Origin of the sequence: Vreelandella zhuhanensis, from assembly GCF_009793355.1 — a bacterium.
Lineage (GTDB): Bacteria > Pseudomonadota > Gammaproteobacteria > Pseudomonadales > Halomonadaceae > Vreelandella > Vreelandella zhuhanensis.
In genome coordinates this window covers 400,927-499,781 of record NZ_WTKP01000001.1, presented here as the reverse complement: position 1 = coordinate 499,781, position 98,855 = coordinate 400,927, and the positions used below count along the sequence as shown (strand labels likewise).

Genomic DNA, 98,855 nt, shown 5'->3' with positions numbered 1-98,855 from the left:
TGCTTGCCTTGATCATCGATCCAGGCGTAGCTGGATTCGAACGGCTCGCGACCGAAATGGCCGTAAGCCGAGGTCAAGCGGTACATCGGATGCAGCAGATCCAGCATCCGGGTGATCGCGAAGGGGCGCAGATCAAAATACTCGCGCACCAGTTCGACGATCTTGGCTTCCTCGATCTTGCCGGTACCAAAGGTGTCGATAGCCACCGAGGTCGGTTCCGCCACGCCAATGGCATAGGCCACTTGAATTTCGCATTTGTCGGCAAGGCCTGCAGCGACGATGTTCTTTGCCACATAGCGCCCAGCGTAAGTCGCGCTGCGGTCAACCTTGGACGGGTCCTTGCCCAAAGTGTCGCGTCACCTGGCGCAGCTGCGCAACTGCGGGTTGCTTATTGATCGGCGTGACGGCCAGTGGGTCTACTATTTTTTGGCGCCGGTGCTGCCCCGTTGGATAGAGGATGTCCTGAAGGCCGCTCAGCAAGGTCAGACAGAGCGTCTGGCCTTGCTGCAGAACCGCCTGGTCAGCATGGGGAATCGTCCGGAACGGCGATTTTCCATGTGTTGATAGAGCATACATGCAACATTAACGGATGAGTGCAGGTGATCTCACCTGCACATGCTGAAGCCATATCCGCAATCGACACAATGAATCAGGAATAGCGCCGGCGCTTGAAGGATACATCTCTCAGGTAGGCGGGATTCGTCCCGATCCGACGAAGGTTGGCCCAGGCCCCCTTGTAGTAGGGAATATGGTTGCGATCGGTCCATTCGCTGACAACGTCGCCCTGCACCCCGTTGGGATAGCCGAACATCATGAAGACCTGCCCGCGCTTCAAGTCGGGTTCCAGGTAGGCCATGGCGGTGGTTGCGCCGTAGTCGTTGTAAACCTCGACGATATCGCCGTTGGCGATACCCAGGGCTTCGGCGTCTTGGGGGTGAATTTCAATCGGCGCCATGGGGTAGCGACCCTTGCGAAAGGCCAGGTGCTGGTCGTGGTAGGCAGACTGCCAGATCTGGTTGGTGCGACCGTTGTTGATCCAGAAGTCATAGCGCTCTTTCTGGCGCTCGATCACCTCGGGGAAACCGTTCCAGGGCGATGGCTGGAAATGCGCCTTGCCGTCATCGGTATCGAAGTTATTGTCGGTGTAGAGCATCTCGGTGCCGATGAGTTTGCCGTCCTGATACGCCTTGATGGGCAGTTGAACGCCATTGTTGCCGGCCTTGCGCAGGCGCTCATAGGTGGCCAGGTGCCCGGTCGGGCCACCTTGGCTGTCGATCTCCTTCTCATGAGCCATGCGGAAGCCGTCGTTGAAGGCATCTTCATCGGTCGTCCAGTCGAACCCGGCGAAACGCTCGGCCATGGCTGCGTTGCCAGCCGACTCGTAGCGTTGCTTTAGGGCATTGGCCATGTTGGCCGCAATCAGCCAGTCGGGCCTGGCGATGCCGGGAGGGTCCATGAAGCGCTCGGACAGCCGCAATCGCCGCTCGCCGTTCATGGAGGTCAGGTTCATCTCCCCAGGGTGGGTCGCCGGCAGTACCAGATGGGAATATTCGGCAAACTTGGTGCGGTAGAGGTCAATATCGACGATGAACAGGCCACCTTGGTTCTTGACGGCGTCATAGATGATATCGATCAGCTCATCAGTGGTGGCGCCACGTGCCTTGGCCAGCGCCTGGTTGACGATGGCGGCTCGGCGCTTGATGACCTGACGATAGGTTTCGGCATTGAGGGTAGTCTGGAAAGCATTGCAGGCCCAGACCGTCAGCATCATGCCGTTGCCCTTGATCAGTTCCTTATCGATATAGGGCGCAGGGCGTCCACCGGGATAAGGTGGGCGCGTATAGCCTTCCTGATGACCGCCCATACGCACCACGCCGGTGCCTCGACGACCCACGTTATGGGTCGCCACAACGAGATTGACGATGGCGGACTGAATCCGATAGTTGTCGTTGCCCCAGATCACGCCCTTCTCATAGGCGTGCATGGTGCGCGGGGCATGGCCGCTGGCCTTGGGCCGGTAGGCCCACTCGGCGGCCTTGATGATATCGGCCCGATCCAGGCCGGTAATGCGGCTGCTCTCGTCCAGCTCCATGCGATTGGCGGCGAGCATCTCATCAAAGCCGCTGGTGTGCTCATCGATAAAAGTTTGATCGTGCCAACCCTGGTCGACCACATAGGTGAGTAGCCCATTGAACAAGGCGGTATCGGTGCCCGGCTGGATCGCCAGATGCAGGACATTTTCCTTTCCGGCGACGGTCTCGCAGATTGCCACGGTGGGTGTGCGCCGTGGATCGACCAGGATGACCTTTCCCTTGCCGACCGTCTCGGCGGGAAACCATTCCCGTTTCTTGGCGATGTTGGCACCCCTAAGGTTCGGCTCCCAGTGGGCTAGAAACCAGTTCGACTGCGTCTCGTAGGAGTTGCCGCCGATGGAAAAGATAACATCGCAGACTTCCGCATCTTCGTAGCTGTTGTTGAGCTCACCAATGCCCATGTCGCGGCTGGCATGGCATTCCGAGTTGTAGGCGGGGCGGTTGTGGATCCGCACCATTTTCGTCTGCATGCCGTTGAAAATCAGCTTGCCGGTCGCCCAGGTATTCTCGAAGCCGCCGCCCGCGCCGCCATGGTCGAAGAGGTTGAAGAACAGCTGGTCGGGCCCGTCATTGTCGAGGATGCGTTGGGTCAGGCCGGCATACAGAGCCATTGAGCGTTCCCAATTTGTTTCTACCCAATCATCCCCACTATATACCAGCGGATACTTGAGACGCCGCTCGCCGATCGGAGTGCCTTCCGAATACATCACGCTGGCCATCTGGCCACCCCGCGTCGAAGACAGTCCTTGGTTAACGCTACATTCCTTGTCGGGGAGGATCATGATGTTGTATTCGCGACCATCATGATTCTGAATTCGGTTGACCATGGCTGGCGTCATGGTGATCTGCATGGGAGGGAGTTGGCGGGTGAAGTCGAGTCCCAGCGCATTCTGGTCGGCGGCCCTGCCGCCTTCCTGGTTGGCGGGCCACTTGTAGACGTGGTAGCCACAGCCGACGATGCAGAAGTGGCAGGCCATATTGGTCTTCTGGGCATCCGCCGGGGGCAGAGGGATTCGGTCCTTGAATTGCGTCATTATTATTCTCCCGATTCAGATGATGTTGGCCTGGCGACCATAGATCAGGCCATCGACCGATACGGCAAATAGGGTATCTTCGGCTTCGTCATACTCCAGAAGTATCCGGGGCAGACTTTCGGTGGCATGACCGATCACCATCTGGCCGGCGTTATCGGGGTCGAAGATGCTGTAGTGGCAGGGACACTTGAAGGTTTCCGCTTCCTTGTCGTAATTGACCGGGCAGCCCATATGTGTGCATTGGGTGCTGTAGGCCACCACATCCCTGTCAGGACCTACCCCTCCCTTGACCTCACGTCCCTTGCGTATCAGCACGCAGGGCGAGCGGTTATCGGGATAATTGAAGTAGATGGGTTGATTGACGTTGACATCTCCTAGCCGGGCGATCACCTCTCGCGGGTAGGGGAGGGTCGTGCTGCCGGCGGGAGACGAGGGACTGCCTGGCTGTGCTCGAGCAACGGGAGATAGCGAAAGGGTACCTATAGCAGCGCTGCTACCGGTCAATTTCAGGAAGTTACGGCGACTCAGTCGAGACATTGTCTGGCACTCCGATGTTGTTGTTAGGAAAGCCCGAATCCGGGCAGTTCAGGAGTGATATATGGTTATATGTATTTAATGCATGCAATTCAGGCTAGCCCTGCCTTGACAGGTGCGCAAGGACGAAAGGCCTTGCTCAGGTCTTCAGCAGAGTCTCGATCTTGCCGCGGTCCGGCACGCTACCGCTGTGCACCAGCGTGCCGTCGACGGCCACGGCCGGGGTCGACATGACTTTATAGCCCATAATGGCGGCCGGGTCGGTTACCTTTTCTACCTCGACCTCGATACCCAGTTCGCCGGCCACCGCCTGAATCTGCTCGGCGGTGGTCACGCACTTCTTGCAGCCGGTACCCAGTACTTCGATCTTCTTCATGGTCTTGCTCCTTTGCGCTTATTGAAGTTGAAGTCCGCTGAACAGCCAGGGGCTCAGCAGGTTGATCAGCCAGCCAACGATCATGAAGTTGGCCAGCAGAATGACGAAGATGGTGGCCAGCAGGCGCCACTGCATGACCTGCTTGAGCATGATGAATTCGGGGAAACTGGCCGCCACGGTGCTCATGCAGAAGGCCAGGGTGGTGCCTACCGGCAGCCCCTTGAGAATCAGGCTTTCCATGACGGGAATGACCCCGGTCGCGTTGGAATACAGGGGCAGGCCAGCAAATACCGCGACCGGTACGTTCCACCACTGGCCGCTACCCAGGTTGTCGGCGAACCAGCCGTCGGGCACGAAGCCATGCAGACCGGCGCCCAGGCCGACGCCGATGATCACCCACTTCCAGATCCGCCCGACGATCTCCTTGAGCTCGTCGCGGGCAAATTCGTGGCGGTCCTTCAGGGTGAGCGTGGGCGTCTCGGGGGCGGGCTCGTCATCATGGGGCGTCGCGGTGGCCTGCTGGTAGGCCTTGGCCGCGAAATCCTTCAGCCAGCGCTCGCCCTTGAGAGTATCGAGGAGCATGCCGCCGCCGATGCCCACGCCCATGCCGATGACGACATAGACCAAGGTGAACTCCCAGCCGAGCAGGCTCCATAGCATGATCACCGCGACCTCGTTGATGATCGGCGAAGTGAACAGAAAAGCCATGGTGATGCCCAGCGGAATGCCTGCACTGGTGAAACCCAGAAATAACGGAATGCTCGAACAGGAACAAAAGGGGGTGATGGCGCCGAAGCCGGCACCGAGCCCATAACCGGCCATTCTTGGCTTCTGCTGGATGTAGTGGCGCACCCGCTCCAGATTCAGCGAGGCGCGCATCAGCGCGATCACGTAGATCATTATCACCAACAGCGCGAATATCTTGGTGGTGTCCTCGACGAAGAAATGCAGCGAGGTACCCAGCTTGCTGGTGGGGTCCAGGCCCATCAGTTCATAGACCAGCCAGTCGGCCAGCCACGTAAAGACCTCCAGCATTGCCATGCTCTCCTTGTGTAATAAGTGTCGCTACACAAGAAGACGCAGTACAAGGCAAAAGGATACCGTCTCGAAGTGAAATGATACGTCTAGCCGTGGTCGGCACGATGGCAGCAGATGCGCCCCTGCTCATCAAAGATGATGCCACATTGCTCGATCAGTCGTTCGCGCAACCGTTGCCTGGCTCTACGAAGCCGCGCCTTGGTGGCCGGCAAGCCTAGACCATGATGCTCGGCATAGTCGGCCTGGCGAAGACCTTCCAGGTCGCAGCGACTCAGGATATCGCTGTCCTCCGGCGATAGATGCGGGAGCGCACGCGCGATACAGACGATCAGACTATCCACGGGGGCGTGGGTTTCGGTCGCTGCCGGAAGCTCGGGTGGGTCGCCGGCCACCCAGCGTCCCGAGCGGCGCTGCTGATCGATCCATTGATGTCGGGCCACACGGAATAACCAGGCACGGGGAGAGTCCAGCTGGCAGAAACGGGTACGGTGGGCAAGCGCCTTGGTATAGACGATTTGAAGGAGGTCGTCGGCGACATCGTGATCGCCGCCGTGTCTGATCAGGAAGCCACGGAGTTCGTCTCGGTGAGCTTGCCAGGCGGATTCGATGCAGGGGTATCGCTGGGGCTCGGCCGTCATTTTGTCTCTCTACAGAAAACTTATGGTAAGCCGCTGGCGCGTCGTGACATGCCAGCGGCCGGGCGTCAGAGGGTTTCCAGCGCCAAGGCGATGCCCTGACCGCCGCCGATACACAACGTGACGATGCCACGGTGTTCGCCGTTGCGCTGCATGGCATGTAACAGGCGGGTGGTCAGCACCGCGCCGGAGGCACCAATCGGATGGCCGTGAGCGATAGCGCCGCCCTCCACGTTGACGATCTCTTCCGGCAGACCGAGTTCGCGCTGGCAGGCCAGGGCAATGGCGGCGAAGGCCTCGTTGATTTCCACCCGGTCCAGATCGTCTACCGACCAGCCGGCGCGCTCAAGCGCCTGCTTGACCGCCGGAACCGGGCCGATGCCGAAGTAGCCAGGCTCTACGGCACCGATGCCGAAAGCCACCAGGCGGGCTATCGGGGTAAGGCCCTGCCGCTCGGCCCAGTCGCGATCGGCAACGATCATCGCCGCAGCGCCACTGTTGAGCCCGGGGGAATTACCTGCGGTGATGGTACCTTCTTTACGAAAGGCGGGCTTCATCTTACCCAGCGATTCCAGGGTAATATCCGGGCGGTTGTGCTCGTCGCGGGCGAAAGTGGTGGTGCCCTTGCGGCTGGTGAGTTCCACCCCGGCAATTTCAGCATCGAAGTGGCCTGCTTCCTGGGCCTTGGAGAAGCGCTGCTGAGAGCGCAGCGCCCAAATGTCCTGGTCTTCGCGGGAGATGCTGTAGCGGCTCACTAGATCTTCGGTATGCCAGCCGGAGTGCTTGCCGCTGAAGGCGTCGTTGAGGCCGTCGAGCAGCATAGTATCGTGCATGGTCACGTCGCCCATGCGTGCGCCCCAGCGCCCCTGGGGCATCACATAGGGGGCGCGGTCCATGTTCTCCATGCCGCCGGCGATGGTGCAGTTGGCCATGCCGCTCCAGATCTCCATGGCCGCGCTGACCACTGCCTGGGCGCCGGAACCGCAGACCCGATTGACGGTCAGCGCCGGGACTTCCACGGGAAGTCCGCCGCCGATGCCGGCCTGACGGCCCGAGTTCATCCGGCAACCCGCCTGAATGACGTGACCCATCACCAGTGACTCCACCTTGTCGGCAGCAAGCCCGGAACGGGAAAGCGTCTCCTGAATGACACGAGCGCCCAAGTCGGTGGCGGGGGTGTCCTTGAGGCTACCGCCATAGGTGCCGATGGCCGTGCGCACGGGGTGGCAGATGACGACATCGCGAGATGACATGAATGTTCTCCAGCTAGTGAGTCGGTCGGAAGGCCGGGAAGGCCGCTTTCGTGTACCTCTCACCTATAGCAGTGAATGGGTGACATTGCTCCGACAGACATCAAACCCCAGGCGGTCAGTGCCTTCATCGTGCGTGAAGCGGCGACCAGGCGGGAGAGAAATCCACGACGATCAGAATGTGCTTGAATATGGGGTTACTGCTTCGAGCGGGTGGGTGAAGCGCCTTCTACGAACAACTTCTTCATGCCCATGAAGCCCTCGACGTCGAGCCTCAGGTCCTGATCGACCAAGGCCGGGTCGATATGCAATGTCACCTCCTCTTGCTCAACGCAGGTATAGCGCTCCGGCGCATCCGGGACCCTGGCCTCGGCCACCGTGATATCGGCCCCACCACCGCAGCAACCATGGCGGGGCGAGAGGCGAACCGTGGCCACACCGCCCTTGCTCTTCAGCCATTCGCGGGCGCGATCACTGACCTTGATGGCCATGGGTCAGCCCCTGGCCCCGGCGGCAGTTGACGCATCGGCCTCAGGGAAATGGTGGCGTGTCTGGTTGGCAATGCGTACCAGCACCAGCATCAGTGGCACCTCTACTAGCACCCCAACTACCGTGGCCAGGGCCGCACCGGACTGCAGGCCGAACAGGGCGATGGCGGCGGCCACGGCCAGCTCGAAGAAGTTGCTGGCACCGATCATCGCTCCTGGGGCGGCGACATTGTGGGGCACTTTCCACGCCTTGGCCCAGCCGTAGGCGATGAAGAAGATCAGCACGGTCTGGATGATCAGCGGGATGGCAATCAACACGATATGCAGCGGGTTGTTGAGTATGACATCGCCCTGGAAGGCGAATAGCAGCACCAGGGTGATAATCAGGCCGATGGGAGTGATCGGTCCCACCTTCTTCATGAAGACGTTGTCGTACCACTCGATGCCGCGTCGGGCGATCAGGGTGCGCCGGGTCAGGTAACCGGCGGCCAGCGGGATGACGATGTAGAGCACCACCGACAGCGCCACCGTGTCGTAGGGTACCTGGATGTTCGACACGCCGAGCAGCAGGATCACGATGGGGGCGAAGGCGAACAGCATGATCAGGTCGTTGACCGCCACCTGTACCAAGGTATAAGCGGCATCGCCACGGGTCAGGTAGCTCCATACGAAGACCATGGCGGTACAGGGCGCAGCGCCGAGCAGAATAGCGCCGGCCAGGTACTGGCTCGCCAGCTCCTCTGGAATGAAGGGTCGGAACAGCACTATCAGGAAGAACCAGGCGATGGCGAACATGGTGAAGGGCTTGATCAGCCAGTTCACCGTGGTAGTGATGACCAGCCCCTTGGGCTGGCGGCGCACACCGAGCACGGCGGTAAAGTCGATCTGCGCCATCATGGGAAAGATCATCGCCCAAATCAGGATGGCCACTGGAATCGATACCTGAGCATATTCGAAGCGCGACAGCGTCTCGGGCACCGCCGGAGCGAACTGGCCGAGCAGTACCCCGGCGACGATGGCCAGCGCCACCCATACCGAAAGATAACGCTCGAAACGGCCCATGCCCTCGGTGGCGCTAGGAGCTTGGGATTCCTGGTGTTTGGTCATGGTGTGGCTCCTGTCAGATGGCGCGCTGGTTGGCCCGAGCGGAGAGCTGTTCGGCCGACTCCTTGCGTTCGGAGTAGCGATCGGTGAGCGCCTCGCTGCGGCCACGTACCAGCAGGGTGAATTTCACCAACTCCTCCATGACGTCGACGATGCGGTCATAGAAGGGCGAGGGTTTCATGCGGTCGTTGTCGTCGAACTCCATGAAGGCCCTGGGCACCGAGGACTGGTTGGGGATGGTCACCATACGCATCCAGCGCCCCAGCACGCGCAGCTGGTTGACCGTGTTGAACGACTGGGAGCCGCCGCACACCTGCATCAGGGCGAGGGTCTTGCCTTGGGTGGGGCGCACCGCGCCCAGCGCCAGAGGAATCCAGTCGATCTGCGCCTTCATGATGCCGGTCATGGCGCCGTGGCGCTCCGGTGAGCACCACACCATTCCCTCGGCCCACTCGGCAAGCTCACGCAGCTCCGCCACCTTGGAGTGGCTGGCCTCTTCTGCGTCGGGCAGCGGCAGCCCTCGCGGGTCGAAGATGCGGGTCTCGGCGCCCATGGCACGTAGCAGCCGGGCGGCCTCCTTCGCCGCTAGCCGGCTGAAGGAGCGCTGCCTGAGCGAGCCGTAGAGCAGCAGGATGCGCGGGGAATGCTCGCGGTCCCCGGGGCTGCCAAGGCTGGCCGCATCGGGCACCCGGAACAGCTCGCGGTCGATGTTGGGCAGGTCGTCGAGGGGACGAGTCGTCACGGGGTATCTCCTTGTCGGATCTCTTCGCGGGATGCGCGCTGGTGGATCTCCTCCAAGGCCTGCCGCAGGGCGTCGTCGGACATCCGATCCAGGGGCAGGGCCACCATGGTCTCTATGCGCCGGTGCAGGGCGCCGAAGGTGCCAGCAAAGGCGACCTCGGCCTCGCTGCCCTCGGCTCTCGAGGGGTCCAGCACGCCCCAATGGGCCTTCACGGCCCTGCCGAGGAAGAGCGGGCAGGCCTCGCCGGTGGCATCATCGCAGACGGTGATAACGACATCCGGTATCACCTCGAGATCGTCCCAGGTCTTGCTGTAAAGCCCACGAGTGGAAATGCCATTCTTCTCCAGTCAGATCAGCGTCAGCGGGTTGACCTCGCCGGTCGGGTGGCTGCCGGCGCTCCAGGCGCGATGCCGGGTCTCGGCCAGGTGGTTGAACAGAGCCTGGGCGTAGATGGATCGGCAGGAATTGCCGGTGCAGAGAAACAGTACGTTCATGGTGTCTCCATCGAGACGCTCATCGGGGATGACCATCAGGGCGTTGTGCCATTCAGCATATATGGAAAATCATATATGCTCAATGTCGTCACTCGGATGCCGGCGCGTTGCGCTGCTCCGGAGCACGCTGGAAGGCCGGCGAGACCTCTCTGGGGTCCTGGATCTCGCGGTGCCTGGCGGCGGCCTCGGCCCACCAGCCGAGCTGGCCCAGGGCGCGCCCGAAGTAGCTGGCCCAGCGGTCCGGGTCCTCGCGGAAGCGGCCGTCCTCATCGAGGGCCTCCTGGGCCTTCGGCACGTGGATCATCGCCGAGACCGGCAGGCAGCCGAGCTCGGCGAGGAAGGTGCGCATGGCAACCGCCGCCCGGACACCGCCCCACTGGCCGGCAGAGTAGGTGACGATGGCGCTGGGCTTGAAGGCGTAGAGGGAGCTGCCGAAGTGGTTAAGCAGGTGGGCGAGCACCGGGCTCATGGAGTGGTTGTACTCGGGGCTGACCATGATGTAGCCGTCGGCGGCCTCGATCTTGTCGGCCAGGGTCTCCAGAGTCTCGGGCACCTTCGCCTTCGCGTAGGCGAAGTGCGGCTTGAAGACGGCGCCGAACTCGATCTCCAGCGGGTCGATCAGCTCTACGCTGGCGCCGTCGGCCTCAAGCAGCTGCACGCAGGTACGAGCCACGCGCAGACCGAGCCGAGCGGGGGCAGGAGGGGTGCTGTTGCGGATGGTACCTAAGAACACTAGGAAATGGGGCATGGGTTGATAACCTCAGGCATGATCGAAAGATGCTGCCACGTTAGCAGATTCTTTAGCAGGAGCTAGCCTAATACCGCTTAGTGGTCAGAGTCAGATCAGTGCGTAACGCACCCGCGCCGATATCGTCTCGCTGACGACAACAGTGCCGAGGATTGCGATCAGGATAGTGACCAAAAGGTGTAGATAGAAGTCTGTTAGCTCCATGAAGGAGTAGAAGGATTTTGATGTATATTTGCATATTCTTAAGAATCGGCTTTGGCCGAAACCAGATAAAAAAGGCTCTTCGTCACTTCATGTGGATTTGGCCTGATCGAACAGGCGGCCCACCGGGCTGCCAATCAGGTAGATCATGGCGATGAAGTTAATCTCGTTCCGGTAGCCGCGTGCCCGTGACCGAGCCGCCTGGAACAGACCATTCATTCCTTCCAGTCTTGCGTTCGTCAATCCCGAGTGCCAGCGTCTGACCACCGCGTCGGCGTGCCGCTCAAGCGTCGCCAGGGCCTTCCCCATCGGCTTCAGTAGTGGCTTTTCAGAAACCGCCGCCTGCATGACCTTAAGGTAATTCGTGATGCGCCACCGAGCCGCTCTGGGCGTCGGGGCCTTCTGGATCCAGCGTAGCTTCTCCTTGATCACCCAGGCATCGGCAGTGGCGCTTTGATCGGCTACCAACTCCTGGAGCGCCGCCAACTGTTTGGGTGTCAGGTTCTCGTTGTCCAGGTTCTTCAGCAGTGCCCAGCGCAGCGACTTGGGGTGTCCCTGCTCGCGGCGCTCTTTCTTGCGTACCTCGTCCAGCCGCTTGGTGAAGGTCTGCACGATATGGAACCAGTCGACCGTTACCTCTGCCTTGGGAAGGTGCTCGGTCACGCCGCTAAGGAAGGCTGGCGACATGTCGCAGACGACCTCGACCACATTGTCCGTATCGCCGCCATGGGCCGCCATGGGCCGCCAGGAAGGCGCTGAAAGCCTGGATGGCATCCTTGCCGCAGCCTGGGACGGCAAAGATAACCGGTTCCTGCTTGCGCTGCATGTCGAGGAACACCGTGACATAGCGATGACCGCGCCGAGACGCGGTTTCGTCCACGCCGACAGTCGCCACATTGGACAGGTCCAGTTCCCCAGCATGCGGCCCACGTAGTGATGCACGATGCGCCATAGTCGTTTATCAGAAATCTCCAGCTGCCGGGAGACAGCCAGCACCGGCATCTCCTTGACCAGTGACATGGCCGCTTGCTCGAACAGCAGGGTGAAGTCGCTGCCCGGCCGCGCCCAGGGAACCTCTATGCGTTTGACGCCATGTTCAGGACACTTCGTGCGAGGCACACGAGCATGCAGGTAACAGTGGTGCTGGAAGAAGTTCAGATGCCGCCAGGTTTTGTCGGCAAAGTCATGAGCTTGGCAGGCTTTACCACACTCCGGACAGGGATAGAGACTGCCTCGTTCCGCCTCGACATAGAGTTCCAGGCGGTGGGGCGACACGGCGGTATCCAGGTGCTGGTCCTTGAGGATCCAGGGCGCTTCCAAGCCCAGGCCGAGCGTTAAAATCTGGGTGCCGTCCATGTCATACCTACTGCCGTTGTGGAGGTCATATTCTGGCCCAGCTCAGGGGACGAATTCCACACCCAACGTCGAAGAGCCTATAAGTGAGACGTATCACGTTTTTAAGAAAGGTCCGCAGGTGTCTCCTGACGCTTTGTCAGATAGTGTTTGGCCGCTCCCAGAAAATGCAGGGCTATGAGGGTGGGCAACACGTAAATACCCAGCATGATATGGGCGGTTTCAGCCGGCTCATGCAGCACCTCAAGTGATTCCAAGGGCAGAGCAACACGGAACCAACCGAACACATTGATGGCTTCACCTTCCGTAAAAATGTACAGAGGACCGGTTATCACCTGTAGAACCAGTGCAAACAGCATCGCGACTTGCACGCAGTAGGCCACCTGAGACTCCAGTCGTGTGCGTCCCTGGTTGGGTGGGAAGCCCTCATAGAGACGATAGGTCATTCGCCAGAGGATGAACCAGAAAACGAAAAAACCTAGGGCGATATGAACACTCATGACATAACGCCCTGTGTTTTCGCCGGGTGCGTAGGCGGCCACAAACCCTAATACGAGCATGGTGATCACCAACAGGGCGGTGATCCAGTGGTTGAGAGTCGAGATTCCTGAGTAATTGCGCGGTGTTTTCATTCGACTTCCTTATAAAATAAAGGAATAGTGCTTGGACAGCATATGAGCGTTGACATGGCTTCTGGAAAAGTAGCAAACGGACTCTGTCATCACTCAGCCTAGCCGCCAAGCTCAGACATGTGTTTTAAGTCATTGTAGAATAGACACTAAAAGTCTGATTTGATTTGACTCAAGCGGAATTGCCTAAATGCCTCTAAGACGAAGGGACTTTTTGCCCGACCAGCTTACCTTTGTTCCAAGGCGCGCCGCGAGTGATGGAGGTGGTATCCATGGATGGGCCCTCCCAGGATGGAATACTTAGGATGGTTCAAAATATGTGATTTGCTCCGGTAAAGCGGACTTTAAATACGGTGTGGTAAAGAAGGGCTGGGTGTGCATCAGAAAGTGCTAAAAGATCGCTTTTGGCCGAAAGCAGATAAAAAAATAACTCAGATGGAGTCACGGCGCTTCTCGAAAGAAAGCGCGTGGCTCTATGCTATCGCGTCATGTGCAATCCTTATGGGTTAAACCGGATAGCTTGTAATTCAGCCACGAATAAAGTGCTTCTCTGAAGCAAAAAAGGGGCGGGTGAAGTCAGCTGCATCGAAAAGGCGAAGGGCGAGCTCCTCAAGCAGCGAGATACGTACCCCACTATGATACAGCGCATAATAACCAATCATGGGCGGTTGAGGCATCGTGTCTAGGGTCTCTAGTCCCTGCTCTTGGGCAAAACGCTGTACGCAGAATTTTGGTAGCACGCTGATGCCACGTCCCGCCGTCACTAGGCCAACGAGAGCAAGCAAGTTATCGGCTGTCTGGATGGCAGCGGTCATGCCCTGATGAGAAAGCCAGCGATTGACATCCTGCGCGAACCCCGAGCGTTTGCCCTGGCTGATCAGAGTGTAGCGCTCCAGCGCCCCTATGGGTATGGGGCGAGGGCCGTTCACTAAGCCCTCTCTAGCCATGAAGGCCATCTCCACTTCCTCCAGCAGCCGCGTTTCCACACCCGGTTGGGCAAAGGCCTCTGGGATCTGCGGTATTACTACCAGTTCCAACTCACCATCCTGAAACTGTTGATACAGGGTACGGCTCATATCGATGGTGATGTCCAGCCGGATGTCAGGGCGCTCGGTGGTGTAATTCCGTAGAAAGCCCGGTAGCCAAGTCAGGGCAGCCAATTCGGTGAAGCCGATACGTACACGATGGAGCGTGCCTTCAGGTTTGTTGTTGAGTTCGAGGATTCGCTTCGTACTTTCAGTTGTCTTGTAGGCTAGTTCTAGCAACTGTTCGCCCTCTGTAGTCAGCCTTGCGTTACGGCGCGTGCGGTCGAAGAGTTGTAGTCCAGTGGCCTGCTCTAGCTCAGATATGCGCTTGGAAACGGTGGACTGTGTCGCATTGAGGCGCTGGGAGGCGCGTTCAAAAGTGCCTAGCTCGACTACTTGGATGAAAGTCTCGATTTGTTTGAGAGTCAACATGGGTCACCTAAAAATGAATAAAACGACTTATAATATATGAATTTTATTCGCTTTTTTGAAAGTTTAAAATGCTTTTAAGTGGTTAGTGTTCTGTAGCATCAAGCTAGGTTACGCACCACGGCAAGCGACCTGGAAGCTCTAAAACATAACAGTAACAAGGAGTAAGGCGATGAGGGTGCAATCCAATTTGTTGCGGACGATAGTGCTGGGAGCGGCCGGGACGGTCCTGGTGGGCGGCCTGAGTACCTCGGCCTTGGCGGTAGACTACCCCTCCAAGCCGATCGAGATGATCGTTGCGTTCGGTGCTGGCGGCAGCACCGATACCATGGCGCGGATCTTCGCCAAATACGCCGAGAAAGAGCTTGGCGAGCGAATAGTGGTGGTCAACAGGCCCGGAGCAGGCGGCGAAATTGGCTGGGTGCACCTGGCCAACGCAGAGCCGGACGGCTACACCCTGGGTCTTATCAACTCGCCGGTGGTGGAGGTTTATCCGTTCACTCGCGAAGAGACAGTCGGTTACTCCCTCGATGAGATCCGTCCGTTGGCCAACGTGATCACTGATCCGGGCGTGCTGGCGGTCGCTGCCGACAGTCCTTACCAGACCCTAGATGACTTTGTTGGGGCGGTGAAGGACGATCCGGAATCGGTCGTCATCTCCCATGAGGGTCTTGGCGGTGATGATCACCTTGCGGCGCTCAACTTCGCCGAGGAAGCCGGCATCGACCTCAGCTTCGTGGCCTACAACGGTAATGCCGAAGCGACTGCCTCGCTGCTAGGCGGTCATATCACGGCCTTCGAAGGCAACATGTCAGAGGCGGCCTCTCAGATCCAGGAAGGCAAGGTGCGTGGCCTGGCGGTATGGTCCGACGAGCGGGTCGAGCCCATTGCCGACGTGCCTACCGGCAAGGAACAAGGTTATGACGTCCAGGCGGCGGCGTCCCGCGGCTTCGCCGTACCGGCCGGCGTGCCCCAGGAGGTCTATGACATGCTTCTGGCCGTTACCCGTGAGGTTGTCGAGGATCCGGAATTCCGTGCAGAGATGGATCAGCTCAACATGCCGATCAATGCCATCTACGGGCAGGATTACGTCGACTTCATCAACGATAGCCATGATCGACTGAAGTCGCTCTGGGAAAAAGATCCCTGGATCGAACAGTAAACGGCCACTAGAAGGAGGATCGCTCCATGACCCTCGACACTATCGATCGTAGTGTGGCCATGCTGGTGGGCGTGTTGTGTGGCGCTGTGGTGGTCGTGGGCCTGGGGATGCGCGGCGACGCGGGGCTCTTCCCCGCGATCGCTGCCACGCTAGGGCTTCTGGCTTGTATGGGGATTGGTCTTGACACCTTGCGCAGCCGGCCCCCCGACGAATTACCTCCCTCCTTGCCTTGGCACCGCTTCACCATCTGGTGCCTATGTATTCTGGGACTGCTGGGGCTGATGGTGACCGTCGGCACGTTTGTGGCGCTGCCGCTCTTCCTGCTTGCCAGCCTGCGGTGGCTGGGTCACTTGCGATGGGCGGCGGCCTTGATGATCGCCATCGCTTTCTCCGTCCTGATCTACGTGGTCTTTGTGTACCTTCTGGCCGTCCCGCTGCCCGCTGGTTGGCTGACTGACTAACGTCAGTCGACATCACTCCGAGAGACTCTCCATGGATGTATTGCTTCCCGCCCTCGGCAACGTGCTGGCGCCGATGGCTCTCTTGACACTGATTCTTGGCACCTTGGCTGGCATGACCATCGGCGCGCTGCCGGGGCTCTCCTCCACGATGGGCGTTGCGCTGTGCATTCCCATCACCTTCAACATGCCACCAGAGTTAGCGCTGATCCTGCTTGGCGCGGTGTACGTCAGCTCCGTCTATGGCGGTTCCGTGACCGCGATCCTGTTGCGCACGCCAGGCACTGACGCTTCCATCGCCACTGCGCTCGACGGCTACCCCTTGGCCGAGGCTGGACGCGGAGGGGAAGCGCTGGGCATGGCGACACTCGGCTCACTTTTTGGTGGGCTGTTCAGTGTGATCGTGTTGATCGCGATTGCCCCCCCTCTCTCCACGGTCGCATTGGCCTTCGGTCCCCAGGAGTACACCGTGTTGGCGATCTTCGGGCTGGTGACCATCGTCGGTGTGGCGTCGGATCGTCCGCTCAAGGGTGTTCTTACGGCAGCGGTGGGGCTGGTGTTGGCGGCTGTGGGACTGGATGCCTTTACCGGTGTCCAGCGGTTCACCTTCGGACAGAGCGAGTTGTTCGATGGAGTGCCGCTATTGCCGGTGCTGATCGGACTGTTTTCGGTCTCCCAGGCCTTCAACCTCTGCGTGCCCGCTGGCGGTGGCGTGCTGACAGGCAATGAGCAAAAGCTCAAGGGGCGCAGTTTGCCGCTGTGGCACGATGTCCGGCGCAGTTTGCGCACTATGCTGCGCTCCTCGGTGATTGGTTCGGTGGTGGGTATCCTGCCCGGTGCGGGGACCAGCATCGCTTCCTTCATTTCCTACAACGAAGCTCGACGTCATTCGCCGACCCCTGAGCGCTTCGGGAAGGGAGAGCTGGAAGGGGTGGCCGCCTCGGAATCGGCCAACAACGCCGTGACCGGTGGCACCCTGATTCCCACCTTGACGCTGGGCATTCCCGGCAATGCGGTCACGGCTGTCTTCGTCGGTGGGCTGACCATTCATGGCCTGATTCCGGGGCCGAGCTTGTTCACCGACCATGCCGAGACCACCTATACCTTGATCCTCTCGCTGCTGTTCGCCAACGTTCTGTTTGCGATTCTGGGTCTCTGGGTATGTCGTTATTTGGTGGTGGTGACCAAGGTACCGGGGGCAGTGCTGGGGCCGATGATCCTGGTGTTCAGCGTGATAGGCACCTATGCGCTCCGCAACGCGGTTTTCGACGTCTGGCTGGCTATTGGCTTCGGGGTGGTGGGCTACTTCATGGAACGTTGGCGCTATCCGGCCGCTCCTCTGGTGATTGCTCTCATCCTGGGGCCGATCCTCGAGGTCAACTTCCGCCGTTCGATGCAGATCTCCCACTGGGACCTCACCACCTTCTTCACCCGCCCTCTGTCACTGACGCTGTGCCTTTTGGTGGTGCTGGCGCTGGCCTATCCGCTCTGGACCCAGTGGCGCCGCCGAAAGCTCCAGCGCTGATTCTGACGTCCTTTTCGCGAACCAGGGCATCCATATCACTGACACTTGAGATATCAACATGACACTGAAGCCAACTCCCCTGAACCCCTTTCCGGCAGAAGGGACCTTCCTTACTGGAGAACTGCTGACCCAGGTGCGGGAGCGTTTCCTGCACGTCGATATCTGCCCCTACAGCGGCAAGCGGATCTTCTTTGAAAATGCCGGTGGCTCGTTGACGCTTGAGTCTGTGGTGACACGTGGCGCAGAGGTCGCTGGCATTCCTGACAACGAACACCGCGATAACCCGGCCTCCCGCGCCATGTCGGCGATCGTGGCCGAGGGGCGTGACGATCTGGCTACCTTCTTTGGCGCCAGTGGTGGGGTGATTTTCGGCGGCGAGTCAGGCACCGAGTGCCTGTTCCGGGTGATTCGTGCGGCGGCGCTTTCCGTCGAGGCAGGCGGCAGCGTCCTTGCCAGCGCAGTGGAGCACCCGGCGACCTTCGATGCCGCGGCGCAGTGGGCGCGACGCACGGGGCGCGACTGGATCGAGGTGCCCTTCGATGTTGTTACCGGCCTAGTGACGGCGGCGCATTACGCCGACTGCGTGCGTCCCGATACCCGCATTGCCACGATCCTGCATACCAGTCCGGTCACCGGCATGAGCATGGACATCGCCGAGATCGTACAGGCCATTCGTGCCGTGGCCCCGGAGTGCATGATTATCGTCGACGGTATCCAGCATGCGCCACATGGTTTCCTGGCCGTCGATGACTATGGTGTCGATGCCTACGTCATCTCGCCCTACAAGGCATACTGCCGCTTCAACAACGGCTATGCCTGGCTCTCAGGTCGGCTGAGCGTGATTGAGCATGATCGTCTCTCTGGAAAGCCAGCCGATGCCTGGGAGCTGGGCAGCCGCGACCCGTCGGCCCTGGTCGGTGTCAGCATGATGGTCGACTATCTCGACTGGCTCGGCGCGCACTTTACCGATGAAGTGCCACGCCGTGCTCGCCTGCTCGCAGCCGGCCAGGCGATGCAAGCCCATGAGCGCGCCCTGGTCAACCGGCTGCTGCATGGTGGTGCAGGCCTGCCAGGGCTTTGCGACTATCCCGGATTACATCTGATTGGCCAAGCGGATGCGCCGCAGCGCGAGGGGGTGGTGTCGTTTGCCGTTGAGGGGATCGAAGCCAAGCGTATCGTCTCCGAGCTTGGTGCGCGGGGCATCCGTGTCCATGCTCGAAGCGACGATGTCTTCTCAGGTAATATCCTGCGTCCGCTCGGGCTGAAGGCGGTCACACGAGTCTCATTGGCGCACTACAATAGTGTCGACGAAATCGACGCTTGTCTGGGAGTCCTAAGTGAAGTACTGCCGCGTCAGTGAGGGACTGAGCTGCTTCAACGCCCGCTTCCCTGCTATACGCTTCTTTAACCGGCCTCCTGAGCTATGAAATGCTATGGCACTAATGGCCAAATGTCCGGAGTTGGTCACATCACTTTTTAACAGTTTATGACCGGCACCGGATTTGTGCAGGCATCATTGGTCTCAAGTTGACGGCTATCTTCAACGCTTTGGTGGAAGATCCTGATGTCGCATGGCTCTTCATCAATGGCATCTACATCAAGACGCATCTGCACATCGCAGGCGCGGCCAGTGACGATGCTTAGGCCATCAAATACCAGCAAGATTCATCTGGCAGTTGATGCTTACGGGCTTCCTATTGCCTTCAGGCTCACGGTAGGCGAAGCGCATGACAGCAAGGAAGGCTCGGCGCTGATCGACAAATTGCCATTGAGTGGTGCGCTGCAAAGGTTATCAAAGCGAGCGTATCCGCGAGCAGATCGAAGTAAAAGGAATGCGCTCCGTGATTCCACGCAAGCGCAACTCGAAAAAAGGAAATGAGGGGTTAGGCCGAGAATTATATCGTTATCGTTATCGTTATCGTCATCTGGTCGAGAATGCATTTGCCCGATTAAAACCGCGACGCATTACGATAAGCTCAAGCGAAACTACGAAAGCATGGTGGCACTGGCCTGCGGCTTTTTTATGGCTACCCATGTTGGCCCTAGGAGGACTCGAAACTGCAGTTTTTCTGTGCAAGCGTTTGGTCGATCCAGCTGCGATCGCTTCGTCCTGCCTGTATCAGCTCTAGTTCTTTCAGCTCGGCGCTCTGCTTCGCCTGAGCCGCCACGAGGATTTCCTCGGCCTGGGCTTGTGGAACACAGAGCACGCCATCTTCATCACCGATGATTAGGTCACCGGGCATCACTACCATGCCGTCGATGGCAACAGGGATATTGATCTCTCCCGGGCCGTCCTTGTAGGGGCCACGATGGGTGACACCGGCTGCATAGACAGGCAGTCCTAGCTGTCGGATCTCATCCAGATCACGGATGGCACCATTGATGACGATCCCGGCAAGTCCCAGTGCCGCTGCGTGGTGAGCCATCAGCTCCCCCATCATGGCATTGGTCAGATCACCTCCAGCGTCGACGACAATGACGTCACCCGGCTCAGCCATGTCCAGCGCCTTGTGAAACATCAAATTGTCGCCGGGGCGTGACTTGACAGTCAGTGCCGCTCCCGACAGCCTGCGACCACCCCCGTGATAGGGACGCAAGCGGGTTCCGGCCGACGTCATTCTTGCCATTGAATCACTGACATTGGCGACAGGAACATCGTCGAATGCTTTTGCCAGTTCAGGCGCGACCGCCTCTCTTCTTTTCAGTACACGAAATCCAATGTTCATCGGTTCATTACCTGCCATGTGGCTGTATTCCGCGCTTTTGCGCATGTTTTTTTCTGAACTTAATCAAGAAAGATAGGGACCCTGTCTCATTCGAGGCCGAGGATATCCAGCACCTTGCCGACGACTTCATGACCGGTCCGTCGCAGACCTTCCTGGGTCGAGGCGCCGACATGGGGAGTAGCCACGAATCCCGGCTGCTGAAGGAGCGGCAGATCGGGAGAGGGGGGCTCTTCCACGAACACATCCGAGGCCGCTCCGGCGAGGCGACCCTGAGCCAGGGCCTCGGCAAGAGCCGCTTCATCGACAACGCCGCCGCGTGCGCAATTCACCAGAAAAGCGTTTTCGGGCAGCATCGCGAGTTCTTCGACACTGATCATGTTGCGTGTCGCTTCGTTCAATCCGACATGAAGGAACAGAAGCCGAGTCGTTGCCAGAAGCTCCTCGAGGGTCTCGGCTCGCTTGATGCCTTCAGGCCAGGCATCCGCGGGAATGCCCGGATCGTATGCCGAGACCTCAGCGCCAAAACCGAACTGAAGGCGTGCAGCCACGGCCCTGCCGATAGCCCCCAGCCCGATGATGCCGGCCGGCAACTCCGCAATTTCATAGCCCACACGACGCTTTCCGGTGAGCGGTGCTCCCCTCTGAAGAGCGAGGGTATGCCCCGTCAGATCCCGTGCCAGTGACAACGCCATGGCAAGCGCCAAATCGGCAACGGAGGCAGCATTGACACCCGGCGTCGATACCACGGGTATGCCCAGGCTTGCCGCAGTCTCGATATCGATCGTGTCGGTGCCCGCGCCGTGCTTGCCGATCACCTTGAGGTGCCTGGCTCGCCTGATATCGCTTTCATCTACCGGATGATTGCGAACGATGATGGCATCGGCCGCTTCGTGCCACCGGGTGATGGATGCATCTTCCGCAGTCACGAGATTCACCTTGGCGCGAAGCCGAGCAAGAGCCTCTTCGTGGATAGGCTCCAGCACATGCACGGTGAATCGCCCACCGCTGTCGGATCCGGTCATCTCCTGTACTCCTGTTTTCATGAAGGCAAGCGAGAGGCTTTAGCGGCACTGCCTGCCATGCCCCTCGTCATAACGTATTGACAACCATCACCCGTGGCCTGCCACGACCCTCGACAAAGGATGCAAGCGCTCATGAATGCAGCCTGCATGGTGGTCATTAAACGATCTATTAGAGTACATAAAAAGTACATTGGAGGTGCCGGTCAGGCAAGATTATTTTTATCAATAATACTTAAATGCGCATAATACCAAAGGATAACAAATCACAATATAATGATATTGTTGATTTATTTTATTAAAAGAAGGAGTGAGTGGCTGACAGATGGGTATTTCTGTTGACACATCGGAAGCTTCAATACAATGTTCTCTGTATCCAATAATTGGATGCCCACACATAACCACAAGGTATACTTCCAATGAAAACAAAGATGCCGATCACTTGGCTTGCTGCAGGTCTGCTGAGTGCCGCCACCATGGGCAGTGCCTGGGCCGAATATCCCGAGCGCCCAGTCACCATGATCGTCGCCTATAGCGCCGGCGGTGGAACAGATGTCGCAGCACGCACCCTGGCACCCTACATCGAGGAGCATCTCGGCCAGTCCATCACGGTGCTGAACCGTCCGGGCGCCGGTGGCGAAATTGGCTTCACGGCCCTCGCCCAGGCGGATCCCGATGGCTACACCTTCGGCTTTATCAACATCCCCAACATGCTGGCTATTCCCATCCAGCGAGAAGCGCGCTACTCCTTGGAAGATATCGACCCGGTAGCACAGATCGTCTATGATGCCGGCGCCCTGAGCGTCCGCTCCGACAGCGATATCACCTCACTTGAAGAGCTGGTCGCGGAAGCCAAGGCAAATCCCGGCACCGTCACCTACGGCACCACCGGAATCGGTTCGGATGACCACCTGGCCGTGCTCTCCTTCGAGCGCAAGGCGGGCATCGAGCTGAGACACATCCCCTTCCCCGGAGCTGCAGATCTGCGCGCTGCCACCCTCGGTGGACACATCACGATGGCAAGCATGAACATCAGCGAGTCTGTCGACGATATGGAAGCAGGCAATCTGCATATCCTTGGGCAAATGGCTGAAGAACGGTGGGAAAATGCCCCTGAGGTGCCGACCTTCCAAGAGCTTGGCTATGACGTGGTAATGGGTTCGCATCGCGGCATCGGCGCGCCTGCCGGCATGCCGGAAGCGGTATTCGAGACACTGAGCGGAGCAGTGACCAAGGCCGTCGCTGATCCCGAGTTCCAGGAAAAGTCCATGCAGCAGGGTCTGCCTCTCGCATTCCAGGGACCAGAAGCGTTTGGCTCGCAGCTGGAGACATTGAATGCTGAACTGAAGGAGCTCTGGGAAGAACAGCCTTGGTCACAGAACCAATAATCCTGAAGCGGAGCATGCCGACTCGACCGGCATGCTCCCCTTTTCCTTCATTGATATCTGGAATCTACCATGCCAAGGCCTTTGATAGAGCTGCTGTGCGCACTGCTCGTGAGCGGACTTTGTATCGCTGGATTTTTCGAAGCAATACGCTATGCAGGGCCTTCGGGCTACCTGCCCAAGACAGTCATGGCGCTTGGCTTTCTTCTGGCGCTGATTTGGGCGTTCCAGAGTGCCCTGCAGTGGCGAAAGGAAGGAAGCGCGTCTTCGCAAAAGGGAACGGACCTGCCCAGGCTTTCAGTGTTCATCGGTCTTTCGATTGCCTATATCGTGCTGATTCCTTTTCTAGGATACTTCACTGCCACCTTGCTGTTCATACCGGCGGTGACATTGCTGCTGGGATACCGAAAGACACCCGTCCTGTTCGGCGCACCCGTCATCTTTGTCGTCCTTCTCTATCTCCTGTTCGGCCTTGTCTTGCAGGTGCAGCTGCCTGACGAGCTTCTGTTCCAACTTGTCGGTACCAACTAATGGATATATTCAACAACATACTGACAGCACTCCCGCTGATATTTTCGGTCAATGTCATCATTGCCATGGTCATCGGCACGACAGTGGGCATCATGGTAGGCGCCCTCCCGGGACTGTCTGCCACGATGGGCATCGCGGTACTGATCCCTCTAACCTTTACTATGGAGCCACTGGTCGCTCTGGGAATGGTTGCCGGTATCTACAATGGTGCCATGTACGGTGGCTCCATACCGGCCATTCTTCTGCGGATACCCGGCACGCCAGCTGGCATCGCCACGGTCTTTGACGGCTATCCAATGGCCCAGAAGGGCCAGGCACCTCTGGCACTCAAGATTTCGCTGGTATCATCCGCCATCGGCAGTGCCGTCAGTGCTATCGCGCTCCTGGCCCTGGCACCACCCTTGGCCGCCATTGCCTTGAAATTCAGCCCTGCGGATTATTTCTGGCTGGCCCTGTTCGGCATGACGGCCATCGCTGTTCTCTTGAGCAGCAATCCTGTCAAGGGACTGCTCAGCACCTGTCTTGGCCTGGTGGTCGGTATTGTCGGAATAGATGCCATGACAGGCGCGGAACGCTTCTCCTTCGGCAACATTGAATTGCTGAGCGGCATTAACATCATCGTCCTTCTAACAGGTCTTTTTGCCATTCCGCCTGCCATCGATCTGGCAATAAACAGCATGACCAGCCAGAAAGGAGCCAAGCTCGACAAAGTCCAGGAAAAGGTTCGCTGGCGCTCCTTCATTCCGGTCTGGATCAAGTCATCGATACTGGGAGTCGTGGTGGGCATCATTCCCGCACTCGGCGGTAATATTGCTGCTGTACTGGCCTGGAACGAGCAGCGCCGCTCCGATCCCGACAATGACCGTTACGGTAAGGGAGAGCCCAAAGGGGTGGCCGCGCCGGAATGCGCCAACAACGCCGACACGGCTGCTACCCTAATCCCTGCACTGACGCTTGGCATTCCCGGCAGTGCCGTCGCCGCGGTCATTCTCGGTGCACTACTGGTTCATGGCCTGCGCCCGGGCCCGCAGCTGTTCAGGGACGATCCTGAAATCGTTTTCGGCTTCATGCTGAGCATGCTCGTTACCGCGATCCTGATGTTCGTGATCGGGCGTCTTGGCGCTCGAGCCTTTGTGCACGTCCTCAAGGCACCTCCCGCGCTTCTGGCGCCCATGATCATCAGCCTGGCAGTCGTCGGAATTTACTCGATCCACAACAGTATGTTCGAAGTCTGGTTGATGCTCGGTTTCGGACTGCTCGGTTTTGGGATGGAGCGGCTTGGCATACCCACGGCGCCTGCAGTGCTCGCCGTCATCCTGGGTCCCATGGCTGAAGAATCACTGCGCCGTGCCCTGCTGATATCCGGAGGCTCCTTTGACTACCTGGTCCAGAGCTGGATTTCATGGATCATCATCACCATGATCGCGGTGACAGTGCTTGTGCCGATATGGAAGCGCTTCAAGAAGCAACGCACCTCTCGCGGGAGTAACGGCCCGTCCCCACAGTAACCCTTTCCTGCTACCTTTCTGTCCCCCGGCTGCCGGGGGATAAGCGCCGCTGCAAACCAATACGACTCTGGATGCTTGATGTACGGTCGGTTACTATCCAGCGTCAATCTTCTCTCCTCTGAGTTGTAATCGACCCGGGCTCAGCTCTTCATAGCCGAGTCACCTATCTACGGCAACGGATAAACTGTCGCGGCTCAAGGCATACATAATTCGGATATTGCAATGAAAATTGGCGAACGTGTCTACCAAACGCTGCGGCGTCAGCTCATGGTGAACCACTACGAACCGGGTACGCATCTGCGTGAGGAAGTAGTGGCTGAAGAGCTCGGCGTTAGCCGTACCCCGGTCAGGAACGCCTTTCAACGACTGATCTCCGAGGGCCTGCTAAGCCAAGGAAAAAGCCGGGGAGCAACAGTTACGGGGTGGCAGAAGTCGGATACCGAGGACATATTCAAACTGAGAATTCTGCTCGAAAGCCATGCCGCAGCGCTTGCTGCATGTCATATCACTGCCACACAGCTCGACACCATCATCGCGGCGAACGTCAGGATGCGAAAAGCAATTGACGGAAAAAGCAACGACCGGATAGAAGATATCGCCGAGGCGAATAAGAGCTTCCATGAGGGACTCTTTGACGCCTCGGGGCAGGGATATCTTCGAATGTTTGCCCGCACGCTGCTGCATCTTCCCATGGTAAGTGGCTTCTTCATTTATAGTCGCGACGAGATGGAAGAAAGCGTCAGACAGCATCAGGAGATCATCGCGGCTTTGCAAGCGGGCAACGATGAATGGGCCAAGGCTGCCATGACTTGCCATCTGAACGGGGCCCTAGAGCGGTTTCGAAGACCAGGCCGGGCCGATGGCAATGCCTGACTAAGCACTGCACTATCCAGGTTGAAGAAGTTTCCGCTTGATTCCATTAAAGTTGATGGGTCATTCATGTACGACATGAACGATTGTTCCGAGAATAAAAAGCTGACTGAAATAGGCAAGACATTGAGCCTGACAATAGATGAATTGGTCCCATGGCAACGATTGATAGAGGTGCTGTCGCTGTTTTATTTCCCAACTCGGCAGGTAGTGGGGTCGATCACCCATCGGTTTGGAACGCATGCTGCGGATCTATGCCCTGCAGCTGTGGTATGCCCTGCAGCTGTGGTATGCCCTGCAGCTGTGGTATGCACTCGCCGACGAGGCGCTGGAAGAGGCCAGCGAGGGCATATCTGCACACAAGCTGAGCGCGCTACGGCCTCGACAACGTCGATGTCGAGTTGGCCTTGGGCTGTAATGCATTGCAGCAACTGTTCGGGAAAAGAGTGTTACTCGGTGAGCATCTTCAACACATGAAAGATTTGGAGCGGCCCAGGGTGTTTACATAGCGCCATTTTGGGCTATACAAAGAAGGAGTATTGGTCAAGGAGGTGTTATGACTCGCACGGCACGTGTCGAACCCATCAAGGAAGAGCGAGATGACAGCATACTGGTGTCGGGGTGGCGTGTTGTTGACGTGAGTGACCCGAATGGACCCGCCGAGGTTTCCCGACATGACAACGAGCCCGAAGCCATCGAGGCCGCACGCAACTTTGAGCGCGCCACCTCGAGCGAACCTGGCTCGGATCCTGATGATGATCAGGACTATGACAGCGGCGAAATATCCGGCAGGTAGTGCTGATAGCTGGCATCGGTTTTTGTTGGAATCCGTTATTTCTAGCTGAGGCCACGGAAATAATGGATGTTTTTGTACCTGAGGCGTAAAAAGTTTTCAGAATCAAAAGATTACTTTGTAAAAAATAAAGAGAAAGACAAAAAGCTCGGCCAAGTGACCGGGCTTTTAATGGATAATCTCTTGTTGATCAATTGATAAGCATCTGGACTCACAGCAGAAAGTTTGACGATGAGGCTAGCTTCGGATGAAGAAGGGCAACCAGAATTAGCGGAACCAGGAGCGCTCATTACAGCAGAGCTACACTTTTCTCTTCAGCAGGGTTTGAACGCCGGATGTCTCGATTGGTATAGGTACGAACCAGAGTAGGCAGTGCTGATCATAGCTTGCCCTTACGTACTCGGACTGACCACACACCCATAACGGTGATAATCGCCACTGGCAAGGATGCTAATAGGGGGCTCATGTTCCGATTTGCGGCTGTGATCGAGAACTTCAAGAAGGTAACCATCCTGATTATCGATAAGACCGGAACCCTGGCAAAGGGCCGGCCGGAGCTCGAGCACGCTGAAGACTTCGATGCTTTCAGCGCGGACGAAGTACTGCGGTTGGCCATTAGCCTCGATCAGAGGAGTGAGCATCCCTTGGCTCATGCAAAGTCTGTCTAGTTTGCAATGTAATCCGCCCACTCCTGCATCATCGCCCGCCGCTTCTCGAACAGATTACCGCGCCGGTAAGCTGCTTCCACCTTGTTTTCTATAGTGTGAGCCAGCGCCATTTCTGAGACGTCGCGGGGTAGCTGGCGATTTCACCGGTCCAGTCACGAAAGCTAGAGCGGAAGCCGTGCGGCACATATTCACCACGATTACCCCCCGACTCCATACCCCATATCACGCATCAACTGTAGCATCGCCATATTCGACAAGGGTTTACCAATCTGTGCACCGGTGGATACGTACAAATTACCCTGCACCCGCGGCAAGTTAAAGCAGTGACACTGCCTGAGTAGATAGTGGAATTCTATGCTCGCGGCGTGCTTTCATGCGCTCGGCTGGGATGGTCCAAGTGGCATTCTCGAGGTCGATTTCTGGCCAGTCCGTGCGCAGAACTTCCGAAGTTCGCGTTGCCGTCAGGATCAGGAACTGCAGCGCCTTGGAGCTCGGCCATGAAGACAGCAACTTCATCGTAGGGGATAGCCGTGTGGTGGCTGACCCTCCTGCCTCTACCGTGTGGTCCAAAGTGCCGCGGTTATTCTATGAATTCAGGAGCAGAGTTGCTGGCTGGAGTGGCTCATTATCAAATCTTTTTAGCATTGGCGGCTAGTGCCAACATCCAGACCCCAGTGACGATGAAATCGACGCCTAACAGCACGCCAAGAACCCAGGGTAGCGCCTCAGTAAATAGCAGCAGAATGAGAAACCCAAGAGCCAATGACATCAAACCACTGAATAGAATCCATCCCCAGCCAATGGCCGGTCTGACTTGTAGCGCAAAAATGGTTTTGAGCCCCCCTGACAGGAGAAAAAAGAGCATCACGAGTGTTGTCAGTGTCATCACACCTGCCCGTGGGAAAAAAACCATCAGCGCGCCTGCAATGATCGCAATCGCTGACAAGCCAATGCTTAGTAGGAATCCTCTCCAGCGTGGAATGGAAAATGACTGCAACATCTGGGCAATACCGGCGACGAGCAATAAGAGACCGACGATGATATCGATGGACAGCGCCGCGACCCAAGGGAAGATCATCGCCGCGATGCCGAGTAGCAGAAAAACGATGCCCAGGCCCGTAAACCAGCCTCGGTGACGTTTAATATCCTTGATCAGTGTGTCTTGGATTCTGATTTCAAGCTTGTTCGTCGAATTAACCATGACGTCTTCCTTTTAGTGCCGCGTCGATGTGAATGGGGATTGATAATCAGGAAATGGGCTCCAGTATCTGTATTTCAACTGGAAAGGTGTTTCCGAGCGTCAGAGCCAGCTTACAAAGGGCTAAGTGCACGTTTCACAGGCAATCAAGCTCGTCTCGGTCAAGGGGAAGTGAAGTCACGAGCTTTCGCCTGCACAGCATCGCTCCTAGGTGAAAGATTTAGGATGGCCCCAGAAAGGTAAATTAGCCCTGAAAATAGTGGTATTAATGAGTGATTATAGAAGAGTTTTGACACATATGCAGAAGTGCTAAAAGATCGCTTTTGGCCCTGGCTATCCAGGAACAGCACGCTGAATACCTCGTGCTCGTAATCCTGCGAATCAGGATGTCGTTGCGGTAAGCGCGCTTGAAGTCGATTGCGCCCAAAATTGGCTGTGGACCACAGACATTGCACGGTTGGATTGCGCAAGCAACCCACCGAGGATCGTGAGCGTATAAATATTCAATCTGGAAGCCGGAAACTGCCTTAAAAATTCACGATAGGCGCGAATCTTGAATTCCAGGCAGGTGAGGCGAGGCTTTTCTTGATCTGAGTCATTTCAGAGCGACTTTGAATTTTTGAGCACGGCTAACTTAACCTAGATCAATTTGCTCCTGGGTTAGGGGAGTTACCTTGGCGACATGGGGTGACGGGCAAGGATACGCTCGATATGGCCAGGAGGCCTTGCCCCATACCTGTTTCCATTGTCCTGTTTTCTAGCCTGCCCGCAGGGCAATTTTTATTTCTCGTCCCTTCATTCGAAATGTCGCGGTTCTCACGCCCTGTCTTCTAAAATGTTGCACTGCACAAAAAACCCTGCTATTGTGCACTGCAACAGAGCGGGATCTCCCGTTCCATCGCATTCAGAACCCGGAGGTTCTCATCATGACCAACGCATTTGACACCAAGCAGATCACCAATCAATTCGAATCCATGTTCTCCGGTCCGGCTCGCGCCTACGCCGAGCTTTCCGTGAACTACACCGAGAAGCTGGTCAACGCCCAGCAGGACGCTGTCAAGGCTTATTCCGAGACTAGCCTGGCGCAGCTGCGCAACCTCATGAACGTCAAGGATGCCGAAGGCCTCCGCGAGTACATGGAAGGCCAGCAGCAAGTCGCCAAGGACCTGACCGAGCGCCTGAAGGGCGATGCCGAGAAGGTCGTGGCCCTGCAGCAGGACTTCGTCAAGGATAGCCAGAAGCTGACCGAAGAGAACGTCAAGCAGACCCAAAAGGCTGCTGAGAGCAACGTCAAGCAGGCGGCTGACACTATCAATACCACCGCCAAGACTGCCAAGTCTGCCTGATCCAGGCGCCGGCCATGCCGGCGTACTGAAAGGGTAATATCAAGGGCCGCCGATCTATGATCGGCGGCCCTTTTATTGGTGAGCGCAAAGGGGTGAAAGCAAAGCGGCCTCAAGTTCCAAGTGCAGCGCTATTGAAGGTAAGCGCCGCTAAATCAGCCCACTTGACCTAAACGTATTGAGCCACTTTTTTGCGACAGAGGCCATCTACGTCAACAGTCCATATGCCATGCATGGCTTGGCTTATGACGTGACTCTGCACCAGGACTGTCTCGCTCAACAGCAAGGCGAGCGAGTGGAGGCTCTGGGCCGCGGCGTTGGGCACCACCGGCGCCAGCCCCATTTCCTTGAACATCCGGTAGGTGGGGCATGGGGAAAGCCTCGACGGTTCAGCGGTAGGTATCTTGGAACTGCTGGCGCAGCTGGTTCTTTTGCACCTTGCCCATGGTGTTGCGCGGCAGGCTGTCGACGAAAAAGACCCGCTTGGGCTGCTTGTACTTGGCGAGGCGGCCCTGCAGGAAGTCGAGCACTCGGGCCTCGTCCACTTGGGCATCTGCTCGCGGTACCACCACAGCGGTGACACACTCGCCTAAATCGGGGTGCGCCAGGCCAATTACCGCGGACTCCTCCACCTCGTCGAGCTCGTCGATCACCTGCTCAACCTCCTTGGGATAGACGTTGTAGCCTCCTGAGATGACCAAGTCCTTGTCGCGGCCGACGATGTGCACATAGCCGTGCTCGTCGACAATCGCCAAGTCGCCGGTGACAAAGAAACCGTCCTCAAGTAGCTCCTCGCGGGTTTTCTCGGGCATGCGCCAGTAACCGGTGAAGACGTTGGGGCCGCGCACCTCGAGCATGCCAATCTCGCCTTGGGGCAGCTCCTCATGGGTCTCACGGTCGGTGATGCGAACCTCTACTCCCGGAAGTGGCAGGCCCACGGTGCCGGCGCGACGTTCACCATCGTAGGGGTTGGAGGTGTTCATGTTGGTCTCGGTCATGCCGTAGCGCTCGAGGATGGCATGGCCGGTCTTCGCCTCGAAGGCTTGGTGGGTCTCGGTGGTGAGCGGGGCCGAGCCGGAGATGAACAAACGCATGTTGGCGGTCGCCTCAGGGGTAAGGCGATCGTCGGCCACCAACCGAGTATAGAAGGTCGGCACCCCCATCATCACTGTGCCACGGGGAAGTTCCTCGAAGATCACCTCGACGTCGAATTTGGGCAGGAAGAGCATGCTGGCGCCCGCCATCAGGGTGACGTTGCAGGCCACGAAGAGGCCGTGGGTGTGGAATATCGGCAGCGCATGGATCAGCCGATCCGTCTCGGTGAAGCGCCACACCTCGGCCAGCGTCTCGGCGTTGGAGGCGAGGTTGCGATGGGTGAGCATAGCGCCCTTGGATCGCCCGGTGGTGCCAGACGTGTAGAGGATCGCCGCCAGGTCGTTGGCGTCGCGGGGCTCGATCGCCTCCCGAGGCTCAGCATGAGCGGCGGTCTCCATCAGGCTGCCGTCGGCATGGCTGCCCAGGGTCGCCACCTGGGGACAGCCGGTTTCGGCGGTAATGCGCTGGGCCTCGTCGAGACTACCCGGGCGGCAGACAAACAGCGCCGGCTCGGCGTCGCCGAGGAAGTAGCGAATCTCCTCCCCAGTGTAGCCGGTGTTGAGCGGCAGATAGACACCGCCCACCTGTAGGCAGGCGAGATAGAGCAAGACCGTCTCCGGGCTCTTGTCGACCTGCACCGCCACCCGGTCTCCCGGGGTTACCCCCAGCTCGGAGAGGGCAGCGGCTAGATGAGCGGTGGTCGCCAGCGCCTGAGCATAGGAGTAGCCGCGTGCCTCGCGGGTGGTGATGAAATCAGCGTCGCCGCGCTGTTGCATCCGGCGGGCGAAGGTAGCAAAGAGGTTATGGTTCATTTGACGGTGTCTCCCTTGAGCAGCTTGCGGGCCCTGCGACTCAGGTCGCGCACGCCTGAGGAACGGGCGATCGTGCCGTTGGTGGTGTATTGCTCATGGTTGCGTTCGATCTCCTCGAGCACATAGAGGTAATTGACCATCAGTCCGGCGGACTGCTGCATGCCCTTGCGCGAGGTGTCGCCCAGCCAGTTGAGGCGATGTAACTCGGCACCGTTACCCAGGTGGAAGCGGGCAACGGGATTATGCGGTAACCCTTTGGCGTTCTTCTCGTGAAGCAGATAGTAAGCGGCCAGCGGCATGATAAGCTCGCGCAGCTTGGCTGAGCGCTCCGGATCATCGGGCCAACCAGGGTCGTCGAGCTGGGCCAGCAGCGCCCGTGCCTCGGGCTCCAGGGGGCTGTCGTCGCCGCGATAGGCGCTCTCCAGCCACTGGCGGAAGCCGGGCACCGGCGACAGGGTGACGAAATATCTCAAACCGGGCAGTTCCTGCTTGAGCTCCTGCACGACCTGTTTAATCAGAAAGTTGCCAAAGGAGATGCCGCGAAGCCCCGTCTGGCAATTGCTGATGCCGAAGAAGGCGGCGGTGTCGGCGGCCTCGGCGTCCTCGATATCGTGGGTGTCGCTGTCGAGGATCGCCTGGATCTGGTCCGGCAACCCCTTGTGCAGCGCCACCTCGACGAAGATCAGCGGCTCGTCGCCGAGCGCTGGATGAAAGAAGCCAAAACAGCGGCGGTCGCGGGAATCCAGGCGTCGGCGCAGGTCGTCCCAGTCCTGGATCTCGTGAACCGCCTCGTAGCGGATGATCTTCTCCAGTATCGCTGCCGGGGTAGTATTCCAGTCGATGCGCTTGAGTACCAAAAAGCCACGGTTGAACCAGGAGCCGAACAGGTGGGCGAAGTCGGCATCCAGGGCCCTGAGTTCGGGATTGTCGCGCAGTAGCCCCAGCAGATCTTCGCGCATGCGCACCATCTCGTGGGTCCCGCCGCTGGTGAGGTTGAGGCGGCGCAGCAATTCCTGGCGACTGGGTTCGCAGGCATCGAACAGCACCTGGAGGTCGCGGTTGTCGCGCGAGTCCCGGTAGGCGGCGTAGGCCGTGTCGACGCGCTCGGGGTCGGCGGAGAACTCCACGGTCAGTCGCTCGAAGAAGCGCTGCTTCTCGGTGACGTCGAGCCGCGCATAGATAGCCAGGACGCGGCTGGCCAGAGCGATACTGGATGCCTCGCCGTCGCTGTTCAGAAGTGCGTGACACGCCTTGAGCAGGTGGGTGTGGTCGAAATGAATACGATCGTCGGTGCGTCGCCTGAGTAGGGCATCACGTCGGGTGATGCTGCTGAAGAGCTCCTGCAGGAAAGTTATGTTCATGTTCGAGTGTTCTCCTTCAGCCCATGAGTAGATTGGGTAGCCACAGCGCAATCTCCGGGAAGAGACACAGCAGCAAAATGGCCAGTACCATGCACAGCGCATAGGGCAGGCTGCCCATCAGCACGTCGCGCTGCGAGATGTCCGGCGCAATGCTGTTGATGATGAACAGGTTCAGCCCCACCGGTGGCGTTATCAGGCCGATCTCCAGGTTGATGGTCAGTATCACGGCGAACCAGTAGGGGTCGAAGTTGGCGGACAGGATGATCGGCATCAGGATCGGCGCGGTCATCACGATCACCGCTACGGGGGGCAGGAAGAAACCGGCCACCAGCAGGAAGACGTTGACCACTCCCATCAGCACCCAGCGGTTGACCTCGAGATCGGCGATGGCGCCAGCCACGGTCTGGGTGATGAACAGAGATGACAGGGCATAGGCGAACACCTCGGCGGCGGCGATGATCAGCATGATCATTACGCTTTCGCGTAGAGAATCGCGCATGATCAGTTTGATGGGCTTCACCTGCCACATGCGATAGATGATGATCGCCAGCGCCAGACACAGGAAGGCACCCACGCCGGCGGCTTCCGAGGGCGTTGCCACACCGCCGTAAAGGGCGAAGAGAATACCGATCACCACGCCCAGAAAAGGCAGTACCCGCACCAAAGCCTTGAGATTGGCATCGACGTTCTCTCGGACTGTCTTCTTGATGCTTTCGGAGGCGATCTCCATGGGATTGCCATAGCCGCCAGCCAGCTTGCAGGCGATCAGGGTCCAGACCATGAACAGCCCGGCGAGCATGAAACCAGGGACCACGCCGGCGATGAACAGTCGTCCAATCGAGGTCTCGGTGGAGATGCCGTAGATGATCATGGTCACCGAAGGCGGGATCAGGATGCCCAGGGTGCCACCTGCGGCGATGCAGCCGGCGGCGACGCCGTCGGGATAGCCGCGCTTGCGCATCTCGGGGATGCCCATCTTGCCGATGGCCGCGCAGGTGGCGGGTGACGAGCCAGAAAGGGCGGCGAAGATCGAGCAGGCGCCGATGTTGGAGATCGCCAGTCCGCCGGGCAGTTTTCCCAGCCAGAGATCCAGCGAGCGATAGAGATCGCGGCCGGTAGGTGAGGAGGCTACCGCAGCGCCCATCATGATGAACATGGGGATGGCGACGAAGCCGAACTCGGCAATGCGATCGAAGAAGGTCTCGCCGAAGTAGGTCAGTTCAGACACACCGCGGTCGGCGACTAGGGCGACCAGCGAGACGCCGCCTAAGGCGAAGGCGATGGGCGTACCGATGGCCATCAGTACGACTAGGCCGATGGCAACGGCGATGCCGGCAGTAACAGGATCCATGGTCAGACCTCCCCGCGCATGATTTCGGCAACGTACTGTAGCGTTAGCAATGTGCTGCCCACAGCCATGGGCAGTACCGCCGGCCACAGAGGGGGATTCCACACCGTGCCGGTGGTCCAGCCACCGTGCCAGGCCTCAGCAACATAGACCCAGGAGGCGTAGGCCAGGGCAGCACAGAAGCCGAACCCGACCAGCGAGGCGGCCAGTCGCATGAGGCGGCGCGGCAGACCCGAGAGGCTGTCGGGCAGCACAGTGACGGCGACATGGCCGCCGGTCATCAGGACATAGGGGCTACCCAACAGCATGGCGGCGGTCACGGAAAAGACCGTGAACTCGGTCTGCCAGCTGGTGCTCATGCCGAGGATGTAGCGCACGAACACCATCTGGCAGACGACCACAACCCCGGCGATGAACAGCGCCGCGGCGAGATAGGCGGTGGCGCGCGAGAGTCTATCCATCAGGCGTATATAGCCGCCGACGAGCCCGCCGGGCGTCGTGGCGTCAGTGTGGGAGTGTTCCATGAAGCCCTCCGATATGACGGGATGGCCGCCCTCGCAGGGCGGCCGGTCGGGTCCGAGTGGATCGCAACGTCGGCGTCATTCCACCGCGAGGGCGGCGTCGATAAGGGCTTGGCCGTTCTCCACATTATCGGCGAAGTTCTTGTAGGAACTCTGTTTGGCGATCTCCAGCCAAGCGTTGTAGTCCTCCTCGCTCATGCTGACCACCTCGACGCCGTTCTCCTCGAACACCTCGACCATCTGCTGGTCGATGGCTGCGGCCTCGGTGGCGAAGAATTCCTCGGCCTCCTGGCCAGCCGCTTTCAGGGCCTGTTGTTGCGCCTCGTCGAGCCCTTGCCAGACCTGCTCGGAGATCAGGACCGGCTCGTACATGAACCACAGGGCGTGCTCGCCGGGTTCGGTCAGGCAGTCCACCTGCTCGTAGAGGCGGTAGGAGATGAAGGACATGGAGGAGGTGTTGGCAGCATCTAGCACGCCGGTCTGCATGGCGGTGTAGATTTCGGAGGAGGGCATGGAGGCGATCGAGGCCCCGGCGGCTTCCAGCATCTGCTCGAAGGCGGGCCCGGCGGCGCGGAAGTTCTGGCCTTCCACGGTCTCCGGTGAGGTGATGCAGTTCTGGCTGGACGCGAAGGCCCCCGAGAGCCAGGCATCGGCCAGTACCCGGGCGCCGCCTTCCTGGATGACCTCCTTGATCATGTCCATGAACTCGGAGTCGTTGAGGCGCTGAGCGTGCTCATGGTTGCGTACCAGACCGGGCATCAGGGTGGCAGAGAACTCGGGATGGCGACCACTGGCGTAGTCCAGCGGCAGGGCAGTTATGTCCAGGCGTCCGCGTACCAGCGCGCCCCACTGCTCCTTGGCCTTGAACAGCGATTGGCCGGGGTAGACCTCGATCTCCAGGCCGACATCGGCCTCGGCAACCTTGTCAGCCATCATCTGCACCATTTCGTCGCGCACGTCGCCCTGGCCGCCAGGGAACTGGTGGGAGGCTCGCAGCACGGTCTGAGCGGAGGCGGCACTACTGAAGGCGATGGCAGCCAAGGTCAAGGCAGCGATAGTGGGGGTGAGTGAACGTGTCATAGTATCTCTCCAGTGCATTGTTGTTGTAGTGTTGAAATATCTATCAGGTAGTCTGATATATACATCAATACACCGTGGATTATACTAGTGTCAATTTCGATGGGTTAGACAAAGGTGTAAATTTGGCCTTGCCCGGCATGACACAATAGGACAAGGAAAGAGGGACGATATGAAACGATCCAATGCTCAGCGGCTTCGGGATGCCTTGGAGGACGACATTATCAATGGCCGCCGCCTCCCCGGCGAGCGGCTCGACCCGGACGCCCTGTGTCGGGAGTTCGAGGTGTCGCGTACGCCGGTGCGCGAGGCCGTCCAGCAACTGGTGGCCAGCGGTCTAGTCACTGTCTCGCCCAAGAAGGGCACCTTCGTGGCTCGGGTGGGTCTCGACGAGCTGGTTGAGATGTTCGAGGTGATGGCCGAGCTGGAAGGGATGTGTGGGCGACTCGCCGCGCGACGCATCACCGAGGAAGAACTCGCCGAGCTGGAGCGGGCTCATGCGCGCTGCGAGGCTGCTGCCTTGGCCGGCGATACCGATGAGTACTACTACGAGAACGAGGGCTTCCACCAAGCCATCTACGCGGCGAGCCACAACCGCTACCTCGCCGACGAAGCCAGCCAGCTCAAACAGCGCCTCAAGCCCTACCGACGCCTGCAACTGCAGGTGCGCCATCGCATGGGCACCTCCCTGGCTGAGCACCGCAAAATTCTGGCCGCCATCGAGGACGGCGACACCGGAGCTGCAGAACGTCTTATGCGCAACCACGTGCTGATCCAGGGCGAGCGTTTCAGCGACTTTGTGGCCAGTGTCAAGCGCCTCGACGGTGCATTGACAAGGACTGATTGAGTGTCGTGCGGCGATGTCATCCTTTCGTGTATTGGCGGACGGTCCAGCGCATGACAGCAAGGAAGGCTCGGCGCTGATTTCTCGTCCCTTCATTCGAAATCGCGGTTCCCACGCCCTGCCTTCCGAAATGTTGCACTGCACAAAAAACCCTGCTATTGTGCACTGCAACAGAGCGGGAATCTCCCGTTCCATCGCATTCAGAACCCGGAGGTTCTCATCATGACCAACGCATTTGACACCAAGCAGATCACCAATCAATTCGAATCCATGTTCTCCGGTCCGGCTCGCGCCTACGCCGAGCTTTCCGTGAACTACACCGAGAAGCTGGTCAACGCCCAGCAGGACGCTGTCAAGGCTTATTCCGAGACTAGCCTGGCGCAGCTGCGCAACCTCATGAACGTCAAGGATGCCGAAGGCCTCCGCGAGTACATGGAAGGCCAGCAGCAAGTCGCCAAGGACCTGACCGAGCGCCTGAAGGGTGATGCCGAGAAGGTCGTGGCCCTGCAGCAGGACTTCGTCAAGGATAGCCAGAAGTTGACCGAAGAGAACGTCAAGCAGACCCAAAAGACTGCTGATACCACCGCCAAGACCGCTAAATCTGCCTGATCCAGGCGCCGGCATGGCCGGCGCACTGAAAGGGTAATATCAAGGGCCGCCGATCTATGATCGGCGGCCCTTTTATTGGTCAGCACCTGATTACGCATGTTGATCAGCTATCATGCCGCCCCGGGTCTATATTGGAGTCATATGGACGGTCAAGGAGTTAGTGCCATGGCTCACAATCCCATTCAGTGTCATCACTGCCATCATCAAACCTCGCTCACCGCTGGTATCATTCTGGCCGAGGTTCGAGTACCGCTTCAATAGGCGCTATGACCTCAAGGCCATGTCCCGCGCTTTCTGGCAGTGGCGGTAAGAACATCGCCGATGTCGTACCGGCTCTTATGGAGACCTTCGATGCCCCGGCCGTTGCAAAACCTCGAAGAACTGCTCGATCGAATTGGCGAATTGGCACGCGACAACGATCAGGTCTCTATCGGGATGGTCGTCGAGTCGATTGGCAGTCGCTCTTTCGGGCCGCTATTGATGCTCATCGGTATCACGCTTTTTTCACCGCTGAGTGGTGTGCCGGGCATGTCGGTCTTCATGGCGTCGTTCGTATTGCTGATAGCCACACAGATGCTGATCGGCCGAAAACAGTTCTGGTTACCACATTACATCCTCAACCGTTCAATTGAGCGTGGCAAGCTGCAGAAGGCGCTGAACTGGCTCAACAAGCCGGCGCGGGACATAGACCGGGTTCTCAAGCCGCGGCTGACATTTCTGGTACATAATAAAGGCGGCAGCTACGGAATTGCCGCGCTATGTGTGGTCGTCGGCCTGTGCATGCCGTTCATGGAGCTGGTACCGTTTTCAGCCTCGGCCGCCGGCCTGGCGCTGCTGACACTGGGGCTTTCACTAGTCGTGCACGACGGCTTGTTGGTACTGCTTGCGCTTGTGGTATTTGGCACAACTTTCACGTTTGTCTTTGTCAACATACTGTGATTCTCCCCACCTGCTGACCGACGCAATATTTTTCAGTGGTAGCCTCTCTCGCCAAAGTTTTCATGATCAAATTGCGCGTCAAACCTCGTACTTCTAGTGCGAGGAAGGATGCTTCTCATGCCACGGCAGGCTAATGAACATATGGAAATTCCCCGCAGGGAGTCGGCATGGTGACTGGCTGAATGACCTTTCCCGGGCTCTGTCACCCAAAGATAAATTCGATGGGTGTCTTGCCATGGATGACACACCATGAATCGGCCGCTCGGGCCGATAATTGCTTGTGGAAAATAAATAACCATAGGCGATTAAGGTCATTATTATCAGCTCATTAAATTATATACGCAGCGCTGCCCAGTGTTGAGATGGTACCGCCTGTCGTTCGGTGGCGCTGCGGAGGGTCCGACCCCAACTGATGGCCGCCGGGATGATGACTGACCCAGGAAACTGAACCGGGAGGAGGCTTATTCGCAAGAGCAGGACCAAACGGCCTGCGCTTGGTTAACAATTGGCCTGTTCAGGCTTATTTGTCTGTGATTTTCAGTCCGCATTGTAATGCCAGGTGCGGTTATAGTTGGTTTTGCCGAATATCAATGAGTTCGCGCGATCAATTGAATGCTACAACAAGAAAGGTAACCAGCATGGCAAATGTTACGTCAAGAAAGATAATCAGCATGGAAAAAGAAGATGATTTTGGCTTCGGAACACAGATCCGAAAGTCCCCCTACTTTGACGCAACAGTCCGTTGGGGGGCAAAAGGTTTTTCAGTATACAACCACATGTATATCCCGCGTGACTTCGGGGATCCGGAACAGAATTTCTGGAACCTCGTGAATGAGGCTATCCTTTGCGATGTTGCCGGCGAACGGCAGGTGGAAATCACCGGCCCGGATGCGGCGAAATTCATGCAGAGTCTAACCCCGCGTGATTTGTCGGAGATGGCTGTTGGGCAGTGCAAATATATACTGATCACCAATGCGGACGGTGGCATTCTGAACGACCCGATTCTGCTACGGCTGGCAGAAAATCACTTCTGGATCTCTCTGGCTGACAGCGACATCCTTTTGTGGGCGCAAGGTGTTGCGGTTCATGCCGGGCTGGATGTGAGTATTCGCGAACCTGATGTTTCCCCCTTGCAATTGCAGGGTCCGAAGTCGGGCGAGGTGATGAAGAAACTCTTTGGCGAGAGTATCATGGATCTGCGCTACTACTGGTTGCGCGAGGTCGAACTTGACGGCATCCCACTGATTGTCTCGCGCACCGGCTGGTCGAGCGAACTGGGCTATGAACTTTATCTGCGTGACGGCACTCGAGGGGACGAACTCTGGGAAAAGATCATGGCTGCAGGTGCGCCCTTTGGGTTGAAACCTGGTCATACTTCTACGATTCGCCGCATCGAAGGTGGGATGCTTTCCTATCACGCTGACGCGGACATCAACACCAACCCTTACGAACTTGGGATGGACCGTCTGGTGAACCCCGACATGGAGGCCGAGTTTATCGGCAAGGCCGCATTGCAGCGCATCCGTGAAAATGGCGTGAGCCGCAAGCAGGTCGGGCTGTGTATCGACATGGCGCCCCTCAAAGGACCCAACACTACATTCTGGCCGCTTAGCAAAGATGGCGAAACAGTCGGCAAGGTGACGTCTGCGGTTTATTCCCCACGTCTTGAACAGAATATTGCTCTGGCCATGGTTGCTACTGAACATGCCAGGATTGGCAATGAACTGGAAGTTCAAACCCTATCCGGGCCAGTGCAAGCTGTTGTTGTCGAAAAGCCTTTCTTCGACCCCAAAAAGAAGATCGCTATATCCGCTTGAACGCCAGCCCGTTATGCGAGCGCCTGAGTGTGTGCTCGAGTACGACGACAGCGGCAATAATTGGTTCCACGGCGGTGCTGCCGTGGTAGGAGAGGCTTGTGTATTCTGTTCGTCTTTGGGCCGCGCGGCACGCGAGATTTTTTGAGGTCATCTACCGAATATTCGAACCGGTGATCGTCAAGTTGCACCCGCTGTGGAAGTCGGTAGGTTACCAGCGCGCAGAAAAGCCGGTGGGCATGCTGGAGAAGCTCAGCAAGGGGTTGCTGTTCGACTGCAAGATGTGTGGTCAGTGTATCCTCAGCTCTACCGGGATGTCTTGCCCGATGAACTGCCCTAAAACTATGCGCAACGGTCCCTGTGGGGGAGTACGCGCCAACGGCAATTGCGAGGTCAAGCCGGAAATGAAATGCGTCTGGGTCGAAGCCTGGGAGGGAAGTCAGAAGATGAAAGGTGGCGAACAGATTCAGGTGGTGCAACTGCCGGTTGATCATAGTCAGAAGGGCAGTTCGTCTTGGTTGCGCGTGGCACGTAGGGCATCGGATCTAAAACAACAAGAATATAAGGGGGATTCAAAGTGAGCTTTAACGATGGAGCTGATGATTGCAATCCAGTATCAAGGAAACCGGGCTATAGCTCTGCCGGACGACTGGAACGGGTGCTGAGGACCGGGCATTTTGCGGTCACCGCCGAACTGGCTCCACCTGACTCGGCGAACCCGGAGGAGGTCTACGCCCGGGCCCGAGTATTCGACGGTTACGTGGACGGTATGAACGCTACCGATGGCTCCGGCGCTAACTGTCATATGTCAAGCGTTGCGATGTGTGCGCTGCTGTCACGGGTAGGTTATGAGACGGTGATGCAGATCTCCTGCCGCGATAAAAACCGGCTTGCCATTCAGGGGGATGTGCTGGGTGGTGCAGCACTGGGTATCAACAACATCCTCTGCCTGACGGGTGATGGTGTGCAGGTAGGGGATCATCCGGAAGCCAAGCCGGTTTTTGATCTCGACTCCATTTCATTGCTGGAAACGGTAGCCAGATTACGCGATAAGAATGAGTTTTGCAGCGGTCGAAAGATCAGTGATCCGCCGCGGGTTTTTCTCGGTGCGGCAGAAAACCCATTTGTTCCGCCCTACGATTTCCGACCTCATAGGCTGGCGAAAAAAATAGCAGCAGGTGCTCAATTTATTCAGACACAGTACTGCTTCGATCTACCGCGTTTCAGAACGTTTATGGACCGCTCGCGTGATCTGGGATTACTGGAAAAGTGTTTTATCCTGCCCGGAGTGGGGCCGCTGGCTTCAGCGCGAACGGCAGTCTGGATGCGTAATAATGTCCCGGGGATTCACATTCCGGACGCAGTGATCAAGCGTCTGGAAGGCGCAAAGGATCAGAAAAAAGAGGGGCAGAAGATATGTATCGAGCTCATCCAGCAGCTGCGAGAGATTGAGGGAGTTAGCGGTGTCCACGTGATGGCCCATCGCCAGGAAGATACTGTAGCAGAAATTATCGAAAAATCCGGAGTGCTTGATGAACGACAGCTATGGTCTCCCTCCAGCGACGAAGTGCTTAGGAGGAACCGCGCTTAAATAATAAGTGATTATATTCCCCGGTTGAAAAGTGAATAACTCGCTAAACAATTGAGTCTGAAGTTTCACTGAATCAGATGAGAGTGTTCAGATTTTTGTGTCTAGCGAATAGAAAAACAATCACTAACATTTATAGGCTTTCTGTTATGACAAAAAATCTGGACCACACTAACCAATTTGTTCTTACCGTCAGCTGCGAAACTGGGCCTAATATTGTTGCCGGTATTACATCTTATCTGTCAGAGCATGGCGGCTATATCTACGAATTATCTCAATTCGATGACAAAGTCACCGGCCAGTTTTTCATGCGTACTGTGTTCAATACTCTTCCTGATTCCTGCTGCTCCTTTGAAGAGATGCGCACCGGGTTTGCTGACCTTGCAGATAAATTCGGCCTGAAGTGGGAGATGCATGAGGCCCACCGCCCGACAAAAGTCTTGATCATGGTATCTCGGTTTGATCACTGTCTGGTTGATCTTCTCTACCGTTATCACAAGGGCGAGTTAAACATCGAGATTGTCGCGGTGGTATCCAACCATCTGGACCTTAGACCGATAGCCGAGCATGAAGGCATTCGCTTTATTTACCTGCCGGTGACAAAAGAAACCAAACCGGAAAAGGAAGCTGAGCTGCTCAATATCGTCAACCAGACCGGCACCGAGCTGGTGGTGCTAGCGCGGTATATGCAAGTGTTGTCCGATAAGCTCTGTGAGAAGTTGCACGGCCGGGCCATCAATATCCATCATTCCTTCCTGCCGGGCTTTAAAGGCGGCAAACCTTATCATCAGGCGTTTGAGCGTGGCGTTAAGCTGATCGGTGCCACTGCGCATTATGTGACCGGTGACCTGGATGAAGGTCCGATTATCGAACAGGCCGTGCAGCCGGTTAACCATGCTTACTACCCGGACGAACTGGTTGCTCTAGGTCGGGATACCGAAACGATGGCGCTGGCACGCGCGGTGAAATTGCATACAGAGCACCGCGTCTTTCTCTCGGGTAACAAAACCGTTATTTTCAAATAGAAGTAGAGGGAGTCATGGCTCAATTAATTGACGGAAAACAGCTCTCGACTCAGGTTCTGCAAGAGGTTGCTTCTGAAGTCGAACTGCTCAGGGCCGAGTATGGCATAGTGCCGACGCTGGCTGTGGTGCTGGTGGGCGAAGATCCTGCCAGCCAGGTGTATGTGAGAAATAAGGTAAAGCGGGCGGAAGAAGCGGGGGTGTGTTCTATTGCGCACCGCCTTGACGCCGAATGCACCCAGGATGCCCTGAATCAGCTAATCGATGTTCTGAACAATGATTCTCAGGTGCACGGCATTCTGGTGCAGCTGCCACTACCCTCGCATCTCGATGAGGAGGAGGTGATAGCTGCCATCAATCCGGTCAAGGATGTTGATGGCTTTCACCCGCTAAATGTCGGAGCACTGGCTGCCGGGCGAGCGTCGCTAGTACCGTGCACGCCACAAGGTTGCATGATCATGCTGCGTCAGGTCCATTCGGATCTTAGTGGTAAAAATGCTGTGGTGGTGGGGCGCTCTAATATTGTGGGGAAGCCGATGGCTGCGCTACTGTTGCAGGCAGACTGTACTGTCACTATTGCACATTCACGAACGAAGAATATCGAATCACTTTGCCGCAATGCCGATATTGTGGTGGCGGCGGCTGGCCGGGCGGAGCTCATCAACGCTGACTGGATCAAGCCTGGTGCAACGGTCATTGATGTCGGTATCAACGCCATTGATCTTGATGGCAAGAGAAAGCTCATGGGTGATGTGGCTTTTGAATCGGTTGCCCGGATCGCTGGTGCAATTACGCCGGTGCCCGGTGGCGTGGGCCCGATGACGATCGCTTGCCTGCTTTTGAATACGACACGCGCAGCAAGGCGTCAGTTGGCCTGACCTTCAGATCATGCCCTGATCGATTCCGACGCCGCCAAGGCGGCGTTATAGGCGAGGATCTGGAGCAGACGCTCCTTCCGGTTCAGTTCCCTGGGTCAGTCATCAGGTTAGCAAGATTGGGTTGAGTCGATTTGATCTCTCTGGTTGCGATGTAAGTCATGTAGCGGTCGATCCCCAGCTCCGCTGAAAGAAGTTCTTCCATCACGTGCTGAAAAGCGGGAAGGCTAGGCGCGACTACTTTCAAGACGTAATCCATGCCACCCCCCGTCGCTATACATTCGACGATCCCATCCACTTGACCGATATGATTCTCAAAGCGGTCGAAATCCGATTTGCGATGCTCCTTGAGCGAAACTGTGACAATCACCGTCGTGACAGCCGCGATTTTATCGAGCGCGATGTCCGCATGATATCCACGTATCAGCCCAGCTGCCTTTAATCGGTTGAAGCGAACCCAACATGGCGTCGGAGAAAGATTGACTAGCTCTGACAGCTTGATTTTGCTGAGCTGCCCATGCTGTTGCACTGCGCAAAGAATGCGAATGTCCGCAGCATCAATAGCAATTTTTCTCATTTATTAGCAGCCTTCATTGTGATCCCAAAACCCAGCACGGTCTTGGCCCCGTTGAAGGCGGGGATCTGCGCGCTGGCACGGCCACTGACGGTGATGAGGCGCCCATGCTGGAACTGGATGAAGTTACGGGCCATGGCGCTAAATCCTTGACTGACAAGAGGGTTCCAGTATAGCTCAGACTGTCGTAATAGCATGATCAGCAAGCGTAATCAGGTAACGCCTGCGCTTTTCCCGAGCGTCGATCAAAACATCCCGCAACAGCTCTTCGGCACTGGGATGGTAAATTGGCATCGATAGGACTTGCTCCGCCGTCATGCTGTGTGTGATGGCTAGGGCAAGCAGATGTGCCAGGTGTTCAGCCTGGTATCCCAGCAACTCGGCTCCTAGAATGACGCCGGTTCGCGCGTCCAGGTAGACCTGAATACGGCCCTGGATCTTGTTCCAGACCACATGGCGGGGACTGGTAAATGGCAGGTCGCCAATGACAATCTCCTGACCTTCAAGTTGCCGGAAACTCTGGCCGATGATGGCGATCTGAGGATCGGTGAAGAATACCATCAATGGCGGTCTACGCTGTGCAGGCACCGCTTCCGGGTAGTTCAACGCATTATCGGCGGCGATACGTCCCTCATCGAAGGCTTCATGCCACACCGGCAGGTGGTCGGTCGCATCTCCGGCAATAAAAACGGGATGGCCAGAGCAGCGCATCGTCTGCGGATCGACTGTCACCACGCCGGCTTCAGTGAATTCCACGCCGCTATGCTCCATGCCCAATCGGTCTACGTTGGAGACCCGACCCGTGGCGACCAGTACCTTGTCGAACACCTTGGTGACCCGCTGGCCATTCGACTGCTCGTACTCGATCCAGGCGCCTTCAGCGTCCTCCCAGGTGCTCATCACCTGGCCGCTTGGGTAGATATCCAGTTCGGTGGCGAGGCTACCAAGCGCTTCCTGCTGCATGGCCGGGTGGGTGAGGGCGTTGATCGTTCCGGAGCGGCCATAGATTGTCGTTTCGACGCCCAGTCGATGGAGTGCCTGCCCCAGTTCCAGCGCAATGACGCCCATGCCGATCACGGCTATCGAGCGGGGCAGGTCCTCCAGCTCGAAGACCGTATCGCTGGTGAGGACGCGGGCCATCACGGGCTCGAACACCTCGTTGACCACAGGCCGGGAGCCGCAGGCGAGGATGAACTTCTTCGCATTGACCTCGACCGATTCGCCCACCCTGAGGCGGCCCGGTGCGATGAACCGGGCGCGTCCTTCCAGCTTGTGATGGGCCGTAATCTTGTCGACGTAGCGGAGGTTGTTGGCGACAAATCGATCATCCCGCTCCCGGCGCAACCGTTCGAGGACCTTGCGGCCATCCACGCGACCCGAGGCCGGCACCCCGAAAAAATCGCTAGTGGCCAGATGGTGCGCGTGATCGGCAGCGGTGATCAGCAGTTTGCTGGGCATGCAGCCGACCCGTGCGCAGGTGGTGCCGTAGGGACCGTCCTGGATCATCACCAGGCTATCGGTCTTGCGGCTGATCTTCGAGTAGGCGCCCAACCCCGAGGTGCCGGCGCCGATGATCGCGTATTCAACATTCAGGGTCTGCATACTAGATTCACTCATGGGACTCCTCGTCTTTTTATTGGGTGTTGTCGGTTTTGGCTTCGTCTCCTGTTTGAATGAACAAGGGCAAGTACAGACTGGCCGGGGCCTTTTACGGGGTAAAGCGATCATTTCTAAGCGTTTGGCTTATTTTTTGTAATCCATGCACTGCTGCTTGGCCGGTGGGCCTCCTTCTGACCTCGTGTGAGGATACCAGCCCGCTGATAAAGCAGTTTGCAAGATTTCACATTAGCTAAGCTAATCTAACTGCTTAGTAATCGTCGTTTTACAGGTATTTCCCGAATCACTTACGGTGACGTCATTCGCAAGCAGGAGACTTATCTATGTCAGTTCATCAGTCCGCCATCAGTTGGCAGCGCAAACCCCACGAAACCGATGCAAACACCTTCTCGCGCAATCATCACGTCACGTTGAATGGTGGCCAGGAGGTCAATGTTTCCGCGTCGGTCGAATTCAAAGGTGACCCGAGTTGTGCCGACCCCGAACAAATGCTGATTAGCTCGGTGTCCAGCTGTCATATGCTGTTTTTCCTGGCCATCGCCGATTTTCAGGGTTATCAGGTCGAATCCTATGAGGACGACCCAGTCGGCCATCTGGAGAGCAATGATAAAAAAGGCCTGAAGATAACGCGTATTGAATTGTCGCCGCGCATTACTTTCGGTGGTGACAAGATGCCGGACCAGAAGGCGATATCCAGAATTCACGCCAGCGCCCATAAAAACTGTTTTATCCGCAATTCGATCACCGCCGAGGTGACGATCAATCATCTTTAACCAGCCATCTCTGGCGGGAGTCATGTATGAGTCACAGTCAAGCGTCGGAAGACATTCTTCTCAGGGAGGACAAGGATGGAGCCGTCTACCTCACATTGAATCGGCCGGATAAATTCAACACCCTGTCCGAAACGATGCTGGCCGCCTTGCAGCGGGAGCTGGATGCGATCGCCGCCGACCCCGCTGTCCGCTGTGTGGTGATCGGTGCCAAGGGGCGGGGATTTTGCGCCGGTCACGACCTGCGGGAAATGCGTGAAAATTCCGACCACTCCTATTACCAGGCGCTGTTTCGCGGCTGCAGCCGGCTGATGCAGAGTGTTGTCGCGCTGCCGGTGCCGGTCATCGCCAAGGTCCAGGGCATGGCCACGGCGGCCGGGTGCCAGTTGGTGGCCAGCTGCGACCTGGCCATCGCCGCCCGATCGGCCAGCTTCGCGGTGTCGGGCATCAACGTGGGCCTGTTCTGCTCGACCCCCGCCGTGGCGCTGTCACGCAACGTCTCTCCCAAGCGGGCGTTCGACATGCTGGTATCAGGCCAGTTTATCGACGCGGAGACTGCTCTGGAGTGGGGGCTGTTGAGTGATGTCACCGCTGACTCCGATCTGGAGACTGCCGTGGCCGACAAGGTGGAACAGATCCTGAGCAAGAGTCCTGCGGCGGTGCGCTTTGGAAAATCCATGTTTCATCCCCAGCGCGAGATGGCACTGGCCGACGCCTACGACTTTGCCGGCAATGTGATGGCCGAAAACATGCTGAGTCCTGACGCAGGCGAGGGGATTGATGCCTTTCTCGGAAAGCGTAAACCCGTCTGGGCACTACCGGGCTGCTAGCGAGTATTTCGCACAATAAAAACAACAGGGGAAAGACCATGAATGATATCTGCGATTTCAATGAGGCCCTCGAAAAGACAACGGCCAATTATGTTCCGCTGTCGCCCTTGAGTTTTATCAAACGGGCGGCCGCCGTTTATCCCGACAGGACGGCGCTGATCTACAACGAGAGGCGTTACAGCTGGCGGCAGACCTACTCCCGCTGTTGTCGACTGGCATCCCTGTTGAAGCATTTCGGCATCGGCCGGGGCGATACGGTGGCCGTCATGCTGCCGAATATCCCGGCCATGTACGAAGCCCACTTCGGCGTGCCCATGGTGGGAGCGGTATTGAATGCGATCAACATCCGCCTTGATCCGGAAGCCGTGGCCTTCATTCTCGATCATAGCCGCTCGCGCCTGCTGCTGGTTGATCCCGAGTACGTGGACGTGGTCGAAAAGGCCTTGGCCCGGTTAAAAGGACCGGCACCCATGGTGATCAACGTGTCCGACCCGAGTCAGGGCGAAGAGCGCTTTATCGGTGACCTGGAGTACGAGGCGTTGCTGGCCGAGCAACCGGAGCGGGACGACTGGCAACTGCCGGCCGACGAATGGGATGCGATTGCGCTGGGCTACACCTCCGGCACCACCGGCAACCCCAAGGGGGTCGTCAGCCACCATCGCGGCGCCTACCTGAATGCGGTCAGCAACGTCCTGTCCTGGACGCTGCCCCGGGAGGTGGTCTACCTCTGGACGCTGCCGATGTTTCACTGCAACGGCTGGTGCTTCCCGTGGACGCTGGCGGCGATCGGCGGGACCAACGTCTGTCTGCGCCGGGTCGACCCGGAGGTGATCCTGGGCCTGATCAGGCAGCATAGGGTCAGCCATTACTGCGGTGCCCCCGTCGTCCACGCCATGATCGCCGATGCCGCAGTGGCTGCGCGGGAACCGATCGAGCACAAGGTGTCGGGGCTGATCGCCGGCGCGGCGCCGCCCGCATCGGTGCTGGAGCGGATGGAGAAGATCGGTTTCGAGCTCACCCACGTCTACGGCCTGACCGAGACCTATGGCCCCGCTTCGGTGTGCGCCAAACAGGATGGCTGGGATCAACGTCCCCTGGAGGAGCGGGTCCGGCTCAACGGGCGTCAGGGGGTGACCTACCCGCTGCAGGAAAGCATCGCGGTGCTGGACATGGTCACGCAGGAACCCGTCCCCGCCGACGGCGAGACGGTGGGCGAGATCATGTTCCGGGGCAATATCGTCATGAAGGGCTACCTGCGCAACGAAGCCGCCACCCGCGAAGCCTTTGCCGGCGGCTGGTTTCACTCCGGGGATTTGGCCGTGGTGGAGTCGGATGGCTACATCAAGATTCGCGACCGGCTGAAGGACGTGATCATCTCGGGCGGGGAAAACATCACTTCTCTGGAGGTCGAGGACATCATCCAGCGCCACGGCGACGTCGAACTCGCGGCCGTAGTGGCGATGGCGGATGCCAAGTGGGGTGAAGTCCCAGCGGCCTTTGTCCAGCTGCGGCCCGGCAGCGAGTTGAGCGAAGCCGCCCTGATCGCTTTCTGTCAGGAGAATATCAGCCGCTTCAAGGCGCCCAAAAAGGTGATCTTCGGGCCGTTGCCGACCACCTCGACCGGGAAGATCCAGAAGTTCATGTTGCGCCAGCAGCTCGAGGCCAGTCTTTCCGCCTGAGTCGGTCGGGAAAGAGGGCCTGAAATAGAACCATGGGGTAAGCGGTATGGCTTACGCACCAGCAGCGATTATAGTGGCCCTCAAAGGGGACACTTGATCGCGCCGTGCCCCACCGCCATTCTTGCGAGTATTGGTCATGTTACGACGCCCACCCCTGATCGCACTCTCCTATTTCGAAGTCGCCGCGCGAACCAAGAGTTTCGCCGCGGCCGCCAAGGAGCTCAATGTCACGCCGGCGGCGATCAGCCACCAAGTCAAGGCGCTGGAGGAGTATCTCGGCGTCGATCTGTTCGTCCGCCACCACCGGCGGGTCAGCCTGACCCCGGCCGCGCGCCTGGCCCTGCCGGAGCTTCAAGAAGGTTTTCAGACGCTGGGTCGCGCGGTGGACAAGATCCGCGCCTATGGCGAGGAGCGCCTGATCGTCACCGTCTGCGCCGAACCCCTGTTCGCCACCAAATGGATCGTGCAGCGCCTGCACCGTTTCTACGCCCGTTGCCCGGAGGCCGAAGTGCGGCTGCAGGCGAGCCTGCATACGGTGGACCGCGCCCGTGATAGCGACTTCGGGGTGGCCGAGCTCAAGCGCGCCGGCATCGACGTTTCCGTGCGCCTTGGCTACGGTAGCTACGCGGACTTAGAGCCTCAGCGGCTGATGAGTTTGGAGCTGGTGCCCATCTGCGCACCGGAACTGGCCGCCAACGTGGACGGTGTCGAGACACTGCGCGGGCTGCCGTTGCTGTGCGACAGCACCCTTACCCGCTTCGACGAGCCCTGCGGCTGGAAGGAGTGGTTCAGGCAACAGGGAGGTAAAATCGGCCCGTTCCGGGAGCTGCGGTTTGGCAACGGGCTGCTGGCGCTGGAGGCGGCCCTCGCCGGCCAGGGTGTGCTGCTCGGCAGTCGGGACCTCCATCAGGCGGAATTGAGTACAGGAAAGCTGGTGGTAGCCTTCGATAGCCCGCTGAACTGCGACCAGGCGTACTACGTGGTCAGCGCGGGCGCAGGCCTGGAGCGACCCATCGCCAGACAGTTTCGTGAATGGTTGTTGGATGAGGCAAATATGCTTGCCTAATACTACAGTCGTAACTGAGTAAGCCATAACGGTGGTCGGGGTGACCACGTTCTCGACCATGGCGATGGTGATCCATCCACTGGTTACCGGGGCTCTGGAGCTCGCAGATCTCCAAGCGGGTACCTTTTTTGAAGGCACCATCCACGCCGGGGCCCAAGTCGTGGGGGCCGGCTAGATGTTCTCTGCGCCACCTCATAATCATAGCCCGACTTTTTAGTTCGGTTGACAGAGCAATTGCCTACTGTTCTCAGTTAGCTTTACTCACGCCTTGACAGCTGGGTCATTGGCTCGCCGGTGACAGCTAATAGCCTTGCGTGACCCCACCAATTGATGAGTAGCGTCTGGTGGATAAGTACTGTCCAGAAAGGGAGCAATACGCTAGCCTCTAGTAGTTCCGTCATTTTTTGTAAACGACAGAGCTACGCAGAAACTATCAAGGGGAAATTCTAAAAATGAAAAAGAAAATTTATGCGCTCATGTTGCTAGGCATGATTTCTAGCCCGGCTTTTGGGGAAGCCGCTGGAACTAGCTATGCAGGATTACAGTACGCAAAGATTAACTACGAAAATGATTATCATAACGTTGAAACTGAGCCAAGTGCAGTCATAGGCAGGGTGGGGCATTTTGCGAATAATTATTTTGCCATCGAAGTTCGGGCAGGTATGGGCCTTGACGATGATGACGTAAAATGGAATGGCTATAAAACAGGAGAAACGGTTGAATTAGATTACTTGTATGGCGTGTACGGAGTGGGTCACTTGCCGCTTACCGATATGCTCTCTGTCTATGCGCTAATTGGATATACAGGCGCCGAAGCAACAGCAGAGCTCTATTCCATGTCAGAGAGTGATACCGATTCAGACTTTTCCTATGGCTTAGGTGGGCAGGTGCAATTTAATCCAGTCACCTCGGGAACGATTGAGTATGTCTCCTATTTAGACAAGTCAGAATTTGAAGTCACAGCCCTAAGCGCGGGGCTTAATTTCAAGTTCTGAAATTAATCAGAGGCAAATCGCCTGAATCAGTTTCTTCTTAGTCTCTTAAAGAGCCAGTCAAAAGCTGGCTATTTAATTACATTAACAGCCTAGACCTCAACAGCCCCTGGAAGCTTGCAGGATTTCTTACCGGTCCTCTTCGCGATCGTGCTATAAGCGAGAGACAAGAACTGAATTGTCCTGACCTATGCCCATTGACCTGCAATCGCTCTACCCTAAGCTGATTCATCTGATGCTGGACACCGTCTTCGTAGTCGATGGGGACCACCAGATCGTCTTTGTGAGTGATGCCTGTGAGTCACTGCTAGGTTACCGTGCCGACGAGCTGATCGGCACCTTGATCACCGACCACATGCATCCTGACGACCTGGCGGTCACCCAGGCCTCCATTCGGCGGGTCATGAACGGTCAGCCCCACCTCGATTTCCGCAACCGCTATCTCCGCAAGGACGGCAGTATCGTACATATCCTGTGGTCTGCGCGCTGGTCCGAGGAGGAGGGGGTGCGGATCGGTGTCGCGCGGGACGTGACGGCCCTTATGCAGGCCGAGGCGGAATTGCGCTTTCTCGCCCATCATGACCCCCTGACCAAGCTGACTAACCGATCGCTGTTCTACGATCGCCTGGACTCGGGTCTGAGTGCGGCCCGTCGCCACCAGAACGGCCTGGCGTTGCTTTTCCTGGATCTCAATGACTTCAAATATATCAATGATATCCATGGCCATGCGGTGGGTGATGCGGTGCTCTGTACGGTGGCACGTCGGCTGGAAAGTTGCGTACGCGAGACAGACACGCTAGCCCGCATGGGCGGTGACGAATTCACGGTTCTGTTGACCGACATCCAGTCCGCGGATGCCGTTTCGAAGAAGGTGGAGCAGATTCACATGGTCATGGCCGAGCCGCTGGACGCTGAATTCGGTGGGCTCAGAATGCCGTCCTGCAGTATCGGCGTGGCCAGTTATCCCGCTGACGGGGAGGATGCCGCTACCCTGCTAAGCCATGCGGATGACGATATGTACCGGATGAAAAGGTTCCGTTCGGTAGCGAGATGACTGTGCCCCCTTGCCCCTTCCCGACTATGCGTTTTCGCGCATTTCACCTGTCTGTGCAAGATCCTTCTATAGTGTTGCAAGATAATTCAAGCGTAACTGCTCAGTAACAGCAATGATCAATCACGTGAGCGTTCGGAAAGGCCGGCGCTCCTCAACGAAGTAAAACAAGTTGACTGGCAAACGCCTAGGAGAAATGTCATGAACAAGTTGATGCAAGGTATCGAGCGTTTCTGGAAGGATGAGGAAGGCGCTGAAACGGTAGAGTGGGTACTAGTTTGTGCTTTGATTATAGCTGGGTTCCTTGCAGCGTATACCCCTCTGTCAGGTGCAATAGGAACCCTTTTTGACGATATAGTAACTCACCTTACAGGTGCAGCCACACCACCTGGATGATAGTAAAATTAAATATTCTGGGGGCTTATGCTGCCCTCAGATTTTGTAATGGTTCTTCATTCGGCTTATTTTATGAATTTTTCTTTATTGATGGTTATATGTTTTTTGTTAGTCATGACTGCAACCGTCTGTGACCTAAAACATCGCAAGATTCCAAACATGGTTGTTCTGACTGGGGCTGCTGTGGGGCTGCTACTGGGAGCGCTGGCAGGCCCGGGCGGTATCCTGACCGCTGTCTTTGGCTTGCTGGTGGGCTTGGCGGTACTGATTCCCGGTTACCTGCTGGGTTTTACCGGCGCCGGGGATGCCAAGCTGATGGCGGCGGTGGGTACCTTCCTTGGTCCACTGGGTGCCTTTCAGGCGGCATTGGCAAGTATTTTGGCAGGTTCAGCTATCGCTATTGGGTATATCGTCTTTGCCGTTTTGTTTCGTCAGACAGCTTCACCCATGGCGCGTTATGGACTGATGGCTAAAACCTTGGTAACGACAGGAAGGCCGATCTATATCGCTCCTGAGAAGGGCGAAGTGATGGGGCGTAAGTTTCCTTTTGCGGTGGCCATTGCCATCGGCACAACCGGTTGGATGATCTGGCAATGGCCGCTGAGCTAGTTACAACCAAAGTTAGTCACGATAAAGCTTAAAGTTCAGTGATCATCGCCAGGCCATCGGATTGCTTCTTTTACAATTTGTAACAATAACTGTGAGGTCGGTCATGCTCCAGGAAGAGGTGCAGCAGTTACAAGATGTTACCGAAGGCCGTGCGGCGGCCCGGCGGGCGCCGCGCCCTGGTACGGTGGCGGAAACCGGGCTGTCGCTGCTCTATCTGGGCGACTTGCTGGTCAAGCATCTCTTCGAGCAGGGCGCACTCGACCTGCACCAGCTGAGCCGCGAGAGCGCCCTGGCTGGCAGCGTGGTGGAGGAGGTGTGTCGCTTTCTGCGCGAAGAGGGGCGTGCGGAGGTACGCGGCCAGGGAACGGGAGGGGCGCTGCGCTTCGGCCTCACCGACCGCGGCCGCGCCTCGGCGCTGGAGGCGTTCAACCGCGACGGCTACAGCGGCAAGGCCCCGGTTACCCTGGAAGCCTACAACGAGCGGGTGCACGAGCAGGCACTCTCCAATGTGGGTATTCGCCGCGAGACGGTGATGGAGGCCTTCGCCGACACCGTGATCGACCCGGCGCTGCTCGATCAGCTCGGCCCCGGCTTGCACTCCGGCCGGGCCATGTTCATCCACGGCCATGCCGGCACCGGCAAGAGCTATATCGCAAGGCGCCTGGTGCGGCTGCTGGAGGGCGAGGTGCTGGTGCCCCACGCCATCCTGGTGGGCGGCAAGGCGGTGCGCTGTTTTGATCCCGCCGTACACCACTCCCTGGAAGACCCGGCCGAGACTTCGCCCGCCGTGCAGCTCTACCTGGAACAGGGCCACGACCCGCGCTATGTGCGCTGCCACCGCCCCTGCGTGGTCACCGGCGGCGAGCTGACCATGGAGCGCCTCGAGGTGCAGTTTGATTCCGCCACCCACATTCATCAGGCGCCGGTGCAGCTGCTGGCCAACAACGGCATGCTGGTGATCGACGACCTGGGCCGCCAGCGCATGTCGCCCACCGAACTCTTCAACCGCTGGATCGTGCCGCTGGAGGAGCGCCGCGACTTTCTGTCGCTTGCAAACGGCTACCACTTTAGCGTGCCCTTCGACGTGGCGCTGGTCTTCTCCACCAACCTCGACCCCCTGGCGCTGGCCGACGCCGCCTTTCTGCGCCGCATCGGCTACAAGATTCGCTTCGCGCCGCTCGAACGCAAGGCCTACCTGGCCATCTGGCAGCAGCAGTGCCAGGCGCAGGGGTGGCCCTACGAGCAGGCGCTTGCCGACTTCGTCATCGACGAGCTGCACGCACGAGATGACGTGCCGCTGCTCGCCTGCCACCCCCGCGACATCCTGAGCCTCGCCCAGGACCAGCTCGACTACCAGGGGCTAACGGCCCCCGACCGCGAGACCCTGAGCTGGGCCTGGCGGACCTATTTCGGTGACTTCTTCGAGGCTGAAAACGCAACTAGCAACGCTGTCGGTACTGATGAAGAAAGCACTGCCAACCGGAGGGACGCACCATGAAACGCAAGGGTATTTTTGCCATGTTCGCGATCTCGCTGATCATGGCGCTGGGGGCCGCCGTGGTGGCCATGAGCTGGATGCAGGAACAGGGCGGCGACGATGAACGCAAGGATGTGAACCAAGTGGTGGTGGCCGCGTTGCAGGTACCCTTCGGCACCACAGTGGAGGCCTCCGACCTGAAACTGGTGAATATGCCGAAGGATGTGGTGCCGCCCAACAGCTTCACCGATATCGAGAGCGTGGTGGGGCGGGTCAGCAACCAGGTGATTTATACCGGCGAAGTGGTACTCGAGGGGCGGGTTTCCGAGCACTTGGGCGGCAGTGCCTTGGCGGCGCTTCTCGACCCCGGCATGCGGGCGATGAGCGTGCGCGTGGATGACATAGTGGGGGTGGCCGGCTTCCTGCTGCCCGGCAACCGGGTCGATGTGGTCTCCACCAGGCGCAACGGCAGCCGCAACAGCGTCGAGTCGAAGACAGTGCTGCAGAACCTCAAGGTGCTGGCCGTGGATCAGATCACCGGCCAGGAGCGCGACGGCCCGGTGATCGTGCGCGCGGTCACCCTGGCGGTGACCTCCAAACAGGCCGAGACCCTGGTCAAGGCCACCCAGGAAGGCAAGGTGCTGCTCACCCTGCGCAACCCACTGGAGAAGGAAGAAGAAGGGGACATGATGGCGGCACAGCGCTCGGTATTGAACCTGCCGACACTGGAGAAGCGTGACGAACCCGCGCCGCCGCCCCGGCGTGCCGCCCCGGTGCAGCATCGGGTGAGCGTGCTGCGCGGCACCCAGATGAGCTCTGTCAATGTACGTAACTAGACTAGACTAAGAATAACAGCCCACGAGGCTGAACAGGGGAGCATTACTATGATCATCAATAACAAGCCCAGAGGGCGCCACGGGGCCATGAAGGGGCTGGCCCTGGCGCTGGTGGCAATGCTGGCGGCAGGCTGGGGTATGCAAGTTCCGGCACAGCAGCGACCGGACATGGATAATTCCCGCCGCGTTTCCATGCCGCTGGAGGGCCGCGCAGTGTCGGTGGCCGTGGCGATCAACAAGGGGCAGGTGCTGGAGTTTCCTCGCCCGGTGCGGGTGGTCTCGGTGGGTAACCCCGAGATCGCCGACATCGTGGTGATGGGCTCGCGGCAGCTCTATGTACTGGGCAAATCGATCGGCACCACCAATGTGGTGCTGTGGGACCGCTCCGAGAACCTCCAGGGTACGCTCAACGTCACCGTCACCCACGACCTCGAAACACTCAAGAGCCACCTGCATGAACTGCTGCCTGGCGAGCGTATTCAGGTGCGTTCGGCCCAAGAGGGCATCGTGCTGAGTGGCGAGGTCTCAAGCGCCGCACGGCTGGAAACCGCCATGCGCCTGGCCAATCGCTTCGCCGGCGGCGAGGAAGACACCGTGCTCAACCTGATGCAGGTGGGTGGCGCCCAGCAGGTGATGCTGGATGTCAAGGTGGCGGAGGTATCACGCTCGCTGGTCAAGCGGCTCGAGGCCAATTTCAACGTCTTCAACGTCGGCTCTTCAGCACTGCGGCTCGGTGGGGTCAGCGGCGGGGCCAGCTTCCCGGATGCGATTTTTGATGATTTTGATGGCGTCGGTGGTGGCCGAATGCCGGCTTTCGGCGGTGGCACACCAGTTGGGCCTGTCGTGGATGAGTTTGCACCGGCCACCGCGACCATCGCAGATACCGGCATCTTCGCCAGCTACCAGCGCGCTGACTACCTGCTCAACCTGGTGCTGGACGCGGCGAGCCGCGAAGGGGTGGCCAAAATCCTCGCCGAACCCAATCTCACCACGCTCACCGGCCAACCGGCGCGCTTTCTAGCCGGCGGCGAGTTCCCGATTCCCGTGCCCCAGGGTGATGGCCAGGTGGCCATCGAGCACAAGGAGTTCGGCGTGGGGCTGGGCTTTCTGCCCGTGGTGCTGGATTCCGGCATCATCAACCTCAAGGTGGATGTCTCGGTTTCCAACCTGGTGTCGGCCAACAGCCTTCAGGTGGGGGTGGGAAGCGGTGTAGACACGCAGTTCTTCGTGCCGGCGCTGACCAAGCGCAGTGCCAGCTCCACCTTGGAGCTGGCTTCCGGCCAGACCATCGCCATCGCCGGCATGCTCAACGAGAGCCTGCGCGAGAACGTCTCCAAGCTGCCGGGCCTGGGTGAAGTGCCGGTGCTCGGGGCGCTGTTTCGCAGCCAGGAGTTCATCAAGGAGCAGACGGAGCTGGTGATCTTCGTCACGCCGCGCCTGGCGCGCTCCTTCAATCCCGAGCAGGTGCGCCTGCCCACCGGCTCCTTCGTGCCGCCAAGCGATCTGGAGTTCTATCTGCTGGGAAGCTTCCAGCCCGTCGCGGAGGGTGCCAGCCCGCGGCCGAGGCCTTCGAGTCTCGACCTGGAATTGATGTCAAACCGCGAGGAGGGCGGAACCGAGGGACGCTTTGGCCATGATCTCTGATCGCCCGCAAGTTTCACTACTATATCGACACAGGGTATTACGCCGGCAAAGGCTACGGCCCAGCCAGGGAGAACACACCATGACGAGCTTTGACACGACCAGCGTTGACACGGCCAGAACGACTGCCCCAGTGAGGGGAGCTGCCAAGCGGGTCACGAACCGCGGACTCGGCGGATTGAGCGGATTGAAGGCATTAGGTGTAGTCGCCCTTGCGCTGGCGCTGGCCGGTTGCGCGCCGCGCCCGGGCGCCGACCTGCCACCCTACGGCGACAGTGTGCGCCATACCAAGGCGCTCCAGACCTACGAACCCGGCGACAAGGTGCCGCCGCTGCATGGCGCCAAGGCAGCCGATGCGATGCGCACCTATCGCATTTCGCCAGCCGGGGGCGGTCAGGCACCCAGTTCCACGCAGTGAGCGATTCACTTTTTGATGACAGGCAGGTGACATGATGCGCAAACGGCTCAAGATACTGCTGGCGGGAAGGGGGCAGGAGGAGTTGAAGGCTCTGGAGGCGCTACTATGCAGCCAAGGGGATATAGAGGTGAGTTCACGATTGATGGTCAACGGCAGTGTCGATCCCTTGGAAGAAGTATCGTCCCTGCCCGATGCCCTGGTGCTGCTGGTGGGCGAATCTCAGTGGGAGGCCGAGTTGACCGCGCTCTGCGAGCGCCCGGCCAGCGAGCGCCCGCCACTGATGGTGGTGGGACCCAAGGGCAACGTGGAACTGATTCGCCTGGCCATGCGCGCCGGTGCCCGCGACTTCTTCTCGCCGCCCATCGACGACAGCGAGATCATCCAGTTCCTGCATGAACTGACTCGCGATCGTCCGGTGGAGCCGGGGCGAGCGGCCCGTACCACGGCGGTGATCAATGCCAAGGGTGGCTCCGGTGCCAGCCTGGTGGCGGCCAACCTGGCCCACCGCCTGGCCCACAATGGGCACAACACGGTGCTGGTCGATATGGACATTCAGTTCGGCTCTTTGCCGCTCTACTTCAACGTGGTGCCAGAACATGGTCTGGTACGGGCGCTGGAGTCCGCCGACAGCCTCGATGTCCTGGCGCTGGAAGCCTACCTGCAGCGCCACGTAAGCGGCCTGGCGCTGCTCGCCTCGTCGCCGGGCGATAATCTGGGGCTCGGCGAGGTACCCGAATCGAAGGTCGAGCAGCTGCTGCAGGTGTTGGGAAGCGCCAACGAGGAAGTCGTGGTCGACCTGCCGCGCTGGCTCAACGGCGCTACCGCCTGCGTGCTGGAGCGCGCCGACAATATACTGATAGTGATGCAGCAAAGTGTGGCTCACCTGCACGATGCCCAGCGCCTGCGCGACATCATTGTCCACGAGCTGATGATTCCCGCCTCGCGGATCAGCGTGGTGGTCAACCGCTTCGAGAAGAGAAGCGACATCGGCCTTGGTGCGATCGGCGATGCCCTGCCGGGACTGACGCTGCGCACACTGCCCAATGATTTCAAGCGTGCCAGCCAGAGCATCAATATGGGTAGCCCGCTGCGCGACCTTGCCCCCAAGGCACCGCTGACACGCCAGCTCAAGGCACTTGCCGAGGCGCTGGAGGCCCCATCGCCGAGCGCTGAACCCGTCAGGAAGCGCTCATTCCTGGGCTGGGCCCTGCCGGCGAGGCACTAGCAGGACCACGAATCATCCATCAGGTCATCCATCAGGAGAACTGCCATGAACCTGCACGAGCGCACGACACCGCAAACCGATGGCGAACTGCGCGCCAGCTGGGCCAGCCGCGGCGCCGGGCGGCTGTCCCAGGAAGAGCAGGAGTACAAGCAGCAGCTTTTCCGCAAGCTGGTCAAGGTGATGGACCTCACCCTGCTGAGCAGCCTGGCTGAGCGCGAGGCTCGCCAGCAGGTGCAGCAGGTGTGCGAGTCGCTGATGAGCAAGGACACGCTGCCGTTCAACGCCGGGACGCGTCAGCGTATCGTCACCGAGCTACAGGATGAGGTGTTGGGCCTGGGTCCGCTGGAGACGCTGCTCGCCGACAAGACGATTTCGGACATCCTGGTCAACGGCACCACGCCCATCTACGTTGAGCGCCGCGGCAAGCTGGAGCAGACAGCGCTGCGCTTCGACAGCGATGCGCATTTGATGAGCATTATCGATCGCATCGTCTCCGGTGTCGGCCGGCGTATCGACGAGTCCTCGCCCATGGTGGATGCGCGACTCAAGGACGGTTCGCGGGTCAATGCGGTGATTGCGCCGCTAGCCATCGACGGTCCCATGCTCTCCATTCGTCGCTTCGCCGTGGAAACCCTGGGTGTCGACAGCCTGATCGATTACGGCAGCCTCTCACCGGAGATTGCCCAGTTGATGGAGAAGGTGGTCAAGGCGCGGCTCAACGTACTGGTCTCCGGCGGCACCGGCGCCGGCAAGACGACGCTGCTCAATGTGCTCTCGAGCTTCATTCCCCACAACGAGCGCATCGTCACCATCGAGGACTCGGCGGAGCTGCAGCTCCAGCAGCCCCACGTGGGCCGCCTGGAAACACGCCCGCCCAATATCGAGGGCAAGGGTGAAATCAGCCAGCGCGACCTGGTGCGCAACAGCCTGCGCATGCGCCCCGATCGCATCGTGGTGGGCGAGGTGCGCGGCGGTGAAGCCTTCGACATGTTGCAGGCCATGAACACCGGCCACGACGGCTCGCTTACCACCGTCCACGCCAATACCCCGCGCGATGCCCTCACGCGCATCGAGAACATGGTGGCCATGAGCGGCTACCAGCTGCCGCCTCAGGCGCTGCGCTCACAGATCGTTTCGGCCATCGACGTGGTGGTGCAGATCGAGCGCCAGGAGGATGGCGTGCGCCGCCTGGTCAGCGTGCAGGAGGTCAACGGCCAGGAGGGCGATGTCATTACCATGTCGGAGATCTTCCGCTTCGAGCGTGAAGGCCTCGATGCCGAGGGCAAGGTGGTGGGCCGTTACCTGGCTACCGGCGTGGTGCCGGGCTTCCACGACCTACTCAAGCGCCGTGGGCTCGACCCGGGCCTGGAGATCTTCCAGAACACCGGAGGAGGCCAACGGCCATGGATCTGAGCAGCCTGCTGGATATCGAGATCTCCGACCGGGCGATCGTCATCGGCATGGTGTTTATCGCCGTCTTCCTGCTGATGCAGAGCTTTCTGGTACCGGCCTTCGGCGAGAACCGCCAGGCGCAAAAGCGCCTAAAGAAACGCCTGCGGGCGATCTCCAGTGAGGGTCAGCAGAGCAGCGGCTCGTTAATTCAGAGCAAGTACCTGAGGAAGCTGTCGCCCCTGGAGCGGATGCTGGAGCGCCTACCCGGCATGGAGCGCCTGCATCAGCTTATCGAACAGGCTGGGCAGGAAATACCTGCCTATCGCGTGGTGCTCTACTCGGTCTGCCTGGGAGGCATCAGCGGGGTGGCAGGCTATCTCTTGTTGCCTCAGCCCATGCTGGGCGTGCTGCTGGGATTGGCCGTGGCGGCGTTTCCCTTCATGCGCCTGCTGCGTGCGCGCAAGCGCCGCCTGGCTCGTTTCGAGGAGCAGCTGCCCGATGCGCTGATCATCATGGCCCGGGCCTTGCGTGCCGGGCATCCTTTCAGCGATGCCATGCACCTGGTAGCCGAGGAGCTGGCCGAGCCCATCGCCGGTGAGTTTCGCATCGCTTTCATGGAGATCAACTACGGCGGCGACGTGCGCGGCGCACTATTAGGACTGTTGCGGCGCGTGCAGAGCGTGACGGTGATGATCTTCGTTACTTCTGTACTGATCCAGAAGGAAACCGGCGGCAACTTGGCCGAGCTGCTCGATAACCTGGCCGCCGTGGTACGTGATCGCTTTCGTTTTCAGCGCAAGGTGCGCACCCTCTCGGCCGAGGGGCGAATGGCCGGATGGATTCTCTCGCTACTGCCGTTCGGCATGGGGGGAATCCTTACGCTGATCAATCCGGATTTCATACCCATGCTGACCCAGGATGCCTTGGGTCGGCAGTTGGTAATCGCGGCTTTCGTGATGGTGGTCATCGGGATTCTATGGCTGCGCAAGATCGTGCGCGTCGAGGTGTAAGGAGGAAACGCAATGGAAATACTCCTGGTATGGCTTCAGCCACTGAATGACTGGCTGGAAAACCCTGCAGCGGCACAGATGGGCTTTGCCGCTCTGCTCGGGCTGGCCATCTTTACCCTCCTTATTGCGCTTACCATGGTGGTGATGGGTGCCTCTGATCCGTTGCGCCGGCGGCTGCGCAGCCTGGAGGTGAGCGGCAGCGATGGCACGGCAAGTACGGAATCGGGTCTGCATGAATGGCTCGGACCCATGGGCGAGCGGCTGGTGCCCACCAAGGAGGAAACTCGCAGCCGCATCGCTCAGGAATTGCGCCGAGCCGGCAAGCGTTCTCCTGGCGCGATCAACCTCTTCTTCGGTGTGCGCCTGTTGCTCACGGTGGTGCCACCCTTGGTGATGTTGCTGGTGCTACCTTTCCTGCGTATTCCGCTCAACGTCGGGGCCTTGCTGATTGCATGCCTGGCGATAGCGGGCTATCTACTGCCGCGCTTCTGGCTGGAGCGGGCCATCAAGCAGCGCTCAAAGTTGCTCAGCCGCGGCCTGCCCGATGCCCTCGACCTGCTGGTGGTGTGCAGCGAGGCGGGGTTGGGCCTAGGGGCGGCCATCCAGCGCGTTGCCCGCGACCTGGAGATCAGTCACCCGGAGCTGGCTGATGAGTTGCACCTTTACACCCTTCAGATGCGTGCCGGCATGGACAACAGAACAGCACTGCGCGACCTGGAAGAGCGCACCGGGGTCGATGACATTCGCGGTCTGGTGACCACCCTGCTGCAGAGCATGCGCTTCGGCAGCAGCATCGCCATGACGTTGAGACTTTTCGCCGTGGAGTTGCGCGACAAGCGCACCCAGCAGGCCGAGGAGCGGGCCGCCAAGGTCAGTACCAAGATGCTCTTTCCCCTGATTTTCTGCATCCTGCCGAGCTTCATGCTGGTGACTCTGGGGCCGCCGATACTTGGTGTGATCGCTGCGTTCTCGCGGAATGGGTTGTGATTTTCAAGTGATCATTGCCATGGCGGGGTGAGTACTTAAGGAGTTATACGATAATGAATAAAATTAACAAAGCGGGCTGTGCTGTTCTTCTGATGACCTTGGGGCTCAGTGGCTGTGCGACGACCAACCAGCAGACAGGCTCGGATCCCTACGCGGCATTGGGCAGTGGTGGCTCCTCGGTGGAGTACAGCACGGCTTTCCCCGTGGCCTCGCCAGAAGAGGCCTACCGCAACGGGGCTGCGGCGCTGCGCGCTCGAGACCCCGACCGGGCGCTCTTCGAGTACCTGCGAGGGTTGCGCATGGAAAGAACGCCCAAGGCCGACCCGCTTTATCGTGTAGGGATTATTCATCACGGTCGGGGCAATCATGATCTGGCCGAGAAGGCCTACCTCTGGGCGCTGGAGATCGACGGCAGCCACGTGGGCGCCCGCACGGCGTTGGGGGTTGCCCTGCTTGAGCAACAAGCCTTCGACGCCGCCGAGCAGCAGCTGCAGCCACTGGTTTCACGGGGCAGCGCTCCTTGGCAGGCGTACAACGCTATGGGGGTGATTGCCGATATGCGCGGTGAGTACACGCTGGCACAGAGCCATTATGAGAAAGCGCTGGAGGCAAGCCCCGGCACCCCGCTGGTACTCAACAACCTGGGCTACTCGCGGTATCTGGCGGGTGACTGGGAAGAGGCCCGCCGGGCGCTGCGCCGTGCGGTGGGCGTCAACCCCGGCTATGAACTGGCCTGGCGCAATCTTGGCCTGGTCTATGCCCGAGGAGGCGACTTCGAAACCGCGGTCGAGGCGGTGGCGCGCAACGGCGATCGGGCCAAGGCGTACAACGACATCGGCTATATCTCGATGCTGGAAGGTCGCTATAACGACGCCATGGGTTTCTTCGAGGAGGCGATGCGGCTCTCGCCGGCGTACTACGTTACCGCCAGCCAGAATGCCCAGAATCTGGATAGTCTGATGCGGCGCAACGGTAATAAGCTGTCTATCAACTAGTGCACAGAGGGGAGGGGCGGTCATGAAAAGGATACGGTCGTTACACAAGCAGCAAGGGGCAGAAACAGTCGAATTCGCCATAACATCAATTCTGCTGTTTATCATCCTCTTCGGAATTATCGAGTTCAGCGTGGCGCTTTACGACAAGGCCGTTTTGACCAATGCCAGCCGGGAAGGGACCAGGGAAGGGATCCTCTTCAAGCCCGGACCCCGGGATCTGACGGCGGAAGACGCCGCCATAGAACAGGCGATTCGCGACTACGCCGAGCAGTACTTGATTTCTCTGGGTGGCCCTGCAGAAATGACGATTGATATTTTACGATCCGATACCAGCATGTCACCTGGAAGTGAGGTGATCGTTACTGTTGATTACCCCTACCGTTTTCTTCTCTTGCCGGGATTTGTTGGTACCTTGGGCGGCATTATTGAGATACAGGCTATAACCAGCATGCGAGCGGAATAAACATGAAAACTTACAACCATAACGTAAGGAATAACCGCTTGGGGGGAAGCAAACATCAGCGAGGTGTATCGACGGTGCTGGTGGCTGTATCTCTTCTCGTGCTGTTGGGTTTTGCAGCGTTGGCGATCGATGTTGGCAATCTCTATGTAGCGCGAAATGAGTTACATAATGCCGCGGATGCGGGTTCCTTGGCAGGTGCGCGGTTTCTCTATTGCGAGGACGGTAGCAGTGTCAATGACGGGACCTGTGTCGAAGCAATATCCAGCGCCGATCAGATCGCAACTACAGCGGCACAAGCCAACCAGAGCCAGAACAGCACGGTTGAAGTCATCAGCGCGCGGCGGGGCCACTGGAGTTTCACTACCCGAGAATTTACGGCCAGCTCTTTGACAACGCCACCTGATTTGACCCAGTCAACCGCAGACTTGGATCTGGATCTCAACTTTATCAATGCTGTTGAAGTCGTCTCGGCGCGCCAGCAAACACCTGTAGAAACCTTCTTTGCCCGTGTCCTAGGTATTGACGACGTTGACGTCATGGCTCGCTCGGTCGCCTATATAGGCTTTGCCGGGGCGCTTCGCCCCGAAGATGTCGACCAGCCGATTGCCATGTGTCGCCAGGCCCTGCTTGACGGTGACTCATACTCCTGTGACGTGGGGCGCTTCATTCCCGAGGGAGACCAAACCGGTGGCTGGACGAATTTCGAGCATGACGATAGCGGTGCGACGAATGCCAATGACCTCAAGGAGCTGATTTGTGGCGATGGCAACCCTAATGAGTTGCGCTTTGGAGAGGATATCGCCACCAACAACGGTCAGGTTCAGGCGGCTTTTCAAGCGCTATACGATTGCTGGGTCGAGGAAACCGACAAGGAACGCCTGTGGAGTTTGACACTGCCGGTCGTGGATTGTGAGGAGGGTATCGCGCCGAGTAATCCGCTGGTGGGTGCGGTAAACCTGAACATTGCCTGGATCGTCGATCAAAGTAATAAGATCGACGACGATGCCCCCTTGCAAATGGAGTTGCCCCCGGAAGATAGCGATGGGATCTCTCCCGGTACCTGGAGCAACGCTGATCCCGATGGCGTGACGCGTTGGGATGATTTTGTCGAAACTATGAATTTGCGAGACTCCGACGATAGCCTGGCCTATTGGGCTTCCGAACCTCAAGAAAGTGGCTGGCGGCAAAAAACCATCTACTTCCTGCCCAGCTGCAGCTATCACGAGCCCAAGGGCCAGACGGGTGGCGAGAACTTCGGCATCCTGGCACAGATACCGGTACTGGTGGATTGACCAGCAGGCAGATATGACTGTTTAGCAGAACGCCGGCGGAGTCTTGCTCCGCCGGCGTTCCTTTTGTTTAAGCCTTTTCGCGTCGCTTGGATGCTTGCTCTCAGGGGATGAGCGATTTCAGCAGAGGGGAAAGGTCGGGCAGTGCTGTTGGTGGGGCGGGAAATTCGGCCCTCGCCCGTGCGGTTGCCAATTCGGTGGCCTCCAGCCGGTAACGGGAAGGGGGTTTGCCGACATAGCGCTGGAAGGTACGTGTGAAGTAGGAGAGATCGCGAAAGCCTACCGTGAAGCAGACGTCGGTAATTGAGACCTTGGGGTTGGCCAGCAGCCGCATCGCCTCGCTGATGCGCCGGTGCAGCAGGTATTCCTGAAAGGTGATGCTGGTCAACCGCTTGAAGAAACGACTGAATTGAAATCCGCTCAGCCCACAGAGTTCGGCGACCTCGCCCTGGGTGATCTTGCTGTGAAGGTTCTGGTCGATGAAGGAGATGGCGCGCTGCAGACGCGCTTGCTCGTCGCCAAGTCCCGAGCAATGGAGTCGTGCCTCTGGCGGGATGTGATTCTTGACCTCGACAACAGCGCGCTGGAGTGCCTTGGCTTTTTCCGGCAGGCGCATGCTGTAGAGCGTGCCCAACACTTCAAGGAAACGCGTCATCTCGAAGGGTTGGACGAAGTAGTCCCATACCCTGGCACGAAAAGCCCAGACCGCGAGGGACTCGGAATGGGCCTGGGTGACCATCAGCAGGGGAATGGAGGGAAATGCCTGCTTGGTTTCACGCAGGCTGGCGAGACCGTCGAGGTCCGGATAATCGTACTGGAAGCAGGCGGCGATGGGCGGCCTGGCTTTCATCAATGGAAGCGGATCCTGTCCGGGGGCAACGATCTCGAGGTGGTATCCCTGCCGTTTCAGGGCATCATGGTATCCATCTTCGATCGGTTCCTGCAGGGTTCGCAATACTATTAGCATGTAGTTATGAGCGATCATGAATGTTCCCCCTGTGCTCACGCTGTCGCTGTACGGCAGGGTGAATAATGCCTTGCTCAGCATAGTACCAACACGCATCTGTGCGACATTTCTTTAATTTTTTTAACATTGATGTGTAAAATGGAAACTTTTCTTTTTATTTCAAATGCTTGGAATAAAAGTGTTACGCCGGAAAACCCCAATGTTGAGAGCAAGCTCACTCATTATAGTGTAACCATCCTGACAAGTAGTGTAGACGCCTTGACAAAAAACATGCGGTATCTGATAAGAAAGCGTGAAAATAAAGTGTGGAAAAGCTGCTTTATATAGACTTATGTATCTAGATTGGCCGATATTTCACGTAATATAACAATACGGTTAGCTTGAATTTGCATGAAAGCTGCCTGGACTGCCTGGAGCGACACAACCCAGCGTCATCAAGCTTTCGTTGTCTCCCGTGGTCTGGCTTAGGACGCCAGTCAGCGCATCCAGTCATGGGATGGGCAGTCTAGCGGTTGTTGAACTATGTAAGGCAGTGTCCCGCAGTGAGCTTTTGCAGCATGTCTGGGGCACTAGTTATCAGGGAGGCAGCAACGTGGTCGACGCCGTTGAGCGTACCTTGCGCCGCAAACTTGGCAGCCAGGCTGCGCGGATCGAGACGCTGACCGGCGTGGGTTATCGGCTGCGATGATCGATTATCGTCTAACATGATTTGTGTGCTTTCTTTATCAATGCCTGTGAAGAAAGCAAGGGGTTAAAACTGATTCATTCGCTTAGCTTGAAGGGCTAGAAGGAGAACATTGTGTTCAGGACGATATTTATCTCAGCGGCGATAACCACAGCGCTCGCCGGTGCTGCTCCCGTCCTTGCGCAGCAGGACAGCCAAGGTGATTACAGTACTCAAGGAGGAGAGCAAAACTCTCAAGGTGTAACGCAAGATGCCGAAAGCTGGGATCATGAGCCAGGGCGCGAAAGCCGCAATCCAGGCCCTGATATTAGCGAGGAGGCCGAGTCGCAGCTTGAAGGCTCTCGTGATGGAATGTCGCAAGACACTGAAAGCTGGGATCATGAGCCAGGGCGCGAAAGCCGCAATCCAGGCCCTGATATTCAAGACGAAGCCGAGTCGCAGCTGGAAAGGTCTCGAGAAGGGGTAACGCAAGATGCTGAAAGCTGGGATCATGAGCCAGGACGCGAAAGCCGCAATCCAGGCCCCGATCTTGGGGAGGAAAATGAGCCGCAAACTGAAATCCAATAAGTGACATCTATGCTCAGTAGTACCTTGAAGGCTCAGCCGAGCTCTATAAAAGGCGCGCAGAATAACTATGCGCGCCTTTTTATTGGGTGCTTAGCAGCTGGCGTAGATCGGCAAGCACGGCGTCTCTTGGATCACTTTCTCGCATCAGTAGCTGCGCCTCTCCGTCACGATTGAAGGCAAAAACCGCACTTGAGTGCGACACATCGTAGTTGCCGGCATCGTCCTTGGCTCCATAGCCGTAGGTAACGCGATAGCGGCGCGTCAGTGTTTCCAGCTGAGCCTTCTCACCGGTAAGGCCGATGAATTCAGGGCCAAAGGACTCGGTATATTCGCGTAATGTCTCAGGGTCGTCTCGGTCCGGATCCACTGAAACAAACAGTACGCGCAGGTCATCGCGCAGCTCTTTCTCCAGCTCTTTCTCCAGCTCTTCTTCCAGTTCATTCGAGACTGACGCAAGGTTGGCGAGCGTCGTCGGGCAAATATCCGGACAGTGGGTGAAGCCGAAAAACAGCAGGGTGATTCGGTTTTGATAATCTGCAGCACTGACCGTTTCTCCTTGCTCGTTGGTAAGCTCGAATTCAAGCGGGGACATGAGCCCGGAGATATCCTTGGTCTGCCAGCTTGGCTCGGAGCAGCCGCCAAGCAACATGATCCCCGCGAGCAATAGAAATTTTCTACCCCTTTGTCGGCTAGTTCGCCACATCTTCTGTTCTCCTATCACCTTGGGTAATCGGGTAGCCAGTGGAAAGCATAGTCAGTGGCAAGCATAGCAATATGCCGAGAAAGGCACGCCATGGCTGGATTAGCATTCTTGGCTAGACTGACATCATAGCGTATCGACACATGCGCCTTTTTATACGCCGAAAATGGAAAGGGAATGATTCCAGGGACGCGCTCAAGGGCCATCGTAATACTGGGGGCTGGCATTGCCACACTGCTATCTGGCTGTTCCGGTTCGCAGTCGGCTCTCAATCCTGCAGGGTCGGCGGCCGACCTGATCGCGAGGCTGTGGTGGCCGACCCTGGTCGTTGCCAGCCTCGTCACAATGCTGGTGCTCGCACTGCTGCTGGTGGCCATCTTTCGCGCCCACAAGAAAGGCGCCGCTCTTCCGCTCAGTGCGCGTCAGAGCCGTAATCTGGTGATCGCCTGCGGGATCATTCTCCCGCTTGCAGCGACCATCCCCTTTGCCCTATCCAGCTTTTCCATCGGGCGCGAGATTGATGCTCCGCTTCCCGATGGCGCCCTGACCGTGGAGGTGGTGGGAAAACTGTGGTGGTGGGAGGTGCATTACCTGGACGAAACGGGAGGCCGAATCGCCACGACCGCCAACGAAATCCATATCCCCGTGAATGAACCGGTTCGGTTCTTGCTGAAGTCGGACAATGTGATCCACAGCTTCTGGGTGCCCAACCTTCAGGGCAAGACGGACATGATGCCAGGCCGTACGAATGTGACCTCGGTGACGGCGAACCAGCCCGGCATTTACCGTGGGCAGTGCGCAGAGTACTGCGGTACACAACACGCCCTGATGGCGTTCTTGCTGGTCGCCGAGGAGCCGGAAGCATTCGAGGCTTGGCTGGAGGGTCAGCGACAACCGGCTATGGAGCCGGCAACGGCTCAAGAAATGCTTGGGCGTGAGGTGTTTCTAAACGAGGATTGCGCTGACTGTCATGCCATTCGCGGCACATCGGCAGAGGGGCAGGACGGCCCGGACCTGACGCATATTGCCAGCCGTCGGACGTTGGCCGCAGCCACGACTCCCAATCGTATCGGCCATCTCGGCGGCTGGATCACCGATCCTCAGCACATCAAGCCCGGCAATCAGATGCCGTCGACCGAATTGTCGCCAGCTAATCTACAGGCACTACTTAGCTACTTGGGGAGCCTGGAATGACCCTCCATAAAGCCGCCGAGCAGCGCGACATCATCGATTCGCCGGAGGAAACGGCACATCTGGCCAGAACATGGTATTCGCCTCGTGGGTTTCCCGGCTGGTTTACCCAGGTCAACCAGCGAATGATTGGTAAACGCTTCATCATCACTGCCTTCATCTTCTTTCTGCTGGCAGGGATTCTAGGCTTGCTGATGCGGCTCCAGCTGGCCGCACCCGAGCAACAGCTTCTCGGGCCGGAGCTCTACAATCAGTTTTTTACCATGCACGGGACGGTGATGATGTTTTTCTTCGCCATTCCGGTCATGGAAGGCGTTGCGATCTACATCGTGCCGCTGATGGTCGGTACCCGCGACATGGCTTTTCCCCGGCTCAATGCCTTCGGTTATTACGTTTACCTGATTGGCGGGATTGTGCTGTTCGGGTCGCTATTGCTGGGCATGGCACCGAATGCCGGTTGGTTCAATTATGTGCCCTTGGCGGGAAAGCTCTATTCGCCCGGCTATGGGGTGGATGTCTGGACCACCATGATCACCTTTATCGAGGTCTCGGCGTTGACGGCGGCAGTGGAGCTGATCGTGACCATTCTGCGAATGCGCGCGCCGGGCATGTCGCTGAACCGTATGCCGCTGTTCGTCTGGGCGGCACTGGTGATGTCTTTCATGATCGTGTTCGCCATGCCCGCGGTGATCGTCAGTAGTACCTTGCTGATTCTCGACCGCTTGGTGGATACCCAGTTCTTTATTGTCGAAAGCGGCGGGGAGCCGCTGTTGTGGCAGCATCTTTTCTGGTATTTCGGGCATCCGGAGGTCTACATCATTTTAGTGCCGGCACTGGGCATGATCTCGACAATCATTATCACCTTTACCGGACGTCCGATTTTCGGCTACACGGCGCTGGTGCTCTCGGTGGTAGCGATCGGCTTCGTGAGTTTCGGCCTGTGGGTGCATCATATGTTCACCACCGGTTTGCCGCAGCTCGGCATGAGTTTCTTTACCGCCGCCAGTGCGATGATTGCGATTCCCAGCGGGGTGCAGATATTTTGTTGGATCGCCTCCTTGTGGGGGGCCAAGATTCGTTTTCACACCCCTATGTTATGGGTGCTGGGTTTCTTCGCCATCTTTGTTATCGGCGGGCTTACTGGGGTGATGGTCGCCTCGATTCCCTTCGATACCCAAGTCCATGACACCTTCTTCGTGGTCGCGCATTTCCACTATGTGTTGATCGGTGGGGCCGTGTTTCCATTGATCGGGGCGGTTTATTACTGGTGGCCCAAGATTATTGGGCGAATGATGAACGAGACGGCGGGAAAGTGGAGCTTTTGGCTGGCGTTTATCGGTTTCAACATCACTTTTTTCCCCATGCATCAATTGGGACTCGAAGGCATGCCGCGCCGTATTTACACCTATGCCGACGAGATGGGGTGGGGGGATCTCAATATGCTGGCGACGATTGGTGCTCTGGTATTGGCTGTCGGTTTTGGCATTACGCTGGTCAACGCGATCTGGAGTGTGTCTCGCGGCCGTCCGGCAGGCACGAATCCGTGGAATGCCCCTACGCTGGAGTGGGCTACCGAATCACCGCCAGCATCCTACAACTTCCGCCATATTCCCGTCGTGGAAAGCCGCTGGCCGTTGTGGGACTGGCAGAGGCAAGATGAGCGCCGGGTGGTCACGGGGTTGCGCAACGACCGCCGAGAAGTGGTGCTGACAAGCGTGCTGGATGCTAGTCCAGTGGGCGTGCAGGTATTGCCTGGACCCAGCATCTGGCCGTTTGCCTCGGCGGTGGCCGCCTCCACGGGTTTTATCGGCATCATCTTTCATCCAATCTTCTTTGTGATTGGATTTTTTCTGGTGTTCTTCAGTCTGGTCGCCTGGTTCTGGCCTAGGCGGCCTTGGAGGAATGACTGATGCGCGTACTCGAAGCCGTCGACGTGTCGGGCATGAGCCGTTTCAATCCGGATCGGCGGGCGCCGTTGTGGTGGGGGATTCTGGGCCTGATCACCATCGAGTCGGCCGTCGTCCTGACGTTTTGCGTCAGTTATCTTTATCTGGCGGCCTATGCCGAGACTTGGCCACCGACAGGAAAGGTGCCTCCGATACTTTGGCCGAGTATTAACCTGGGGCTACTGTTGCTCAGCAGCTTCACCATGTATCTGGCCGGACAGGGAATCAACCGTGGTGACAAGCGGGTTCTAGCGATCGGGGTCACTACCAGCGTGTTGCTGGCCACGGTTGTGTTAGTGCTGCGTTCGCTGGAGCTCATGGCTTACGAGTTCAGCTGGAAAGATCATGCCTACGGTTCGATCGTCTGGGCCATCTCCGTTTTTCACTATGTTCACGTAACCTCCATCGTGGTGGGTAGTGCGGTGGTCGCCATCCTGGCATGGCGTGGCTACTTCACCAGGGAGCGGCAGATCGGCGTCGTGGTGGATACCAATTATTGGTACTTCGTGTGCATCGCCTGGATTCCGTTTTACCTACTACTCTATTGGGTGCCTCGTCTTTATGTCGGCTAAAGCGCGAAAAGGAGTGACTCGCCATCCCTTGCGGTTATGGACCGGCTGGGTAGTCGGGATCATCGCTTGGACATTGCACCTGATCGCAAGTTACCTCCTGGTGTCATGGGTATGTGCCACAGGCAATTACTGGGCATTGCATGGCGTGACATTAGCGACCCTGGCGATGAGTGTCGCCGGGGGATGGGTGGCCTGGCGGCAGTGGAGCGAGGTCGGACGACAGTGGCCGGACGCTGGCGACCCCCAGGCCCAGACATCAAGGATACGTTTCATGGCAGTGGGAGGCTTGATGATAAGTGGGCTATCGGCACTGCTCATCGTGGCCGAAGGCATCCCCAATTTTTTCTTGAGTGCATGCCTATGACGACGAAACCTGCTTTTTCTGTTTTGCTCATGCCCTTGTTCTTCGCCGTGGGCTGTAACGAGAGCGAGGTGATGTCGCTGCCGGGTGACCCGGCGAAAGGCAAGATGGCAATTGCCGCCTACGGCTGTGGGAGTTGCCACGCCATCCCCGGTATTCTGGGAGCGAATGGCCGTACAGGCCCGCCTCTTGAGCGTATCGCCGAACGCACTTATCTGGCGGGGGTGCTGCCGAACACACCCGAACAGATGATGCGCTGGATACGCATCCCTGAAGCGATAGATCCGCTTACGGCCATGCCGAACATGGACGTAAGCGTAAACGACGCACGCGATATCACTGCTTATCTGTACACACTGAAATGAATGATCGAGTCCCTAAGCGTTTAGTCGCCCGGGCCCGCCATCGCCTAGTGGTCCGTCTCACCATCATCGGAGTGGCAGTAGCCATCGCCATGGTGGCAGGTGCGGCTACGTTCGTGTTTTGGGGAGCTTATAATGTCTCTGCATTGCAACAACACACCGAGCCCGTTTATACCTTGCTCAATACGGCCTTGAATCGTTCCATTCGTCAGCGGGCCGAAGACATTGAAGTGCCGCCTCTGGACGATCCGGCAATGGCCGAGCAGGGGCTGCGTTATTATCGGGAAAAATGCGTGCAATGCCACGGCGCCCCTGGTATCAGCCGGGACGACGTGGGTAAGGGCATGACGCCTGTTCCTTCCAATCTGGCCCATACGGCGCGCAGCCGGAGCCCTGCTGAAATCTTCTGGACCATTAAACACGGTATCAAGATGACCGGTATGCCGAGCTGGCAGTTCATCTTCACCGACGCGGAAATCTGGGAAATCGTGGCTTTTCTCATGCAAATGCCAAGGCTTTCTCCGGCCGACTACCAGGCATGGGTTGCCGAGGTGAAAAAGGCAAGCACATCCGCGACGCCGCCGGTCTCTACACCTGACCCTGAGCGCGGCCGACTGGCAATGTACGGCTATGCCTGTATCGCCTGCCACCGGATTCCGGGCTTGGTCGGGCCGCAGGTCGATGTCGGCCCGCCGTTGGAAGGCATTGGCGAGCGCCGTTACATTGCTGGTGTGTTGACGAATAATTTCGACAACATGGTGCACTGGCTCCAGCACCCCACCGAGGTGGACCCCCTTACAGCCATGCCGGATCTAGGCGTTACCGAACAGGATGCGATGAATATCGCAGCCTATTTGAGCTTATTGGATTGAACATACGTCTATCCCTACTGCCACTTCCATCGCTGAAGCCCACTCAGTCGCGCATAAAGCAGCCAAACAAAAAGGCATCGTCATGCAGAGATATAACAATGGATTATTGCGTTTAATTTGCGTTTTTTTCTGTATAATCGCGCCCCTTCATTAATATGACCTATGTGAAAACATAATTACAGAAAGGGGTATCTCCTTGACCAATCGACCAGAAAACGCCAACGGTAACTTGTGGCGACGTATTCCTTTGTGGCAAAAAATCCTCGCCGGCCTCGTGCTGGGTATTCTGGCGGGTGCCTTGATGGGAGAAAACGCCAGCGTCTTCAAGCCTATCGGCGATATCTTCATCAGTGCCATCAAGATGCTGATCGTGCCCTTGGTGTTCTCCACCTTGGTGGTAGGCATCACGGCAATGCGCGATCCGCAGAAAATGGGGCGTATCGGCGTTCGCACCATCGGGCTTTATCTAGTCACTACCGCTTTTGCGATTTCCATTGGTCTGCTCGCCTCGCTGATCTTCCAGCCTGGCGTAGGCCTAGAGATGAGCTTCGAGTCCGATGTGCAAGCCAGTGAAGCGCCTAGCCTGATTGAAATTCTGGTGGGCCTGGTGCCGCAGAACCCAATCGATGCTCTCGCCAAGGGAAACATCCTCCAGATCATTGTTTTTGCCATTGGTTTAGGCATTTCCTTGACGTTGATTGGAGAGAAGGGCGAGCCGGTCATTCGTGTTTTTGAAAGCTTCGCCGAGGCTATGTACAAGCTGACCAGCTTCGTCATGGCGCTCGCGCCGTTCGGCGTGTTCGGCCTGATTGCACATGTCTCCGGCAGTTACGGGCTCGAAGTATTGTTGCCGCTGGCCAAGGTCATCGGCGTGGCTTATTTGGCCAGCGTGCTGCACGTATTGGTGGTTTATACCGGTTTGCTGTCATTGATCGGCCGGCTCAATCCGGTGCGTTACTTGCAAGGGATTCTCGATGCTCTGGTTGTCGCCTATTCGTCGGCTTCATCCTCGGGCACGCTGCCGGTCTCTCTGCGCTGTGCCCAGAAGAACCTTGGTGTCTCGGAAGGCGTGGCCGGTTTCGTGTTGCCGGTGGGTGCCACCATCAACATGGACGGCACCGCTATCTATCAGGGCGTGGTGGCGGTATTTATCGCCCAGTTGCTGGGCGTCGATTTGAGCCTCATGGATTACGGGATGATCATTCTCACCGGTACCTTGGCGTCCATCGGGACCGCCGGTGTCCCCGGTGCAGGTCTGATCATGCTGTCCATCGTGATGGCACAGATCGGATTGCCGCTGGAAGCGATTGCGGTGATTGCGGGTATCGACCGTATCCTGGATATGGCACGTACCAGTGTGAACGTGGCGGGTGATCTGATGGTCACCACTCTGGTCGCCAAGAGCGAAGGCGAACTCGACGAAACGATTTACAACGCCCGTCACAAGAGCTGAACCCACGCCAGCAGCACCGGTGCAAGGCCGGTGCTGCTTTTCTTTTTACTGATTTTCTTACTGATTCCTGACCGATGTCATCGCCCGGCAAGCGTTTTAGGCGCTGGGCGGTTTCGTTTCCGCATCCGTTTCGTCTTTTTCCGGCTTGGCCGACCCTTGGTGTTGCAGGGTTCCGGCCTGGTCCAGGCGTGGGTGGTTGTCCAGAAATTCACGCTGAAGGTCGGGCAGGGCATCCAAGGCCTGGAGGGTATATGTCAGCGCGTGAACGGCTGCCAGTACGTCCTGAGTATTGCCGGTTTCGGAGATGGTGTGCATGTTGCGGATCGGGAAGCCAATGGATGTGGCGGCGCAATCCACTGCGGCCAATACCCCGGCCATGCCATCGGTGCCGGTATCCGGGCCCACCATGTCGCGCTGCATGGGAATGTCGTACTTCTTGGCGGTAGTCTCGATGATCCGGTTCAATTGCTCGCTGGCGATAGAGCCCACCGCCATGGTGAAGCCTTTGCCCATTTCCAGCGGCTGCATGCGCTTGTCACCAATGCCGGGTGCCGCCACATAATCGTGGTTTACATCCACCCCTATCACCACATCCGGCTTGAGTTCACCGGCTAACACGCGGCTACCGAAGCGGCCAATCTCCTCATAGCTTGCGATGGCGAAGAGGACGCGTACCTGTTGCGTGCCGCCTGCCTCGGCGATCAGACGCGCCACTTCGGTGGTGACAAAGCAACCCAGACCGTTATCCAGATAGGCACCATAGAAAGTGTCGGGGCTGAAGCCCGGGCGGATGGGGCGGTCCAGAATGATGGAGTCACCCGGGCGAACGCCGAGGTTCAATATCTGTTGTTTCTTGTTCTCTCCATGAATCTGCAGATCCAGGTAGATCTGTTCTTTCTTGATACCTTTATCACCCGCGCGAACCGACGGGTCGGCAAAGTGAATGGCGCCCAAGGCCTCCACCGTACCGCCTTCGATCACCCGGTAGCTGCCGGGTTGTTCCGGGTCTTCGCTGAATAGCTTGACCTCGTGGCCGACAAGCACGGTCGGCAGAAAAGAATCGGTGTTGATCCAGATCTTGCCGTCTTCGCCGATGCTGCGTACCTGCATGCGAATCTTGTCTGCATGACCGATGAGCATCACTTTGAACAGGTCGTCGCGATCCGGATGAGTATCCAGTACCACGCCGGCGCTTCCCTTGTACTGGTGCATGTGCCAGTCCTTGGGCGCGAAGGTCTCGAAATAAGGTTTGAGCACGCCGTAAGTCATGGCGCCTTCCAGGCCAACCGGGCTTGGGGCATCCAGAATGCTGCGCATCAGATTGAACTGTTGCTTCGGCATCGGTTGAGTCCAGGGCTTTTTCGCTTCGCTCATTGGGCTTACTCTTTTCGTTGATTCAGGAATAACTAGACGTTAATAACTATGCGTTCAGTTTGCCAGATTGCAATGGGGTCTGGGAGACCCGAAGGCGGTGCGCACCGTTTGAGCAGTTACTGTTTGGCAAGCAGGCACAAATTGGCAAGCAGGCACAAAAAAACCAGGCCCGCATAAGCGGGCCTGGTTTTTCGAAGCCTTTCGGCTCGAAGCTCGTAACTAAATGCTAGTTAGGCGAGCTGGATGTTTGAAGCCTGGAGGCCTTTTTTACCTTGGGTCACGTCAAAAGAAACGTTTTGACCGTCTTGCAAGGATTTGAAGCCTTCGGCTTGAATTTCTGAGAAGTGAGCGAACAGATCGTCGCCGCCGTCAGAAGGAGTAATGAAGCCGAAACCTTTAGCGTCGTTAAACCACTTAACTGTGCCAGTTGCCATGTGATAATTCCTTTGCGCTTAGCGCTGTATACAAGTTGCCGGGTTTTGCCCCGAAAAGTGTAGCGGGTAAAACAAGGGGATATGACCAGGCCACCGAAAGAATCGACTACAACTGACAATATTCACTTCTTGCTAACCAACTGCAAGTGATAGTCCCACATCTGTGGGGTGATGTCAACTTTATTGAAAGAGGACCTGACGCTGTCTCGCTGATAAGCTCTGGCTCAGTGCCAAGGCCGGTTGTTGGCCTGAGTGTTTGCCGTGCCGCCATGACATGAATAGGACAGGTCGTAAATGACATCTACCGATTTCGATTCCTCTCATGAACCGTTGCCTGACGTATTAGTGGGTCCCTTATTAAGACGCATAACGCCACAACGCCTGTTGATTTGGCTGGTGGGCTCATGTGCTCTTGAGCTTAGTTTGCTGTTGCAACCTGCGGGAAAGCCTCCGCGCCGGTTGAATCTCAACGCCGAGCGGCTCAGGCGCCTACCGCTTGGCCGCCATGCCTGGTTGCATTTGATAGATGTAAGCTTGGCAACTCCCTTGCCCACCGGGGTTCGTATCGATTATGACCTGAAAATCATTAATGCCGAGGGCGAAACCGGCATTGCCGACTGGGCGCCACATTTGCTCCAGCAAGGCGCTGGTTACCCGGGCTTCGTGATCGCGGAGCAGCATCATCGCTTACTGCATGGCTCTTGCCGTAAGCCACATTACGATGGCCCGGATGGCCTGGTGAGAGCCGATACCTGGTTGGCCGAGCGGCGCGCCACGCCAAGTGAATGGCCCGCTTGGCTATTGATGAGTGGTGACCAGATCTACGCCGATGATGTGGCAGGCCCCATGCTGGTTGCCATTCATGCGCTGATCCAACGCCTGGAACTGTTCGACGAACCTTTGGCTGGCGCCACGGTTGCTGATAGCCAGGCACTGTATAACGCTGCTGCCACCTATTATCATCGCGAAGCGTTGCTGCCCGATGCCGAGAGCAGTGCGGCCTTGCGTGAACGGTTTTTCGGCGGAGTGCGCAAGCCCGTCTTTACCTCGGCGAATGCACATAATCACTTGATCACCTTCGCCGAAGTCATCGCCATGTACCTCTTGGTATGGTCGCCGACGCCTTGGCAGCTGATCAATGTGTCCGAGCCATCGCTCAATGAAAGCGATCTCGGGTTATTCAAGCAAGAACGGGCAATCATTGAACGCTTCGTAGAAGGCTTACCTGCCTGTGCTCGGCTGCTGGCACACTTGCCGACCCTGATGATATTTGATGATCATGATATTACTGATGATTGGAATCTTACCCCGGACTGGGAAAATACAGCCTATGGTCATCCATTTTCGAAACGGATTATCGGTAACGCTCTAATGGGCTATCTGCTCTGCCAAGGGTGGGGAAATGCCCCGGACCGACTCGCTGAACCGATAAATCAATTAACTCCCTTGCTGGAGCAAGCAAGAGACGAAAAGGGTTGGCTGCCTGGGCTAGCGCATGACGAGCATATCCAGCGACTGCTGGAGTTCCAAGGCTGGGATTACCAAGTGGCGGGGACACCGTTGTTGCTGGTGCTCGATACCCGCACTCGGCGTTGGCGCAGTGAAAATAACCTGGGGCATCCTTCAGGGTTGATGGACTGGGAGTCTCTGACTGAATTACAGCACGCCATGCTGGATGCGCCCTCGGTGATCATTGTGTCGCCGGCCCCCATGTTCGGGGTCAAGTTGATCGAAACGATCCAGAAGATGTTTACCTTGGCTGGAAAGCCGCTACTGGTAGATGCCGAAAACTGGATGGCACATCGCGGCGCCGCAAATGTGATGCTCAATATCTTTCGCCACGCCCGTACCCCAGGTAACTATGTGATCCTTTCCGGGGATGTGCACTATTCCTTTGCCTATGATATTTACTTTCGCCGTTTGCGTGAGAAGGGACCCCGGCTTTGGCAGATTACCTCCAGCGGTATCAAGAACGCCTTCCCGGAGACACTGCTTGATTGGTTCGATCGGCTCAATCGCTGGCTTTACGCGCCTTGGTCACCGCTTAACTGGTTCACAAAACGCCGACGCCTGGAAATTCACCCCCGCGACCCTGATCGAGCAAGAGCTGGCGAGCGCCTGTGGAATGGTTCGGGCATCGGGCTGGTGGATTTTGACGAACAAGGGCGCCCGAGCCATATCCGTCAACTCGATGCCCGGGGCTTCGATGTAGATTTTCCTGTCCCAAAGCGCAATCCGCATAAATGAGGCCGGACACGCTGAGCACGTTGCGCCATCCCCTTCTATAGTGAAATGGCTATCGCCATTTACATGGGGAAAGTTTCAAGGAAAGTTCCGCACAAGCCGATTGGCGGTAGGTAGAAGGAAGCCTGTTATCACCGCCATTATGGATCAATAAGGAGGACACCATGTTGCCGTCCACGACGTCTCGGGTAGAGCGTAATACCGCTGCAAGCGTCAACCGGGAAATTCAGCAGAGAACAGAAGAAAATATAGCCTATTTCGCTGAAAATCCTCATAAAATAGAACTGAGGCTCCATGAGCTCGAACAAGAATGGGACATAGAACGCACGCTTGAAGCCAATGCATCCACGCTCAATCTGGTGGGCATCACCTTGGCCGCCGCGGGCTACCGACGTTGGTTAATACTACCCGCCGCTGTCTCGGGATTCTTGCTGCAACATGCATTGCAGGGGTGGTGTCCACCTATTGTGATCCTGCGAAAGCGAGGCATTCGAACCTCCTCGGAAATTGATCTTGAGCGCTATGCGCTAAAGGCGTTACGCGGTGATTTCGGCGGACTGGAAGATACCACGGCGTTGAGTACCGAGGAGCGGGTGCGAAAAGTGCTCGTGGCCTTGGGCAATAAAACGACTTTTTAAGCGCTGTCTTTAAGAGGCATTTCCCACAGGCCATTTCCAGCTGTTAGCCAGTCTCTTCCATGGCGCCTAGCGTGCCAGCCACAAGCCGACCACAATGGCGCTGGTCACCGCAATCAGGAAAACCAGGTTACGGACGCGGGTATCGCGGTGTTTTTTCATGGGAGGTACCGGTGGCGAAGGGATATATTGGCTGCGCATGGTAACGCTTTCAGGCTGGTTTCGTCACCTTGAGGCCGTATACTGAAAATTTTGCAACCGGATAGCATGCTGATGATGTCGTTTCCCGAGCCCCTCCCACTTACCCTCTGTCAGGGGCGTTTGGCGGCACTTGCCTGGGGTGATCCCCAGGCACCCGTTTGGCTGGCGCTTCACGGCTGGCTGGATAATGCCGCCAGCTTTTCTCGTCTGGCCCCCCGATTGGCTACCCGGCTTGGGGTGCGTATCGTCGCCCTCGACTTTCGTGGTCATGGGCTTTCCCAACCGGCCCCCGAAGGGTCTGATTACGCTCTTTGGGACTATTGCCACGATCTGTTGGATGCCATGGAGGAGCTAGGCGTAGCGCGTGTGCCACTTCTGGCGCATTCCATGGGCGCAGCAGTCGCTTGCCTGATTGCCGCAGCCTTTCCTGAACGCACCGAAAAACTGGTATTGCTCGATGGGTTGGGTGCATTGAGCACGCCGGCGACAGACACCCCTGCGCAGTTACGCAAAGGGCTTGTCTCCCATCGACGCCCGCTGTCTCTCCCTCCGCATTACCTTGATCTTGATACCGCGATTGCCGCGCGTGTCGCCGGCGGTGTCACGCCTATCGACTTTGATACCGCAGCACCTCTGGTCAAGCGTAATCTGGTGGTAGAAGACGCCGGCGGTGTCAGGCTGCGTTCCGATAGCCGATTGCTCAAGCCGTCGTTGGTACGTTTCAGCCCAGAGCAGGTGAATGGACTATTGGCAGCAATTGCCTGTCCAGTACTGTTGATCGAAGGTGATAGCGGTATTTTGGGAGAGCGCGAATCAGCGCAACAGGCACGCCGAGTGGTCACTCGCTTGACCCGCCACGTGATGAAGGGCGGCCATCACCTACACTTGGAAAAAGGGATAGTCGATGCGGTCATGGAAGTGATCGAAGCCGATCATCAGGCGACATTGCCGACGTGAAGCGTTTGAGCAAGGAGAGGGCATGGATAAGCTGATGGCTCCCGAAAAAGGAAATAAGGTGGCGCTGGTGTTAGGCAGTGGCGGAGCGCGCGGTTATGCCCATATCGGGGTGATTGAAGTACTCGAAGAGCGAGGCTACGAAATTATCTCCGTGGCGGGGTGTTCCATGGGGGCGTTGATAGGCGGCATCTATGCCTCGGGAAAACTGCCGGCGTATCGTGACTGGGTGTGTGGGCTGGACTATTTCGATGTCCTCAAGCTGGTGGATGTGACCTGGAGTCCCATGGGGGCCATGCGGGCCAGCAAAATAATGAACAAGCTTGAAGTCTTGGTGGGTGATGTCTTGATTGAAGACTTGCCTATACCGGTGACCACGGTAGCCACGGATCTGGTCCGTCAGCGCGAAGTCTGGTTTCAAAGCGGGCCTTTGTTGCGTGCCATTCGCGCCTCGATTGCTGTGCCTGGCGTGATTACGCCGGTACATCTGGGCGACCAGGTGTTGGTGGACGGCGGGCTGCTCAACCCCCTTCCCATGATGCCGGTGGGGGCCGCTCATGCAGCGGACTTTGTAGTAGCGGTCAACGTCACGGCACATACTCCACAGCCGGTGATGCTGGAAGATCTGTTGCCGGATACCGACTCCCTGGCCAGCGAAGCCGAGCTTGAAAAAATGCGCCCCGTTGGGGGCTGGGTGAACGATGCCCGGGAAGCCACTAAACGATTATGGGAAGGGTTTGGAGGCAATGGGGGATCCCAAGATAAAGGCGAAGTCGGCAAAGAGGAAGCGCCGGAAGCTCGCAGCAAACGCGAGTGGAGCAAGCTGGCAATGATTCTTGAGTCATTTGATGTCACCCAGGCGGCGTTGGCCAAGTACAAGGTGGCCGGCTATTCCCCGGACATGCTGATTGAAATACCCAGGACGGTATGTGGCGCTTATGAGTTTCATCGCGCGAATGAGCTGATACGGTTGGGGCGTCATTTGACCGAACAGGGGCTTTCACGGCACATGCCGAAAGGGAAGGTAACATCTTGAAAGTTAGCGTCCCGGCTTGCGCAGTAATACATAAACCGCGCCGGTGCCGCCGTCCATGTCGATGGCGGAGCAGAAAGCCAGTACGCCGGGCCATTCGCGCAGCCAGGTATTGGTATGGCTTTTAAGTACCGGATAATCGGCAGTGGTGCCCCATGCCTTGCCGTGCACCACCAGTACGCAGCGTAATCCTTGCCCCGCTGATTCACGCAGGAAGCTTTCCAGCTCGATACGCGCTTCTTCCAGGGTATAGCCGTGCAGGTCGAGCCCCGCTTGCCAGGCAGTCTGGCCGCGCTTGAGTTGGCTTAACGTACGCCAGGGCAGGTCGGGTACACTGAATTCCAGGTATTCCGAAGGTCGTACGGCTTCCACCCGGCCATCTGAGGTGCGGCCGTTGGCCTGAAGCGTATTGGCTTCGACAGCAGCTTGGCGGCGCACGGCATGTGCCGAGCTATCTTTTCTTGGCTTGCCCGGGTCGGCACGGTTGGAAGGCAAGCGACGCACCCCGGCGGCTTGTAATGCCTGGCGAAAGGCATTGATCTCATCATCGTCGGGTAAAGGGGGGCGGCGTGTCATGGCAGGCTCTGGTGTAATGATTGAAGTGTCAGTGGTTCGGTCAAGTTTGTGACAAACGTGAGCGTATTGGCTCGCTAAGTCCTTCAGTCAAGTGCTTCAGTATAGCGGGCTGAGCGTAGCTGTGAACCGGGCAGCGTGAAAGGTACAATCATTGCAACCCTCATCGTTCATCTCCCCTTGGGGGAGCGAGCATCCACTTTCGACTTTTGCAATGCAGGATATCCCGTGGCCGCGCCTTCCGATTCTATTTCTTCCGGTTCTATTTCTTCCGATTCTGTCTCTTCCAGTACCGATGCTAATGCTGAACCTTGTAACGCCGGCATGTCCGCCGCCTCCACGTTGAACCTGGACGAGGCTGACATCACCAGTGACTTGATTACCCTGCGAGATTACCTGCGCTGGCTCGCCAGCGAGTTTCATCTGGCCGGCTTGCATTACGGCCATGGGACAGCCTCGGCCTGGGATGAAGCGGTAGCATTGACCCTGGGGGCGCTGCACTTGCCCTGGAATGTCGACCCGGCGGTGCTGGAAGCTCGCCTGTTGATGACGGAGCGTCGGCGGATCGTGACACTGGCGCGAGAGCGTATCACTAGTCGGCGTCCTTTGCCGTATCTACTCGGGGAAGCGTTTTTCGCCGGCTTCCCGTTTGATGTGGATGAGCGCGTGCTGATTCCGCGCTCACCCATCGCCGAGCTGATCGAAGACGGTTTCGAAGCCTGGTTTCCTGAGGAACCACCGGCTCGGATGCTGGACCTGTGTACCGGCTCGGGCTGCATCGGTATCGCCACGGCCTTGCATCTGCCTGGTTGCGAAGTGGACCTGGCCGATATCAGCCAGGAGGCATTGGCCGTGGCTCGTCGCAATATCACCCGCCACGCTGTGGGAGAAAGAGTCAGAGCGGTGACGTCGGATGTTTTTTCGGGGCTGGAAGGGCAACGTTACGACCTGATTGTCTCCAACCCGCCCTATGTCGATGCGCGTGATTTGCGAACCATGCCGGCGGAATTTCAACACGAGCCGGCATTGGCATTGGGTGCTGGCAACGACGGACTGGATATCGTGCGGCGTATTTTGCGTGAAGCACCCGAATATCTTACCGAGAATGGCTGGCTGATCGTTGAGGTCGGCAACTCCGATCACCACCTGGAGGCCGCCTTCCCCGAGGTGCCTTTCATGTGGCTGGAATTCGAGCGTGGCGGCCAAGGCGTATTTGCCTTGAGCGCCGCTGAACTCGACGCCCATGCGGCGTCTTTCACACAAGGAAAATAACCCAGATGTCAGGCAATACCTTCGGCAAGTTGTTTACGGTGACTACATTTGGCGAAAGCCATGGTCCGGCACTGGGAGCCATTGTGGATGGCTGCCCACCAGGGCTGGAATTGAGTGAAGCCGATCTGCAACACGATCTCGATCGTCGTCGTCCGGGTAGCTCACGCCACACCACTCAACGCAAGGAACCGGATCAAGTACGTATTCTTTCCGGGGTGTTCGAAGGCGTTACCACCGGCTGCCCGATTGGTCTGTTGATCGAGAATACCGACCAGCGCTCCAAGGACTACTCCAAGATCAAGGACCAGTTCCGCCCGGCGCATGCCGACTATACCTACCATCATAAATATGGGGTTCGCGATTATCGTGGAGGAGGCCGCTCCAGCGCTCGGGAAACCGCCATGCGTGTTGCCGCCGGTGCCATTGCCAAGAAATACCTGGCCGCCAAAGGAATTCAGGTGCGTGGCTACATGAGCCAACTCGGCCCCCTGCCTATCGAATTCAAGAGCTGGGAGGCGGTGCAGAACAATGCTTTCTTCTGTCCTGACCCGGAAAAAATCGCGGAACTTGAAGCCTTCATGGATCAGCTGCGCCGCGACCAGGACTCGGTGGGTGCGGAAATTACCGTGATTGCCGAGGGGGTGCCGGTGGGGCTGGGTGAGCCGGTATTCGATCGTCTGGATGCTGATCTGGCACACGGCTTGATGAGCATCAATGCGGTAAAAGGGGTGGAAGTAGGGGCCGGGTTTGCCTGCGTCAGCCAACGAGGAAGTGAGCACCGTGATGAAATGACCCCGGATGGATTTCTTTCCAATCATGCGGGTGGGGTATTGGGTGGAATTTCCACGGGACAATCCCTCATTGCAAGATTAGCGCTCAAGCCTACTTCCAGCATCACCACGCCGGGCCGTTCGATCGATGTGCACGGTCAGGCGATAGACGTGATAACCAAAGGCCGCCACGACCCTTGCGTAGGAATTCGTGCCACACCGATTGCCGAAGCGATGATGGCGCTTACGTTGATGGACCACTGGTTGCGTCATCGAGCTCAAAATGCTGAGGTAAGCGTGGATACGCCGCGTTTGGAACAGTACTCGAGATAGTAGCGAGCCAACTTTCGTTGTTAGCGGATACTGCTACACTTTGATTATAGGTTTAAGGAGCTGGCCATGAAGATCAACGTTGAGTTCGATCTCACTCCTGATGAGTTTCGTCAGGCCTTGGGACTGCCGAATGTGGAAGCATTTCAGCAAAGCCTACTGGAGCAGATCCAGCAACAAATGGAATCGGGAGTGGAAGGTTACGACCCGATGACTTTGATGAGGCCTTTCATGCAACAGCCCGCGTTGCAGCAGGGTCTGTCTCAAGGAATGACCAACTTTGGCACCTACCAACAGATGATGATGGATATGCTGAAAAAGGCAGGAGCGAGCAGCTATGGCTCAAAGGCTGAGAGCTCCGATAATGAAAATCCCGATGCGCAAAGCAGGCAAACCTCTGGCCATACCTCCCGGGATTCTTCAACCGACAGGAGTTCATCCACCGAAAGTGGCGGTACGGAAAGTGCTAGTGGCGCGCACAATGCCAAGGCCAATGAAAAACCTAAGCCGGCAGCGGCATCATCGCGTAGTAAGCGAAACCCCTGAACCGAGAAAGACTGACGAAAGTGTAGACAAAGTAAACCTTAGCGCTATTGCAAAGTCTTAGGTGACACACTAATCTTTTTGCGGTGCAGCAAGTCGCTTGGTTGCAATATTTTCAAGAGCGGGATTTTCAAGAGCGGGCTTGTTGTCAAGGATGAGCGTTAAGAACGACTGTCAATAACGAGTTTCGATGATAGGGGCTGAGTGATTGGCCTTGAATATTGCCAGCTACTAGAGGTTGGCAGATGGTAATATTGATAATAAAGAAGGAGCCACCATGCAAGATAAAATGACGGAAGCATTCAACAACCAGACACGCCAGCTATTCGAGCCGATGCGTAAGCTCAATTCGCTGATGCTCAATAACATGGAAAAAATGACCCAGTACCAGCTGGAATCCATGAAACGTTACAGCCAAATGGGTACGGAGCGTATTCGTAGTGCCACGGAAATTGAAGATGCCGAAAGCATGCGCGACTTTGGCACGCGTCAGGCAGAAATGATGAATGAGCTTTCCCAGCAGATGCAGGAAGATGCTCGCGCCATGGGCGAAATGAGCCTTCAGTTCAAATCTGAAATGGAAAAACTGTTCAGTGAGGCGGGTCAGAAAATGACTGATCAAGCCAATGCTGCCGCCAAAGGGGAGCAAGCCGGTAAAAGCGAACAGCCTGCCAAAAGTGAACAGCCCGCCAAGTCCACCAGCCAAGGCTCACGCAAGAGTTGAGCCATGAAACAATGCGCGGCGCATGCATAAAGCGCCGCGCATTGTTTCATGTTGATGACAGGTTATGCGAATGACAGGTCAGGTTGCCTCGGCGTAATACCGCACGCCATGACATGCTAGGGGAGATAGGGTATGCAGCCAGGGTGGGATACTGCATCACAGGCTGATTTAATCGCCTGGAATGTACAGCTCAAAGAAATTGGTGAGCAATATCAAGGTTTAATGCAGGATTTTCTGACCCGAATGGAGCCTAATCAAGGTGATAGTTCCGTTCTCAAGGACATGCGTGAGAGCTTCAAGGCCGGTGCTTACTCTTTGATGCAAAATCCCGTGCTGTTATGGCAAACCCAGGCTCGTCTGGCACAGGATCAGTGGTTGCTATGGCAGCAGAGCATGCGGGCGATGGCGGGTGAAGAGGTCGAGCCGTTGATAACTCCGGCCAAGGGTGATCGTCGCTTCAATGATGAGGCATGGGTGAAAGACCCTCAGTATCTGGCGATCATGCAGCAATATCTGTTGTTTTCTCGAACCGTCGAAGAACTGATCAAGAAGCTGGATGGTCTGGACGACAAGCAAAAGCGCGACTTGGAGTTTTATGCGCGCCAATTGGTCAATGCTGTGGCGCCGACCAATTTCGTCACGACCAATCCCGAAGTCATGCGGCTTACCATGGAAACGCGGGGACAGAACCTGATTGATGGGCTGACACGCTTACGCGAGGATCTGGCCAATTCCGCAGCCGGAATCAATGTGAGTATGACTGACCGCGAGGCGTTCAAGATCGGCGATAATATTGCCGTGACGCCCGGGGCGGTGGTGTATGAAAATGAACTTATCCAGCTGATTCAATATACGCCGACCACGGAAAAAACGTTCAAGACGCCGCTACTGATCGTGCCGCCCTGGATCAACAAGTATTACATTCTCGACCTGCGCCAAGACAACTCCTTGGTCAAGTGGATGGTCGAGCAAGGTCACACGGTATTTTTGATTTCCTGGCGTAACCCTGGCCCCGAGCAGCGTGACCTCACCTGGGCTGATTACATGCAAATGGGCCTGATTGAGTCCATTGAGGCGATTGAGAAAGCCACCGGTGAAAAGTCAGTAAATCTTCTTAGTTATTGTATCGGGGGCACATTAGCGGCTTCCGCCTTGGCGTATCTGACCAGTACCCGTAGAGGAAGAAAAGTTAAGTCAGTGACTTACATGGCCACGTTGCAGGACTTTCGTGACCCGGGTGAGCTCGGGGTCTTCCTCAATGAAAGGGCCTTGAGTGGCATCGAGAAAACCTTGGAGGAGAAGGGCTATCTGGATGGACGCTCGATGGCGTATACCTTCAACCTGTTGCGTGAAAATGACTTGTTCTGGTCGTTTTATGTAATGAATTACTTGAAAGGTAAAAAGCCCGCGGCCTTTGACCTCCTGTATTGGAACACCGACGGCACCAACTTGCCGGCAGGTACCCATGCCTGGTATCTGCGCCATATGTATCTGGAAAATCGATTGGTACAGCCGGACGGGATCGAGCTTGATGGGGTCAAGATAGACCTGCGCAAGATTTCCACGCCAAGCTATTTTGTATCGACGAAAGAAGACCATATTGCCCGTTGGAACAGTACCTATTACGGTGCCTTGTTGCCCAAGGGCCCGACTACCTTTGTGCTGGGAGGCTCCGGGCACATTGCGGGCATCGTCAATCCGCCCCACAAGAACAAGTACGGCTTCTGGACCAATGACGAATTGCCCGAGTCTCACGAGACCTGGCTGGAAAATGCTGACTTCAACGAAGGGTCCTGGTGGCCGCACTGGCAGCAGTGGGTAACCTCGAATGGCTATGCCGACCCGGAGAAAATGGTGCCGGCTCGTCAGCCTGGTGAAGGCGAACTGGCTATCATCGAGCCGGCACCTGGCCGCTATGTGCAGCAGACTATTCCTGAAGTGCTGGGAGAAGTCGTAAAGGAAGAAGCGCCGGCAAAAGCTCAGCAGCCAACTGAGGAGAAAAAGGCAGCATCTTCGCAGTCCATGTCCAGTGAGCGGTCTTCCTCGCCACACAAGCAAGAAGCTCAAGAAAAGAAGAATCTGGCTAGTGAAAAACCAACGCCAGTTGCAGACAAGCCGGATATGAAAAAAGCCACTGCAAAAAAGCCGAGTACTGAAAAGCAGGGTGCAAAAAAGCCGATTACTGAAAAGCAGGGTGCCGAAAAGCCGAGTACTGAAAAGCAGGGTACCGAAAAGCCGAGTACTGAAAAGCAGGGTACCGAAAAGCCGAGTACTGAAAAGCAGGGTACCGAAAAGCCGAGTACTGAAAAGCAGGGTACCGAAAAGCCGAGTACTGAAAAGCAAAGTCCTGAAAAGCCGAGTACTGAAAAACCAGATATCGAAAAGTAGAAATGCCAACTTGGTAAATGAAAAAGGGCGATTTTTATCGCCCTTTTCATTTTTTGATACTGGATTTCAAATGCCGGATTTCAGGTCTTGCGCTTGACGAGCTTTTTGCCCTCGAAAAAAGCAAGGCTCGGTATCATCATGAGGGTGGCCAGTAGCCACACTGGCCAGCTGCCCAGCCGAGTAAACGGCGTCATGCCGTGCATGGCATGAATATCGCCGACCAGGACGGTGGTTTCAAACTGCGGTGCCCGTGTCACGAGCTCGCCCTGGGGATCGATAATGGCGGTGATGCCGTTGCTGGTGGCACGAATAACGTAACGTCCGTTTTCCAAGGCTCTCAAACGGGCCATCTGAAGGTGTTGAAGTGGACCGATAGAGGCGCCGAACCAGGTGTCATTGGAGACCGTGACCAGTACGTTACTGTCACGTGCACGATTGGCAACCAGTTGTGGATAAATAATTTCATAACAAATCGCATTGCCCAGTTTGAGGCCGGCAGCCTGCATGGGGGGTTGGTCGGTATCGCCAGCGGTGAAGCTCGACATGGGCAAATCGAAAAAATCAATCGCACCACGCAGCACGCTTTCCAGCGGCAGGTATTCACCAAAAGGCACAAGATGCTCTTTTTGGTAACTGCCTTGCGTATTGCCCACACCGATCATGCTGTTGTAGTAACGCCCCTCTGCGTTGCGCTGAACGATTCCGGTCACCAGTGCCGTTTCCGAAGCAAGGTTGGCCTGCACCCGTTCGAGTACCGGTCGTGCCTGGGTCTCCATCATGGGTAAGGCGGTTTCCGGCCATAGGATCAAGTCGATGTCGTCATCAAGGTCGCGGGTCAAGTCACTGTAGGTATTGGCGGCGACACGCTGGCCTTCCGAGGTCCACTTGATCAGCTGAGGCAAGTTGCCTTGGAGCAGGGCGACACGGACGGGCTCAGGGCCGGGTGTGGTCCACTGGCTGGGCAAGGCGAAAGGCACAAGCCATATTGCCGCCAAGGGCGCCAGAGCCCACCAGCGTGCTCGAAGCAGCTCGACGCCTAAGGCACCGCTGAGGGCGACCAGCAAAGAAAGCAGGTAAACGCCACCTACCGGCGCCCAGGGAGCGAGCGGAGAATCCACGAGCCCGGTGCCCAGCAGCAGCCAAGGAAAACCGGTAAACAGGTAAGTACGCAGGACCTCGCCTAGCACCCAGGCCCCGGCAAAAGATAGCACCGCCCAGCGTGGGCGGGTCAGGCGGCGATACAGCCAGAACGTGGCCGCGAAGAACAAGGCCAGACAACCCACGAAGAGCAGAGTGAGAAATACCGCCAACGGCACTCCGGTATAACCGTAATCATGGATCGAGACATAGACCCAGGATGCCCCGGAACCAAACAGTGCCACGCCATATAACCACCCTTTGAAAGCGGCCTGGCCGGGAGTGAGGTTATGCACACCGGCATACATCAGCCCAGCAGCAACAGGTGCCAGCCACCACAGCTCGAAAGGCGAAGCGGTCAGGGTGGTGAAGCCTCCAGCTATCAAGGCCGCAACATAGTTGAGCACTTGGCTAAGGCCGGGGTTAAGACCGCGGGAGTCAAACGAAGTGAAAAAAGCAGCAGTGCGCGACATGTGCCTCCATACCAGACGTTACGTGGGTAAGCGGTGAGTTGTTAGCTGCTCATCGAAAGGACTAATCTTCGCGTTGAGAGGAGGAGTCACGCTGCGCTTCGAGAAGCCGGATTCGGCGGTTATCGGCATTGAGAACGGTAAAATGCCAACCCCCGAAGGAAGCATGTTCGTCGCGGCGGGGAAGGTGGCCGAATTGCTGCATGACCAGACCGCCGAGGGTATCAAACTCGTCATCGGAAAAGTTGGTGCCGAAACGTTCGTTGAAGTCCTCGATCGGGGTCAAGGCACGAATGGCGTAGCGGCCGTTCTCCAGTTCACGAATATCTTCTTCTTCATCGATATCGTGCTCATCTTCAATATCGCCCACGATCTGTTCCAGAATATCCTCGATGGTGATGATACCGGCAGTCCCACCGTATTCATCCACCACGATAGCCATGTGATTGTGCGTGTCACGAAACTCCTTGAGCAAGCTATTCAGGCGCTTGGACTCAGGAATGAACATGGCCGGACGAATCACATCGGATAGCTGAAAGTTATCGCGCTGTTCCTGGGTCTGGGAAAGCAACGGCAAGAGATCCTTGACCAGCAGAATCCCTTTGATGTCATCGAGGTTTTCACCGATAACCGGGTAACGTGAATGTCCGGTTTCATGAATCAGCGGAAGATAGCCATCGCTGGTTTGATCCAGGGCGATAGCATTGACCTGTGAGCGGGGTATCAGAATTTCACGCACCTGTTGGTCGCTGATCTGCAGGGCACCTTCGATGATCATCATGGCATCCTGGTCAAGCTTCAACCGACTGGCGGTGTGGCGAAGGAACTCCATCAGTTCATCGCGAGAACTGGGTTCTTCGTTGTCTCCGGTAAGGGCGCCAAAGAATTTTTCGAGCCAGGATTTTTGCGTTAAATTGCTCGATCGGTCTTCGCTCATGCGTCGGTTCTCTTGTCTTTGTCTGCGTGCGTGCGAGTCATGGACTGGAGCGCTGGAATACGCCTCTCAGTGGCTTGGGTCGTCAGGAGGGAAACTCCCGCCATCCTCGGCGGTATAAGGATCTGGAATTCCCAATGTAGCCAAAATATCGCGTTCCTGCTGTTCCATGATCTCGGCTTGATCATCTTCAATATGATCGTAGCCCAGTAAATGCAAGGTGCCATGAATCACCATGTGCGCGTAATGGTGTACCGGCGTCTTGTGTTGTTCACTTGCTTCACGATTCACTATGGCAGGGCAAATCACCAGATCCCCAAGCAACGGCAAATCAATCTCCGGTGGGCTTTCAAACGGGAAGGAGAGAACGTTGGTGGGTTTGTTTCTGCCACGATAGGTGTGGTTAAGTTCACGGCTCTCATCGTCTTCGACAAAACGGATGGTCAGTTCGCCGCGTAGCTCGTCAGGATGCTGCTGCAGCACAGCGCTCACCCAATGGGTGAGCTGATTTTCAGTGGGCAGTGCCGAGGCAGGTGGTTGCTCAGCACAAGCAATTTGACGATCCACTACGATTTCGCGGTCCACTGCGTCCGTATTCTCCCTTGGGTCCATATCGCTCATTCGCGAGAAGCTCCGGATTGCCGGTTGTCACGCGCCTGAAGCCGTGCTTCGCGCTCTTCCCGACGAGCATCGTCGCGGGCACGTTCTTCGACTTCCTGCTGGGACTCGAACATATCGTAGGCTTCGATGATGCGTTGCACCAAGGGGTGGCGTACCACATCCTTGGCGGCAAAATGCGTCACCCCGATGCCTGGGGTGCCTTTGAGCACATCAAGCACCTGAATGAGCCCTGAACGCTGGCCACGCGGCAAGTCGACCTGGGTGACATCACCGGTGATCACCGCTGTGGAGCCGAAACCGATCCGCGTCAGAAACATCTTCATCTGCTCGGGAGTGGTGTTCTGACTCTCGTCCAGAATGATAAAGGCGTTGTTGAGCGTGCGCCCGCGCATATAAGCAAGAGGAGCAATTTCGATAACTTGCCGTTCGATCAGTTTGGCGACTTGCTCAAAGCCGATCATTTCGTACAGGGCGTCATACAGCGGACGCAGGTAAGGATCGATCTTCTGGGCCAGATCGCCGGGCAAAAAACCCAGTTTTTCGCCGGCTTCCACCGCCGGGCGAACCAGAAGAATACGCCGTACTTCCTGTTGATTGAGAGATTCCACAGCAGCGGCAACGGCCAGGTAGGTCTTGCCGGTGCCGGCGGGCCCGATACCGAAATTGATGTCGTGAGCCCGGATACTTTGCACGTAACGCTGCTGATTGAGACCACGCGGCTTGATCATGGTTCTCGGGGTACGCAGCACCACTTCATCGCTATCTTCCGGGGTCTCTTCATCGTCCAGAGCTTCAAGGCCGGATTCCTGTAAAAACAGGTGAACGGTGTCGGGTGAAAGTTCCTCGGCGCCCGTTTCGCGATAGAGGTGCTCAAGGACGTTGGCCGCAGCCTTGATACGATTGGCGGGACCCGCTAGTTGAAAAATGTTGCCGCGGTTGCGTAGTGTGACATCCAAGCGGCTTTCAATCAGCTTGAGATGCTCGTCCTGCTGGCCGCATAGCCCGGCAAGACGCTGGGGATCGTTGGGCTCAAGGCTCAGGGTAATAATGCGGTTGGCCTGGGTAGATGGCTGGCTCAAGACAAGGAAACCCGTAAGTTGGTGTATGTGACACTCAGCTTACTGCCCCGGCGGGTGCCGGGGCAATCATGCTGATTGATCAATAGCGCTCAGGAGAGGCAAGCTCACCACGCAATGAGTTGGGCAACGCCTCGGTGATTTGCACATCGACAAAATAACCGATCATTTCGGTCGGGTTGGCGGCGCGAAAATTGACCACGCGGTTGTTTTCCGTGCGTCCGGAAAGCTGCCCCGGATCGCGTGGAGAAAAGCCACTCACCAGTACGCGCTGGGTACTACCCACCATGCGCCGGCTGATCTGCATGCTTTGCTGAATAATTCGGTCCTGCAGAATCGCCAGGCGCTGCTTCTTGACGCTTTCCGGGGTGTCGTCCGGTAATGCCGCCGCCGGCGTGCCGGGGCGTGCGGAATACACGAAGCTGAAGGAGTGATCGAAACCGATACGGTGGATCAGGTCCATGGTCGCTTCGAAATCTTCTTCGGTTTCCCCGGGAAAGCCGATGATGAAGTCCGATGAAAAGCTGATATCCGGGCGTTGCTCGCGGATACGCTCCATCTTGTCGACGTATTCTTCAGTGGTGTGGCCGCGCTTCATTGCGCTGAGGATACGGTCGGAGCCGGATTGCACCGGCAGATGCAAGTGGCCGACCAGTTCGGGGATCTCGCCATAAGCGTCTATCAGACTGTCGGTGAACTCCACCGGGTGAGAGGTGGTGAAGCGTACCCGGTCGATGCCATCAACGGCGGCGACGCAAGCAATCAATTCGGCAAGGTCGATTTCGTCACCGACAAGGTTTTCGCCGCAATAGGCATTCACGTTCTGGCCCAGAAGATTGATCTCGCGCACGCCCTGGTCAGCCAGGTGAATGACTTCATCCATCACGGCTTCAAAGGGGCGAGAGACTTCTTCCCCGCGGGTATAGGGCACCACGCAGAAGGTGCAATACTTGGAACAGCCTTCCATCACCGAGACGAATGCCGTGGCTCCATCGGAAGAGGGCTTGGGCAAGTGATCGAATTTTTCGATCTCGGGGAAGGTGACATCCACGGCGGCAATTTGATTATTGCGCCGAGCATCGAGCATCGAAGGCACTCGGTGCAGGGTTTGCGGGCCGAAGACCATATCCACGTGAGGGGCGCGCTTGCGCAGTGCCTCGCCTTCCTGGCTGGCCACGCAGCCGCCCACACCGATTACTAGATCCGGATTGGCGTCCTTGAGCTTTTTCCAGCGCCCTAGTTGGTGAAAGACCTTTTCCTGGGCTTTTTCACGAATCGAGCACGTATTCAGCAGAATGACATCGGCTTCCCGCTCGTTATCGGTCAACTCAAGCTGATGGGATACGCCGAGTAGATCCGCCATACGGGAGGAATCGTACTCGTTCATTTGGCAGCCGTGCGTTTTGATGAAGAGCTTCTTCGCCATCGGTACCTGTCGTCTGTGAGTCGTCAAAGGACGAGTGATGAATTTGCCTGCTTTTGGCAGCAGGCCGTCAACCAGGATTCGGGTGGCTTTTCGCCACTGATATGGAGATGCGCTATTATACGGACAGGGGCGATAGGGGGCCAGCATTCGAGGTCAATGAGGCTTGACCTCCAGGCTACAATACGTATACTACGCACCGTGCTTAAGGCAGATCCCCGATAGCTCAGTTGGTAGAGCAAATGACTGTTAATCATTGGGTCGCAGGTTCGAGTCCTGCTCGGGGAGCCAATTTCAACAGCACATGATGCGGATTCCATTGTTCCTCGATAGCTCAGTTGGTAGAGCAAATGACTGTTAATCATTGGGTCGCAGGTTCGAGTCCTGCTCGAGGAGCCAAGCACCGCATTTTTCTGCAAGTCGCTTAACAGCAAGTCTAGTTCACGTCAGCATAATTCCTCGATAGCTCAGTTGGTAGAGCAAATGACTGTTAATCATTGGGTCGCAGGTTCGAGTCCTGCTCGAGGAGCCAAGCACCGCATTTTTCTGCAAGTCGCTTAACAGCAAGTCTAGTTCACGTCAGCATAATTCCTCGATAGCTCAGTTGGTAGAGCAAATGACTGTTAATCATTGGGTCGCAGGTTCGAGTCCTGCTCGAGGAGCCAACGTGACATGTACGTCCCTTTCTGTGGCTAATCCCGCTTTTCTGATGTGATGCCTCTGGCGCTTCTCGAACGTTACCAAGTTATCGTTTACCTTCTCGCGATTGCCGTCGGGCTGTCCCTTGGTGCTGTCTTTCAGGTGCCTGACGCTTTTGATGCTTTGTTATGGCCGTTACTGGCTGCCTTGCTCTACATTACCTTTAGCCAAATCCCCTTGATTCGATTGGCCGCTGCCTTCAGGGACCGCAATTTTTTCGCGGCCGCTCTGGTGGGCAATTTTGTGTGCCTGCCATTCGTGGTTGCGGCACTTTTTTGGCTGGTGCCGGACGACCCCGCCTTGCGCCTGGGTGTTGGGCTGGTGTTGCTGGTGCCTTGCACCGACTGGTTCATAACGTTCAGCCAGTTGGGCGGCGGGGATACCCGGCATGCGATTGCCTTCGCCCCCTTGAGTCTCTTGCTTCAGCTGATGTTGCTACCATTTTACCTGGGATGGTTAGTCGGGAGCGATATTGCGTTGGACCTCGCCCTGGCAGACACCTTTCAAGCATTTGCGCTAGTGATCCTGGTGCCCCTGGGGTTGGCGTTCCTGACTCAGTGCTGGGCGGCGGCTGGACGACACCCTGAACGAAGCGCTGAACGAGCAAAATGGTTGACACGGCTGGGGTGGCTGCCGGTACCGCTGCTGGGGACGGTGGTGGGAATCATCGCCTTGACGCAGGTGAATACTGTCCTGGAAGCAACGACACAGCTACCTCGCTTGGCGCTGGTTTTCAGCCTCTTCTTGCTGGGAGCCGGGTTTCTTGCGAGGGGCTTGGCGTGGCTTTTTCGCTTACCTGTCGCGCAGGGACGCGTGCTGGCGTTCAGCTTGGGGACGCGCAATTCCTTCGTGGTGTTACCCATCGCCCTGGCCTTGCCTGCGGGGTTCGAAATGACCGTGATCGTGGTGGTGTTTCAATCGTTGGTCGAATTGCTTGGCATGGTGGGATACCTTTATTGGGTGCCGAAAAAGCTGTTTCCGAAACCCTGTAAATAAATTTCAAGTGACTGACGATAGATAACGGTCAAGTGACTACCGAGCCGTGGCCGCTTCGCGTAGATTATCGTTTCTGGCTGTTGACCCTTGATGAGGCAGGAGAATCCCCGCGTGGTAACCACTTTCCGTTTTTTTAAATGCCTGAGCGACGAAACTCGCTTGATGCTGACCTTGTTGATTCGTCACGAAGAGCAGCTATGCGTCTGTGAAATGACCCACGTGCTGCAGGAGTCCCAGCCTAAGGTCTCGCGGCATCTTGCGCAGTTGCGCAACTGCGGCCTGTTGCTCGATGAACGCGAAGGGCAGTGGGTGTATTACCGCCTAGCCCCCGATCTGCCCGGCTGGGCCCATACGGTTCTGGAGGCCGCCGCGACAAGCGAGAAGGACAGGCTTTCCCAGCTACAAGCGCGACTTGGCAAGATGGGCAGCCGCCCTGAGCGGCGTGCTGCCTTGTGTTGAATGCGAATTCACTCGCTAATCAATTCTCGCATAGTGCTTGATAGGCTTCGTCCTGGGTCACTTCATGGCCAGAGGGCAGTGAGGCCTCGGGGTTTAGCAACCAGGCAAGCATATCCATCTCGGTACGCTCGCGCTGGGTGTAGCGCGTCAGCATATGATAACCCTCAGGATAAAATGCGATCCGAAACCCGTCTCGCTCCGGTAGCTGGGCGAGAAGAGCGCAGATCGCTTGCGGTGGAATGATGTCATCGGCGTCACCGTAAAGAATCAGGGCCGGAGGAGGTAGGTCCGATGCGCGCTTGAGCGCTTTATCCATGGTGTGGGTTAGCCCATGCAATGTATCGACGCGGGCATGGCGCAGTATCAGTGGATCTTCAGCCAGCTTGCGCTTGATTTCGGGGTCGTCGGTGGGCTCGATACCCAAGTTGCGTACCCAGTCACCGGAAAAACGCATTGACGGAAATAGGCGTACGCCTAACCACAGCCCCAGGCGCTGATACCAGGGCATTGCCTCCCACCCCCAAACCGCCGGAGCAATCAAGACGCTACCCGCCACCGGCGGAGCATCGTCACGGCTCAGTGCCAGAATAGTCACCGCCGCTCCCATGCTCTCACCGACCAGGTAGAGTGGAGCGTCGGGATGGCGCTTGCGTAGCAGCTCGGCAACCAGCGTGGCATCGTCAACCAGGCGTCGGTGTCCGGGCCAGATGCCCCGTTGCCGGGTAGCGCCGAAGCCGCGCTGGTCGTAAGCATAGACCTCGATCCCATGAGGCGTTAAGGCGTCGGCGAGTATCGAAAAACTACCTCCATGATCGTTGAAACCATGTATTCCCAACACCACCGCTCGTGGCTGTGTTTTTGCTTCGCCGGCACGATTTTTCTCTGTTTGCCACTTATTCGATAGATCTTCATCTGGCCAATGATGCAAGGGGAGCCGGTAGCCATCTTCAGCGATGACCTGCTGCTTTTCCATGCGCGCCTTCTCGGTACCCGGCCCGGGGTGTTGTCGAGCGATTTGCGACAAGCAACCGGCCAGGGTAATCGTTACCATTACGACGGGTATCGAGAAGAGTCGCTTCATCTTATCGCCTCTTTGTCTGGGATATGGGCCATTCACGGTCTCAGGTTAGCCAGCCTGACTTTTTCCTGCTTTGAATAGAACAGCGAAGCCGTCTACTTTTAAAATACAAGGTAAGTAGAAATATAAGCGGAAAAACTATCTGAGCTTACCAGCAGTATGGAGGCAACATGACCTGGAATGTTTTCGTAGTGGGATATGACGACTTAGGCAAGGAATTATTGCCCAATCTGCGCCATGTGGAGGACTACCATTTCCGTGGCCTATTGCCACTGGATGAAGTGGCTCATGCCGCCGAATATGATTTCGATCAGCTGGTAGCAGATGCCAGGCGGGAGCTGGAAGATTTTTCCGGCGTGGTGGATGCCATCGTGGGTTACTGGGATTTTCCTACCAGCGCCTTACTCCCGATATTGCGAGAGAACTTGGGACTACCGGGGCCCTCGCTGGAGGCAGTGTTAAAATGTGAGCATAAGTATTGGAGTCGTCTTGAGCAGTCCAAGGCTGTGCCGGACTGCGTGCCGCCGTTTCAGGCGGTCGACCCCTTCGATGAAAATGCTGTCGATACCATCGAGATTGACTATCCGTTCTGGATAAAGCCCGTGAAGGCGCACTCGTCATACCTCGGCTTTCTGATCGAAAATGCCGAGCAGCTTGAATCCGTGCTACCCACCATCCGCAAAGGTATCGGAAGTTTCGGGAAGCCGTTGAATCAGGTGATGAAATATCTCGACTTGCCTGATGACATCGCGCCGGTATCGGGGAATCAATGTATCGCCGAAGGGATTATCTCCGCTGGCTGGCAATGCACCTTGGAAGGCTTCGTGCAAAATGGCGAGATCCAGGTGACCGGAATGATTGATTCTGTGCGGAAGGGTCACCGCTCGGTGTTGCTGCGTTACGAGTATCCCTCTGCGCTTCCCGATGACGTCCAGCAACGGATCATCGACTATGCCCGGCGGGTGATTACCCAGATTGGTTACGATAACGCCCCCTTCAATATTGAATTCTACCATGACCAAGAGAATGACAAGCTCTGGCTCCTGGAGATCAATTCGCGTTTATCGCGCTCGCATGCAGCGATCTTCCAGTTAGTGGATGGTGCACCGCATTTTCAGGTGATGGTTGATCTGGGGATAGGCATCACGCCGCGCATGCCTCGCGGTGAGGGCCGCTACCCGTTGGCGGCCAAACAGATGCTGCGGGTTTTCGAGGATGGCATTGTCCGTCGAGTACCCTCGGAAGAGGAAATCGAACGGGTCAGACAAGCATTTCCGGGCACGATTTTCTCTCTCAATGTACGCGAAGGCGTGCGCCTGTCGGAGCTTTTTCACCAGGATTCTTATTCTTATGAGCTTGGGGTGCTGTTTATCGGCGCCGAGAATCGAGACGACCTGGAAGAGCGGATTGAACAGTGTCGCGATATGTTGACGTTTGATATCGAGCCGTTATAGCAGGAGAAAGCTCAATGAAAGAGGTAACTGACTTTCCCCGTCGCGTTGAGTGCCGTGACCCGGTATGGATTCCCATGAGTGACGGGGTCCAACTCAATGCGCGCCTGTGGCTACCGGAAGACGCCGATGAGCGGCCGGTGTCGGCGATTCTCGAGTATATTCCGTATCGCCTGCGCGACGGATCCGCGCGGCGAGACGCCATGCATCACCATTATTTTGCCGGGCACGGCTATGCCTCGATTCGCGTCGACTTACGGGGCAGCGGTGATTCCGGGGGCTTGCTGAAAGACGAATACCTGGAGCAGGAACTGCTCGACGGGGAGGAAATCCTTCGCTGGCTGGAAAATCAGCCCTGGTGCACCGGGCGTGTCGGAATGATCGGCATTTCCTGGGGCGGGTTCAACGGCTTGCAGCTTGCCGCCCGGCAGCCTTCCGCGCTCAAGGCGGTAGTCAGCGTCTGTTCTACCGATGATCGTTATGCCGATGATGTGCATTACATGGGGGGCTGTCTGCTGGGGGATAACCTTTCCTGGGCATCCACCATGTTCGCCTATAATTCATTGCCTCCCGACCCCTCGGTGGTCGGAGATGCCTGGCGTGAAATGTGGCATGAGCGCCTGGAGGGCAACGACCCTTGGTTGATCAACTGGCTCAAGCATCCTCACCGGGACGCTTTCTGGAAGCATGGCTCTATCTGCGAAGACTTTTCGAAGGTAGAAACGCCCGTACTGGCAGTGAGTGGCTGGGCGGACGGCTATTCGAATGCCGTCAAGCGG

At 57.4% G+C, this 98,855-nt stretch carries 97 protein-coding genes, 4 tRNA genes and 6 pseudogenes (1 of these 107 running past the window's edge); 68 read left to right on the top strand and 39 right to left on the bottom strand.

What is annotated here, in order from left to right; translation table 11 throughout:
- Positions 1-344 (bottom strand): annotated as a pseudogene (locus GPM19_RS02320) (methionine adenosyltransferase domain-containing protein); the annotation flags it as partial.
- Between GPM19_RS02320 and GPM19_RS02315 the strand changes: the two are divergent.
- A complete protein-coding gene (locus GPM19_RS02315) occupies positions 340-564 on the top strand; it encodes a helix-turn-helix domain-containing protein (RefSeq protein WP_160417234.1) in 225 nt (74 codons plus the stop codon). The pseudogene GPM19_RS02320 and the gene GPM19_RS02315 overlap by 5 nt on opposite strands.
- 85 nt (positions 565-649) lie before the next feature.
- Here GPM19_RS02315 and GPM19_RS02310 read toward each other — a convergent pair whose 3' ends face one another.
- The 14 genes and pseudogenes from GPM19_RS02310 to GPM19_RS02245 all read right to left on the bottom strand — a co-directional run bounded on the left by GPM19_RS02310 (position 650) and on the right by GPM19_RS02245 (position 14,176).
- Entirely contained in the window at positions 650-3,127 is a 2,478-nt protein-coding gene (locus tag GPM19_RS02310) for an arsenate reductase (azurin) large subunit (protein WP_160417233.1), read from the bottom strand.
- Positions 3,128-3,142: 15 nt separating this feature from the next.
- Positions 3,143-3,664, bottom strand: a complete 522-nt coding sequence (locus GPM19_RS02305) for an arsenate reductase (azurin) small subunit (protein ID WP_160417232.1) — start codon at positions 3,662-3,664, stop codon at positions 3,143-3,145.
- A gap of 136 nt (positions 3,665-3,800) precedes the next feature.
- On the bottom strand, positions 3,801-4,037 hold the full coding sequence (locus tag GPM19_RS02300) for a thioredoxin family protein (protein WP_160417231.1): 237 nt from the start codon (positions 4,035-4,037) through the stop codon (positions 3,801-3,803).
- 18 nt (positions 4,038-4,055) lie between these two features.
- Positions 4,056-5,072, bottom strand: a complete 1,017-nt coding sequence (locus GPM19_RS02295; RefSeq protein ID WP_160417230.1) for a permease — start codon at positions 5,070-5,072, stop codon at positions 4,056-4,058.
- 89 nt (positions 5,073-5,161) lie between these two features.
- Positions 5,162-5,713: an RNA polymerase sigma factor gene (locus GPM19_RS02290; protein WP_160417229.1), complete on the bottom strand. Its 552-nt coding sequence runs from the start codon at positions 5,711-5,713 to the stop codon at positions 5,162-5,164.
- 65 nt (positions 5,714-5,778) lie between these two features.
- Positions 5,779-6,963, bottom strand: a complete 1,185-nt coding sequence (locus GPM19_RS02285) for a thiolase family protein (RefSeq protein WP_160417228.1) — start codon at positions 6,961-6,963, stop codon at positions 5,779-5,781.
- A 194-nt stretch (positions 6,964-7,157) separates the two neighbouring features.
- Positions 7,158-7,451 carry a CC/Se motif family (seleno)protein gene (locus GPM19_RS02280; RefSeq protein WP_160417227.1) on the bottom strand — a complete coding sequence of 98 codons (294 nt, stop codon included), beginning with the start codon at positions 7,449-7,451 and terminating at the stop codon, positions 7,158-7,160.
- 3 nt (positions 7,452-7,454) lie between these two features.
- On the bottom strand, positions 7,455-8,555 hold the full coding sequence (gene arsB / locus GPM19_RS02275) for an ACR3 family arsenite efflux transporter (RefSeq protein WP_160417226.1): 1,101 nt from the start codon (positions 8,553-8,555) through the stop codon (positions 7,455-7,457).
- A 13-nt stretch (positions 8,556-8,568) separates the two neighbouring features.
- Positions 8,569-9,294: an arsenical resistance protein ArsH gene (gene arsH / locus GPM19_RS02270; RefSeq protein ID WP_319928080.1), complete on the bottom strand. Its 726-nt coding sequence runs from the start codon at positions 9,292-9,294 to the stop codon at positions 8,569-8,571.
- Positions 9,291-9,788: pseudogene (locus GPM19_RS15765) on the bottom strand (arsenate reductase ArsC). Before GPM19_RS15765 ends, arsH begins: the two are co-directional and overlap by 4 nt.
- An 88-nt stretch (positions 9,789-9,876) precedes the next feature.
- The gene (locus tag GPM19_RS02260) at positions 9,877-10,536 is read right to left on the bottom strand and encodes an NADPH-dependent FMN reductase (protein WP_160417225.1); all 660 of its coding nucleotides are present in this window, start codon (positions 10,534-10,536) and stop codon (positions 9,877-9,879) included.
- A 291-nt stretch (positions 10,537-10,827) separates the two neighbouring features.
- Positions 10,828-12,093: pseudogene (locus tag GPM19_RS02255) on the bottom strand (ISL3 family transposase).
- Positions 12,094-12,194: 101 nt separating this feature from the next.
- Positions 12,195-12,722: a cytochrome b/b6 domain-containing protein gene (locus GPM19_RS02250; RefSeq protein WP_160417224.1), complete on the bottom strand. Its 528-nt coding sequence runs from the start codon at positions 12,720-12,722 to the stop codon at positions 12,195-12,197.
- Positions 12,723-13,246: 524 nt separating this feature from the next.
- Positions 13,247-14,176 (bottom strand): LysR family transcriptional regulator, encoded by a 930-nt coding sequence (locus GPM19_RS02245; RefSeq protein ID WP_160417223.1) that lies wholly within the window; start codon positions 14,174-14,176, stop codon positions 13,247-13,249.
- Between the two features lie 169 nt (positions 14,177-14,345).
- Here GPM19_RS02245 and GPM19_RS02240 point away from each other — a divergent pair, with 169 nt between their 5' ends.
- The 5 genes and pseudogenes from GPM19_RS02240 to GPM19_RS15335 all read left to right on the top strand — a co-directional run.
- On the top strand, positions 14,346-15,335 hold the full coding sequence (locus tag GPM19_RS02240) for a tripartite tricarboxylate transporter substrate binding protein (protein ID WP_160417222.1): 990 nt from the start codon (positions 14,346-14,348) through the stop codon (positions 15,333-15,335).
- A 26-nt stretch (positions 15,336-15,361) separates the two neighbouring features.
- On the top strand, positions 15,362-15,796 hold the full coding sequence (locus tag GPM19_RS02235) for a tripartite tricarboxylate transporter TctB family protein (RefSeq protein WP_160417221.1): 435 nt from the start codon (positions 15,362-15,364) through the stop codon (positions 15,794-15,796).
- Positions 15,797-15,827: 31 nt separating this feature from the next.
- A complete protein-coding gene (locus GPM19_RS02230; RefSeq protein ID WP_160417220.1) occupies positions 15,828-17,318 on the top strand; it encodes a tripartite tricarboxylate transporter permease in 1,491 nt (496 codons plus the stop codon).
- Between the two features lie 58 nt (positions 17,319-17,376).
- Positions 17,377-18,678 (top strand): aminotransferase class V-fold PLP-dependent enzyme, encoded by a 1,302-nt coding sequence (locus GPM19_RS02225; protein WP_160417219.1) that lies wholly within the window; start codon positions 17,377-17,379, stop codon positions 18,676-18,678.
- Between the two features lie 164 nt (positions 18,679-18,842).
- A pseudogene (locus GPM19_RS15335) lies at positions 18,843-19,354 on the top strand (IS5 family transposase); the annotation flags it as partial.
- A gap of 6 nt (positions 19,355-19,360) precedes the next feature.
- Here GPM19_RS15335 and GPM19_RS02215 read toward each other — a convergent pair.
- Positions 19,361-20,062, bottom strand: coding sequence for an RraA family protein (locus GPM19_RS02215; protein ID WP_227842068.1), 702 nt, complete (start codon positions 20,060-20,062; stop codon positions 19,361-19,363).
- Between the two features lie 68 nt (positions 20,063-20,130).
- Positions 20,131-21,066, bottom strand: a complete 936-nt coding sequence (locus tag GPM19_RS02210; RefSeq protein ID WP_160417217.1) for an NAD(P)-dependent oxidoreductase — start codon at positions 21,064-21,066, stop codon at positions 20,131-20,133.
- Positions 21,067-21,482: 416 nt separating this feature from the next.
- Between GPM19_RS02210 and GPM19_RS02205 the strand changes: the two genes are divergently transcribed.
- The 6 genes from GPM19_RS02205 (at position 21,483) to GPM19_RS02180 (ending at position 26,818) form a co-directional block, all read left to right on the top strand.
- A complete protein-coding gene (locus tag GPM19_RS02205; protein ID WP_160417216.1) occupies positions 21,483-22,451 on the top strand; it encodes a tripartite tricarboxylate transporter substrate binding protein in 969 nt (322 codons plus the stop codon).
- 69 nt (positions 22,452-22,520) lie between these two features.
- Positions 22,521-22,979: a tripartite tricarboxylate transporter TctB family protein gene (locus GPM19_RS02200; protein WP_160417215.1), complete on the top strand. Its 459-nt coding sequence runs from the start codon at positions 22,521-22,523 to the stop codon at positions 22,977-22,979.
- On the top strand, positions 22,979-24,487 hold the full coding sequence (locus GPM19_RS02195) for a tripartite tricarboxylate transporter permease (protein WP_202114633.1): 1,509 nt from the start codon (positions 22,979-22,981) through the stop codon (positions 24,485-24,487). The genes GPM19_RS02200 and GPM19_RS02195 overlap by 1 nt, the downstream gene beginning before the upstream one ends.
- Positions 24,488-24,709: 222 nt before the next feature.
- Positions 24,710-25,360, top strand: coding sequence for a GntR family transcriptional regulator (locus GPM19_RS02190; RefSeq protein WP_160417214.1), 651 nt, complete (start codon positions 24,710-24,712; stop codon positions 25,358-25,360).
- A gap of 553 nt (positions 25,361-25,913) precedes the next feature.
- Positions 25,914-26,153, top strand: coding sequence for a hypothetical protein (locus GPM19_RS02185; protein ID WP_160417213.1), 240 nt, complete (start codon positions 25,914-25,916; stop codon positions 26,151-26,153).
- A gap of 461 nt (positions 26,154-26,614) precedes the next feature.
- On the top strand, positions 26,615-26,818 hold the full coding sequence (locus tag GPM19_RS02180) for a hypothetical protein (RefSeq protein WP_160417212.1): 204 nt from the start codon (positions 26,615-26,617) through the stop codon (positions 26,816-26,818).
- 315 nt (positions 26,819-27,133) lie between these two features.
- On the opposite strand, the gene GPM19_RS15330 is transcribed toward GPM19_RS02180, so the two are convergent.
- Complete coding sequence (locus tag GPM19_RS15330) at positions 27,134-27,334, bottom strand: tyrosine-type recombinase/integrase (protein WP_227842066.1); 201 nt, start codon at positions 27,332-27,334, stop codon at positions 27,134-27,136.
- 112 nt (positions 27,335-27,446) lie between these two features.
- Positions 27,447-28,019 carry an HdeD family acid-resistance protein gene (locus tag GPM19_RS02170; RefSeq protein WP_160417211.1) on the bottom strand — a complete coding sequence of 191 codons (573 nt, stop codon included), beginning with the start codon at positions 28,017-28,019 and terminating at the stop codon, positions 27,447-27,449.
- 923 nt (positions 28,020-28,942) lie between these two features.
- Between GPM19_RS02170 and GPM19_RS02165 the strand changes: the two genes are divergently transcribed.
- Positions 28,943-29,362 (top strand): phasin family protein, encoded by a 420-nt coding sequence (locus GPM19_RS02165; protein ID WP_160417210.1) that lies wholly within the window; start codon positions 28,943-28,945, stop codon positions 29,360-29,362.
- Positions 29,363-29,748: 386 nt separating this feature from the next.
- Here the strand turns inward: GPM19_RS02165 and GPM19_RS02160 are convergent, their stop codons facing one another.
- The 5 genes from GPM19_RS02160 to GPM19_RS02140 form a co-directional block, all read right to left on the bottom strand.
- Positions 29,749-31,266 (bottom strand): malonate--CoA ligase, encoded by a 1,518-nt coding sequence (locus GPM19_RS02160; protein WP_160417209.1) that lies wholly within the window; start codon positions 31,264-31,266, stop codon positions 29,749-29,751.
- Positions 31,263-32,627, bottom strand: a complete 1,365-nt coding sequence (locus tag GPM19_RS02155) for a malonyl-CoA decarboxylase (RefSeq protein ID WP_160417208.1) — start codon at positions 32,625-32,627, stop codon at positions 31,263-31,265. Before GPM19_RS02155 ends, GPM19_RS02160 begins: the two co-directional genes overlap by 4 nt.
- Before the next feature lie 16 nt (positions 32,628-32,643).
- A complete protein-coding gene (locus tag GPM19_RS02150) occupies positions 32,644-33,978 on the bottom strand; it encodes a TRAP transporter large permease (RefSeq protein ID WP_160417207.1) in 1,335 nt (444 codons plus the stop codon).
- A gap of 2 nt (positions 33,979-33,980) precedes the next feature.
- Positions 33,981-34,499, bottom strand: a complete 519-nt coding sequence (locus GPM19_RS02145) for a TRAP transporter small permease subunit (RefSeq protein ID WP_202114632.1) — start codon at positions 34,497-34,499, stop codon at positions 33,981-33,983.
- A 75-nt stretch (positions 34,500-34,574) separates the two neighbouring features.
- Positions 34,575-35,576 carry a TRAP transporter substrate-binding protein gene (locus GPM19_RS02140; RefSeq protein ID WP_160417206.1) on the bottom strand — a complete coding sequence of 334 codons (1,002 nt, stop codon included), beginning with the start codon at positions 35,574-35,576 and terminating at the stop codon, positions 34,575-34,577.
- Positions 35,577-35,745: 169 nt separating this feature from the next.
- Here GPM19_RS02140 and GPM19_RS02135 point away from each other — a divergent pair, with 169 nt between their 5' ends.
- From GPM19_RS02135 to folD, 9 genes and pseudogenes are all read left to right on the top strand, one after another.
- The gene (locus tag GPM19_RS02135; protein ID WP_160417205.1) at positions 35,746-36,420 is read left to right on the top strand and encodes a GntR family transcriptional regulator; all 675 of its coding nucleotides are present in this window, start codon (positions 35,746-35,748) and stop codon (positions 36,418-36,420) included.
- Between the two features lie 219 nt (positions 36,421-36,639).
- Positions 36,640-37,026, top strand: coding sequence for a phasin family protein (locus GPM19_RS02130; protein WP_160417204.1), 387 nt, complete (start codon positions 36,640-36,642; stop codon positions 37,024-37,026).
- Between the two features lie 241 nt (positions 37,027-37,267).
- Positions 37,268-37,365: pseudogene (locus GPM19_RS02125) on the top strand (IS1595 family transposase); the annotation flags it as partial.
- A gap of 12 nt (positions 37,366-37,377) precedes the next feature.
- A complete protein-coding gene (locus tag GPM19_RS02120) occupies positions 37,378-37,965 on the top strand; it encodes an exopolysaccharide biosynthesis protein (protein WP_160417284.1) in 588 nt (195 codons plus the stop codon).
- Positions 37,966-38,636: 671 nt separating this feature from the next.
- On the top strand, positions 38,637-39,782 hold the full coding sequence (locus tag GPM19_RS02115) for a glycine cleavage T C-terminal barrel domain-containing protein (protein WP_160417203.1): 1,146 nt from the start codon (positions 38,637-38,639) through the stop codon (positions 39,780-39,782).
- 98 nt (positions 39,783-39,880) lie between these two features.
- Complete coding sequence (locus GPM19_RS02110; protein ID WP_160417202.1) at positions 39,881-40,360, top strand: methylenetetrahydrofolate reductase C-terminal domain-containing protein; 480 nt, start codon at positions 39,881-39,883, stop codon at positions 40,358-40,360.
- Positions 40,357-41,370 (top strand): methylenetetrahydrofolate reductase, encoded by a 1,014-nt coding sequence (locus GPM19_RS02105; RefSeq protein ID WP_160417201.1) that lies wholly within the window; start codon positions 40,357-40,359, stop codon positions 41,368-41,370. Before GPM19_RS02110 ends, GPM19_RS02105 begins: the two co-directional genes overlap by 4 nt.
- Before the next feature lie 146 nt (positions 41,371-41,516).
- Complete coding sequence (gene purU / locus GPM19_RS02100; RefSeq protein WP_160417200.1) at positions 41,517-42,392, top strand: formyltetrahydrofolate deformylase; 876 nt, start codon at positions 41,517-41,519, stop codon at positions 42,390-42,392.
- Positions 42,393-42,406: 14 nt separating this feature from the next.
- Complete coding sequence (gene folD / locus GPM19_RS02095) at positions 42,407-43,267, top strand: bifunctional methylenetetrahydrofolate dehydrogenase/methenyltetrahydrofolate cyclohydrolase FolD (RefSeq protein WP_160417199.1); 861 nt, start codon at positions 42,407-42,409, stop codon at positions 43,265-43,267.
- A gap of 82 nt (positions 43,268-43,349) precedes the next feature.
- On the opposite strand, the gene GPM19_RS02090 is transcribed toward folD, so the two are convergent.
- From GPM19_RS02090 to GPM19_RS02080, 3 genes are read right to left on the bottom strand one after another with little or no spacing between them, the layout of a single operon-like run.
- Entirely contained in the window at positions 43,350-43,841 is a 492-nt protein-coding gene (locus tag GPM19_RS02090; protein ID WP_160417198.1) for an Lrp/AsnC family transcriptional regulator, read from the bottom strand.
- Entirely contained in the window at positions 43,838-43,975 is a 138-nt protein-coding gene (locus tag GPM19_RS02085; protein WP_160417197.1) for a hypothetical protein, read from the bottom strand. The genes GPM19_RS02090 and GPM19_RS02085 overlap by 4 nt, the downstream gene beginning before the upstream one ends.
- Before the next feature lie 40 nt (positions 43,976-44,015).
- Positions 44,016-45,455: a dihydrolipoyl dehydrogenase gene (locus GPM19_RS02080; RefSeq protein ID WP_160417196.1), complete on the bottom strand. Its 1,440-nt coding sequence runs from the start codon at positions 45,453-45,455 to the stop codon at positions 44,016-44,018.
- Positions 45,456-45,778: 323 nt separating this feature from the next.
- On the opposite strand from GPM19_RS02080, the gene GPM19_RS02075 reads away from it, so the two are divergent.
- From GPM19_RS02075 to GPM19_RS01985, 20 genes are all read left to right on the top strand, one after another.
- Positions 45,779-46,228, top strand: a complete 450-nt coding sequence (locus tag GPM19_RS02075) for an OsmC family protein (protein ID WP_160417195.1) — start codon at positions 45,779-45,781, stop codon at positions 46,226-46,228.
- Between the two features lie 26 nt (positions 46,229-46,254).
- Positions 46,255-47,055, top strand: coding sequence for an enoyl-CoA hydratase (locus GPM19_RS02070; RefSeq protein WP_160417194.1), 801 nt, complete (start codon positions 46,255-46,257; stop codon positions 47,053-47,055).
- A gap of 38 nt (positions 47,056-47,093) precedes the next feature.
- Positions 47,094-48,734 carry an acyl-CoA synthetase gene (locus GPM19_RS02065; protein ID WP_160417193.1) on the top strand — a complete coding sequence of 547 codons (1,641 nt, stop codon included), beginning with the start codon at positions 47,094-47,096 and terminating at the stop codon, positions 48,732-48,734.
- A 136-nt stretch (positions 48,735-48,870) separates the two neighbouring features.
- On the top strand, positions 48,871-49,800 hold the full coding sequence (locus GPM19_RS02060) for a LysR family transcriptional regulator (protein ID WP_160417192.1): 930 nt from the start codon (positions 48,871-48,873) through the stop codon (positions 49,798-49,800).
- 40 nt (positions 49,801-49,840) lie between these two features.
- Positions 49,841-49,975, top strand: a complete 135-nt coding sequence (locus tag GPM19_RS15495; RefSeq protein WP_264766784.1) for a hypothetical protein — start codon at positions 49,841-49,843, stop codon at positions 49,973-49,975.
- A 277-nt stretch (positions 49,976-50,252) separates the two neighbouring features.
- Positions 50,253-50,795 (top strand): porin family protein, encoded by a 543-nt coding sequence (locus GPM19_RS02055; protein ID WP_160417191.1) that lies wholly within the window; start codon positions 50,253-50,255, stop codon positions 50,793-50,795.
- Between the two features lie 187 nt (positions 50,796-50,982).
- A complete protein-coding gene (locus GPM19_RS15570; protein WP_160417190.1) occupies positions 50,983-51,846 on the top strand; it encodes a diguanylate cyclase domain-containing protein in 864 nt (287 codons plus the stop codon).
- 198 nt (positions 51,847-52,044) lie between these two features.
- Positions 52,045-52,239: a Flp family type IVb pilin gene (locus GPM19_RS02045; protein ID WP_160417189.1), complete on the top strand. Its 195-nt coding sequence runs from the start codon at positions 52,045-52,047 to the stop codon at positions 52,237-52,239.
- A gap of 48 nt (positions 52,240-52,287) precedes the next feature.
- A complete protein-coding gene (locus GPM19_RS02040) occupies positions 52,288-52,848 on the top strand; it encodes an A24 family peptidase (protein ID WP_319928081.1) in 561 nt (186 codons plus the stop codon).
- 103 nt (positions 52,849-52,951) lie between these two features.
- Complete coding sequence (locus tag GPM19_RS02035; protein ID WP_160417188.1) at positions 52,952-54,346, top strand: DUF8689 domain-containing protein; 1,395 nt, start codon at positions 52,952-52,954, stop codon at positions 54,344-54,346.
- A complete protein-coding gene (gene cpaB / locus GPM19_RS02030; protein WP_160417187.1) occupies positions 54,343-55,161 on the top strand; it encodes a Flp pilus assembly protein CpaB in 819 nt (272 codons plus the stop codon). Before GPM19_RS02035 ends, cpaB begins: the two co-directional genes overlap by 4 nt.
- 48 nt (positions 55,162-55,209) lie before the next feature.
- Complete coding sequence (locus GPM19_RS02025; RefSeq protein WP_202114631.1) at positions 55,210-56,805, top strand: type II and III secretion system protein family protein; 1,596 nt, start codon at positions 55,210-55,212, stop codon at positions 56,803-56,805.
- 175 nt (positions 56,806-56,980) lie between these two features.
- The gene (locus tag GPM19_RS02020) at positions 56,981-57,220 is read left to right on the top strand and encodes a hypothetical protein (RefSeq protein WP_160417186.1); all 240 of its coding nucleotides are present in this window, start codon (positions 56,981-56,983) and stop codon (positions 57,218-57,220) included.
- Positions 57,221-57,251: 31 nt separating this feature from the next.
- Positions 57,252-58,445: a CpaE/TadZ family protein gene (locus GPM19_RS02015; RefSeq protein ID WP_227842064.1), complete on the top strand. Its 1,194-nt coding sequence runs from the start codon at positions 57,252-57,254 to the stop codon at positions 58,443-58,445.
- Between the two features lie 255 nt (positions 58,446-58,700).
- Positions 58,701-59,858, top strand: a complete 1,158-nt coding sequence (locus GPM19_RS02010; RefSeq protein WP_227842062.1) for a TadA family conjugal transfer-associated ATPase — start codon at positions 58,701-58,703, stop codon at positions 59,856-59,858.
- Positions 59,849-60,847, top strand: a complete 999-nt coding sequence (locus tag GPM19_RS02005; RefSeq protein ID WP_160417184.1) for a type II secretion system F family protein — start codon at positions 59,849-59,851, stop codon at positions 60,845-60,847. The genes GPM19_RS02010 and GPM19_RS02005 overlap by 10 nt, the downstream gene beginning before the upstream one ends.
- Positions 60,848-60,859: 12 nt before the next feature.
- Positions 60,860-61,834 (top strand): type II secretion system F family protein, encoded by a 975-nt coding sequence (locus GPM19_RS02000; protein WP_160417183.1) that lies wholly within the window; start codon positions 60,860-60,862, stop codon positions 61,832-61,834.
- Positions 61,835-61,887: 53 nt separating this feature from the next.
- The gene (locus GPM19_RS01995) at positions 61,888-62,829 is read left to right on the top strand and encodes a tetratricopeptide repeat protein (protein WP_227842060.1); all 942 of its coding nucleotides are present in this window, start codon (positions 61,888-61,890) and stop codon (positions 62,827-62,829) included.
- Between the two features lie 22 nt (positions 62,830-62,851).
- Positions 62,852-63,292, top strand: coding sequence for a TadE/TadG family type IV pilus assembly protein (locus GPM19_RS01990; protein WP_160417182.1), 441 nt, complete (start codon positions 62,852-62,854; stop codon positions 63,290-63,292).
- A 2-nt stretch (positions 63,293-63,294) separates the two neighbouring features.
- Entirely contained in the window at positions 63,295-64,584 is a 1,290-nt protein-coding gene (locus tag GPM19_RS01985; RefSeq protein WP_202114630.1) for a pilus assembly protein TadG-related protein, read from the top strand.
- Between the two features lie 100 nt (positions 64,585-64,684).
- Here the strand turns inward: GPM19_RS01985 and GPM19_RS01980 are convergent, their stop codons facing one another.
- Positions 64,685-65,566: a helix-turn-helix transcriptional regulator gene (locus GPM19_RS01980; RefSeq protein ID WP_160417181.1), complete on the bottom strand. Its 882-nt coding sequence runs from the start codon at positions 65,564-65,566 to the stop codon at positions 64,685-64,687.
- A 478-nt stretch (positions 65,567-66,044) separates the two neighbouring features.
- On the opposite strand from GPM19_RS01980, the gene GPM19_RS01975 reads away from it, so the two are divergent.
- Positions 66,045-66,236: a winged helix-turn-helix domain-containing protein gene (locus GPM19_RS01975; RefSeq protein WP_227842058.1), complete on the top strand. Its 192-nt coding sequence runs from the start codon at positions 66,045-66,047 to the stop codon at positions 66,234-66,236.
- Positions 66,237-66,347: 111 nt separating this feature from the next.
- A complete protein-coding gene (locus GPM19_RS01970) occupies positions 66,348-66,800 on the top strand; it encodes a hypothetical protein (protein WP_160417180.1) in 453 nt (150 codons plus the stop codon).
- Between the two features lie 79 nt (positions 66,801-66,879).
- Here GPM19_RS01970 and GPM19_RS01965 read toward each other — a convergent pair whose 3' ends face one another.
- The gene (locus GPM19_RS01965; RefSeq protein WP_227842056.1) at positions 66,880-67,503 is read right to left on the bottom strand and encodes an SCO family protein; all 624 of its coding nucleotides are present in this window, start codon (positions 67,501-67,503) and stop codon (positions 66,880-66,882) included.
- A gap of 174 nt (positions 67,504-67,677) precedes the next feature.
- Here GPM19_RS01965 and coxB point away from each other — a divergent pair, with 174 nt between their 5' ends.
- The 7 genes from coxB to GPM19_RS01930 all read left to right on the top strand — a co-directional run bounded on the left by coxB (position 67,678) and on the right by GPM19_RS01930 (position 74,257).
- Positions 67,678-68,694 carry a cytochrome c oxidase subunit II gene (coxB, locus tag GPM19_RS01960; protein ID WP_160417179.1) on the top strand — a complete coding sequence of 339 codons (1,017 nt, stop codon included), beginning with the start codon at positions 67,678-67,680 and terminating at the stop codon, positions 68,692-68,694.
- The gene (gene ctaD / locus GPM19_RS01955) at positions 68,691-70,601 is read left to right on the top strand and encodes a cytochrome c oxidase subunit I (RefSeq protein WP_160417178.1); all 1,911 of its coding nucleotides are present in this window, start codon (positions 68,691-68,693) and stop codon (positions 70,599-70,601) included. Before coxB ends, ctaD begins: the two co-directional genes overlap by 4 nt.
- Positions 70,601-71,209 carry a cytochrome c oxidase subunit 3 gene (locus GPM19_RS01950; protein ID WP_160417177.1) on the top strand — a complete coding sequence of 203 codons (609 nt, stop codon included), beginning with the start codon at positions 70,601-70,603 and terminating at the stop codon, positions 71,207-71,209. The genes ctaD and GPM19_RS01950 overlap by 1 nt, the downstream gene beginning before the upstream one ends.
- A gap of 13 nt (positions 71,210-71,222) precedes the next feature.
- The gene (locus GPM19_RS01945; RefSeq protein WP_160417176.1) at positions 71,223-71,573 is read left to right on the top strand and encodes a hypothetical protein; all 351 of its coding nucleotides are present in this window, start codon (positions 71,223-71,225) and stop codon (positions 71,571-71,573) included.
- Entirely contained in the window at positions 71,570-71,935 is a 366-nt protein-coding gene (locus GPM19_RS01940) for a c-type cytochrome (RefSeq protein ID WP_202114629.1), read from the top strand. Before GPM19_RS01945 ends, GPM19_RS01940 begins: the two co-directional genes overlap by 4 nt.
- On the top strand, positions 71,932-72,804 hold the full coding sequence (locus GPM19_RS01935; RefSeq protein WP_160417174.1) for a c-type cytochrome: 873 nt from the start codon (positions 71,932-71,934) through the stop codon (positions 72,802-72,804). Before GPM19_RS01940 ends, GPM19_RS01935 begins: the two co-directional genes overlap by 4 nt.
- Before the next feature lie 196 nt (positions 72,805-73,000).
- Positions 73,001-74,257 carry a dicarboxylate/amino acid:cation symporter gene (locus GPM19_RS01930; protein ID WP_160417173.1) on the top strand — a complete coding sequence of 419 codons (1,257 nt, stop codon included), beginning with the start codon at positions 73,001-73,003 and terminating at the stop codon, positions 74,255-74,257.
- Positions 74,258-74,353: 96 nt separating this feature from the next.
- Here the strand turns inward: GPM19_RS01930 and GPM19_RS01925 are convergent, their stop codons facing one another.
- On the bottom strand, positions 74,354-75,631 hold the full coding sequence (locus GPM19_RS01925; RefSeq protein ID WP_160417172.1) for a M20/M25/M40 family metallo-hydrolase: 1,278 nt from the start codon (positions 75,629-75,631) through the stop codon (positions 74,354-74,356).
- Positions 75,632-75,861: 230 nt separating this feature from the next.
- Positions 75,862-76,065, bottom strand: coding sequence for a cold-shock protein (locus tag GPM19_RS01920; protein WP_160417171.1), 204 nt, complete (start codon positions 76,063-76,065; stop codon positions 75,862-75,864).
- Between the two features lie 294 nt (positions 76,066-76,359).
- Here GPM19_RS01920 and GPM19_RS01915 point away from each other — a divergent pair, with 294 nt between their 5' ends.
- Positions 76,360-78,312 carry a metallophosphoesterase family protein gene (locus GPM19_RS01915; protein WP_160417170.1) on the top strand — a complete coding sequence of 651 codons (1,953 nt, stop codon included), beginning with the start codon at positions 76,360-76,362 and terminating at the stop codon, positions 78,310-78,312.
- 161 nt (positions 78,313-78,473) lie between these two features.
- On the top strand, positions 78,474-78,947 hold the full coding sequence (locus GPM19_RS01910; protein WP_202114628.1) for a DUF2892 domain-containing protein: 474 nt from the start codon (positions 78,474-78,476) through the stop codon (positions 78,945-78,947).
- A gap of 66 nt (positions 78,948-79,013) precedes the next feature.
- Here GPM19_RS01910 and GPM19_RS15490 read toward each other — a convergent pair whose 3' ends face one another.
- A complete protein-coding gene (locus GPM19_RS15490; RefSeq protein WP_264766783.1) occupies positions 79,014-79,145 on the bottom strand; it encodes a hypothetical protein in 132 nt (43 codons plus the stop codon).
- 72 nt (positions 79,146-79,217) lie between these two features.
- On the opposite strand from GPM19_RS15490, the gene GPM19_RS01905 reads away from it, so the two are divergent.
- Positions 79,218-80,102, top strand: a complete 885-nt coding sequence (locus GPM19_RS01905) for an alpha/beta fold hydrolase (RefSeq protein WP_227842053.1) — start codon at positions 79,218-79,220, stop codon at positions 80,100-80,102.
- A 22-nt stretch (positions 80,103-80,124) separates the two neighbouring features.
- On the top strand, positions 80,125-81,135 hold the full coding sequence (locus GPM19_RS01900; RefSeq protein WP_160417169.1) for a patatin-like phospholipase family protein: 1,011 nt from the start codon (positions 80,125-80,127) through the stop codon (positions 81,133-81,135).
- A gap of 3 nt (positions 81,136-81,138) precedes the next feature.
- Here GPM19_RS01900 and GPM19_RS01895 read toward each other — a convergent pair whose 3' ends face one another.
- A complete protein-coding gene (locus tag GPM19_RS01895; protein ID WP_160417168.1) occupies positions 81,139-81,708 on the bottom strand; it encodes a Smr/MutS family protein in 570 nt (189 codons plus the stop codon).
- 321 nt (positions 81,709-82,029) lie between these two features.
- Here GPM19_RS01895 and prmB point away from each other — a divergent pair, with 321 nt between their 5' ends.
- From prmB to phaC, 5 genes and pseudogenes are all read left to right on the top strand, one after another.
- Positions 82,030-82,977: a 50S ribosomal protein L3 N(5)-glutamine methyltransferase gene (gene prmB / locus GPM19_RS01890; protein WP_160417276.1), complete on the top strand. Its 948-nt coding sequence runs from the start codon at positions 82,030-82,032 to the stop codon at positions 82,975-82,977.
- A 5-nt stretch (positions 82,978-82,982) separates the two neighbouring features.
- Positions 82,983-84,080 carry a chorismate synthase gene (aroC, locus tag GPM19_RS01885; RefSeq protein ID WP_160417167.1) on the top strand — a complete coding sequence of 366 codons (1,098 nt, stop codon included), beginning with the start codon at positions 82,983-82,985 and terminating at the stop codon, positions 84,078-84,080.
- Positions 84,081-84,146: 66 nt separating this feature from the next.
- Positions 84,147-84,623 carry a hypothetical protein gene (locus tag GPM19_RS01880; RefSeq protein ID WP_160417166.1) on the top strand — a complete coding sequence of 159 codons (477 nt, stop codon included), beginning with the start codon at positions 84,147-84,149 and terminating at the stop codon, positions 84,621-84,623.
- A gap of 274 nt (positions 84,624-84,897) precedes the next feature.
- A complete protein-coding gene (locus GPM19_RS01875) occupies positions 84,898-85,344 on the top strand; it encodes a phasin family protein (protein WP_160417165.1) in 447 nt (148 codons plus the stop codon).
- A gap of 132 nt (positions 85,345-85,476) precedes the next feature.
- Positions 85,477-87,297, top strand: a pseudogene (gene phaC / locus GPM19_RS01870) (class I poly(R)-hydroxyalkanoic acid synthase); the annotation flags it as partial.
- Between the two features lie 515 nt (positions 87,298-87,812).
- Here phaC and lnt read toward each other — a convergent pair.
- The 5 genes from lnt to miaB form a co-directional block, all read right to left on the bottom strand.
- Entirely contained in the window at positions 87,813-89,342 is a 1,530-nt protein-coding gene (lnt, locus tag GPM19_RS01865; protein WP_160417164.1) for an apolipoprotein N-acyltransferase, read from the bottom strand.
- 61 nt (positions 89,343-89,403) lie between these two features.
- Positions 89,404-90,276: a CorC family transporter gene (locus tag GPM19_RS01860; protein ID WP_160417163.1), complete on the bottom strand. Its 873-nt coding sequence runs from the start codon at positions 90,274-90,276 to the stop codon at positions 89,404-89,406.
- 66 nt (positions 90,277-90,342) lie between these two features.
- Complete coding sequence (gene ybeY, locus GPM19_RS01855; protein WP_227842051.1) at positions 90,343-90,894, bottom strand: rRNA maturation RNase YbeY; 552 nt, start codon at positions 90,892-90,894, stop codon at positions 90,343-90,345.
- Complete coding sequence (locus GPM19_RS01850; protein WP_160417162.1) at positions 90,891-91,973, bottom strand: PhoH family protein; 1,083 nt, start codon at positions 91,971-91,973, stop codon at positions 90,891-90,893. The genes ybeY and GPM19_RS01850 overlap by 4 nt, the downstream gene beginning before the upstream one ends.
- A 79-nt stretch (positions 91,974-92,052) precedes the next feature.
- The gene (gene miaB, locus GPM19_RS01845) at positions 92,053-93,396 is read right to left on the bottom strand and encodes a tRNA (N6-isopentenyl adenosine(37)-C2)-methylthiotransferase MiaB (protein WP_160417161.1); all 1,344 of its coding nucleotides are present in this window, start codon (positions 93,394-93,396) and stop codon (positions 92,053-92,055) included.
- Between the two features lie 212 nt (positions 93,397-93,608).
- On the opposite strand from miaB, the gene GPM19_RS01840 reads away from it, so the two are divergent.
- The 6 genes from GPM19_RS01840 (at position 93,609) to GPM19_RS01815 (ending at position 95,547) form a co-directional block, all read left to right on the top strand.
- Positions 93,609-93,684: transfer RNA gene (locus GPM19_RS01840), tRNA-Asn, on the top strand.
- Positions 93,685-93,716: 32 nt separating this feature from the next.
- A tRNA-Asn gene (locus tag GPM19_RS01835) sits at positions 93,717-93,792 on the top strand.
- A gap of 57 nt (positions 93,793-93,849) precedes the next feature.
- Positions 93,850-93,925, top strand: a tRNA-Asn gene (locus GPM19_RS01830).
- Between the two features lie 57 nt (positions 93,926-93,982).
- Positions 93,983-94,058, top strand: a tRNA-Asn gene (locus GPM19_RS01825).
- A gap of 49 nt (positions 94,059-94,107) precedes the next feature.
- Positions 94,108-95,088, top strand: a complete 981-nt coding sequence (locus GPM19_RS01820; RefSeq protein ID WP_160417160.1) for an arsenic resistance protein — start codon at positions 94,108-94,110, stop codon at positions 95,086-95,088.
- 90 nt (positions 95,089-95,178) lie between these two features.
- Positions 95,179-95,547 carry a metalloregulator ArsR/SmtB family transcription factor gene (locus GPM19_RS01815; RefSeq protein WP_160417159.1) on the top strand — a complete coding sequence of 123 codons (369 nt, stop codon included), beginning with the start codon at positions 95,179-95,181 and terminating at the stop codon, positions 95,545-95,547.
- Positions 95,548-95,566: 19 nt separating this feature from the next.
- Here GPM19_RS01815 and GPM19_RS01810 read toward each other — a convergent pair whose 3' ends face one another.
- Positions 95,567-96,628 carry an alpha/beta hydrolase gene (locus GPM19_RS01810; RefSeq protein WP_160417158.1) on the bottom strand — a complete coding sequence of 354 codons (1,062 nt, stop codon included), beginning with the start codon at positions 96,626-96,628 and terminating at the stop codon, positions 95,567-95,569.
- Positions 96,629-96,795: 167 nt separating this feature from the next.
- Between GPM19_RS01810 and GPM19_RS01805 the strand changes: the two genes are divergently transcribed.
- Entirely contained in the window at positions 96,796-98,079 is a 1,284-nt protein-coding gene (locus GPM19_RS01805) for an ATP-binding protein (protein ID WP_160417157.1), read from the top strand.
- A 14-nt stretch (positions 98,080-98,093) separates the two neighbouring features.
- On the top strand, positions 98,094-98,855 hold the 5' portion of the coding sequence (locus GPM19_RS01800) for a CocE/NonD family hydrolase (protein WP_160417156.1). It continues 1,260 nt past the right edge of the window; the window shows 762 of its 2,022 coding nt (coding positions 1-762); its start codon is at positions 98,094-98,096; its stop codon lies beyond the right edge, outside the window.

Excerpts from the sequence above, each read along its gene's own strand:
- GPM19_RS02310 (WP_160417233.1), bottom strand. The coding sequence starts at position 3,127 with ATGACGCAATTCAAGGACCGAATCCCTCTGCCCCCGGCGGATGCCCAG.
- GPM19_RS02305 (WP_160417232.1), bottom strand. The coding sequence starts at position 3,664 with ATGTCTCGACTGAGTCGCCGTAACTTCCTGAAATTGACCGGTAGCAGC.
- GPM19_RS02300 (WP_160417231.1), bottom strand. The coding sequence starts at position 4,037 with ATGAAGAAGATCGAAGTACTGGGTACCGGCTGCAAGAAGTGCGTGACC.
- GPM19_RS02295 (WP_160417230.1), bottom strand. The coding sequence starts at position 5,072 with ATGCTGGAGGTCTTTACGTGGCTGGCCGACTGGCTGGTCTATGAACTG.
- GPM19_RS02290 (WP_160417229.1), bottom strand. The coding sequence starts at position 5,713 with ATGACGGCCGAGCCCCAGCGATACCCCTGCATCGAATCCGCCTGGCAA.
- GPM19_RS02285 (WP_160417228.1), bottom strand. The coding sequence starts at position 6,963 with ATGTCATCTCGCGATGTCGTCATCTGCCACCCCGTGCGCACGGCCATC.
- GPM19_RS02280 (WP_160417227.1), bottom strand. The coding sequence starts at position 7,451 with ATGGCCATCAAGGTCAGTGATCGCGCCCGCGAATGGCTGAAGAGCAAG.
- arsB (WP_160417226.1), bottom strand. The coding sequence starts at position 8,555 with ATGACCAAACACCAGGAATCCCAAGCTCCTAGCGCCACCGAGGGCATG.
- GPM19_RS02260 (WP_160417225.1), bottom strand. The coding sequence starts at position 10,536 with ATGCCCCATTTCCTAGTGTTCTTAGGTACCATCCGCAACAGCACCCCT.
- GPM19_RS02250 (WP_160417224.1), bottom strand. The coding sequence starts at position 12,722 with ATGAAAACACCGCGCAATTACTCAGGAATCTCGACTCTCAACCACTGG.
- GPM19_RS02245 (WP_160417223.1), bottom strand. The coding sequence starts at position 14,176 with ATGTTGACTCTCAAACAAATCGAGACTTTCATCCAAGTAGTCGAGCTA.
- GPM19_RS02240 (WP_160417222.1), top strand. The coding sequence starts at position 14,346 with ATGAGGGTGCAATCCAATTTGTTGCGGACGATAGTGCTGGGAGCGGCC.
- GPM19_RS02235 (WP_160417221.1), top strand. The coding sequence starts at position 15,362 with ATGACCCTCGACACTATCGATCGTAGTGTGGCCATGCTGGTGGGCGTG.
- GPM19_RS02230 (WP_160417220.1), top strand. The coding sequence starts at position 15,828 with ATGGATGTATTGCTTCCCGCCCTCGGCAACGTGCTGGCGCCGATGGCT.
- GPM19_RS02225 (WP_160417219.1), top strand. The coding sequence starts at position 17,377 with ATGACACTGAAGCCAACTCCCCTGAACCCCTTTCCGGCAGAAGGGACC.
- GPM19_RS02215 (WP_227842068.1), bottom strand. The coding sequence starts at position 20,062 with ATGGCAGGTAATGAACCGATGAACATTGGATTTCGTGTACTGAAAAGA.
- GPM19_RS02210 (WP_160417217.1), bottom strand. The coding sequence starts at position 21,066 with ATGACCGGATCCGACAGCGGTGGGCGATTCACCGTGCATGTGCTGGAG.
- GPM19_RS02205 (WP_160417216.1), top strand. The coding sequence starts at position 21,483 with ATGAAAACAAAGATGCCGATCACTTGGCTTGCTGCAGGTCTGCTGAGT.
- GPM19_RS02200 (WP_160417215.1), top strand. The coding sequence starts at position 22,521 with ATGCCAAGGCCTTTGATAGAGCTGCTGTGCGCACTGCTCGTGAGCGGA.
- GPM19_RS02195 (WP_202114633.1), top strand. The coding sequence starts at position 22,979 with ATGGATATATTCAACAACATACTGACAGCACTCCCGCTGATATTTTCG.
- GPM19_RS02190 (WP_160417214.1), top strand. The coding sequence starts at position 24,710 with ATGAAAATTGGCGAACGTGTCTACCAAACGCTGCGGCGTCAGCTCATG.
- GPM19_RS02185 (WP_160417213.1), top strand. The coding sequence starts at position 25,914 with ATGACTCGCACGGCACGTGTCGAACCCATCAAGGAAGAGCGAGATGAC.
- GPM19_RS02180 (WP_160417212.1), top strand. The coding sequence starts at position 26,615 with ATGTTCCGATTTGCGGCTGTGATCGAGAACTTCAAGAAGGTAACCATC.
- GPM19_RS15330 (WP_227842066.1), bottom strand. The coding sequence starts at position 27,334 with ATGAAGTTGCTGTCTTCATGGCCGAGCTCCAAGGCGCTGCAGTTCCTG.
- GPM19_RS02170 (WP_160417211.1), bottom strand. The coding sequence starts at position 28,019 with ATGGTTAATTCGACGAACAAGCTTGAAATCAGAATCCAAGACACACTG.
- GPM19_RS02165 (WP_160417210.1), top strand. The coding sequence starts at position 28,943 with ATGACCAACGCATTTGACACCAAGCAGATCACCAATCAATTCGAATCC.
- GPM19_RS02160 (WP_160417209.1), bottom strand. The coding sequence starts at position 31,266 with ATGAACCATAACCTCTTTGCTACCTTCGCCCGCCGGATGCAACAGCGC.
- GPM19_RS02155 (WP_160417208.1), bottom strand. The coding sequence starts at position 32,627 with ATGAACATAACTTTCCTGCAGGAGCTCTTCAGCAGCATCACCCGACGT.
- GPM19_RS02150 (WP_160417207.1), bottom strand. The coding sequence starts at position 33,978 with ATGGATCCTGTTACTGCCGGCATCGCCGTTGCCATCGGCCTAGTCGTA.
- GPM19_RS02145 (WP_202114632.1), bottom strand. The coding sequence starts at position 34,499 with ATGGAACACTCCCACACTGACGCCACGACGCCCGGCGGGCTCGTCGGC.
- GPM19_RS02140 (WP_160417206.1), bottom strand. The coding sequence starts at position 35,576 with ATGACACGTTCACTCACCCCCACTATCGCTGCCTTGACCTTGGCTGCC.
- GPM19_RS02135 (WP_160417205.1), top strand. The coding sequence starts at position 35,746 with ATGAAACGATCCAATGCTCAGCGGCTTCGGGATGCCTTGGAGGACGAC.
- GPM19_RS02130 (WP_160417204.1), top strand. The coding sequence starts at position 36,640 with ATGACCAACGCATTTGACACCAAGCAGATCACCAATCAATTCGAATCC.
- GPM19_RS02120 (WP_160417284.1), top strand. The coding sequence starts at position 37,378 with ATGCCCCGGCCGTTGCAAAACCTCGAAGAACTGCTCGATCGAATTGGC.
- GPM19_RS02115 (WP_160417203.1), top strand. The coding sequence starts at position 38,637 with ATGGAAAAAGAAGATGATTTTGGCTTCGGAACACAGATCCGAAAGTCC.
- purU (WP_160417200.1), top strand. The coding sequence starts at position 41,517 with ATGACAAAAAATCTGGACCACACTAACCAATTTGTTCTTACCGTCAGC.
- folD (WP_160417199.1), top strand. The coding sequence starts at position 42,407 with ATGGCTCAATTAATTGACGGAAAACAGCTCTCGACTCAGGTTCTGCAA.
- GPM19_RS02090 (WP_160417198.1), bottom strand. The coding sequence starts at position 43,841 with ATGAGAAAAATTGCTATTGATGCTGCGGACATTCGCATTCTTTGCGCA.
- GPM19_RS02085 (WP_160417197.1), bottom strand. The coding sequence starts at position 43,975 with ATGGCCCGTAACTTCATCCAGTTCCAGCATGGGCGCCTCATCACCGTC.
- GPM19_RS02080 (WP_160417196.1), bottom strand. The coding sequence starts at position 45,455 with ATGAGTGAATCTAGTATGCAGACCCTGAATGTTGAATACGCGATCATC.
- GPM19_RS02075 (WP_160417195.1), top strand. The coding sequence starts at position 45,779 with ATGTCAGTTCATCAGTCCGCCATCAGTTGGCAGCGCAAACCCCACGAA.
- GPM19_RS02070 (WP_160417194.1), top strand. The coding sequence starts at position 46,255 with ATGAGTCACAGTCAAGCGTCGGAAGACATTCTTCTCAGGGAGGACAAG.
- GPM19_RS02065 (WP_160417193.1), top strand. The coding sequence starts at position 47,094 with ATGAATGATATCTGCGATTTCAATGAGGCCCTCGAAAAGACAACGGCC.
- GPM19_RS02060 (WP_160417192.1), top strand. The coding sequence starts at position 48,871 with ATGTTACGACGCCCACCCCTGATCGCACTCTCCTATTTCGAAGTCGCC.
- GPM19_RS02055 (WP_160417191.1), top strand. The coding sequence starts at position 50,253 with ATGAAAAAGAAAATTTATGCGCTCATGTTGCTAGGCATGATTTCTAGC.
- GPM19_RS15570 (WP_160417190.1), top strand. The coding sequence starts at position 50,983 with ATGCCCATTGACCTGCAATCGCTCTACCCTAAGCTGATTCATCTGATG.
- GPM19_RS02045 (WP_160417189.1), top strand. The coding sequence starts at position 52,045 with ATGAACAAGTTGATGCAAGGTATCGAGCGTTTCTGGAAGGATGAGGAA.
- GPM19_RS02040 (WP_319928081.1), top strand. The coding sequence starts at position 52,288 with ATGGTTCTTCATTCGGCTTATTTTATGAATTTTTCTTTATTGATGGTT.
- GPM19_RS02035 (WP_160417188.1), top strand. The coding sequence starts at position 52,952 with ATGCTCCAGGAAGAGGTGCAGCAGTTACAAGATGTTACCGAAGGCCGT.
- cpaB (WP_160417187.1), top strand. The coding sequence starts at position 54,343 with ATGAAACGCAAGGGTATTTTTGCCATGTTCGCGATCTCGCTGATCATG.
- GPM19_RS02025 (WP_202114631.1), top strand. The coding sequence starts at position 55,210 with ATGATCATCAATAACAAGCCCAGAGGGCGCCACGGGGCCATGAAGGGG.
- GPM19_RS02015 (WP_227842064.1), top strand. The coding sequence starts at position 57,252 with ATGATGCGCAAACGGCTCAAGATACTGCTGGCGGGAAGGGGGCAGGAG.
- GPM19_RS02010 (WP_227842062.1), top strand. The coding sequence starts at position 58,701 with ATGAGCAAGGACACGCTGCCGTTCAACGCCGGGACGCGTCAGCGTATC.
- GPM19_RS02005 (WP_160417184.1), top strand. The coding sequence starts at position 59,849 with ATGGATCTGAGCAGCCTGCTGGATATCGAGATCTCCGACCGGGCGATC.
- GPM19_RS02000 (WP_160417183.1), top strand. The coding sequence starts at position 60,860 with ATGGAAATACTCCTGGTATGGCTTCAGCCACTGAATGACTGGCTGGAA.
- GPM19_RS01995 (WP_227842060.1), top strand. The coding sequence starts at position 61,888 with ATGAATAAAATTAACAAAGCGGGCTGTGCTGTTCTTCTGATGACCTTG.
- GPM19_RS01990 (WP_160417182.1), top strand. The coding sequence starts at position 62,852 with ATGAAAAGGATACGGTCGTTACACAAGCAGCAAGGGGCAGAAACAGTC.
- GPM19_RS01985 (WP_202114630.1), top strand. The coding sequence starts at position 63,295 with ATGAAAACTTACAACCATAACGTAAGGAATAACCGCTTGGGGGGAAGC.
- GPM19_RS01980 (WP_160417181.1), bottom strand. The coding sequence starts at position 65,566 with ATGATCGCTCATAACTACATGCTAATAGTATTGCGAACCCTGCAGGAA.
- GPM19_RS01975 (WP_227842058.1), top strand. The coding sequence starts at position 66,045 with ATGGGCAGTCTAGCGGTTGTTGAACTATGTAAGGCAGTGTCCCGCAGT.
- GPM19_RS01965 (WP_227842056.1), bottom strand. The coding sequence starts at position 67,503 with ATGTGGCGAACTAGCCGACAAAGGGGTAGAAAATTTCTATTGCTCGCG.
- coxB (WP_160417179.1), top strand. The coding sequence starts at position 67,678 with ATGATTCCAGGGACGCGCTCAAGGGCCATCGTAATACTGGGGGCTGGC.
- ctaD (WP_160417178.1), top strand. The coding sequence starts at position 68,691 with ATGACCCTCCATAAAGCCGCCGAGCAGCGCGACATCATCGATTCGCCG.
- GPM19_RS01950 (WP_160417177.1), top strand. The coding sequence starts at position 70,601 with ATGCGCGTACTCGAAGCCGTCGACGTGTCGGGCATGAGCCGTTTCAAT.
- GPM19_RS01940 (WP_202114629.1), top strand. The coding sequence starts at position 71,570 with ATGACGACGAAACCTGCTTTTTCTGTTTTGCTCATGCCCTTGTTCTTC.
- GPM19_RS01935 (WP_160417174.1), top strand. The coding sequence starts at position 71,932 with ATGAATGATCGAGTCCCTAAGCGTTTAGTCGCCCGGGCCCGCCATCGC.
- GPM19_RS01925 (WP_160417172.1), bottom strand. The coding sequence starts at position 75,631 with ATGAGCGAAGCGAAAAAGCCCTGGACTCAACCGATGCCGAAGCAACAG.
- GPM19_RS01920 (WP_160417171.1), bottom strand. The coding sequence starts at position 76,065 with ATGGCAACTGGCACAGTTAAGTGGTTTAACGACGCTAAAGGTTTCGGC.
- GPM19_RS01915 (WP_160417170.1), top strand. The coding sequence starts at position 76,360 with ATGACATCTACCGATTTCGATTCCTCTCATGAACCGTTGCCTGACGTA.
- GPM19_RS01910 (WP_202114628.1), top strand. The coding sequence starts at position 78,474 with ATGTTGCCGTCCACGACGTCTCGGGTAGAGCGTAATACCGCTGCAAGC.
- GPM19_RS15490 (WP_264766783.1), bottom strand. The coding sequence starts at position 79,145 with ATGCGCAGCCAATATATCCCTTCGCCACCGGTACCTCCCATGAAAAAA.
- GPM19_RS01905 (WP_227842053.1), top strand. The coding sequence starts at position 79,218 with ATGATGTCGTTTCCCGAGCCCCTCCCACTTACCCTCTGTCAGGGGCGT.
- GPM19_RS01900 (WP_160417169.1), top strand. The coding sequence starts at position 80,125 with ATGGATAAGCTGATGGCTCCCGAAAAAGGAAATAAGGTGGCGCTGGTG.
- GPM19_RS01895 (WP_160417168.1), bottom strand. The coding sequence starts at position 81,708 with ATGACACGCCGCCCCCCTTTACCCGACGATGATGAGATCAATGCCTTT.
- prmB (WP_160417276.1), top strand. The coding sequence starts at position 82,030 with ATGTCCGCCGCCTCCACGTTGAACCTGGACGAGGCTGACATCACCAGT.
- aroC (WP_160417167.1), top strand. The coding sequence starts at position 82,983 with ATGTCAGGCAATACCTTCGGCAAGTTGTTTACGGTGACTACATTTGGC.
- GPM19_RS01880 (WP_160417166.1), top strand. The coding sequence starts at position 84,147 with ATGAAGATCAACGTTGAGTTCGATCTCACTCCTGATGAGTTTCGTCAG.
- GPM19_RS01875 (WP_160417165.1), top strand. The coding sequence starts at position 84,898 with ATGCAAGATAAAATGACGGAAGCATTCAACAACCAGACACGCCAGCTA.
- lnt (WP_160417164.1), bottom strand. The coding sequence starts at position 89,342 with ATGTCGCGCACTGCTGCTTTTTTCACTTCGTTTGACTCCCGCGGTCTT.
- GPM19_RS01860 (WP_160417163.1), bottom strand. The coding sequence starts at position 90,276 with ATGAGCGAAGACCGATCGAGCAATTTAACGCAAAAATCCTGGCTCGAA.
- ybeY (WP_227842051.1), bottom strand. The coding sequence starts at position 90,894 with ATGAGCGATATGGACCCAAGGGAGAATACGGACGCAGTGGACCGCGAA.
- miaB (WP_160417161.1), bottom strand. The coding sequence starts at position 93,396 with ATGGCGAAGAAGCTCTTCATCAAAACGCACGGCTGCCAAATGAACGAG.
- GPM19_RS01820 (WP_160417160.1), top strand. The coding sequence starts at position 94,108 with ATGCCTCTGGCGCTTCTCGAACGTTACCAAGTTATCGTTTACCTTCTC.
- GPM19_RS01815 (WP_160417159.1), top strand. The coding sequence starts at position 95,179 with ATGAGGCAGGAGAATCCCCGCGTGGTAACCACTTTCCGTTTTTTTAAA.
- GPM19_RS01810 (WP_160417158.1), bottom strand. The coding sequence starts at position 96,628 with ATGAAGCGACTCTTCTCGATACCCGTCGTAATGGTAACGATTACCCTG.
- GPM19_RS01805 (WP_160417157.1), top strand. The coding sequence starts at position 96,796 with ATGACCTGGAATGTTTTCGTAGTGGGATATGACGACTTAGGCAAGGAA.